Below are 115343 nucleotides of genomic sequence, written 5' to 3'. Positions count from 1 at the left end.
GGCGGCTCGACCCACGACGGTGCGGCCGGTGCCGGTTCGGCCAGCACGACGGCCTCGGGCGGCGCCCGGTCCACCGCCCGCCGGCGGCGCGGCGGCTGCAGCGTCGCGGGCTCCCCGAGGAAGGCGAGATCGTAGGTGCGGCCGTCCTGGCGCACGGTGACGCGCTCGGCCTGCACGGCGGCGAGAACCCACCCGGCGCGGCCCTCGCCGGGGGCGAGCCAGACGGGAAGGCCCGCCCCCTCCTCCTCGATGAGGGCGCGTCCGCTGCCGTCGCTCATGAGGATGCCGCGCACCCGGAGCACGGAGCGGATCGGCGTCGCGGGGCTGAGGTCGGCCAGGGAACCCCGCGCGGTCCAGGCCCGGCGGTCGGGATCGAAGAGCGGGCGATGGAGCGCGCCGCCGCTGTCGGCGAGGCGGACCGGCGCGGCAGGCGCCGCCACGGGCCCGGCGTCGAGGGTGGCGGCGGGCCAGACCCATGCGGCCAGCACGGCGAGGCCCGCGAGGCCAGCGAGCGCCCGGGGGACGGGACGGCTCGCGGCCAGCGCCGACGCCAGGGGGGCGATGCGCGCCCTCATCGGCCCGTCTCCGGCCGGGGCGGCGCGTCGGCGGGCGCGAGCAGCCCGCGCACGGTCAGCGACAGGCGCAGGAGGGTCGGCCGCTCCTCGTCCGCATCGGCCGGGCTCGCGACCGCGATCTCCGCCGTCTCGGTGCGCACGCGCGGAAGCCCCCCGTCCAGCTCCGCCAGGACGCCGTGCAGCCCTTCGGCCGTCCCGCGCAGGGCCGCGTTCAGGAGCGGCAACCGCACCTGATCCGGATCCGGGACCACGGTGACATCCTCCAGGATGACCGCGCGCCCGGCGATGGCGGTCTCGATCCGGGCACGGAACGCGGCGGACACGGCGTCCGCATCGACCCCGGAGAAGGGCGTCGACGGGACCGGTCGGGCGGTGGCCGCACGGGTGCGGGCCAACCGGTCGCGGGCCTCGGCGATCCCGTCCCCGAGTTCGCGGATCTCGGAGACCGGCCCGGCGACGGCGAGCCCCAGGGCCCCGAGGGCCCCGAGGGCGAGGAGGACGGGCGCGCGCGGCATCCAGCCGGAGGCGCGATCGGACAGGGCGGCGATCATGGCATCGGCTCCGGAGCCCGGTGGGGAAGCCGCACGGTCAGCCGGCGCGGCGCGCCCGAAGCCTCGGGCGCGTCCAGCACCGCGGCGGGCCCGAAGCCCGGAAGGGCCGCCAGGCGGGGCAGCGGATCGGTCGCGTCCCGGACCAGCAGCGTCAGGGTCAACCCCTGCGCGTCGAGGCGCAGGGCTTCGGCCGAGACCGCATCGGGCAGGGCGTCGGCGACGGCGCTCCAGACCGGGGCGAGGGACGGCCGAGCCGCCGCACCCGCCAGGATCGCGGCGGCGCCGGCGGGAAGCGGGGCCCGGCGCAGGGACGGGGCTCCCCGCGCGTCCAGGATCGCATCGTCGAGGGCGGCCAGCGTCGCGCCGCGATGGTCTTGCACGAGAACGAGGCTGCCGAGCAGCAACAGGCCCGCGAGGGCCAGGAGCGCGAGGTCGCCGAGGCCGAGCCCGCGCAGCAGCGGCGGGATCGCCCGACGCCCCCCCGACAGGAGGTCCACCGGCATGGCGGTCGTCTCCGCGCCCCCGACGGCGACCGGACCCGGCACGAGGCCGGCCCGGCCCATGGCGGCCAGCAGCGGATCGAGCCGCACGCGCTTGATGACGACGTGGCGGACGCGCAGGGTCCGCGTCGCGGCGTCCTCGCCCTCGACGTACCAGTCGCTGTAAACGCCCTCGGCCCGGAATGGGGTCGCCGCCTCGAGTTCCTGCACCAACACCTCGCGCATGCGCGGCAGGGACGCCGTCGGCAGGGTCAGGGTGCGGACGAAGCACTGCGCCGGATCGAGGAGGATCTTGGCGCCGAGCCCCCGGCCGCCGCCCCGGATCGCGCTCAGGCGCTCGGCGAAGTCGTCCGCGTCCGTGTCGAGGCGATAGGTGCGGGGCTCCGGCCCGCGCCGGTCGGTGAGCAGGAGGGTGCGGCCGCCGGGTTCGGGACTGAGGAGGATCCCCGTCGTGGGCCGGTCCGACCGGACCTCGGCGAAGCCCGCGCGGGCGGCCCAGCCGGCGAGCCGGCCCCGGATCCCCGGGAGGCGGCCGGACGACCCGGCGGCCCGCAGGGGTGCGGAGGGCGTCACCGTGTCCATGAGATCCGCCTCCATGAACCGCGCCTTCGATCGCATCCGCAAGCGAGGGGCCGCTCCGGGAGACACGTTGTTAACCCAACGTCGGTTTCTATCGGCTTAAGAGCGACTCACGACGGCTCCTCCTCCGGGGCACCCGAGAACGGACATTCGTCATGCTGAACATCTGGGCCGGAAAGCGCCGCCCGAGGCGCGCCCGGCCCGACCGGCGGGCGCCCGAACGCGACGCCCGGGATGCGGCCCGGGATGCGGCCCGGGCGTTCGTCGCGGACCTCGCCGAGATGCAGGTGCTCGATGCCGCCGGCCTGGAGCGGGCGCTCGCCGCCCTCGACCTGCCGGGGCGGCGCCCGGTTCCGATCCTGCTCACCGAACTCGGCCTCGTCCACGAGGCCACCCTGGTCTCGGCGCTCGCCGCCTCGACGGGCCTGCCGTTCCTGCGCGACGAGGAGGTGCCGGCCGCCCCCGTCCTGCCGGCGGAGATCGGCGCCGAGTATTGCGCCCGCGTCCGGGCGCTGCCCATCGCGGTCGACGCGGACGAGCTCGTCGTCGCGGCCGTCGACGTGTTCGACAGCGAGATCGCGCTGGCCCTGGAGCATCTCACCGAGCGGCGGGTGCGCCTGTGCATCGTCGGACCGGCCGCCTTCGAGCGCGTCCATCGCGCCGTCTACGGCGACGCCGCCCCGGATTCCGAGGCCGGCCTCGACGACGACCTCGCCCGGCTGCAGGATGTGGCGAGCCAAGCCCCCATCGTGCGCCTCGTCGCCCGCCTCGTGCGCGACGCGTTCGCGCGCGGCGCCTCCGACATCCACGTGGAGGCCGAGGAGACGGACGTGCGGGTGCGCTACCGGGTCGACGGGGTGCTCGTCGAATCCGAGCGCCTGCCGAAATCCGTCCAGCTCGCCCTCACCACGCGGGTGAAGATCCTGGCCGGCCTCAACATCGCCGAGCGGCGCCTGCCCCAGGACGGGCGCATGCAGGTGCCCGATCGCGGCCACGACATCGACATCCGCGTCTCGACCCTGCCCACCGCGCACGGGGAGAGCGTGGTGATGCGCGTCCTCGACGGCTCGCGCCGGGTCGACGATTTCTCCGGCCTCGGCTTCGACGCCGCCGCCATCGCCGAGATCGGCGCCATGACGGCGCGGCCGAACGGCCTCGTCCTCGTCACCGGCCCCACCGGCAGCGGCAAGACCACGACCCTCTACGCGGCCCTGCGCGCCATCAGCGGCGCGCACCTCAAGGTCGTCACCGTGGAGGACCCGGTGGAGTACCGGATGGCCGGGATCAACCAGGTCCAGGCCCATCCGGGCATCGGCCTCGACTTCGCGGCGGCCCTGCGCTCGATCCTGCGCCAGGACCCCGACGTGGTCATGGTCGGCGAGATCCGTGACGGCGAGACCGCCCGCATCGCCGTGCAGGCCGCGCTCACCGGCCACCTCGTGATCTCGACCCTCCACACCAACTCGGCCCCCGCCACGGTCACGCGCCTCGTGGACATGGGCGTCGAGCGCTTCCTCATCGCCGCGACCCTGAACGGCGTCATCGCCCAGCGCCTCGTGCGCCGGGTCTGCGCCGATTGCGCGGCGGACGAGCCGGCCTCGCCCGAGGCCTGCCTGCGGCTCGGCCTCGACACCGCCGCGCCCCCGACCCTGAAGCGGGCCCGGGGCTGCGCGGCCTGCAACGGCACCGGCTATCGCGGCCGCATGGTGGTCTCCGAGATCATGACCCTCGACAACCCCCTGCGCACCCTCATCGCGGAGGGCGCCGACGAGCAGCGCCTCGTGGCGCAGGCCCGCGCCTCCGGCATGGCCACCCTGGCGGAGACCGCCCGCGCCCGCGTGATGTCCGGCGAGACCACCCTCGACGAGATCGGCCGCGTGTTCGAGGGGCTGGTCTGATGCCGGCCTTCGCCTACAAGGCCTACGCCCCCGACGGGCGCCTGCGCACGGGCCGGATCGAGGCGGAGGGCCGCGAGCGCGCGGTGTCCGCCCTGCGCAACGACGGCCTGCAGGTGTTCGAGATCGCGCCGGCCGCCGCCGGAGGCGTTCCGTTCTGGCGCCGCGACCTGTTCGGGCGCGACCGCATCAACGATGCCGGCCGCATCGGCTTCCTCAAGGAATTCGGGACCCTGCTGGGTGCCGGCCTCACCGTCGACCGGGCCCTGCGCCTCGTGGAGCGGCAGGCGAGCGGGGCGCTCCGCCCCGTCCTGTCCGATCTCCTCGAGCGGGTGATGGCCGGCGCCGCGCTGTCGCGGGCGATGAGCGCGCACCCGCAGGCCTTCCCGCCCGACATGATCGACGCCGTGCGGGCCGGCGAGGCGACCGGCACCCTGGTGGGCGTCCTCTCCAGCCTCACGGCGTCCCTGGAGCGGCGCGACGCCGTGCGCCGCCACCTCACCTCGTCGATGGTCTACCCGGCGATCCTCATTCTCATGGCGATCGGCACGCTGGCCATGGTGATCGGCGTTCTGGTGCCGGCCCTGGCCCCCCTGTTCGACGGCACCGGCAAGCCCGCGCCCCTGGCGATCCGCGCCGCGTCCGCCCTCGGCGACGCCCTGGCCGCGTGGTGGCCCGTCCTCCTCGGCGGCGTGTTCGTGACGGGGGCGCTGCTGGCGAAGTTCTGGGCGAATCCCGCCTTCGCGGCCTTCCGCTCGCGGACGGCCCTGCGCCTGCCCATCGTGCGGGAGATCGTGGTCGGCGCCGAACTCGGCCGCATCTGCCGGGTGCTCGGGACGCTCCTCGAAGCGGAGGTGCAGATTCCCGACGCGGTGGCGGCCACCCGGCCGCTGGCGCGCAACGGCCTGTTTCGCGAGGCCCTGGCCCAGGCCTCGCGCCGCCTGAGCGAGGGCGGCAGCCTCGCCTCCGGCCTCGCGGGCTTGCGCCCCTACGCCGCCTCCACCCTCAACCTCATCGCCAGCGGCGAGCAGGTGAACCGCCTCGGCACCGTGCTGCTCCACGCCGCCGAGATGCACGAGACCCGGACCCGCGAGCAGATCGACCGATTGCTGGCCCTGCTGACGCCTCTCGTCACCGTCACCATCGGCGGCCTCATCGGCGGCCTGATCATCTCGGTGATGAGCGCGATCCTCAGCGTCGGCGACCTCGCGCAATGACGGAAGGACCGGCCCCGGGAAGCGCCGGGATCAGGCGCGGGCGCTGACCGTCTCGATCATGCGGGCGATGGACCCGACGGAGTAGAAATTCTTCGGGTTCAGCTGCGCCGGCGGGATCATGATGTCGAACTCCGCCTCGACGGCGATCATCAGGTTGACGAGGTCGAGGGACGAGAGCCCCACGTCGACGAGGGCGTCTTCGGGCTGGAAATCCCGCGCCTGCGACTGCTGCGCCAGGATACCCTTGGCGAGGTACATGGTCCGGTCTGTATAGTTAATGGTATCCAAAGCAGGGCTCATGACGATGCGTCCATATTGAAGCCGGGTCCGCGCACAGGGGCCACGCAACCGCGACGGTCGTCCAGCATCTTTGGATCGCCGCCCAGCGCCGGTCAACGTTCGGTCGGATCCGAGCGTTATTGGCGTTAATTTTAATCATATCCTCAGGGTTCCGATTCCGCTTCCACAAATAAGCGCGCCTTAATGTCTTCCCTATATTGCTGCATCCCGTGCCGGACAGCACGTTGGGCCCTCGGGTTCCGTGGCACGTGCCGTGACTGAACCGGAATGCTTTCGGGCGGAAGGCTCGGAAGCGGAATGCTTTCGAGGATGACCATGACGATCCAGCAAGGAGCGATGTCCGCCGGGGCCGTGGGCGAGGCCGCCGATCTGCAGGCCCGGGCCGCCGCCGTGGCGGCCGTGGCCGCCGCCCACGCGGAGGCGGTGGACCGCGAGGGCCGCTTTCCGGACGAAGCCCGGGACGCCATGCGGACGCACCGCCTGCTCGGTGCGGCGATCCCCATCGATCTCGGTGGCGAGGGCGCCTCGATGCAGGCGCTCGCCGACATCTGCTACACCCTCGGACGCGCCTGCGCCTCCACGGCGATGATCTTCGCCATGCACCAGACCAAGGTGGCCTGCCTCGTCCGCCACGGCCGCGGCGCGGCCTGGGTCGAGGCGGTGATGCGCCGCATCGCCAGCGAGCAGCTGCTCATGGCGTCCTCCACCACCGAGGGAAACAACGGCGGCAACGTCCGTGTCTCGGCGGCCGCGGTGGCGCGGGACGGCGAGGACATCGTCCTCGACCGCGCCGCTACGGTGATCTCCTACGGAGCGCAGGCCGACGGCATCGTCACCGTCGCGCGCCGGACGGACGAGGCCGCCGCGTCGGACCAGGTGCTGTGCGTCTTCCTGAAGGCCGATTACACCCTGGAACGCCTCGGCGGCTGGCAGACGCTCGGCATGCGCGGCACCTGCAGCAGCGGGTTCCGCCTCCTCGCCCGCGGCCGGGCCGAGCAGGTGCTCGCCGCCCGCTACGCCGACGTCCACAGCCAGACCATGACGCCGGTCTCCCACATCCTGTGGTCGAGCGCCTGGACGGGCATCGCGGCCGGGGCCGTCGACAAGGCCCAGGCCTTCACCCGCACGGCCATGCGGGGGGCCGGCGGCGTCGCCCCGCCCGGCGCCCTGCACTACACCCGCGCCGTGTCCGGCCTGAAGCAGGCCCGCGCGCTCATCGGCCAGAGCCTCGACCGGTTCGAGGCCGCCACCGGCGAACCCGCCGCCTTCTCGGCCCTGGATTTCCAGACCGCCATCACGATGCTCAAGGTCGAGGTCTCGGAACTCGCCGTCTCGACGGTGATGAGCGCCATGCGGGCCAACGGCCTCGCCGGCTACCGGGAGGACGGCGACTTCGCCATCGGCCGGCACCTGCGCGACGTGCTGTCCGCGCCGATCATGATCCACAACGACCGCATCGTCGCCAACCTCGCCACCGCCACCCTGATGGCGCCCGTCGCCGCCTCCCTGCGCGACTGATCGTCGAGACCCGTCGCCCTCCCGCCGAATCCGCCTTTCGCGAAAGTCGAGTCCCATGAACATGAATGTCGGCCGCGCCCCGGCCTCGCCCCCGGCCACGGATCCCCTCGACGCCCTGTTCGACACGATGTTCCGGCCCATGGACGCGCAGGGCGTCTACGCCCGGACCGGCGCCTACGAATCGGTGGTGGAGGCCCTGACCGCGCTGATTTCGTCCAAGCGCGAGGCGGACACCGAGGTGTTCCGGTTCCCGCCGGTGATGAGCCGGGCGCATTTGGAGCGGCACGGCTACCTCAAGAGCTTCCCGAACCTGCTCGGCTGCGTCTCGTGCCTGGAGGGCACCGAACAGGAGATCCTCGCCAAGGCCGATCTCCAGGCGAAGGGCGGCGACTGGACCAGCGGCCTGGAGACCGCCGACCTCGTGCTCACCCCGGCGGCCTGCTACCCGGTCTATCCCATCGCGGCCGCGCGCGGCGCCGTGCCGGCGGCGGGCTATCGCTTCGACGTCGCCTGCGACTGCTTCCGCCGCGAGCCCTCCCCGCACCTCGACCGGCTCCAGTCGTTCCGGATGCGCGAATACGTCGTCATCGGCACGCCCGATCAGGTCGCTGAATTCCGCGAGCGCTGGATCGGCCGCGCCACGGCGATCGCCGACGAACTCGGCCTGCCCTACGTGATCGAGCAGGCGAGCGACCCGTTCTTCGGGCGGCTCGGCCAGATCAAGGCGTTCAGCCAGCTCGAGGCCGCCCTGAAGTTCGAGCTGCTGATCCCGCTGCGCGGCGAGGCCGCCGGCACCGCCTGCATGAGCTTCAACTATCACCGCGAGCATTTCGGCACGACCTGGGATCTGCGCCACGCCGACGGCGAGCCGGCCCATACGGGCTGCGTCGCCTTCGGCATGGACCGCCTCGCCGTGGCGATGTTCGCGACTCACGGCGCGGCCATCGCCGATTGGCCGGTCTCCGTGCGGGCGGCCCTGTCGCTCTGAACCGAACCCGATCGAAGGCGAGCGTGATGGGCCTCGACCCCGCCGTGCAGCGGTTCCTCGACATGATGGCGCTCGGCGGCACCGGCGCGCGCGGCGTCGCCGAACGACGCAAGGGCCAGCAGGTGCTGGCCCAGCTCGCGGGCGCGACGCCCGTCGCCGTCGCGGCGCGGGATCTCGTGCTCGATCTCCCGTCGGGGCCGTGCGCCGCGCGGGCCTACGCGCCCCGCGACGCCGGGGAGACGGGGCCGGGGCTCGTGTTCTTCCACGGCGGCGGCCTGGTGTCGGGGGACCTCGACACCCACGACGCCATCTGTCGGATCCTCGCGGACTCGGCCGATTGCCGCGTCGTCGCCGTCGCCTATCGTCTCGCCCCGGAGCACCCCTACCCCGCCGCCATCGAGGATGCGGTGGCGGCGTTCGCCCACGTGGCGCAGGCGGCGGAAGCCTTCGGCCTCGACGCGAGCCGCCTCGGGATCGGCGGGGATTCGGCCGGCGCGGGTCTCGCCGCGCGGACGACCCAGATGTTGCGCGGCCGCGCGGCCATCGCCGGTCAGCTCCTGATCTGCCCGGTCCTCGATCTCACCTGCGCGACGGAGTCCCACCGCGCCTTCGCCACCGGCCACTTCCTCGACGCCGAGACCGTGCGCCACGACATCGCCGCCTGCGGCGTCGCGGACGTCGTGGCGGATCCCCGCGTCTCGCCCGGGCGCGAGCCGGACCTGACGGGCCTGCCCCCGGCCCACATCCACACGGCGTCCCACGACATCATGCGCGACGACGGCGCCGCCTACGCGGCCCGTCTCGCGGAGGCCCGCATCCCCGTGGTCCACACCTGCCACGCGGGCATGATCCACTACTTCTACGGTCTCGGCCGCCTCATCCCCACGGCGCGCCCGATCCTCGCGGAGATCGGTGCCGCATTCGGCGCTCATCTGCGCGGCGATCCGGCCCGAACCATCCCCCAATCCCCGCACCGGAGAGCATCATGAACGTTCGTTCCACCCTCGTTTCCGAGATCGAAGCCATCACCCGCGATCACGACAAGGCGATGCCGCCGCTGACCGACGACCTCGTGCTCCTCGACACGCCGTTCGATTCCCTGTGCTTCGCCCTGCTGGTCGCCCGCATGGAGGATCTCGTCGGCGTCGACCCGTTCAGCACCCTGGAGGTCGCCGACCTACCGGTGACGCTGGGCGACCTCGTGGCACTCTACGAGCGCGCCGCCGTCGCGGCCGCGGCCTGAGCCGATGACCCTGCGTGACCGCCTGACGCGCGCGGGCAGCCTCGACGGCTTGTTCCTCTCGGACCGAACCGCGCGCCGGGCGCTTCCCGCCCTGATCGCGTCCCAGACCCGGACCGACCTCACGGAGCGCCTCGCCGGGCGCGCGGTCCTCATCGCCACGGGCGGCCAGATGAACGCCGCCCTGGCGATGCTCGCCCTCGACGGGCTGGTGGGCCGGATGGTGCTGGCCCCTCCGGGCCTCACGGGAGAGGAAGCGGCACAGATCCTCGCCACCGCCGAGATCGACCTCTGCGTCACGGACGCGGCCTGTCCGTTCCGGGTGGCGCTGAACGGGCTGCCCTGCGTGGAGGCCACGGAGGCGGCCCTGGCCGCTCCGCTCCCGGCCCCCCGCCCGACCGAATGGGTGCTCGCCACCTCGGGCACCACCGGTGCGCCGAAACTCGTGGTCCACACCCTCGAGGGCCTCGCGGGCGGGATCAACGTCGCGGCGACGCCCGAGCCCGGCACGGTCTGGAGCACGTTCTACGACATCCGCCGCTACGGCGGCCTCCAGGTGTTCCTGCGGGCGATCCTCGGGCCGACGCCCCTCGTCCTGTCGGAGGCGGACGAGCCGGTCCGCGACTACCTCGTGCGAGTGGCCGAGGCCGGGGTCACCCACATCCTCGGCACGCCCTCGCACTGGCGCCTCGCCCTCATGAGCACGGCCCTCGACCGCCTCGCGCCGCGCTACGCCCGCCTCTCCGGCGAGATCGCCGACCAGGCGATCCTCGACCAGATGCGCGCCGCCTTTCCCGAGGCGCGCATCGCCCACGCCTACGCCTCGACGGAGGGCGGCGTCGGCTTCACCGTCGAGGACGGCCGCGAGGGGTTTCCCGCCGGGTTCGTCGGCGCGCGCACGGGCATCGAGATCGTGGTGCGCGAGGGGACCCTCCAGATCCGCTCGCAGCGCACGGGCCGGCGCTATCTCGGCGCCGACGCCGCCGCGCTGACCGACGCGGACGGGTTCGTCGACAGCGGCGATCTCGTGGAATTGCGCGGCGCGCGCTACCACTTCCTCGGCCGGCGCAGCGGCATCATCAACGTCGGCGGCGCCAAGGTTCAGCCCGAGGAGGTCGAGTCCATCCTCAACAGCCACCCCCGCGTGTCCATGTCCCGGGTCCGGCCGCGGCCGAACCCGATCCTCGGCGCCGTGGTCGAGGCCGAGATCGTCCTGCGGGAGGATGGCGGCGCACCGGACGATCCGGCCGGCCTCAAACAGGCGATCATCGCCCATTGCCGGCCGCATCTGGCCAAGCACAAGGTCCCGGTCAGCGTGAAGTTCGTGCCCGCCCTGCCGATCTCGGCCGGCGGCAAGCTCCTGCGGGGCGTCTCGTGACGGGGCCGAATCCGACCGAACCGACCCCGACCCAGCGGCGCACCGTCATCGTCACGGGCGGGAGCCGGGGCATCGGGCTTTCCATCGCCACCGGCCTGGCGGCGGAGGGCTTCCGGGTGGTGGCCGTCGCGCGCCGCCCCTCGGAGGCGTTCGAGGCCGCGGCGCGGGCGGCCCCGGACGGGGCGATGCATTTCTCGGCCTGCGATCTCGGGCAGACCGAGGCGCTGCAGCCCCTGGTGCGGGGCATCCGCGCCGCGCACGGCCCGATCTACGGGCTCGTCAACAACGCGGCCATCGGCACGCCGGGACTGCTCGCCACCATGCCCGACCGCGAGATCCACGACCTCGTGCACATCAACACCGTGGCGCCGATGCTGCTCACCAAATACGTGGTGCGGGGGATGATGGCGGCGGGCGCCGGGCGCATCGTGAACGTGAGCTCGATCATCGCCTTCACGGGCTACAACGCGCTCTCGGTCTACGCCGCCACCAAGGCCGCCTCCATCGGCTTCACCCGCTCACTCGCACGGGAAGTCGGCCGGCTCGGGGTCACGGTGAACGCCGTGGCACCGGGCTTCGTCGAGACGGCGCTGACCGAGGGGATGGACGCGGCCGAGCGCGGGCGGGTGGCCAACCGCGCCGCCCTGCGCCGCCTCGCCGACCCGGAGGATGTGGCCAACGCCGTCGCCTACCTGATGTCGGACAAGGCCCGCAACGTCACCGGCACAGTTCTCACCGTGGATGCCGGCAGCACCGCCTGAGCCTCACGCGCTCCGGCGACGGACGCGCTTCACCATCCGGCGGGGCGAGACGCGCGGGGCCCGGGCGGAGCCGTCGATGAATTCGAAGCCGCCGGCGGCGTTGAGCGAGTGCAGCCGCGAGCCCGGCCAGAGGGGGCCCGCCTCGATCCGCGACAGGAAGCTCTGGGCGAAGCCGTCCTCGTCGAGGCGGTCGATCCGCATGAGTCCGAGGGCCCAGCCGTAACCGCGGCTGCAATCCTGGACCGGGCGCACCGCCTGCCCGTCATGCACCACGACGCGGCCGGCGGGCCGCGCGGCGGCGGTGTCGACGAGGACCGGGTTCGCCCGGTGCGGCGCCCATGGTCCGCGGAAATCCGGCGCGCTCCAGAGGTAGAGCGCGTCGGAGAACGAGCCGTGCCCGAGGGGGGCCGCCGCCGGCGCCTCGCGCACGGTGGCGAACAGCCACCAGCGGCCATCGTGCTCGAACAGGGTCGGGTCGCTCGCCGCGACGTCGGCGACGAGGGTCGCCTCCTTGACCCAGCCGCCGGGGAAGTCCGTCGCGCGGTAGAGGTCGATGGTGCCGGCGGCGCAGCACTCGGGCACCATCCAGACGGCGCCGTCGCGCGCGAAGACGAACGGATACGACAGGTGGTGGGCGGTCTCCAGCACCCGGACGGGCGTGCCGACGGGCCCGGTCTCGTCGAAGGCCACCGCGGAGATCACGCCCTTGGCCGAGGCGTGATCGTACTCCTCCACGAACAGCCAGCACCGGCCCGCGTGCACGATGGGGAAGGGATCGGCATAGAAGCGTCGTCCGTCGTCGGGGAGTTCGTGCCAGCCCGAATCCGGGTGGCGGCCCAGGGCGACGAGGTCCGGTCCGTCGAGGCGTCGCCAGCCGATGCGCCAATGCGGGGCGCGGTAGCCGAGGTGATAGAGGCGCCGCACCGCGCTGCCCACGGCGATGCGGGCCGCGCGCCGGGCGAGGTCGCGGGCGCCGAGACCCGCCCCGGACGCGGGCGGCGGCGAACCGGCGGGGATCGGCGCCGCGCCCCCCACGAAGGCGGCGGCGATCATCGTCACCGTCCGGGCGAGCCCGTCCTCGAAGGTGGTGCGGACGACGCCCCGCACTTCCGTGCCGAGGCGCGCCTCGCAGAGGACGCGGCCATCCGCGACGAGGCTCGCGACCGGCACGCGGCCGGCGAGCAGGCTCGCCAGAAGCGCCGCCTCGCCGGGTTGTCCGTCGTAGAGGAGGCGCCAGACCGGGACGCCGTCGGGCGCATCGCAATCGCCGCCTAGATCGATGACGCAGTCGGGCCGCACGGCCGCACGGTCGGCCGAGGCCAGCCACGGCAGAGCCGCCGCCTCGGCCTCGTTTAGGCGGGCGGCGGGACCGCCCGGCGGCAGGCCGTGAAACAGGGTCTCGATCCGGAACAGCCGGTCGGCGTTGGCGGGCCACGCGGCCACGCGCGAGCGGGCATCGACCACGACGCGGCAGCCCGGCCGGGCACCGAGGCGCGCGACCAGGGCGGCGTGCCACCCGCGGGGGCCGCGCCCGTCGAGGCAGAGCCTTACGAGCACGACGGATCCCGCAGGCGGATCGGGTCTCGAAGGCCCGACGAATTTCGAAGGCCCGATGGATCTCGAAGGCACACCAGGTTTCGCATCGTCGTCACTTCCGCTGCCGGGGCATCCCGGTCCACCGCGCGACCGGGCGCATCGACGGGCGGGGTACGGGCGATCCTCGGCGGGATGGGCCGAGGGCCGGATCGCCGGCGGCCCGTGACGAGCCTGCGGAGACGAAGTAAACTTTCCCTTTCCGGCTGAAGTCTTCCCCAATTCTTCACGCCCCGCCGACGAAACGGGCGCGGGACGTGACGATCAATTAAGCATCGATCGATTAACTCTGGGCACGGGCGGGAGCCGGGCCCGCTCCGGGTCGGGCCTTCACCGACGTTTGACCTCCTTCGCGCGGAGTATGGGCCGGGTCGCGGACGCATGCATGGAGTTCCGCCTGTGAACCATCAGTGGCCAAGCGTCCGACCGGCCGAGCGCGACGCGGGCCGCGCGGCCGTGCTGATGCCCTACGTCGCCGACCGGCCCGAGACCGTGGGCAAGGACACCGCGGCCGACATCGGCGACCTCTGGCGCATCGTGGTGCGCCGCCGCTGGATCGTGCTCGCGACGACGGCGGCCTTCACCGTCGCCGCCCTGGTGTACGGCCTCCTCGCGACGCCGCTGTACTCCGCGAATTCGCAGCTCCTCATCGATCCGCGCAACCGGCAGGTGGTCAACCACGACCTCAACGAGAGCGCCGCCGCGGCGGATGGCGGCGTCACCATCGTGGAGAGCCAGGTCAGGGTCATCGAGTCCGACGCGGTGCTCCTGCGCGCCATCGCGGAGGTGGGCCTGGAGGACGATCCCGAATTCGGCGCGCCGGCGGCGGGCCTGGTGCAGCGGACCGTGCAGAGCCTGAAGGATACGCTCCTCGGCCCCTCCGAACCGACCCTGCGCAACCACAAGACCCTCGCCCTGCAGAAGCTTCGGCGCAAGCTCGCGGTGAAGCGGGCCGACAAGGTGTTCGTGGTCGACATCGTCGTGACGGCGTCGACCCCCGACAAGGCCGCCGACATCGCCAACGCCATCGCGCGCGCGTACCTCGCCGACCAGGCCGAGGCCCGCTCCAACGGGGCCAAGCGGGCCGCCGGCGAGCTGCGCGACCGTCTCGAGGGCCTGCGCGCCGACGTCGGCGCGGCCGAACGGCGCCTCGAAGCGTTCAAGGCGGCGAACGGGCTGATCTCGTCGAGCGGCCGCCTCGTCAGCGAGCAGCAGCTGACCGACAGCAACGCCCGCCTCGTCGCCGCCCGCGACCGCACGGCCGAGGCGAAGAGCAAGCTGCAGAACATCGCCACGGCGCGGGGCGCGGCCTTCGACACCAGCACCTTGCCGGAGGCGATCCGGTCGCCCACCGTCGAGCGCCTGCGCGCGCAATACGCCGAGCTCGCCGCCAAGGAGGGCGACCTGCGCACGCAGCTCGGCCAGCGCCATCCCTACATGGCCGCCATCCGCACCCAGATGGGGGACGTCAAGCGTCTCATCGATGCCGAGCTCGCCCGGATCACCAAGGCGGCCGAGATCGACGTCCAGCGCGCCCGGGCCGCCGAGCGCCTGCTCACGGACAACCTCGAGACCCTGCGCGGCGAATCGGTCCAGACCAGCAAGGCCGCGGTGCAGCTGCGCGAACTCGAGCGCACGGTCCAGGCGAGCCGGTCGGTCTACGACACCTATCTCGTGCGCTCCCGGGAGATCGCCGAGCAGGCCACCATCGATACCGCCAACACGCGCGTGATCTCCTGGGGCCTGCCGCCGGAGGAACGCAGCTGGCCCCTGCGCGGCTTCCTCCTGGCGGCCGGTTTCGTCGGCGGCCTCGGCGTCGGGGTCGGCGTCGCGATGGTGAGCGAGTACCGCCGGCCGACGCTGCTCTCCGCCCGGCAGTTCGAGCGGCTCCTGAAGGCGCCCGTGCTGGCGACGTTCCCGCCCGCGCCCGCGTCCGACTCCGCTGCCTGTCAGAAGGAGGCCACCGTCGCCCTCGACACCCTGCGCAGCCACGGTAGGGTTCAGACGAGCGTGAATCCGAAAGGCATGACTCCGAGGAGCATCGGGCAGAACGGCATGGAGCGCGCCCTCATCGTCGCCGTGGCGGCCGGTGCGGGAGACGGCGCGGCGCAGAAGGCCGTGATCGAAGTCCTGTCGGCCACGGCGGCGGCACAGGGAGACCGGGTCCTCACCATCGAGGCCGATCTCGGCGGCCGAAGCCGCGGCAGGAGCGGGCTCCTCGACGTGCTGAGGGGCGAGAAGGGCCTCTACACCGTGGTCTCCACGGATGCGGCCACCGGCGCGTGCTGGCTCGGGATCGGCAACGGCAACAGGGCGACGCGGGGAACCTTCGACCGCGCCAAGGTCGAGGCATTCCTCAACGAGGTCGGCGAGCGCTTCGATCTCGTGCTGATCGATTGCGGCATCCTCTCCTCCAACACGCGCCTCGGCGCCGTGGTCGGGGCGGCGGACCGGCTCGTGGTCGTGGCCCGGGCCGGACGCACCCTACAGGCGGACCTCGTCGACCTTGACCGGGTCGCCGCGGCCATGGGGCGACCGGCCTTCGGTGCCCTGCTCATCGACGACCGGGCCTGAATGTCGAGCCGCGAAGGGTTACGCGGCGAGGTCGCCGGGCGGGGCGGGAGCCCCGGCTGGAGCCCCGGCGGCCGCACGCGCCTCCGGGCCCTTCCGGACCCTGCCGTCGCGGTCCTGACGGTTCTGGTCTTCTGCCTCTCGGGCGGAATGCTCTGGACCATCGCCGGCATCAATTACGACGGCCTCACCGGCTCGCCAGTCCAGAAGATCCATCCGGCCACCTACGCCGCCGTCCTGCTCCTCGCGTGGACGCTCCTGCGTGCCGGCAATCCCGTGGCCAACGCGGTCACGATCCTGGAGCACAGGCCGGCGAGCGCGTTCCTCGGCCTCATGGGCACCGCCCTCGCCCTCCAGATCAGCCTGCGCGGCGGCGCGGGCATCGCCGGCGCCATCGACACGTTCCTGCTGCCGAGCCTGACGTTGATTCTCCTCGGCGGCTGCGACGGGCGCAGCCTCGCCCGGCTGGAGACCCTGGTGCACGTGCTGATGGCCGCGAATGCGAGCCTCGGCCTCGTCGAATTCGTCGGCGGCGGGCCGTTCTTCCCGTTCCGCCTCGACGGCCTGCTTCTCGAGAACGACAGCCGCTCGGTGGCCCTGCAGGGCCACCCCCTGACCAGCGCGACGCTCACGGCCTGCTACGTGATCGCCCTGGCGGCGGGCGGCGGGTCGCTCGATGCCGTGCGGCGCCTCGCCATGCTCGGGTTGCAGACCGTCGCCCTCGTCACCTTCGGGGGACGCTCGGCCATCGTCGTCACCCTGGCCCTCGGCGGCGTCCTGGCCGGCCGCGGACTGATCCGGGCCGTGACGCGCGGGCGCATCCCGCTGCTCGCCGTCGCGGGGGCCGCCTTCGCCATGCCGCTGTTCGCCCTGGCCCTGGCCGGCCTCGTCGGCCTCGGCTTCTTCGACGCCCTCATCGGGCGCTTCGTCGACGACGGCGGCAGCGCCAACGCCCGCGTCCTCGTCGTCGAGCTGTTCAACCGTCTGTCCTGGCGCGAACTCGTGGTCGGCCCGGACCCGACCATCATCGACAGCCTGCGCCGCATCAACGGCCTCGCCCTGGGGCTCGAGAACCCCATCGTGCGGATCGTCCTCTACCAGGGCGCGATCATGACCGCCCTGCTCACCGTGGCCGTCGCGCTGTTCCTGGTCGAGCTCGCGCGCCGGTGCCGCCCCGGCATCGCCATGCCGATGATCGCCTTCGTGTTCCTCGTGAACACCTACGAGAGCCTCGGGGGCAAGACCACCCTGATGGCGAAGTTCGCCATCCTCCTCGTCGCCCTGTACCGGCCGACGCCGGCTTCGCGCCGCGCCGGATAGGCTCGCGTCAGGGCGAAGAGGTCCCGGATGGCGATGTCCCGGATGGCGATGCCCCGGATGGAGCCCCCCCGGGTGGAGCGGGGAGGCCGAGGGCGCCGAGGAGCGCCGGATCGAGGCTCCGCGTCTCGCCCTGCACGAGGCCCATGCCGTCGAACAGGTTCCAGAACGCCCAGGGGAAGCCCGCCGCCTCTGCGCTCCGGCGCACGTCGCCGACGTAGCGCGCCCGGTCGGCCGCCCCCGAGGCGACGTAGCGGTGATCGCTGCGCAGGGCCCCGAACTCGCCCAGGAGGATTTCGCCCGTCGGGATGCCGTGGCGCAGGGCCCAGGCCCGCACCGGGGCGAGCCCCCGGTCGAGGAAGCCGCGATCGGGCCGGGCGGCGAAGTACTCCGCGAGCTTGAGTTCGGTCTCGGCGTAGGCCGTTGCCTTGCGGGCGGCCGGGAGCGCGGCATCGCCCGCCATGCGGCGGCGAACGGCCGCGAGGGTCGCGTCGAGGCGGCCGGCGGAGGCCGGCCACGGCACGGCGTTGAGGGCGCGGTAGACCGGCTCGTCCATCCAGGGCGCGCCCTGGTGGCTGAACAGGTAGGGCTCGTAGAAGTGGAAGGTGTAGAGCAGGGGCCGGAACGCCGTCAGGGCGGCCGGATCGAGGGCGGTGAGCCCGTCGACCAGGCTCCCGCAGGCGCCGGTGGCGACGAGGGTCAGGGCGGGCGCGGCGGCCCGCGCAGCGCCGAGGAGGCCGGCCTGGATGCGCCCCCACGCCTCCGCGCCGCAGGCCTGGGGCGGCTCGTTCACGGGCTCCAGGGCGACCCGGCCCTGCGGGTGGCGCGCGAGGGCGCGGGCGAGTTCCGCCACGAGGTCGCGGTAGGCGTCGAGCAGGGGCGCGTCGGGGCCGCCGTACAGGGCCTCCGGCGTGTAGTGATGCGTCGCCGCGTTGGCGTGGAGGTTGAGGACCACGGTGAGTCCCTCCGCCAGGGCCATCGCGACGGCGGCGTCGAGCATGCCGAACAACACGGCGCGGGTCCGGCCCGTGAAGAACAGGAACGGTCCAGGATCGATGGGCAGGCGCACGAAGTCGAAGCCCGCATGCGCGAGGCCGGCGAGGTCCGCCCGGGTCGGGACCGGGCGGTCCGGATCGAAGGCCGGCCAGGCGTAGTCCGTGCGCGGGGCCGGGTACTCACGGGTGAGGGAGAACCACGGCCAGAGGTTGATTCCGCGACGCAGGACGACGGGCTTCGCCGACGGGGTCTCCCTCGGCGCAGCAGGCCCGGGCGAGACCGGTCTGGCTCGCACGGGCTCCCGCCCCAGGGCCGCCGGCATGGGGTGTCCGGCGAGGCCGCCAGCCGCGAGTCCGGCGGCGATCACGCCGCGCCGGGTGGGCGGCACGCGCCCGGTCATCGGCCCCGATTCTCCCGCGGACCTAGACGGAGGTCCGCGACGCACCGGAGCCGAGGCGTGCGGCGGCGACCTCGGCGGAGCGGACGGGCACATGCGGCGCGCCGACCTGGCGGATCATGGTCTCGTAGGCTTCGAGAATGTCCGTCCACGTGAAGTTCAGGGCCTGGCGGCGCGCCCCCGCCCGTGCCCGGTCCAGGGCCGCGTCGTCATCAAGGAGACGGGTGATCTCGGCCTCGCACCCGTCGGCATCGCGAAAGTAGCTCTGGTCCGCGCCGGCGGTGACGCGGTTGAACGGATTGTCGTGGGCGATGATGGCGCTGCCGGCCCAGAGGGCCTCGACCAGGGACGGGTTGGTGCCCCCCACCGTGTGCCCGTGCAGGTAGGCCCGGGCGTGGAAGCGCAGGGCACCGACGATCCCGGCCTCGTAGATCGCCCCCGGGAACACCACGTCGGCGCTCGCCGCGGCCCGGATCCGCCGGTGATAGGGATTGTCGTCGCGCAGCTCCCCGACCACCACGAGCTTGGCGTCCCGACGCTTGCGCGAGAACGCCTCGACGATGGTGAGGATGTTGTTGTCGGGTTCGATCCGGCAGATCGAGACGAGGAAGCGTCCGGGCTCGACCCCGAAGGCGGCCAGCGGCGCGCGCGGAGCGTCGGTCACGGGGTCGCCCCCATACGGGATGGTGCTGATCGCACTGCGCGACCGGCGGGTGGCGACATGGTCGGCGATGGCCGGATGGTCGGCGACGAGGTGGTGCGACGACCAGGCGGCGATCCACTCGTTGACCCAGAACCAGGCCCGCACGGGCAGGGACCATTTCGGCCGGCGCCACTCGATGCCGTCCATGTTGGTGATGATGCGGCGCCCGGCGAGGCGCAGGAGCGGCAGGAACACGGCGCCGTTGTAGCCCAGCACCAGGCTGACCGCGTCGCGCTCGGCCGCATGGCGGACGCATCGGTAGTCGAAGTCGAGGGTCGCCTTGGGGCCGCAGGTGGCGACCTGCACGTGGATGAGCTCGATGCCGCGCCACGTCTCGCTGCGGAACCGCTCGGTCACCGTCTCGACCTCGTCCTGGCAGTAGACGCCGACGGACCAGCCGCGCGCGACGAGGAACAGGGCCAGGCGCTCGGCAAACGTCTCGAAGCCACCGTGATCGGCCGGGAGTCCGCGCGTTCCGAGTATCAGGAGCGCGGGAGCGGGCGGGGTGGTCATGGAATGTCACCTTTGCCGGATTTGCAGGATCGTGCCGGGGTTTCACGATCGACCGCCGTCTGTGCGCGGGCATGCCCTCACGGCACCATGCTGTGCCATTCTTTAACAAAGGATCCATAGAGACCGATCCAACGAGGTCTGTCCTGATCTCTCCGGCGACGCCCGATGTCGGAAACGATCCGTGTCGGAAACGATCCTCGGCATCCCGGGAAGAGCTCCCCCATGCGTATCACGTGCGTTCACCAGGGGTTCGAACTCTACGGGTCCGACCGCAGCTTCATCGAGACGGTCCGGGTGATGCGGGCGACGTGGCCGGACGCCGTCATCGACGTGGTCCTGCCGCGTCGCGGCCCGATCGTCGCCGCCCTGGAGCCCGTGGCGAGCCGCATCCACGTCGAGCCCCTGTGGATCTTGCGCCGCCGCGACCTGCCACGGCTCGCGACCCTGGGTCTCCTGACCCTGCCGGTGGCCGTCGGCCGCGCGATGCGGCGGATGGCGCGCAGCGACCTCACCTACGTCAACACCTCCGTGGTCACCGACTATCTGCTGGCGGCCCGGTTCTTCCGCCGACGCTGCCTCGTCCACGTCCACGAGATCCCGCAGGGCCTGGTGCGGACCGTGCTGCGCGGACTGATCGGGTGGGCCGGCTGCGGAGTCATCTTCAATTCGCGGGCGACGCAAGCCGCCTTCGCCCCCCCGCCCGGCCGCCCGGGGACCGTGGTCTACAACGGCATCGCCGATCCCGGCCGGCCGAAGGCCGCGACGTATCGGGGCGACCACCCCTTGCGCGTGCTGATGCTGGGCCGGATCAGCCGGATCAAGGGCCAGGACGTCATGGTCGAGGCCCTCGCGCGCTTGCCCCGGGGAACCCGCGACCGGATCGCGGTGCGGATCGTCGGCAGCGCCTTCGAGGATGAGGCGCGGGAGCACGCCCTCGCGGCGCGCATCGCGGAAGCCGGCCTCGCGCGGACCGTCGAGCGGCTGGCGTTCACGCCGGACCCGGCGGAGCATTTCGCCTGGGCCGACATCGTCGCCGTGCCCTCGCGGCTGCCGGAATCCCTGGGCCGGGTCGCCATCGAGGCCATGGCCTCCGGCATTCCGCCCGTGGTCTCGGACATCGGCGGCCTGCCGGAAGTGGTGGAGGACGGGGTCACCGGCTGGCTCGTTCCGCCGGGCGACGCCGCCGCCCTCGCCGAACGCCTCGCATTCCTGGTGAGCGAGCCCGAGGCCTGGGCCGGTTTTCCCCGGGCCGCGCGGGCGCGCTACGTCAACGTCTTCGCCGAGGCGGCCTCGGCCGCCGGCATGGTGGCGTGCTTCCGCGGGGTTCTCGAGGGCGGCGCCCCGCTGGATCAGGCCAGCGGCAGGCTGCCGAAGCGGCCGAGCCGGTAGACCAGCGCGTCCGCGTCCTCGTTCGCGATCCGCACCTCGCCCACGGCACCGAGCAGGATCGCGTGGCTGTGGCGCTCGATCACCTCGTCGAGGGTGCAGTCGAGGATGGCCTGTGCCCCGGCGAGGCCCGAGGCCCCCGACGGCATGGCGACCCAATCGGCATCGGCGTAGCGGGCCGCGCCCTTGAGGCCGCCGATTCCGGCGAAGCGCTCGGCCACCGCCTGGTGCCCGGCCCCCAGGATGTTGATGCAGAAGTGCCGCCGGCGCGCGATGACGGGCCACGCCGAGACCGCCCGGTTGATGCAGACCAGCATGGTCGGCGGCTCGACGGAGAGCGAGACCGCCGAGGTCGCCGTCAGGCCGACGCGCTCCTCGCCGGAGCCCGCCGTCACCACCACGACGCCGCCGGCGAGGCGCCGCATGGCCCGCTTCATCAGCGCGGCGCCGGCGAGCGGCGGGACGTCTCGGACCGGACTGCTCAATGTGCTCTCCTGCCCGGGCACCGCGCCCGCTCTCTGTTCATCCGCCGCCGGCCCGGGAGACGCGATCCCCCGGTCGCCGCGCGGCGCGACGGACTCACTCTGTTTCAGGGGCCGGCGCCCGCGTCACATGGGAAAATCGCCGCGCGCCTCATCCGGATTCGTCGTGCGGCATACCCCATTTCGTCGCGCTGGCTACCCGTTCAGGTCCGCACGGGCGCGCGCCCGTTCCGAAGCCCCGTCCGCGCGGGGGCCGCCGGATCGCCCTCGCGGGGCGCCTCCGCCTCCGACACGATGGCGGCGGCGGCCAGCACGGCACCGTCGGCGCGGCGTGCGAGGCGGCGGAAGTTGAGGACGTACCACAGGCAGCTGGCGAGTTCAGAGGCGATCAGACCCAGCAGCGCCGTGTGCGACGGCAGGCTCAGCAGCATCGGGATCATGATGGAGAACCCGAGCAGGGCGGCGCCGATGGCGCCCCAGGCGATGGAGCGGAACGCGGCCGAGGCTTCGAGGTAGGTGCGCGGAATCGCGTAGAGCAGGGAGATCGTCGTCACGGCCCAGATTCCGAGCCCGATCCAGGCCATCGGCTCCTGGCCGAACCGCCCCTTGAAGAGAACCTGCTCGATGAGCGGCAGGGCGAACCACATGGCCGCGCCGTAGACGAGGCAGCCGAGCGCGATCACCGCCGTCGAGCGGACGACGATCCGGTCGGCCTGCCTGGCCTGCCCGGTGGCGAGCAGCCCGGTCACCTCCGCCAGGACCATGTTGACCAGGGCGTTGGTGGGGATGCGCAGGGGGGCGAACAGCACCAGGGTGGCGGCGATCGGCGCGTAGGCCGCCGGGCCGACGATGGCGGCGAAGGCCAGGGTCAGGCCCTGGCCTTGGACGATCATGCTGGTGACCCCGGTCAGCGACCACAGCAGCGTCCGCCAGAGGCCGACGTAGCGCCGCCACAGGGACCGGCGCAGGGTGATCCGGAGGGGCTGACGCAGGGCGACGTAGGAGACCACGATGCCGCAGGCATGGGCGAAGGCGAGGGCCAGGAAGGCGTGATCGAGGGCGGACGCATCACCCGCGTACAGGATGGCGAGGGTCAGGGTCAGGCCGACGCCCGCATAGACCCCGTCGCTCATCCCCGCGATCCGGGCGGATTTCCGGGCGAGCAGCACGAGGCGCAGGTAGCTGCGGAACGCGTAGAGGGCGACGAACGCGCCGGCGCCCAGCGCCCCGGCGACCCCCATGACGGGGATGAGGAGCGCCAACGCCAGGGCGGCCATGCCGAGGCAGAGCGCCAGGGCGCCCGAGCCGAACACCACGTCGTAGCCGCGCTCAGCCGGCCGGCCGAGGCTGCGGGCGATGTGCAGGGTCGCCGGGACGGCGACGAGGGCCCGGATATAGGCGAGCCCCACGGCGCCCCCGGTGAACACGATGGCGAACAGCCCGTAATCGTGCTGGCTCAGGATCCGCACCAGGGCGATGTTCAGGGCGAAGTGGAACAGGCTCTGGATCAGCTCGCCCGACAGGATCACGGCGAACCGGCCGCCGAACCCGCCCCGCGCGACCGGCGGCGCGGCCGTCTTGCCCACGGGGCTGCCCGCCGCACGGGGCGCGCGTCGAGTCGGCAAAGCGGATTTCAACGCTCGGATCATGATGCAACGGTTCGCGTGGGCTCGCGGGTCTTACGCGCGAATCTTGGCGCGGGACTCGGCGCGGGTCTCATCTGCTCCACCACCGGCGAAAATCTTTAAGGATGCCTCTCTAGGATCGGCAAATCGATCGGAGACCGACGTTCCGCCCGGACGCGGGCATCGCCACGAGAGCCACGCCGAACCTCGGCCGGTGCGACGTCGCGGCTGCGCCCGCCACCGAACCCGCCCCCACGCGACGCCGTCGCCCGCGATCCGGATTGCCGCATGCCCGCCCCCATCTCAGACGCGTCCCCCCGGTCCGCCGCCCGGGCCCTGGTCGACCAGCTCGCCGTCAACGGCGTCGACCACGTCTTCACCGTGCCGGGCGAGAGCTTCCTGCCGGTCCTCGACGCCCTCTACGAATCGCGCATCCAGGTCACGGTCTGTCGCCAGGAGGGCGGCGTGGCGATGATGGCGGAGGCCTACGGCAAGGCGACGGGCCGGCCGGGCGTGTGCTTCGTGACCCGCGGCCCCGGCGCCACCAACGCCTCGGCGGGCATCCACGTGGCCCAGCAGGACTCGACGCCGATGATCCTGTTCGTCGGCCAGATCGAGCGGGCCTTGCGCGACCGCGAGGCGTGGCAGGAGATCGACTACCGCGCCGCCTTCGGTCCGATCGCGAAATGGGCCGCCGAGATCGACGACGCGGCCCGCGTGCCCGAATACGTCTCGCGCGCCTTCCACGCCGCCACCGGCGGCCGGCCCGGTCCGGTGGTTCTCGCCCTGCCCAAGGACATGCTGAAGGACACGGCGACCGGGCCGCTCGCCGCCCCCTGGGTCGCCGTCGAAGCGGCGCCGGGCACGGAGGAGATGGAGCGTCTCGCGCAGCTGCTGGCCCAGGCCGAGCGCCCGTTCCTGCTGCTCGGCGGCAGCCGCTGGAGCGAGGCGGCGTATCGCGACATCCACGCCTTCGCCGACCGGTTCGACCTGCCCGTCGCCACGAGCTACCGCCGCCTGCCGCTGTTCGATCCGCTCCACCCCGCCTATGCGGGCGATCTCGGGTTGGCGGCCAACCCGAAACTCGTCGCGCGCGCCCGGGCGGCCGATCTTCTGATCGTGGTGGGCGGGCGCCTCGGCGAGGTCCCGAGCCAGGGCTACGATCTCCTCGCCATCCCGAATCCCGCCACCCGTCTCGTCCACGTGCATCCGGGCCCGGAGGAACTCGGCCGGGTCTACGTCCCGCACCTCGCCATCAACGCCGCGCCCACCCGGATGGCCGCCGCCCTGGCGCGCCTCGCCGCGCCCGCAGCCCCCCCTTCCTGGGTGGCCCAGACCCGGGCCGGGCACGCGGAGTACCTCGAGTGGAGCGAGGCGGCGACGCCGCAGCCCGGCGCCGTGAACCTCGGCGCCGTGATGGTGCACCTGCGCGAAACGCTGCCCGCGGACGCGATCCTGTGCAACGGCGCCGGCAACTACGCCGCCTGGATCCACCGCTTCTACCGCTTCCGGCGCCCGGCCACGCATTTCGCCCCGACCTCGGGCTCCATGGGCTACGGCGTCCCGGCGGCGGTGGCGATCAAGCGGCTCTACCCCGACCGCACGGTGATCGCGCTGGCGGGCGACGGCGATTTCCTGATGACCGGGCAGGAATTCGCCACCGCCGTGCAGTACGACCTGCCCCTCGTCTGCATCGTCTGCGACAACGCCAGCTACGGCACCATCCGCATGCACCAGGAGCGGGATTTCCCCGGCCGGGTCTCGGCCACCGACCTGCGCAACCCGGACTTCGCCGCCTATGCCCGCGCGTTCGGCGGGTTCGGCGTCACGGTGGAGCGCACGGAGGACTTTCCGGCGGCGTTCGCGGCGGCCCTCGCCTCGGGCCAGCCGGCCATCGTCCACCTCAAGATCGCGACGGACGCGATCTCGCCGGGCCTGAGTCTCACGGCGATTCGCGAGAAGGCGCTGGCGGCCGGGTGAGGCGCGCCGCCTACCGGCGCCCGTGGGCGAAGTCCCAGTAGAGGGCGCGGGCGCGGCGGAACACGGAGCCTGGCTCGAAGCGGACCTCGTCGAGGCCGGTGACGGGGGCGACCTTGGCGAAGTTGCCCGCCGTGAACACCTCGTCGGCGGCGAGGAAATCGTCGTACGACAGGGTCCGCTCCACCACGGTGACGCCGTCCGCCCGCAGGAGCGCGATCACCCGGGCCCGGGTGATGCCGGCGAGGAACGTGCCGTTGGGCACCGGCGTGTGCACCACGCCGTCCCGGGCGAGGAACGCGTTGGCGTTGGCGAATTCCGCGATATTGCCGAGCCCGTCCCGCATGAGGCAATTGCCGAAGCCCCGCGCCTGCGCCTCCATCAGCGCCCGCGCGCCGTTGGGATAGAGGCAGCCGGCCTTGGCATCCACCGGCGCCACCTCGATGGACGGCCGGCGGAACGGCGAGAGGGTCGCCCGCACGCCCGTCGGCACCGGCATCGGCGCGTGGTAGAGCGACAGGCACCAGTTGGTGGACTCGGGGTCGAAGCGCACGCCGCCGGCGAATCCGAGTTCAGCCCAGTACATCGGCCGGATGTAGAGTTCCGCATCGTGCGGGAACCGCGCCAATCCCTCCCGAACCAGTTCGTCCCAGCGTTCGACCGCGACCTTGGGCTTCAGCCCGAGGGCCACCGCCGAGCGGTTGACCCGTTCGAGGTGGAGGTCGAGGTCGGGCGCCACGCCCTCGAAGGCGCGCGCGCCGTCGAACACCGTCGACCCGAGCCACGCCCCATGCGTGCGCGGCCCCATCATGCGGACGTTGCCGGGATGCCAGGCCTCCTCGAAGTAGGTCCAGGTCTCCTCGAAATGGGTCCGGGTGTCGGGATCGGGCGCCGTCATGGCTCGGGGTCTCGGGCGGGCTGGGAAGGCGGGATGGGGCGGCGTTCTCAGGCGGCCTTGGCGGGGCCGACCTGGAAGCCGCCGGAGGAGCCCTTCATCATCCTGACGAGGCGGTCGAACGCCCGGATCACGAAGGCGGCGGGCCGCGGCAGGGTCCGGCGGCAGAACGCGACCTTCTTGACGTAGGTCTCGACGTGCCAGTGACACACCGAACCGTGGGGCAGGAACAGCACGTCGCCCGGCCCGTAGGTCTTGGCCGGGTTGTGACCGTCCGAGATCGTCGCCGAGCCTTCGAGGAAGTAGATGGTCTCGTCGATGTCGTAGATCCACTCGAACTCGCCGGCGGTGCAATCCCAGACCAGGGTGCTGGCGAGACCGTCGGCGCTGCGCGACAGGGTGGCGTTGCGGGCGAGCGGGTTGCCCACCCGAATCCAGCCAGGCTCGATGGGGGCCGCCCGCAGCTCCACGGACGTCACGGACGGAATGATCGGTTTCGTCGCCACACGCGCTCTCCCACACCACGATCGGATCGGCACTCGTGGATCGTCACGAGGCTGTTGCGAAAGCAAATGCCATAGTTCCACGCCACGGCAAGTCCGCATTCGCCGGATACTTAATGGATGAACAGAGATCGCAAAGCTTAAACCATGACCGGTCGCAGTTGTCGCAAATCAAGACTCCCGCCCCATCGGGACCGTTCCGACACGGGACGGTCGAATCCGGCGGGGCCGTTCCGACACGGAACGGTGGAATCCTAGAGGACGACCGCCCGCCGCGAGTCGGCGGCCGGCGGGTCGTCGCGGATCGGCGAACGCGCCTCATGCGAGAAGGAAAATTTAACCAAGTCTTCGACGCGTTTCCGTTCATCGTCTTTGTCAATGATATGTCCCGATTCGACGCGCAAAAGCTTGGCCTGCACCTTGCTGTGAGGTCGCCGAGCTCATCGTGCCGAGACGGACACGCTCCATGCGCAGTGAAACCATCGCCGTCCATGCCGGCTTCGATCACGATCCGACCACGCATGCCGTGGCGGTCCCGATCTACCAGAGCGTGGCCTACAGCTTCGACAGCGCCGATCACGGCGCGGCGCTGTTCAACCTCGAAGAGGAGGGCTACCGCTACAGCCGCATCGCCAACCCAACGGTGGCCGTGCTGGAGAAGCGCGTAGCCGAACTCGAGGGCGGGCACGCGGCTTTGGCCGTGGCCTCGGGCCAGGCCGCCCTGCACTACGCCCTCGCGACGCTGGCCGACCACGGCGGCAACATCGTCTCCGTGCCCCAGCTCTACGGGACCACGCACACGCTGCTGGCCCACGTGCTGCCGCGCCAGGGCATCCAGTGCCGCTTCGCCGCGAGCGACGATCCGGCCGAGATCGCCAAGCTCATCGACGACGACACCCGTGCGGTCTACTGCGAATCCATCGGCAACCCCGCCGGCAACATCTGCGATATCGAGGCGCTGGCCGCCGTCGCGCATGCCCGGGGCGTGCCCCTGGTGGTCGACAACACCGTGGCGACGCCGATCCTTCTGCGCCCCATCGATCATGGCGCCGACATCGTCATTGCCTCGCTGACGAAGTTCATGGGCGGCCACGGCACCACCATGGGCGGCATCATCGTCGATTCCGGCCGGTTCGACTGGGCGGCGCAGGCGGAGCGGTTCCCAATGTTCTCGGTGCCCGACGTGTCCTATCACGGCCTCGTCTACGCGACGCATTTCGGCAAGGGCGCCTTCGTCGCCCGCGCCCGCAGCGTCTACCAGCGCACCACCGGCGCCGTGCTGCCGGCGCTCTCCGCGTTCCTGCTGCTCCAGGGCATCGAGACCGTGGCCCTGCGCGTGGAGCGCCACGTCGCCAACGGCCGCAAGGTCGCCGAATTCCTGCGCGCCCATCCGGGCGTCGCCTGGGTGAACTACGCCGGCTTCCCCGAGAGCCCGCACCACGCCATGGCGCGGAAGTACCTCGGCGGCGAAGGCTCGTCCCTGCTCACCTTCGGGCTGCACGGCGGCTTCACGGCCGGCAAGGCGTTCTACGACGCCCTCAGGCTGGTCAAACGCCTCGTCAACATCGGCGACGCCAAGTCGCTCGCCTGCCACCCGGCCTCGACCACCCACCGGCAGATGACGCCGGAGGAGCAGCGCACGGCCGGCGTGTTCCCCGAGATGATCCGCATCAGCGTCGGCATCGAGCACATCGACGACATCGCCGCCGATCTCGATCAGGCGCTCCGGGCCGCGACCGCCCTCGCCCACGCGGCCTGAGCGCCCCTCACCGTTCGCCCCGGAGTTGCCGTCGCGATGCTGGATCACGCCCCTTCCGAAGTCCCCTCCCCCCGCCCGGGCGACGGTTCGGGGCTCCGCGCGGACATGCCGTCGCGGGCGGTCCCCGTGCCGCCCCTGCGGATCGGCCTCCTCAACAACATGCCGGACGCCGCCTTCCTCCAGACCGAGCGGCAGTTCCGGCGCCTCGTCGGCCCGCAGGCGATGCTCAGTCTGTTCGCGTTCCGCGACCTCCCCCGCGCGGGCCTCGCGGCGGCGCACGCGCGGGCCCACTACGAATCCCATCGCGCGCTCCCCGGGGCGGGGCTCGACGCCCTCGTGGTGACGGGGTGCGAGCCCGTCGCCCCGCATCTCGAGGACGAGCCGTTCTACGCTCCCTTGAGCGCCGTGGTGGATTGGGCGGCGGAGAACACGGTCTCGACCCTGTTCTCCTGCCTCGCCTCGCACGCGGCGGTGCTCCACCGCGACGGCATCCGGCGCCGCCCCCGCACCGCCAAGCTCTCCGGCGTCTACCCGTGCGTGTGCACGCCCCATCCCCTGCTCGCCGGCCTGCCGGACTCCGTCGCGGTGCCGCATTCGCGCTGGAACGACCTGCCGGAGGACGAGCTCGTGGCGGCGGGCTACACCGTGCTGCGTCGCTCCGACGCCATCGGGGTCGACCTGTTCGTGCGCGAGGCCGGCAGCCTGCTGGTGTTCCTCCAGGGCCATCCCGAATACGACACCGCGAGCCTCGCGCGCGAGTACCGCCGCGATGTCTTCCGCTTCCTCGACGGCCAGCGCGCTACCCTGCCCGCCCTGCCGGAGAACTACTTCTCGGACGCCGCCGCCGCCCGCCTCGACGCTTTCGCCCGCCGGGCCGCGGCCGAACGCCGGCCGGACCTGTTCGCGGCGTTTCCGAACCTCGCCGACACGCCGCTCCGCCCCCCCGCCTGGCCGGACGATGCGGACCGATTGTTCCGCAACTGGGTCGCCTACGTCGCCCGCCACCGCGCCGACAGCCGGGCTGTCCGATGAGGTCCGGTTCCGCGACGCGGCCTCCGTCGGCCGCCATCCCGCTTGCGCCTGCGCCCCGCCCGCCCTCGGCCACGTCCGGCTGGGTCGCGGCCCTCGCCCGCACGGCGCGCATCGAGGCCGAGCCCGAGCGCACCTTCCCGCGCGTCGTCGACGAACTCGCCGCGCGTTACGGCGCCGCGCCGGCCCTGATCGGCACCGACGAGACCTTGAGCCACGCGGACCTCGCGGCGCGCCAGAACCGCTACGCCCGCTGGGCCCTCGGCCGGGGCCTCGCCAAGGGCGAGACCGTCGCCCTACTCATGACCAACCGGCCGGATTACCTCGCGATCTGGCTCGGCCTGACGCGCGTCGGCGTGCGCGTCGCCCTGCTCAACACCAACCTGCGCGACCGCGGCCTCGCCCATTGCGTCACGGTGGCGGCCCCCCGCCTCGCCATCGTCGAGACGGCTCTGGCCGCGGCCTGGGCGAGCGCCGCGCCGCATCTGGCGGCGGCGCCCGCGATCCTGTGGCAGGGACCGGGGGCGGGGTCCCTCGCGGACGCGTCCGCCCCCCTGTCCGGTGCTCCCCTCGAGCCCGGCGAAGCCCCCGCCGTCGGCGTGCGCGACGAGGCCCTGCTCATCTACACCTCCGGCACCACCGGCCTGCCGAAGGCCGCGCGGGTGAGCCATCACAGGGTGATGATGTGGACCCACTGGTTCGCCGGCCTCGTCGACCCGACGCCCGACGACCGGATGTACAATTGCCTGCCGCTCTACCACAGCGTCGGCGGCGTGGTGGCGCCCGGCAGCGTGCTCGTCGGCGGCGGCGCGGTGGTGATCCGGGAGAAGTTCTCGGCGAGCCGCTTCTGGCGCGACGTCGTCGAGACCCGGTGCACCCTGTTCCAGTATATCGGCGAATTGTGCCGCTACCTCGCGGCGGCCCCGCCCGACCCGTTCGAGGGCCGCCACACCCTGCGTCTGTGCACCGGCAACGGGATGCGGCCGGACGTGTGGACGCGCTTTTCGGAGCGCTTCGCCGTGCCGCGCATCCTCGAATTCTACGCGGCCACGGAAGGGACGGTCTCGCTCTACAACGTCGAGGGCAAGCCCGGCGCCGTTGGCCGCGTGCCGCCCTTCCTCGCCCGGCGCTCGCCCGCCCTCATCGTGCGGCACGACGTCGAGACGGGACTGCCCCTGCGCGACGCCGCCGGGCGCTGCGTGCCGGCCGGGCCCGACGAGGCGGGCGAGCTCCTGGGCCGGCTCTCGGCCAAGGCCGAGCACAGCTTCGAGGGCTACACGAGCGCGGGCGAGACCAGCGCCAAGATCCTACGCGACGTGCTCGCCCCCGGGGACGCCTGGATGCGGACCGGCGACCTCATGCGCCGGGACGCCCAGGGGTTCTTCTACTTCGTCGACCGGATCGGCGACACCTTCCGCTGGAAGGGCGAGAACGTCGCCACCACCGAGGTGGCCGAGGCCCTGGGCCACTGCCCCGGCGTGATCGAGGCCAGCGTCTACGGCGTCGCCGTGCCGGGTGCGGAAGGGCGTGCCGGCATGGCCGCCCTGACCATCGGGCCTGGCTTCGACCTCGCCGCCCTGCACGCCGCCCTGACCGCACGCCTGCCGGCCTATGCCCGGCCCCTGGTGCTGCGGATCGTGGCCGATTTCGCCCACACGGAGACCTTCAAGCAGAAGAAGACCGTGCTGGCGGCCGAGGGCTTCGACCCGGCCCGGATCGCCGATCCGCTCTACCTCGACCGCGAGGGCGGCTACCGCCCCCTCGATCCGGCCCTGTTCGGGGCGATCCGCGCGGGCACCGTCCGCCTGTAGAACGGGATCGGCGCCTCAACCGGGGTGGCTGATCCGGTAGATCACGCCGTTCTGGTCATCGCCGAGGTAGAGGCTGCCGTCCCCGGCCACCGCGAGGCCGAAGGGCCGGGCGAAGCGCTGCCAGCCGCTCGGGCCGCCCTCGGTCAGGAAGCCGGACACGAAGGGCTCGATGGATTTCGGCGCGCCGTTCTCGAAGCGCACGCGCAGGACCTCGTACCCGCTCGGCGGCTTGCGGTTCCACGAGCCGTGCATGGTGACGAAGCCGTCGCCCTTGTAGTCGGCGGGAAACTGCGCGCCGTCGTAGAACACGAACTGCATGGACGAGGCATGCGCCGTCCAGGTGAGGACCGGGCGGGCGCTGTCCCTGTCCCATTGCTCCAGGGAGCTTTTCGGGACCTCGCGGTAGAGGTTCTTGATCCCGTCGCCGAAGATGTAGGGCCAGCCGTACTTCTTGCCCGGCTCGATCCGGTTGAACTCCTCCGGCGTGGCGTCGTCGCCGAGCCAGTCGACGCCGTCGTCCCAGCCGTAGAGCGTGCCGGTGCGGGGCTGCCAATCGAACCCGATGGTGTTGCGCAGGCCCGAGGCGACGGTCTCCCGGCCGGTGCCGTCGGGCCGCATCCGGACCAGGGTGGCGTTCTCGGGGTTGCGCTCCTCGCACTCGTTGCAGGTGGAGCCGAGGCTGGCATAGAGCCACCCGTCCGGCCCGAAGCGGATGGTGCGGTTGGGGTGCTGGCCGGCGTCCGGCAGGTCCGAGGCCAGCGCTGTCTCGGGGCCAAGGCTGCCGTCGGGCTTCAGGGGGGCGGAGAAGATCTGCTTCACCGTCACGAAGAAGAGCCGCCCGTCATGGATCGCGAGGCCGTGCACGTCGGCCTTCTCCAGGACCACACGGCGCTTGGTGCCGTCGGCGGGGTCGATGCGGGTGACCGTGCCGGCGTCCCGGTCGCTGACGTAGAGGGCGCCGCCCGGCGCCACCACGATGACGCGCGGGGCGCCGAGGCCCGTGGCGAAGGCCTCGATGCGGAACCCCGGGGGCAACTTGAGGGCCGCGATGCGCTCGGGCGTCGCCGCCAGGGGCGCGGCCTTCACCACATGCGCCGTGACGGTGGCGGTGCCGGGGTTCTGGAGGGCCTGGGCGAAGGCCGGCACCGGAGCCGTGAGGGCGAGACAGAGGACGAGGCGGCGTGCCGGATGCATGCGGGTGGGGTCCGTTGAGCCGGGAGGGGACGCATCGGGAACGCCCCCCTGGAATCGCCGGTTCCGCCGCGCGGCCCGTCCGACCCGTCCGTGCGGCGTTTCGAATCCGCACCGGACCCGAAACGTCGGAGCCGATCTCACCAGGCGACGCGGGCGGTGACGAGGGCCTGGAACGGCTCACCCACCGCCACCAGCAAGGGGCTGGCCCCGGAGGAGGCGTAGTAGGTTTCGTCGAAGAGGTTCTTCAGGTTGAGCTGCAGGGTGGTCGGCAGGCCGTTCACCTGGGTCCGGTAGGCCAGGAAGGCATCGCTGACCATGTAGTCCGGCAGGCTGAAGGTGTTGGCGGCGTCGCCCGGCCGTGCGCCGACGTAGCGGGTACCGACACCGACTTCGAGGAAACCTGGGCCGAGGCGGGTCGAGCCGAACTCCGTCGCCTCGGCCACGGCACCGAGCTGATGGGTGAGGAACAGCGAGGCCGTGACCCGCGGGGTGTTCTGCAATTCCCTGCCGACGAGGACCGGGTCCTCGGTGACCACGGCCTGGGTGAAGCCGTAGCTGCCGATCACGGCCCAGTCCGGGAGGATCTGACCCGCGAAATCGAGCTCGAAGCCGCGCGAGCGGACCCGGCCGGCGGTGGAGGCGAAGCGCGTGCCATCGATGACCTGGGTGATCAGCACGTTGCTCTTCTCGGCGTCGAACATCGCACCCGTGACCGTGAGCCCCTCGGCGATATCCGCCTTGACGCCGACCTCGTAGGCTTCGCCCTCCTCCGGCAGCAGCGCACCGGTGACGTCGAGGTCGGTGACGTTCGGACGGAAGGATCGCGTGTAGCTGCCGTAGACCGAAAGATTGGGCGCGAGTTTGTAGACGAGGCCGGCGCGCGGCACCGGCTTCACCCCGTCGATCGCCGTCGAGATGACGGCCGGGCGCCCCGCGAAGGCCAGCTGATCGTAGATCTGGACGCCGACCCCGCCCACCAGGATCAGCCGGTCGGTGAGGTGGAGCGAATCCTGCACGTACAGGCTGGTGTTGCTGAGCCGATCGCGGTTGTTGCTGGCCGCGAGCGAGATCCGGTCCGAGGGGCCGAGCAGACCGTAGACCGGGTTGAACGGGTTGAAGCCGCTCACGTTCGGCCCGCGCACGGTGGTGCGCCGGTAGTAGTCGATCCGCTCGTGCATCACGCCGGCCAGGAGGTCGTTGCGCAACCCGAAGGTATCGAACCGTCCCGTCAGGTCGAGGCGCGCGATGTTCGCGTTGAAATCGCCCCCGCGCGTCGCATCCGCCCGCCGCGTGAGGATGCCGGTATCCGAATTGTAGGAAACCGGGCGGATCTGGTTGTCGTCGTAGCCGAGATGGGAATGACTGTAGCCGAAATGCAGCTTCCAGTCGTCGTTGAACCGGTGGTCGACATCGATGGAAGCGAGATGGCTCGTGGCGTCGACCCGGCTCACGCGCTCGTCGAAACGGCGGTCGCGCGGCACCCGCAGGGGGCGCCCGGTGCGTGGATCGAAGGTGGTGCCCCGGTCGAACGGGATGGTGTAGTGCGCGAACTCGTAGCCCGCCGTCACGGTGGTGTCGTCGCCACGCCAAGTGACCGACGGGGCCACCACCTGCCGCTGGATCCGGCCGAAGTTGCGCCAGTATTCATAGTCCTGGAAGTCCCCCACGACCCTGTAGGCGAGGTTGGTGCCCGCGATCGGCCCGGTGAGATCGGTCTGGACGAGACCGCCGCCGAAGCTCGTGCCGGTCAGGTCGAGGGAGCCCCGTTGGGTGAATTCCGGCCGCTTGGAGACGAGGTTGATGAGGCCGCCGGGCTCCGAGATGCCATAGAGCAGCGAGGCCGGCCCCTTGAGGACTTCGACGCGCTCGATGGCGTGGCTGAAGTTCTGCTGCAGAACCGAGCGGCGCCCGTCACGCAGGATGGAACTGTCGCGGGAGAACCCGAAGCCGCGCCGGACCACCGCTTCCTGCGTCCCCCCGAGGCTATTGGTCTGCACCACGTTGCTGACGTTCCGGAGCGCCTCGTCGAGGGACAGCACCCGCTGGTCGCGTAGGACGGCGTTCGGCACGACGGCGACATTGGTGGGCGTATCCAGGAACGAGGTGTCGGAGCCCGCGCCGAAGGTGGAGCGTTTCGTCTGGTAGCCGATCCCGTTCGGGCTTTGCCCGGCCACGTGGATCTCCTCGAGGGCGGTATCGCCGAGATCCGCCCGGCTCGGTTTGCCGGATAGTCCCTGTGCCAAGGCAGAATTGAAGCAAAAGAGACTTATGCTTCCAGACAACATGCCCGCCAAGCATCGTCGGGAACAAATATTCCGTTTGCCTCCGATGAGATTTAATACAAGTACGTCCGTCAATGGAACTATCCTTCGGCTATATCCGATGATATCCCAATATCTGACAATAAAACAAATCTATTTCGAATATTGAAGTAGTTCTAAAATGTAGAGCGATAGGATAGTACGAGGCGATACGGCCCTGTGCTGGCGCTGCCTCGGATCCCATCCCGTGCGCGGGGATCGGGCGGAGAAGCCGAAGCCGGACGGACGCCGCGTGCGTCGGCGCGAAGGTTTCCCGGGCGGCCGTAATGTCCCGCCGCCCAGGCGTCGAGACCGGCGGCGACCTCGCGACGGCGCGAACGGAGGATCGGCCCCGCACGGCGACAGGCTTTGGCCGTAACGGGCGACCACGCCCGGGCCGAGGGCCGGCTTCGCCACACCGGCGCGGCCATGCTTGCGTGGCTATGCCGGGTGGCGAAGACGCGGGCGCGCGGCGTTCGGAGCGTTCGGGCCTGGGGCACCCATGAAAAAACCCTCCGGCGCGGGGCGCCGGAGGGTCGAGGCCCAGAGTTGGGCGTCGGGATCAGACGGCGGGCTGAAGGCCCGCGGCCGCCGGGAGTTCGGAGTCGAGGGGCATCGGGTTGCCGCCGAGCGCCGCCGCGAGCTTGACCTCGTCGACTTCACCTTCCCAGCGGGCGACGACGATGCAGGCCACCGCGTTGCCGATGAAGTTGGTGAGCGCACGGCACTCGGACATGAAGCGGTCCACGCCGAGGATCAGCGCCATGCCGACCACGGGAACCGAGGGCACCACCGCGAGGGTCGCCGCCAGGGTGATGAAGCCCGAGCCGGTGACGCCGGCGGCCCCCTTGGAGGAGAGCATCGCCACGAGGAGCAGCAGGCCCTGCTCGCCGTAGGTCAGCGGCGTGTCCGTGGCCTGCGCGATGAAGAGCGCCGCCATGGTCATGTAGATGTTGGTGCCGTCGAGGTTGAACGAGTAGCCGGTGGGGACCACGAGGCCGACGACGGGCTTCGAGCAGCCGGCGCGCTCCATCTTCACGAGCAGCGAGGGCAGGGCCGACTCGGACGACGAGGTGCCGAGCACGAGCAGCAGCTCTTCCTTGATGTAGCGGATAAGCTTGATGATCGAGAAGCCGTTGTAGCGGGCGACGAGGCCGAGGACGCCGAGCACGAAGATGGCGGACGTCAGGTAGAAGGCGCCGACGAGGTAGGCGAGGTTGGCGAGCGAGGCGATGCCGTACTTGCCGATGGTGAAGGCCATGGCGCCGAAGGCGCCGATGGGAGCGACCTTCATGATGATGTTGACGACGCCGAAGATGGCTTCCGACAGCACCTTGATGATGTCGAGCACCGGCTTGCCGCGGTCGCCCAGGAAGGCGAGGCCGAAGCCGAACAGCACCGAGAAGAACAGCACCTGAAGGATCTCGCCGCCCGCGAACGCACCCACCGCCGTGGATGGGATGATGTTCATGAGGAAGTCGGTGATCGTCTGCGTCTTCGCCTTGTCGGCGTACATCGCGATCGCCTTGGGATCGAGCGACTTCGGATCGATGTGCATGCCCGCGCCCGGCTGGACGAGGTTCGCGACGATCAGGCCGACGATCAGGGCGAGGGTCGAGAAGGTGATGAAGTAGATGAGCGCCTTGCCGCCGACGCGGCCGACCTTCTCGAGGTTGGTCATGCCGGCGATGCCGGAGACCACGGTGAGGAAGATCACCGGCGCGATGATCATCTTGACGAGCTTGATGAAGGCGTCGCCGAGCGGCTTCATGTCCGCACCGACCTGCGGGTAGAAGTGACCGAGCGTGATGCCGATGGCCACGGCGACCAGGACCTGGAAATACAGGGTCCGGTAGATCGGCTTGGGCTTGGGTGGGTCGTGCGGAGCGTTGAGCGGCAGCGGTACGGTGGCCATGAGGGCGTTCTCCCGGTTGGTGTTGTCGATCCTGCCGGTTGGGACCGGGGCTTCCCCCGTTCCGTCCGATCTTGATGTTGGCCGGCGGGCTTCCCCTCCGGCACCCAGCCCTGCAAGGGATGCAGGCCTGCGCTTCCCTCAGTGAATGGCAACCGGCGTGCCAGCGGCGGAACCGATGGAACTTTTCGTTAACACCTTGATCGAAAGCTTATTTTTCCGATGCATCGTCCGCCCGCTTCGAGGCCCGATCCGAGAACCCGCACGCGGCCGGTGAAACCGGTGCGGGATTCCGCACGCCCCTGCGTGCCGTGCCGCACGTCATGAAAACGGCCCGCCCCGATCCCGCCGGCCCCGATGCGGCGCGGCGCGGCAGCCTCGTTCTAGCGGCGAGCCTCGCCATGATGCTGCTGGCGGCCTGGATCGCCGGACGGGCGGCGGAGCGCTGGGCGCTGTCCGATCTGCACCGCACGGCCCACACCGCCCTCGCTCTCCAGGTCGCGGCCCTGCGTGCCGAGATGCAGAAGCAAGCCTCCCTGCCACTCGCCCTCGCATCCGATCCGGAGATGGCGGCGGTCGCGGGCGAATCCCCGCCACGGGACCTGGTCGAGCGGGTGAACCGGCGCCTCGCCCAGGTTGCGGCCGCCACGGGTGCCGCGGTGATCTACGTGATCCGCCCCGACGGCATCACCGTGGCGGCGAGCAACGCCGAGGCCGAGCGCAGCTTCATCGGCCGGGACTACGCCTTCCGGCCCTATTTCCGGCAGGCCGTGGCCACGGGCGCCGGCTCGCAGTTCGCCCTCGGCACCGTCAGCGGCCGGGCGGGGCTCTACCTCTCGCGCAGGATCGCCGGGGCCGGCGGCGTCGTGGTGGTCAAGATCGAGTTCGACGAGATCGAGGCCGCGTGGCGGGCGGGCGGCGACGGGGTGTTCGTCGCCGATGCCCGGGGCATCGTCCTCGTCGCGAGCGATCCCACTTGGCACTTCTCCACCCTGCGGCGCATCGACGAGGCCGAGCGCCGCCGCATCCGCGAGGCCCTGGAATTCGGGGCGGCTCCCTTGGGCGAGATGCCGCTGCATCCCGTCCCGGGCGCCCACGACCTCGTGCGGGTGGGCCAGGGGGCGGCGCCCGCGCGCGCGGCGCTCGCACTCGATGCGGCGATCCCCGGAACGGACTGGCGCCTGCACACCCTTACGCCCACGGGCGGCGCCCTGGAGCGGGAGCGGGCACAGGCCTGGATCATCGCCGCCCTCATCACCGGTCTCGCCTGCCTCGGGCTCACCACCCTGGCGGGCCGGCGGCGACGCGAGCGCTGGCGCCTCGCCGAAGCGGCGGCCCGGCGCGAGGAACTCGAAGGCTGCGTGCGCGAGCGGACCCAGGAACTCACGGACGCCAACCGGATGCTGCGCCTCGAGATCGAGGAGCGCCGGCGCGCCGAGGCCGAGCGCGAGCGGGTGGAGGCCGAACGCGAACGCGCCGAAGCCGAGCGCGAGCGCCTCGGCCGCGAACTCGCGCAGGCCGGCCGGCTCGCGGCGCTCGGCCAGTTCGCCGCCAGCATGGCCCACGAGATCAACCAGCCGCTCGCCGCCATCCGCTCCTACGCCGACAACGCCGCGATCCTGATGCAGCGCGGCCGCACCACGGAGGCCTCCGAGAACACCATCGCCATCGGCCGCCTCACGGACCGCATCGGCGGCCTCACCCGCCAGCTCAAGGGCTTCGCCCGGCGCGCCTCGCCCAAGCGCGAACCCGTCGCCCTCGACACCATCCTGCGCAACGGCCTCGAACTGGTGGAGGGCCGCGCCCAGGCCGCCGGCGTGCCCCTGGTGGTCGACGCCCCGTCCGCCGGGCTCCACGTGCTCGGCGACGGACCGCGCCTCGAACAGGTTCTGGTCAATCTGCTGCAGAACGCCCTCGACGCCGTCGCCGGACGCCCCGATCCGAAGGTGACCCTGCGGGTGACGCAAGAGGGCGACCGCGTCGGAATCGCGGTGCACGACACCGGTCCGGGCCTGCCCGAGGCCTTGCGCGCGCAGGTGTTCGATGCCTTCTTCACAACGAAATCCGATGGCCTCGGCCTCGGCCTCGCCATCGCCCGCGGCATTGTCGAGGATTGCGGGGGCAGCCTGACGGCGGGCGACGATCCGGCGGGCGGCGCCGTCTTCCGCATGGACCTCGCCCTGGCGAATCTGGACCTCGCCCGGGCGAATGGGAGGGCGGAGCCGAAGGCGGCTGGACACCGGGGGGCGGGACGTTGAGCGAACCAGCGCAGGAGCGGCCGTCGCCCGAGCGGGTGGTCTTCATCGACGACGAGGCGGATGTCTGCCGGGCCAACCGCCAGAGCCTCGAACTCGACGGGTTCATCGTCGAGACCTTCGGGGCCGCCGGGCCGGCGCTCGCCGCGATCATGGCCGACCCGCCGGGCCTCGTGGTGACCGATGTGCGCCTGCCGGACCTCGACGGCGTCGCCCTGTTCGCGCGCCTGCGCGGCCTCGATCCGGATCTCCCCGTCATCCTCATCACCGGCCACGGCGACATCCGCATGGCGGTCGGCGCCATGCGCGACGGTGCCTACGACTTTCTCGCCAAGCCCTATCCGGCCGAGGCCCTCATGGCGTCGGCGCGCCGCGCCCTGGAGCGGCGCCGCCTGGTGCTGGAGAACCGGGCCCTGCGCGCCCGCCTCGACGCGGCGGTGGAAGAGGACCCGGCGTTTCTCGGGATCTCGCCCGAGATGGTGCGCCTGCGCAGCCTCGTGCGCGAGGTGGCGAACGCCGATGTCGACGTGCTCGTGTTCGGCGAGACGGGCTCGGGCAAGGAGGTGGTGGCGAGCGCCCTGCACCGCTGGAGCCGGCGGGCGCGGCGCAACTTCGTCGCCATGAATTGCGGGGCGCTACCCGACAGCGTGGTGGAGAGCGAGCTGTTCGGCCACGAAGCCGGGGCGTTCACCGGCGCCCTCAAGCGCCGGGTCGGGCGTATCGAGCACGCGCAAGGGGGCACTCTGTTCCTCGACGAGATCGAGAGCATGCCGCTGAACCTGCAGGTGAAGCTCCTGCGGGTCCTGCAGGAGCGGTCGGTGGAGCCGCTCGGCACCAACGAGGTCCGGGCCATCGACATGCGGGTGGTGGCGGCCACCAAGGTCGACCTCGGCCAGGCGGCGGCGCAGGGCACGTTCCGCGACGACCTCTACCACCGCCTCAACGTCATCACGATCCCGATCCCCCCCTTACGCGACCGACGCGAGGACGTGATGCTGCTGTTCCAGGAATTCCTGCGGCGGGCGGCGGCGCGCTTCGGCCGCGAGGTGCCGCCGATCACGCCGGACGTGCGCGACCACCTGCGCCGCCACGACTGGCCCGGCAACGTGCGCGAACTCGGCCACTTCGCCGAGCGGCACGCGCTGGGCCTCGGTCGGGCCGAGACCGCGCCCCCCGGGGCCGCCGCCGCCGGGACCCTGGCCGAGCAGGTCGACCGGTTCGAACGGGGCCTCATCCGCGAGGAGCTGTTCATGGCCGGCGGCGACGTGCGCCTGGCCGCCGAATCCCTCGGGACCCCGCGCAAGACCCTCTACGACAAGATCGCCCGCCACGGCCTCGCGCCCACCGATTACCGCTAGGCAGGGCTTCGCTGCTTGCCCGACGGATGGGACACACGCTCGCTCTTGTCGAGCGCGATCATGCTGCCCCCGAACCGGGCCGCGGCCTGAGGGCAGGATGCAACCCTCGGCCACAGAGGCCGCGACACGTCCCCCCCGGTCCACGGATAACCGCGACGGCACCGGCTCATTCCTTGCCCGTCAACGCTCACACCCAAACCCGTCGCAATGCGCTCGAAAACCGCTCTGATCCGGCCCGTCCGGTGCACACGATGCCGACGCCGCTCCCGGCTGCTCCCTGACATCCAAGTGTCCAGGGAGTGCTAGTGCCATTTTCGTGTTGGTCGCGGGCTCGTCCAGGAACACGAGCCTGACAGGGCTGGGGGCATCCGGCGCTCCTCCGCGGAAAGTCCCATTTCGAATCACATCTGCGGCGCCCTCGAAGCCCAGATCGATTCAAGCCGATCGGACACCGCTCCAGCACGACCCGGGCACTATGCCCACGTCGTGCTCGCGGCCATCCTCTCGCGGAGGGCCCAAAGCCGTTCACCGGCGAGCAAAGGGCGTTCTTCGGTTCTGTGTGCGGCGGGCGGGACAGCTTGCCGTCCGAGGAGGTGAAGAGGCTTCACGTGGCGGATGCTCCGGGCGGCGGCTTCCTCGCCCCGCCCGAGCGGGGCACTGAAAGGCTCCGCTCCTCGGTGCGGATGACCCCTGTCCCTGCGGCCGCACGCGTCGGCTCGATGTCCGCCGGTAGCCTCTACAGCTTCAAGCGAACCGGCACGGCGCGGTGGGTCGGGGAAGTCGAGCAGCGCTCACCCACGCAGCCACGGTTCGGCCGGGTAGAGGGCGTGGCGCACGACGCCGCGGCCCTTGTCGATGTGGGGCCAGAGGAAGGACACCGGCGGGTCCGAATTCCTTCAGGCCGGCGGCTTGGTGGCTCAGGAACGCGCCCTGTTCTGGGTCCCATGGCGGCCGGACCCGACCACGGCGCACCGCCTCCGTCACGAAGGGCTGGTCTGGACTGTCGAGGCGTTCCGAGAGCTGTCCGGGCGCCGTCGCCATCTCGAAATTCAGGCATCGACGACGCAGGCCAGTGCGCAATGAGCGGGCTGAGACTGGTGCCGCAATCGGTCGCCCCAACTGCACCGCGTGGCCGCTCGGAAGCGGTCGGAGCCGAGTGGGATCGCCTTGCGGGGGTCAAAGTTGCACGTCGAAACACAGCTCAGCGCGCTGTATGGATGGACGCTCGGAAGTCGGGAAAGCGCGGCCGATACAGGGACCGCTTACACCGCGAGACTGGTGCGTTTCGCACCCGTTTGCCCCTCACCTCACAGCCCGATGCGGGCATAGAGGAAAAAGGCTGTAAAGTCTTGGGAACTCTAGAAAAACGAATGGTGCCCAGGGACGGAGTCGAACCGCCGACACTGCGATTTTCAGTCGCATGCTCTACCAACTGAGCTACCTGGGCAGCGGGCGGTTCGCTTTCGCGGCACCGCCTGTGGAGCGGGGGTATAGAGAGGGTTCGGCGGCCTGTCCAGCGGGTTTCGGGAGAGTTTTTTCGTCGGCTCCGGGGCGGGCGCCGGGGGCCTCAGTCGACGGTCGTGCCGTGGCGTTCGGCCTGGGTGAAGCGGGTCTGCTCCTCCATCACCAGGGTGGCGAGTTCGCGCTTGAGGGCGTTGAACTCGGGCGCCGCCGTGTCACGGGGGCGGGGCAGGGGCACGGCGATGTCGCGCTTCAGGCGGCCGGGGCGGTAGGTCATCACCAGGATGCGGTCGGCGAGGTAGAGCGCCTCCTCGATGGAGTGGGTGACGAACACGATGGTCTTTTCGAACTCGGCCCAGATGCGCAGGAGTTCGTCCTGCAGGGTGCGCCGGGTCAGGGCGTCGAGGGCCCCGAACGGCTCGTCCATGAGCATCACCGGGGGATCGAGGGCGAGGATGCGCGCGATGGCGACGCGCTGTCGCATGCCGCCCGACAGGTCCTTCGGGTAGCGCTTGCGGAAGTCCGAGAGGCCGAGGGTCGCGACGATGCGGTCCACCGTCACGGTGGCGTCGGCCTTCGGCACGCCCTTGATGTCGAGGCCGAAGCGGACGTTGTCCTCCACGTTCATCCACGGGAACAAGGCGTATTCCTGGAACACCATCCCCCGGTCGGGCCCCGGCTCGGTCACCGGGCGGCCGCCGAGGGTGATGCGGCCCCCGCTCAGGGGGGCGAAGCCCGCGATGGCGTTGAGCAGGGTGGACTTGCCGCAGCCCGAGGGGCCGAGCAGGCACAGGAACTGGCCCTCCGGCACCGTGGCGCTGATGTCCTCGAGGGCGGTCACCGCCCCGGGCCCGCTGCCGAACACCTTGCTGGCGTGGGCGACGACGATTTCTGCCTGCATGCTGCGGGTCCGGGGGTTCAGCGCTCGAGGCCGCGATGCCAGCGCAGCAGGTGGTCGTTGAGGCGCGACATCGCCCCGTCGATGATGAGGCCCAGGATGCCGATGGTGAGCATGCCGCCGATGATCTTGTCGGACCACATGTACTCGCGCGCTTCCAGGATGCGGTAGCCGAGGCCGTCCGAGACGGCGATCATCTCGGCGACGATCACCACGATGAAGGCGGTGCCGATGCCGATGCGCATGCCGGCGAGCACGAACGGGCTCGCCGCCGGCAGGATCACCCGGCGGAACATCGTCCACGGCTTCGCCCCGAGGTTGCGGGCCGCGCGGATGTAGATGGAATCCACCTGCCGCACCCCCGCGATGGTGTTGACCAGCACGGGAAAGAACGTGCCGAGCGCGATGAGGAACAGGGCCGGCGGGTTGCCGAGGCCGAACCACACGATGGCCAGCGGAATGTACGCGATGGGCGGGATCGGCCGCAGGATCTCGAGCAAGGGGTTGAACAGGGAGAACAGCCGGTCGCTGGTGCCCAGCAGCAGGCCGACGGGCACGGCGAGACCGGCGCCGATGCAGAAGCCCGTGAGCACCCGGGCGAGGCTCGCCACCGCGTCGTGGGGCATCTCGCCGGAGAACAGCCAGGAGAGGTAGCTCTCCTGCGCCGGATCGTGCGGCAGGGCCGGGACCATGCCGGACACCCACTTCACCGCCACCGAACTCGGCGGCGGCAGCACCACGGCGGAGAACACGCCGAGACGGCTCAGGATCTCCCACAGGACCAGGAGGGCGATGGGAACGATGGCGCCGCGCAGCCGGTGCATGGCGACCTCAGCGGGCCACGAGTTCGGCTTTGGCCTTCTCGAGCAGGTCGGTCTTCACCCACTCGGCGTCGGATTTCGGCGGATTGACCATCTTGCCGAGGCCGTACTTCATCATGGTGTCGGTGGTGATCTGCATGTGCCCGGCCGGCACGTCGTAGGTGTACTTCGCGTTGGCCATGCCATCGCGAAAATCCTGGGCCGTGAGCTGGCCCTTGAACACCGTCTCGCGGACGTACTTCTCGGCCAAGGCCGGATCGTCGATGAAGGCCTTGGTGGCGGCCACGAACAGCTTGAGGACGCGGCCGGCGACCTCGGGGCGCTCGTTGTACATCTTCTCGGTCATCACCAGGGGGCGCACGGGCCGGCCGATGGGGGTGTCGTAGGGTTTCACCACCTCCGTCGCGTAGCCGGCGCTGATGGCTTGCGTCGATTGCGGCTCGCTCTGGCAGATCACGTCGACGTATTTCTGCGCCAGCGCCTGGTTCAGGTCGGCGTAGTTGTTGAAGTAGATCAGCTGCACGTCCTTGCCCGGGCGCTCGCCCCAGGTCATCCCGTGCTTGTCGAGTTCGGCGAGCAGCATGAGATCCTGGGTGCCCCCCCGGACAGAGGCGACCTTGAGGCCCTTCACGTCCTTCAGGGTCTTGACCGCGTCGAGGTCCGGTCGCTTGAGGATGCGCACGCCGCCGTCCGCGAAGCCCGCCACCACGTAGAGCTTCACCCCGTTGCCGCGGGCCGCCACCGCCCCGTCTGCGCCGGAGGCCGAGATGTCGATCTGGTCCACCGCCATGGCGGGGTAGATGTCGGCGCCCTTGGCGAAGACGCGCTCGTCGATCTTCAGGCCGAATTTCGGGGCGAGCTCCTTCATGTAGGAGACGGCGCCGTAATGGGCGAACTTCAGATTGCCGAGGCGCACCACGTCGTCGGCCCGCGCCGCGGTGGCGGAGACGGCCGCCAGGATCAGCAGGGCGGCCCGCGCCGCCGCATTGCGCATGAACATCGGTTTCCTCCACGTCGCGGGTCGTTCTCGCCCGCGTCCGGTCCTTCAACGAACCGTGATGGATTGAATAAGGCGTGCCCAAAGCCGAAAGTAAAGCCGCGGAGGGCGACGAATTGACAGAGGTCTATACGGATGAAAGCAGCCCCGTCGCCGTGATCGGTTGCGGCACCCTCGGGGCGAGCTGGGCGGCCCTGTTCCTCGCCCACGGCCTCGACGTGGCGGCCTACGATCCGGCCCCGGATTTCATGGATCGCCTCGGGCCGGCGGTGGCGCGGGCGCGGGCCCAGCTTGCCGAACTCGGGCTGACTGGTGCCGGCCGCCTCGTGCCGCACGACCGGTTGGCCGACGCGGTGGCGGATGCGCGGTTCGTTCAGGAGAACGCCCCCGAGGAGTTGGCGGTGAAGCGCGCCGTGCTCACCGAGATCGACGCGCATGCGGCCCCGGGCATCCTCATCGCGTCGAGCACCTCGGCGATGCTGCGCAGCGCCATCGCGGCCGAGTGCGCGACCCCGGAGCGCGTGCTCGTCGCCCACCCGTTCCATCCGCCCCACCTCGTGCCCCTGGTGGAGATCGTGGCGGGGGACGACGCCGTCGCGGCCCGGGCGGCGGCGTTCTATGCGCGGCTCGGGCGCCGTCCGGTGATCCTGCGGCGCGAGATGCCGGGCCACATCGCCAACCGCCTCGCCTCGGCGCTCTACCGCGAGGCGGTGCACCTCGTGGCCGAGGGGGTGGCCAGCGTCGCCGACATCGACGCCGCCCTGTGCAACGGGCCGGGCCTGCGCTGGGCCACCATGGGCCCGCACATGACCTACCATCTCGGCGGGGGCGCGGGCGGTATCCGGCACTACCTCGACCATCTCGGGGCCAGCCAGGAGCGGCGCTGGGCGAGCCTCGGAACGCCCAGCCTCGACGCGGCCGTGAAGGCGCGCATCGTCGCGGGGGTCGAGGCCGAGGCCGCCGGGCGGACCGTTCCGGAGCTGGAGGCCCGCCGCGACCGGGCGCTTCTGGAGATCCTGAAGGCGCGGATCGAAGTGGCGGGTCACGACGGATGAGGCGGCTTGGCCGGTCGGTTTGGCCGGGCCGTTCGCCAACGAAAAAAGCCCCCTCCGGAGAGGGGGCTCGATGGCATGTCGCGCGGAGGCAGCGATCGGAAAGTGCGGCGATCAGAAGGTGATGCCGGTCTCGATCATGTAGCGCTCCTGCGAGGTCTTCAGGCCGGTGCGGCCGAAGCCGAGGCCGGGCGTGATGTCGTAGAGCTGCACCGTCGAGAACTCGCCGCGCAGGAAGTAGCGGTCGAAGGTGAAGGTCGGGGTCACGGTGAAGGAGAGCGCCGAGCTGCCCGGTCCGTAGAGGACGGAGGTGGTCTGGCCGAGGCCGAAGGGGCTCGCGCTGTTTCCGCTCTGGCTGATATACTCGAAACGGCCGGCGAGGGCGAAGTTGTCGGTGAAGGCGTAGCTGGCGAGGATCGCGCCGCCGATGGTCTCGGCACCGCCGAGGCCGAGGACGGCGTTCCTCTCGACGTTGGTATACTGGACGTACGGCGTCACGATGACGGGGCCGTCGGCGTAGGTGTAGTTGGCGCTGACGATCGAGCTGTTCTGCACCGAGAGCGGCGTGGCGAACTGGAAGCGCGGGTTCTGCAGGGCCGAGTTGAAGTTGTTGAAGTGCGTCCCGCCGTTGATGCCAATCGTGTTGGCGGCGTCGATTTTGTAGACGATGGCGCCCGTGACCCAGTTGATCTCACCCGAATAGAAGCCGTCCGTGGCGGCGAAGGAGGCCGACCACGGGCCGTCGCTGTAGTTCACCTGAACGCCCTGGTTGATCACGTTCTCCTGGTTGAACAGCAGGCCGCGGGAGATGTTCAGGTTCTGGAAGGTGAAGGGTAGCTCCGAACCGATGAGGGTCGGCATGCGACCGCCCTGGATCGACCAGTTGTCGTTGAAGACGTACTTGCCGAACACGATCGGGATCGGCGAGTAGAGCAGGTTGGTCTGGTCGAAGGCGCTGAGGATCGGCAGGCCGAGGCCCGGGATCGTGTAGGCGCCGAACGCGGCGTAGAACTGGAACGGGCCGTCGGCCTTCTGGATGGTGCCCATCAGGTTCGAGAAATCGACGCGGCCGGCGCGATCGCTGGCGATCTGGGGCACGGCCGAGAAGGCGAACTGGTTGGTCTGGGTGTAGGCGTAGCCCGTCACCGCGCCGCCGAAGTAGATGTCGCCGAGGCCGCCGATGGTGAGGCAGGCCGGGTTGGGGTTCTGCTTGATGATGCCGCCGTAGGACGGGAACGTGATCTCGGCCTTGCACGACACCGGGACGACGGGCACCGGGGCCTTCACCGACAGATCGGCCGCCTGAAGGTAGGTCGACGACAGGAGGAGGGTCGTCAGTCCGAGGAGCGCGCTGCGGCGGGCCATATCAAGTCTCTTCTTGTTGGGTTGTTCCGTTGATTGGAGGTTCTCAAAGAATGCCGGCCAAGCCAAAGTCATCCTTTATGCAGTTGCACATTTTTTAGACAAAACCCTTGCCCAGGAGGGACTTGCGACGTTCGTGTGGCATTAAGGAAACATCCACAAGGCAGACCCGGATAGACGCTAAGATTTCGTAAACCATATGCCGCGCACGGCACGCACACCTCGTTTCCGGCCCGATCCCTGTCGTCGCCTCGCACCGGAACAGTCTTGCCAGGCACCTTGCCAGGCATTTGATCGCGCCCTGGTTTCCGGAGCACAGACCGGCAGCCGTGTTCCGTCCTGCGAGCGACCGGCCGACGACGGCTTCGACCGGATCCGTGCTTGCCTCCCGCCTCATTTTACGCCGCATCGACGCGGCGGCTTTACCGAAGGACGAGCAGGGTCCTGGGAAAACGCCCGCGGAGCGTCCCGGCGCCGAAACCGGTCGCCGGGTGGTTGCGCTCAATCGGAACCCGATGCGCCCCGGCGATCCATCCGGGCGACGCCCCGTGTTAAGGATGCTGGACACCGAAACCGCTCCCGCCCGTCCCGCTCCCGCATGCCCACCGAGCTCTCATGAACGCCGTCAGCATCATCGCCCCGGTCTTCGGGATCATCGTGATCGGCTGGGGCGCGGCACTCGCCGGCCTCCTGTCCGAGCGGGTCAGCGACGGCCTCTCGGAATACGTGTTCGCCATCGCGGTGCCGGCCCTCATCATCGGCACCCTCACCCGGCCGGGGCTCACAGGCGAGGTGACGTGGTCGTACTGGATCGCGTATTTCGGCGGGGCGGCGGTGTCGTGGCTCGCCGGCTCCCTCATCGCCACCCGGCGCAAGGGCATCGGCCGCCAGGGCGCGGTGCTGCACGGGTTCGCCGCGAGCCAGTCGAACACCATCTTCGTCGGCGTGCCGACCATCCTGCAGGCCTATGGCGAGGAAGGCGCGTTCCCGCTGTTCCTGCTGCTGGCCGTGCATCTCCCCCTGATGATGGGCTGCGCCACCTTCCTCATCGAGGCCGAGGGTGACCGCACCCTGGTCCAGCGCCTGCGCGGCCTCGGCTTGGTGCTCGTCAAGAACCCGATCTTCGTGTCCCTCGGCATCGGCATGGCCCTGCGCCTCGGCGGCGTGGTGCCCACCGGCATCGCCCGCTCGCTCATCGACGGGTTCGGCTCCACCGCCTCCACCTGCGCCCTCGTGGCGCTCGGCGCCGGCCTGACCCGCTACAAGGTGCTGTTCGACCTGCCCGGCGCTCTGGTCATCGCCGGCCTGAAGCTCGTGGTGCACCCCCTCGCGGTGTGGCTGCTCGCCACCAAGCTGTTCTCCATGCCGCCGGCCTATGCGGGCGTCGCCACCCTGTTCGCCGCCATGCCGGTGGGCATCAACGCCTACCTGCTCGCCGTGCGCTACAAGGCCGAGACCGGCCTGGTCGCCGCCTCCGTCCTCGTCTCGACCCTGCTCGCCCCCCTCACGACCGTGCTCTGGCTGACGCTCCTCGGGCGGGCCTGACCGGCTGGACGGGACCGACCCTCCGGGTCCATGCTCGCCCCCAAACGACGGCCGGCACGACCGGCCGCAACAGGTTCGAGGAAGCTTCCATGAACGCGCCCATCGCCACTCCCCTGCGCGCCGCCGGATTCGTCTGGGACGATCCCTTCCTCCTCGACGACCAGCTGACCGACGACGAGCGCGCCATCCGCGACACGGCCGAGACCTTCGCGCAGGAGCGTCTGCTGCCCGGAATCGTCGCGGCCTACGCCGAGGAGCGGACCGACCCCGACCTGTTCCGGGCCATGGGCAGCGTCGGCCTCCTCGGCCTGACCCTGCCGGAGGAGTACGGCTGCGCCGCCGCGTCCTACGTCGCCTACGGCCTCGTGGCCCGGGCCGTGGAGCGGGTCGATTCCGGCTACCGCTCGATGATGAGCGTGCAATCCTCCCTGGTGATGTACCCGATCCACGCCTACGGCTCCGAGGCGCAGCGCCAAAAGTACCTGCCGAAGCTCGCGTCCGGCGAATGGATCGGCTGCTTCGGCCTCACCGAGCCCGATGCGGGCTCCGACCCCGCCGGCATGACGACGCGGGCGGAGGCCATCGACGGCGGCTACCGGATCACCGGCGCCAAGATGTGGATCTCCAACGCGCCCTTCGCCGACGTGTTCGTGGTCTGGGCGAAATCCGACCGGCACGACGGCGCCATCCGGGGCTTCGTGCTGGAGCGGGGCATGGCCGGCCTCTCGACCCCGACGCTCCACGGCAAGCTCTCCCTGCGCGCCTCGACCACGGGCGAGATCGTCATGGCGGGCGTCGAAGTGCCCGAGGACGCGCTGCTCCCAGACGTCTCGGGCCTGAAGGGGCCGTTCGGCTGCCTCAACCGGGCGCGCTACGGCATCTCCTGGGGGGTGATGGGCGCGGCCGAAGATTGCTGGCACCGGGCGCGAAGCTATACCCTGGAGCGTAAGCAGTTCGGCCGGCCGCTCGCCCAGACCCAGCTCGTCCAGAAGAAACTCGCCGACATGCAGACGGAGATCGCGCTCGGGCTCCAGGCGTCCTTGCGCGTCGGCCGCCTCCTCGATCAGGGTCGGATGGCGCCGGAGATGATCTCCCTGATCAAGCGCAACAATTGCGGCAAGGCCCTCGACATCGCCCGCACCGCCCGGGACATGCATGGCGGCAACGGCATCATGGGCGAATACCACGTCATGCGCCACGCCCAGAACCTCGAGACGGTCAACACCTACGAGGGCACCCACGACGTCCACGCCCTGATCCTCGGCCGGGCGCAGACGGGGCTGCAGGCGTTCTTCTGAGAGGAGGCGTTCTTCTGAGAAGACGCGCCTATCGCTTGGGACCCGGCTTCGGTGCCCGCCCCCGGCGGACCAGAATGGGGCCATCGGATCGATCGGCCCGCTCCATCATGGCGTCGGTCAGCTCGGGACGTTCGTCGTATTCCTCCGGTTGGATCACGTGGGCATCGACCCTGGCGAAATCGGTCTCGCCGAACGCGGAGGCGGGGAAGGCGGACGGGACAGCCTCGGCCCGGCGGCGGGCGGCGCGCTCGCCAGCCTCGGCGCTGCATTTGGCGACGTGGACCACGCGGTTCACCACCTGGAGGTTGGGGGCGCCCCAGTAGCCGAGGAGTTCGGGCCAGGGCGCGGTGCGGTGCTCGCGCCAGACCCGGTAGAGCGGCACCCGGTGATCGACCTCGGCGGTCTTGAACAGGCGCTTGCCGGATTCGGTGCAGCGGTGGCGCTGGTGGCGTTTCAGCACCGTCACCTGCTCGGCGGGCGCGCACCACAGCTTCCACGCGGTGACGCAGGCCGAATGCCAGGCCGCGTTCTTGTTCGGCGTGCCGGTTCCCCACAGATCCTTGTGCCAGCCGAAGCGGAACACCGGCTGGCCGCACAGGCAGCAATGGCCGCGGCCCCGCGTGTGGGCGGGCTCACGGTAGGGCGAGGGCGGCAGGCGGAAGCTCGCGGCGAGGCCCGGCTCGGTGCCGAGGCGCCAGGTCCAGCCCTCGGGCGCGCCGGAGCGGGCGGCGAGCGCCCGGGCGAGGCGGTCGGCCCGCAGGATGTGGGCGCGCCAGTAGCTCTCGACGGCCAGACGCGGCGTCGGCGGCAGGAGCGGCCGCGACAGGGCGTGCTGCAGCACCGGGACGGGGAAGATCGCGGGTAAAGCCCGGTCGAGGCGTGCCCGGGACCGCGCGTTGCGGGTGTCGCGCCAGATCGAGCCTGAACCTGTCGCGCTGGAACCTGTCGCGCTGGAACCTGTCGCGCTGGAACCTGTCGCGCTGGAACCTGCCGACCCGTCGCTCACGGATGGGCGGCCGGCGCCGGAGCCGCGCCCGTCTGAACCACAGGGGTCTGGACCACGGAGGCTTGCGTCGCCGGAGCCTGGGCCCCGGGCGCCACCGCCGGGCGGCCCGCGACGGCGTCGGACAGGAGGTGAAGGCGCCGGGCCAGATCCGTCACCTCGTTGAGGGCGATGGATTTCTCGCCGTTCTTGACCGCCCGGGTGATGTCGCTGAGCTGGAGCTTGGCGATCCGCGTCAGTTCGGCGGCGAGCTGGTCTCTCGTCATCGTCGGGTCTCGGCCTTCAAGGGAGGGGGGTCCGATCGGGGTTAAGCCGGAACGGTTACCGAGACGTTCACCTTCCGTCCACCCGTTGGGCCAGGCGGGACCCGTGATTGCCCCGGACGCGTCGGCGATGCGAGACTGTCACCGTCCCAACGGCGGCGGCCGGGCGGCGGGGCGGAAAGGGCATGATGGAACTGAAGTGGGTCGAGGATTTCCTCAGCCTGTCCGAGACGCGCAGCTTCTCCCGCTCGGCGGAACTGCGCTGCGTCACCCAATCGGCGTTCAGCCGGCGTATCCGCTCCCTGGAGGTCTGGCTCGGCACGGTGCTGCTGGACCGCAGCACCTACCCCATCACCCTGACGGCGGATGGCCGCCAGTTCGTCGAGACCGCCGAGGAGGTGGTGCGCCTGCTCTCCCAGAGCCGCGCCGATTTCCAGGCCCGGGGCGAGCGCTCGCACCTGCCCGTCGTCACCATCGCGGCTCTGCATTCCCTGTGCCTGTCGGTGCTGCCGCGCTGGCTCACGGGCATCCAGGGGGTGCTCGGGCCCATGGCGAGCCGGGTGCTGCCCGACAATTTCAACATCTGCGTCCAGGCCCTGGTGGAGGGCGGCTACGATCTGCTCCTCACCTACCACCACCCGAGCGTGCCGATCCCCGTCGATCCCGAGCGCCATCCCTGCCGGGTCATCGGGCGCGACAGCCTCGTCGCCGTCGCCGCGCCGGGCCTCGAACCCGATGCCGAAGGGCGCCTGCCCCTGCTGCAATACTCGCGCGGCTCGTTCCTCGGGCGCCTCGCCGCCATCGCCCAGGCCAAGGGCGGGGCGCCGGCGACCTACCCGGCCCACACCAACGAGAATTCCATGGCGGAGGCCCTCAAATCCATGGCGCTCGGCCGCCACGGCGTGGCGTGGCTGCCCCGCAGCCTCGTGGCGAGCGAGATCGGCCACGGGGCCCTAGCCGCGATCAGCCCCGAGATGTTGATGGAGATCCGCCTCTATCGCAGTGCCGGGCGGGCGCGGCCGTTCCTCGACCAGGTCTGGGCCGCCGCCGCCCTGGATGAGCCAAACTATGCACTTGCCGAATAGTTCGGCGCGAACTTAGCATTGGCCTGCGCTGGGGGACGGGACTATCCCCCTTGTCCATCGGCGAACGCCGCCCGCCCCGCCTCCGGGGCGATGGGCGCCCGATCGAACCGGACTTCCACGAAGCCCCCATTCCCACGAAGCCATCGGCGCGCCGCCCCTGCGGCTCCGCCGCCGCGTCCGCATACCCGCCGCGTCCCCACGCGCCGGATCGCGGCCGCACATCCCAGATCCTTGCCAGCCCCTCGCCGGCCCTTTGCCAGGAGAACACCGTGACCAGCCCATCGAGCCGCAGCGAGCATGACCTTCTCGGCGACCGCACGGTGCCGGAGGCGGCCTATTATGGCATCCACACCCTGCGGGCCGTCGAGAACTTCCCCATCAGCGGCCAGACCCTGGCGACCTGCCCCGATCTCATCGTGGCTCTGGCCGCCATCAAGCAGGCGGCGGCGCTGGCCAACCGCGAACTCGACCTCCTGGACGAGGCCCGAATGAACGCCATCGTGGCGGCCTGCGAGGAGATCCGCGCCGGCGCCCTGCACGACCAGTTCGTGGTCGACCTGATCCAGGGCGGGGCCGGCACTTCCACCAACATGAACGCCAACGAGGTCATCGCCAACCGGGCCCTGGAGCTGCTGGGCCACCCGCGCGGCGCCTACGCCCACCTGCACCCCAACGAACACGTCAACATGGGGCAGAGCACCAACGACGTGTACCCCACCGCCCTGAAGATCGCGGCGGCCGGGGGCATCCGCCGCCTCGTCGCCGCCATGGCGGACCTGCGCGGCAGCTTCTCGGCCAAGTCCGCGGAGTTCTCGGATGTCCTCAAGATGGGCCGCACCCAGCTGCAGGACGCGGTGCCGATGACGCTGGGCCAGGAGTTCGGCACCTACGCGCTGATGCTGCGCGAGGACGAGGCGCGGCTGGCCGAGGCCGCCCTCCTCATCCGCGAGATCAACATGGGCGCCACCGCCATCGGCACCGGCATCACCGCCCATCCGCGCTACGCGGCCCTCGTCTGCGCGCGCCTGTCCGAGATCACCGGCATCGCCCTCGTCACGGCGGAGGACCTCGTCGAGGCGACCCAGGATTGCGGCGCCTTCGTGCAGCTCTCCGGCGTGCTGAAGCGGGTCGCCGTGAAGCTCTCCAAGACCTGCAACGACCTGCGCCTGCTCTCCAGCGGCCCGCGCGCGGGCTTCGGCGAGATCAACCTGCCGGCGCGCCAGGCCGGCTCGTCGATCATGCCCGGCAAGGTCAACCCGGTGATCCCCGAAGTGGTCAACCAAGTCGCCTTCGAGGTCATCGGCAACGACGTCACCATCTCGTTCGCGGCCGAGGCCGGACAGCTCCAGCTCAACGCCTTCGAGCCGATCATCGCATACAGCCTGTTTCGCAGCCTCACCCACCTGGAGGCCGCCTGCCGGACCCTCGACGTGAACTGCATCCGGGGCGTCACCGCCAACCGCGAGCGCCTGCGCGCCTCGGTGGAGCAATCCATCGGCATCGTGACGGCGCTCAACCCCTATATCGGCTACCGCAACGCCACCGCCGTCGCCCTGGAGGCCCACGCCACCGGGCGCGGCGTCTACGAACTCGTGCTCGAGAAGGGGCTGATGGCGCGCGAGCACCTCGACGCCGTGCTCCAGCCTGACCGGCTGACCCGGCCGCAGGACATCACTGCGTTCTGAGGGAGCCGATCCAGCTCGACGCCGGAGAAGGCATCCAGAGATCCGGGTCACGCCATGACCCGCACACCATGACCCGCACACCATGACCCATACGCGCGCCCGGCCGCGAAGGCCGGGCCGCACACGTATCCAAGGGGGAGGACATCATGAAGAAGAGCAGCACAGCCAGCGGCGACACGGCGGCCAGATCGGGCCGGCTCACCCTCTACACCGGCATCGGGCTCGCGCTCGGCATCCTCGTCGGCGCGGTGCTGCACGGGCAGGCGGCGAGCCCGGAGGCGGCGAAAGAGATCGCCGGCTCCTTCACCCTGGTGACGGACATCTTCCTGCGCCTCATCAAGATGATCATCGCGCCGCTCGTCTTCGCCACCATCGTGTCGGGCATCGCGAGCTTCGGCGACACCCGGACCGTGGGCCGGGTCGCGGCGCTCGCGATGGCCTGGTTCCTCACGGCCTCCGTGGTGTCCCTGTCCCTCGGCTTCCTCGTCGCCAACCTGTTCCAGCCGGGGGCGGGCCTGAACCTGCCCCTGCCGGACGCTGCGGCCCAGACCGGTCTCAAGGCCGCCTCCCTCAACGTCCGCGACTTCCTCACCCACGTGTTCCCGACGAGCATCGTCTCGGCCATGGCCACCAACGAGGTGCTGCAGATCCTCGTGTTCTCGATCTTCTTCGGCTCGGGTCTCAGCGTCATCGACCGACGCTATGCCGAGCCGATGATCCACCTCATCGACGGGCTCGCCCGGGTGATGTTCGCCGTCACCGACACGGTGATGAAGCTGGCGCCCCTCGCGGTCTTCGCCGCCATCGCCGCCGTGGTCACGGTGCAGGGCCTCGGCGTGCTCGTCGATTACGGCAAGTTCATCGGCAGCTTCTATCTCGGCCTCGCCGTGCTGTGGACGGTGCTGATCGGCGCCGGCTGGCTCGCGCTCGGCGGCGGCGTGGTGCGCCTCCTCGACCTCCTGCGCTCGCCGATGATCGTCGCCTTCTCCACGGCCAGCAGCGAGGCCGCCTTCCCCCGCACCATCGAGGTGCTGGAGAAGTTCGGCGTGAAGAGCCGCGTCACCGGGTTCGTGCTGCCGCTCGGCTACTCGTTCAACCTCGACGGCTCGATGATGTACCAGGCCATGGCGGCGCTGTTCATCGCCCAGGCCTACGGCATCGAACTCAGCGTCGCCGAGCAGTTCACCATGCTGCTGGTGATGATGGTCACGAGCAAGGGCATCGCCGGGGTGCCGCGCGCCTCCCTGGTGGTGGTGGCCGCCACCGTGCCGATGTTCGGCCTGCCGGCGGCCGGCATCCTGCTCATCATGGGCGTCGACCAGATCCTCGACATGGGCCGCACGGTCACCAACGTCCTGGGCAACGGTCTCGCCACCGCGGCGGTGGCGCAGTGGCAGGGCGAGATGGAACCGGACGGCGTGCCCGCGGACGCGCCCACCGGCCCCGGCATCGCCCCCACCGCGACGGCCGCCTGAGCCCGCGGCCCGTGACGCCCGCCTCCGGGCGTCACGGGCTCGTCACGGCGGGATCCTCGCGCAAGGCCCTTATGGCAAGGCGCCGTCCCCCGCGCCCGGCCGGCCCGCCCGGTGGTGGAGCAGGTTGAGGATGAGCGCCGTCCAGCCGGTCTGGTGGGAGGCGCCGAGGCCCCGGCCGGTGTCGCCGTCGAAGAACTCGTGGAACAGGAGCGCGTCGTCCTCGCCCGGCGCCGTCGGGATCGGTTCGCGGTTCCCGAAGATCGGCCGGCGCCCGTCGGAATCCTTGGCGAACAGGGCGATGAGCCGGTCTTCCAGGGCGTCGGCGATGGCCGCCAAGGTCAGCGAGGTGCCCGACCCGGTGGGGTACTCGACCAGAAAATCGTCGCCGTAATAGGCGTGGAAGCGGCGCAGGGCCTCGATGATGAGGTAGTTCATCGGCATCCACACGGGCCCGCGCCAGTTGGAATTGCCGCCGAACATGTTCGAGGTCGAATCGGCCGGGTCGTAGCGGACCGTGAACGAGGCGCCGAACTCGTTGAGCGCGTAGGGCCGGTCGCGGTGGGCCTTCGACAGGGAGCGGATGCCGTGGTCCGAGAGGAACTCGGCCTCGTCGAGCATGCGCCGCAGGAGCGCCTTCATCCGGTGGCCGCGCAGGAGCGACAGGAGCTTGCGGTCGCCGACCCCGCCCTCGGTCCAGCGCGAGACGAGGCAGGCGAGGTGCGGACGGTTCTCCAGCACCCAGTTCATCCGCCGGGCGAAATCCGGCAGGCGCTGGAGCATCGCCGGCTCGATCACCTCGACGGCGAAGAGCGGCACGAGGCCGACGACGGAGCGCACCCGCAGGGGGAGCATGCCCCCGCCCGGGATGTCGACCTCGTCGTAGTAGAACTCGTCTTCCTCGTCCCACAGGCCGAAGCCCTCGCCGCCCATGTCGGTCATGGCCTCGGCGATGAGGAGGAAGTGCTCGAAGAACTTCGACGCGGTGCTTTCGTACACGTCGTTGTGGAGCGCGAGTTCGAGGGCGATGCGCATCATGTTGAGGGCGTACATCGCCATCCAGGCGGTGCCGTCGGCCTGGTGGATGCGGCCGAAGCCGGGCGGCGGGCGCGAGCGGTCGAACACCCCGACATTGTCGAGGCCGAGGAACCCGCCCTGGAACACGTTGCGGCCGTCGGCGTCCTTGCGGTTGACCCACCAGGTGAAGTTGATGAGGAGCTTGTGGAAGACGCCCTCAAGGAAGGCGATGTCGCCGCGCCCGCCGCGCCGGGCGCGGTCGATCTCGAACACCCGGAAGCTCGCCCAGGCATGGACCGGCGGGTTGGCGTCGCCGAATTCCCACTCGTAGGCCGGCAGCTGGCCGTTGGGGTGCATGTACCATTCGCGGGTGAGCAGCAGGAGTTGCTTCTTGGCGAAATCCGGGTCGAGCAGCGCCAGGGGCAGGCAGTGGAAGGCAAGATCCCAGGCGGCGAACCACGGGTATTCCCAGGTGTCGGGCATGGAGAGCACGTCGGCCCCGGCGAAGTGGCGCCAGTTGGTGTTGCGGCCGCCCTCGCCCTTGCGCTCGCGCGGCGGCGTCGGCTGGAGCGGGTCGCCCTGGAGCCACAGGCGGACATCGTACGAATAGAGCTGCTTCGACCAGATCAGGCCAGCGGCGGCCTGCCGGAAGATCGTGCGGGAATCCGCGTCCGCGATGCCGTCCTGCAGGCCGTCGTAGAACGCGTTGGCTTCCGCCACCCGGCGGTGGAGAATGGCGCCCTCGTGGTCGACGGGGCGCTGGCGCCGGCCGGCCGAGAGCCGGAGGGTGACGCGCTTCGCCTCGCCGGGCTCCAGCCGCAGGGCGTAGTGCAGGCCGAGCTTGGTCCCGCCGTCACGGCGGATCGCCGATTCGTCGCCGTCGACGATCGCCGCGTGCAGGCCGTCCTTGAACGGGCCGGTGGCGTCGGGCTTCCAGCCGTGCAGGCGCAGATTGGTGTCGTTCTCGCAGAACAGCACCTCCGGTTCGCCGTCGAAGGCGAGGCGGTAGGCCCCGAGGCGCGGATGGGTGGCGAGGATCCCGCCATCGGCCGCCCTCGCGAGGCGCGGACGCGCATCCTCGCCCCGCGATCCTTCGCGCCATGACCAGGTGTTGCGGAACCACGCCTGCGGGACGAGGTGGAGGTCTGCGGCCTCGGGCCCGCGATTGACCGCCGTGATCACCGCGTGGATGTCGTCGAAATCCTCCTTGGCGTACTCGACCGTGACGTCGAAGAACCGCATCCCGTCGAAGATGCCCGTGTCCTCGATCTCGTATTCGGGCTCGTCGCGGCCGCGCCGCCGGCCCTCCGCCACGAGGTGGTCGTACGGGTAGGGCCCTTGCGGGTAGCGGTAGAGGACCTTGAGGTAGGCATGGCTCGGGACCGCGTCGAGGTAATGGTAGACCTCCTTCACGTCCTCGCCGTGGTTGCCCTCCTCGTTGGTGAGGCCGAACAGGCGCTCCTTCAGGATGTGGTCGCGCCCGTTCCACAGGGCGAGGGACAGGCAGAGCTGCCCGCGCTCGTCGCAGATCCCGGCCAGGCCGTCCTCGCCCCAGCGGTAGGCGCGGGAGCGCGCCTCGTCGTGCGGCAGGGAGCGCCAGGCGTTGCCGTCGCGGCTGTAATCCTCGCGCACGGTGCCCCATTGGCGCTCGGCGAGGTAGGGGCCCCACAGGGACCAGGCCCGCTCGCCGCGCCCCTGCTCGGCCAGCCGCCGGCGCTCGGCCCAATCGTCGAGCTCGCTCAACGCCGCGCCCCGGGAACGGGGACGGCCGAGAGGGGGAGCGCGGGCAGGCGGGACGGGTGAGGGTCGGTCATGGGTCCCGGCGGGGTGTGGTTCGGTGGCCGACGGGATGCACTATCGGCGCCAAGCCAGGCAGCCCCCCGGAACGCATGCCTCGTGGACCCGCGCGCCGCCCTCAGGCCTGCGGCTCGCCCGCGAAGGCCGCGAGCGGTGCGACGAGGATGCAGGCCACGCCCTCGGGCCGGTACTCCAGGGACAGGGTGCCGCCGACCTGCGAGACGAGGCCGCGTTCGATGAAGCGCGAGCCGAAGCCCTTGCGGGTGGGCACCACCACGGGGGGCCCGCCGGACTCGATCCAGGCGAGGCGCAGCTCCGGCCCGGTCGTGTCCCCCGGGGTCTCCTCCGGGGTCTTCTCCAGGATGTCCCAGGTCACCGCCACGTGCCCGGAATCCGTCGAGAGGGCGCCGTACTTCGCCGCGTTGGTGGCGAGTTCGTGCAGCATCAGCGCGAGGGAGACGGCCCGGTCCGCCCCGATCTCGAGGCTGGGACCGGAGACCCGGAACCGCGCCAGCCCGTCCTGATGGACCTGCAGGGCGCCCTGGACCACGGGCTCGATGCGGGTGCTGGTGAGTGCCGCCCCCATGAGGAGGTCGTGGGCGCGGCCGAGGGCGATGAGGCGCCCGGCGAGCACGTCCTTGGCCTCGTCCACGTGGGTGGCGTTGCGCAGGGTCTGCGTGGCGATGGACTGCACCATCGCCAGGAGGTTCTTCATGCGGTGCGAGAGTTCGTGGTTGACGAGGTCCTGCTGTTCCTCGGCCTTGAGGCGGGCCAGCGCCGCGTAGGTCCGGTCGGCGACGCCGCGGGTGAACGCCACCTCCTCGATGCTCCACACCCGGGGGGCGGCCTCGTGCACGAGGATGAGGCCGACGAGGGCCCCGGCCTTGAGGAGCGGGACCATGATCTGCCCGCGCACGCCGAGGGCGCGGAAGGCCGCGGCATCGTCGGCGAGGCGGACCTCCGCCAGGACATCGGCGCAGACGACGGCCCGCCCGGTGCGCAGCCGCTCGACGGTGCGCGGTAGGTCCGCCAGCGGGTAGGTGCCCCGGAGGCTGGAGAGACCGGGCGCGGCCCAGTCCCCCGTCACCGTGAAGGCTTCCCGCCCGGCATCGAGGGTGCCGTAGGCGGCGCGGCCGGCGCCCAGGGTCCGCCCCAGGACATCGGCCGCGATGGTGACGGCCACGGCGGCGCTCGTCGCCTCGCCCAGGCGGTCGCCGAGGTCGAGGAGCGCCTCGATGCGGTCGCGGGCCGCGCGCTGGTCGGTGACGTCCGAGACGGTGCCGAACAGGCTCGAGACCCGGCCGGCGGCGTCGCGGGCGAATTCGGCCCGCCGGGCGATCCAGCGGATCGCGCCGTCGTCGGCGCGGCGGATGCGATACTCGATCTCGGGCAGGGCGGTACCGGTGGCGCGGCGGGCGGCCTCCGCGCGCAGGTGGGAATCCTCCGGCAGGATCAGCCCCTCGATGACCGCGACCGGACAGGTCCGCGCGTCGGCCAGGCCGAACAGCCGGCAGAACTCGGCCGAGACCACGATGGATTCGGCGCCAACATCCGCCTCGAACGTGCCGATGCCGCCGGCCTGCTGGGCGCGCCGCGAGCGCGCATCGCTCTCGCGCAGGGCCGCCTCGTCGTCGAGGCGCTCGCGGGCGACGGAGAGGAAGCGCGCGAGGGTGGCGAAGAATTGCAGCGCCTCGCGGTCGAAGTCGGGCGCGTCGCGGCGCGCGAACGAGATCACGCCGGCGAGGCCCCCGCGCCCGGTGATGGGAAAGCTCGCATAGGCGTCGATGCCGGCCTCGCGCGCGCTGCGGTAGCGCGCCGTGCCGTCCGCCTGCAGGCCGGACAGGATCAGCGGCCGGCCGGTCCCGGCCACGATTCCGCAGAGCGGTTCGTCGAAGGGGGCGCGGTTCAGGGCGGCCCGCGCCTCGGGCGCGACGCCCAGCGCCTGGGCGAGGTGCAGTTCGGCGCGGTTCGGCACCAGGGTCCAGGTGTAGCTCTGGTCGAACCCGAGGGTTTCGGCCCCTTCCTCCAGGATTGGCAGGAGCTCGGCGGTCGGGTCCGCGGCGGCCAGCAGCGCGGCGGAGGCCCGGCTCAGGAGGTCGAGGCGCTGCTCGCGTCGCCGCTCCGTGGTGCGGTCCTGCAGGATCTTGAGGAAGCCCCGGACGCTGTCGTCCTCGTGGCGCAGGGTCATCATGCGGCCCACCGCCCAGAACCGCCCGCCGTCGCGGCGCTGGTGCCAGCGCACGTCAGACGACGAGCCGGCGGCGAGGGCGATGCGCGCCTCGCGCTCGGGCACGCCGTCGCGTTGGTCCTCGGGGGTGAAGAAGGTGTCGAGGAGCCGGCCCTTCACCTCGTCGGCCGACCAGCCGATGATCTGCTCGGCGCCGGTGTTCCAGTCGGTGATCCGCCCGTCGGAATCGGCGGCCACGATGGCGAAGTCGATGGCGCTGTCGAAGATCGCCTTGTAGCGGTTCTCGGCCTCGCGGAGCGCCTGCCGGGTCTCGGCCTCGGCGACGTCGCCGAAGGCCGACCCGGCGAGCCCCGCCAGCATCTGGGCCATGAGGATGTCGCGCGGGCCGAAGGGACCGTCCGCTTCCGAGCGGATCTCCAGGATGCCCACGGCGAGGCCGTGGCGCTGCACCGGGACCGCGACGACGGCCGGGGGCGGGCGGTCCGGGTCGGTCCCCGGCGCGCCGGTGGTGCCGACGAACAGCCTCTCGTCCGTGAAGGCCCGGCCCGACGGCGTGTCCGCCATGGGCATGCGCCGGCCGATCCATCCGCCCGCCCGCCCGGCGCCGGCGCGGCAGACGAGGTCGTCGCCGTCGCGCAGGGTGACGACCGCGCTGTCGGCGCGGTCGATGATCGACAGGGCGGCATCGACCACGGCCCGGAACACCGTGTCGAGGTCGGAGGTCGCGGACGCCACGACCTGCTGGGTGGCGATCATCGCCTCGAGGCGCGCGGCGTCGGCCACCGCCTGAGCCTGTCCGCGCCGCTCGCCCGTCAGGGCCGCGTCGCGCTCCATCACGGCCCGGCGCAGGTCGAGCTGGCTCATCACCTGCTCGGCCAGGGCCGTGAGGGCTTCGGCCTGCTCGGCCGTGAGTCCCTCCGGGCGCGCGACCTCGTCGATGACGCACAGGGACCCGAGGGTGTGGCCGTCGGGCGTGGTCAGGGGCGCGCCGGCATAGAACCGGATCGCCGGTGCGCCGGTGACGAGGGGGTTGTCGCGGGTGCGGGGGTCGAGGGTCAGGTCGGGGATGACGAGAAGGTCGCCGCGCCCGAGGACATGGGCGCAGACGGACGCGTTCAAGTCGGTCTCGCAGGGGGCGAAGCCGGAGCGGGCCTTGAACCATTGCCGGTCGGCGGCCACCAGACTGACGAGGGCCACGGGCGCGGCGCACAGGGTGCGGGCCAGGAGCACGATGCCGTCGAAGCCCCGCTCGGGCGGCGTATCCAGGATGCCGTGGGCCTCCAGGGCCGCGAGGCGGTCCGGATCGGCAGCGAGCGGGGGGAGATCCGTCACGGGCTCGCCAGGGGCTGAAGTCTCGCCGGGCACGCGGTCCCGGCCCGTCCGGCCATACCTGTCCGTACCACGCCGGGGACCGGCGCAGGGAAGGCGCCTGCGTTCGTCGCGATGCGCGCGAGGGGGTATTTCGGACCGGCCATCCCGGGCCTCATAGCACAGGGATGGCCGGCTGGGATGCCTTCACGGGTCCACGAGGCCACGATCGTTCGCCGGGGGCGGCCAAGCCCCGTCCCGGTTCCTCCACAGGCCGAAAATATCGCCGGGAGCCGACGTGGGAGGGACGCGTTGCCTGCCCACGAACCGCCGAACACCGTGTCCAGCGCACGCTCGGCGCCCCCCGTACAGGCAAGGAATCGATCCATGGCGACCAAGGTGAAGACCCTGAACGATGCCTTCTACGAGACCCTGAAGGACGTCTATTACGCCGAGAAGCAGTCCGTGAAGGCGCTCAAGAAGGCGGCCAAGGCGGCCGAGCACGACGAGCTGCGCCAGGCGTTCGAGACCCATGCGGAGGAGAGCGCCGGCCAGGTGGAGCGCCTGCAACAGGTGTTCGAGATCATCGGCAAGCCGGCCCGCGCCAAGACCTGTGAGGCGATGCAGGGCATCACCTCCGAGATGGAGGAGGACATGGACGATTTCGGCGACAGCCCGGCCGCCGACGCGGTGCTGGCGGCCTGCGCCCAGGCGGTGGAGCATTACGAGATCGCCCGCTACGGCACCCTGAAGACCTGGGCGGCCCAGCTCGGCCACGCGGACGCCGCCGCCCTCCTCGACGAGACCCTGCAGGAGGAGAAGAAGGCCGACGCCCTCCTGTCGAAGATCGCCGAGACCCTCAACTCCGAAGCCGACACCGGCGAGGGAGAGGACGGCGAGGACGCGGATGCCGCCCCGAAGGCGACCAAGGGCAAGACCGGCCGCAAGGCCGCGTAGGCTCGGCGAGGTTGGGCTCGGCGAGGTTGGGCTCGGCGAGCCCGCGACCCATGGTAAAGTCGGCCTCATCGGCCGCCTTTTCAACGTTCGGGGTCGGGTTACGGTGCGGGCCGCCGGACGGGTTCAGGCCGCCTTCACGCCCGCGAGGAAACGCGTCACCTCCCCGCTGAGGCTCTCGGAGTAGCGCGACAGTTCCCGGGCCGCGCCGAGCACCTGGGTGGCGGCCGCACTCGTGGTTCCGGCGCCCATGCGGACATGCTCGATGTTGTTCGTCACGTTGCGGGTGCCCTGGGCGGCCTCCTGCACGTTGCGGGCGATCTCCTGGGTGGCGGCGCCCTGTTCCTCCATCGCCGCGGCGATGCCGGAGGAGAAGCTGGACATGTCGGCGATGGTCTTGCCGATGCGCCCGATGTCGCTGACGACCTCGCCCGTCGCACCCTGGATCTCGCCGATCTTCAGGCGGATGTCCTCGGTGGCCCGCGCCGTCTGACCGGCGAGTTCCTTCACTTCGGTGGCGACCACGGCAAAGCCCCGTCCGGCCTCGCCGGCCCGCGCCGCCTCGATGGTGGCGTTGAGCGCCAGGAGGTTGGTCTGGCCCGCGATGGTCTGGATCATGGCGACCACGTCGGTGATGCTGTCGGCGACGACGGCGAGCCGCTGCACGGTGGCCTCGGTCCGGCGGGTATCCGCCACGGCCTGGTCGGCGTAGGTCGAGGACTGGCTCACCTGGCCGACGATCTCCTGGATCGAGGCCGACATCTCCTCGCTGGCCGCTGCCACGGTCTGGACGTTGGCGGAGGTCTGCTCGGCCGCGCCCGCCACGGACACCGCCTGCTGGATCGCCTGCTCGGCGGTGGCGGACATGGACTGAGCCGTGGCCTCCATCTCGGTGGCCGCACCCGCCAGGCCCTGGGTCAGGACCGAGACGTCGGATTCGAAGCGCTTGGTCAGGCCGTCGAGGATCTCGGCGCGGCGCATCTTGGCGGCGTTCTCGACCTCCTGCTCGGCCGCAAGGCGCCGGGCCGTCACGGCGTTGACCTTGAACACTTCGAGGGAGCGCGCCAGCAGGCCGATCTCGTCCTTGCGCTCCACACCCTCGACCGCGATGGCGAGATCGCCCCGGGCGAGCCGGTCCATGGCGGCGGTCATGCGGCCGATCGGACGCGACACCCCCATCACGACGATGGCGGCGGCGAGACCCATGGCGGCCAGCAGGCCGAAGGCGGCCGACACGATCAGCAGGGTGGTCGACGTGGCCGCGAGGCGCTCCGCCTCACCGGAGGCCACCGCGAGCTGCTGCTCGATGACGCCACTCCGGGACTGAGCCTCCTCGCGAAGTTTGGTGCGGCGCGGCGCAGCCTCCTCCTGGGAGATCTTCATCCCCTGGGCCGACTCGCCCTTCACGCCGTGGTTGGTGGACCGTTCGAGGACAGCATAGTAGGCGTCCAGGCCAGCGCGCAGGCTCTTGTTCGCCGCCGTCCGCTCCGCCGAATCCTCGAGGGCCACCAGGCGGTCTAGGGCCGCGTGGCTCGCCTTGATGGCCGCGGCCTGCTTGGCCTGATAGCCGCTCATCTTGGAGAGATCGGTCTCGACCAGCGTGTTGCGGTTCTGCACCGCGGCCTCGGTCATGGCGACCTGCATGGTCAGGATGTGGGCCTGCCGTGCGGCCTGGACCTGCGCGATCTGGTGGGTCTGCCCGGCGAGGGAGATCAGGGCCGAGCGGGCATAGGCGACGAGCCCGGCCGCGACCACGGCCATGATCGCCAAGGGAAGAGCGATCTTCGTCAGCAGGCTGAGATTGCTGAAGGTTCTCATGAGCAAGGACTTTCCGGCTGACCTGTCGAAGCGGCCATACGGAAACGTTACCGCAAGCAGTTAAATCGTTCCTTAATAAAATCAAATATCCAATCGAGGGGATTCTGAAAAAGCCTGCAAGACAAACAGGATTTAGATGGCCATATGTCCGTCAAAGGGTCGTATTTCGACGCCATGGCTCGGCTAAACTGCATCTATCGGTTCGGTATCGAATGCAACAAGCAAGCGCTTCTCGCATGCGAAGTCTCGGTCCGGTCATGATATTGGTCGGGCGGAGGCCCGTATCGCCCTCCGAAAGAGAGCGCTGCGGCATCGGACACGCTGGCGGCTGCCCTGAATACGATATCCGCATGCCAACGACAGGAGCGGGGGCGGTCCCTAGAGCCGTGCCCGAGGGTATTACGGGTGATGCGTTGACGGGCGGAGGCGTGCTCGATGCCGTCATGAGACCTTCTTGGCCAGATCCAGGCCGATGGTGCCGACCCCTGGCACGGACGCCGCCCTCGGGTGGTTCACACCACCACCACTTCGGCCCATCGACGCCGTCGGGGCGACCATCCCATCACGACAAGACCATTACCGTCACCGCCGCTTTGCGCAGCAGCGGTCCCACCGCCATCGCCCTGTTCGACGGGTCCACGAACGGCGCGCACTTCCGCGCTTAACGACCGACACGCTGGTTCCGGTGCTGAAGCCGGACGATACCGTCATCCTCGACAACCTGAACATCCACGAGGTGGTCGGCGTACGTGAGGCCAGCGAGGCGGCCGGCGCACGGATCCGCGCCCTGCCCGCCTGCAACCCGGACCTCGATCCGATCGAGCCGACGTTCGCCGAGCTCAAGGCCCTGCGGCGCAGCGCGGCGGCCCGCACCGTCCCCGACCGCCAGGCAGACATCGGCAAGGCGTTCGGCCGCTTCACGCCCCAAGAGTATCGAAACTCCATCGCCGCCGCCTGGCACGAATGCGACTTGGCCGTCGCTGCATGGGCGGGAACGGCTCTCGCAGCTGGGCGCGGCGATTTCGAACCGACGGATCGGGGCCGACCGGTCCACGGCGCGAGGCCAGGCACCCACGTCGCGCGACCGGCCCGGAGTCTCCGCTCCCGCTTCCGTCTCCGATGGGCTCGGTTCGCATCGGGCTCGGTTCGCATGGGCTTGGATGTTCCGAGAGCTCACCCGCACGCCCGCAAAAATTTCTCTAGGGTTGTTTTAAACGAGAATATTTCACCTCTGAGCCTGTTTGAGGTCTTATTGTCAGGCTGGATTGTTGAGGGCGTTGGCGGCCATGAGGCTGGCGGCGCAGGCAAGACGCCCTGTTGCGACATCGGGCCGACCGGCGCGCTCGCGGTGCAAGCCGCCCCGATGGCTCATCCAGCCGAAGCTGCGCTCGACCACCCGGCGGCGCTCCCGCACGACGAAGCTCTTCTGGTCCGGCTGCTTCTTGACGACGCGATGGCGCATGGCGTGCCGGTGGCACCACTCTTGGCCCCCCCACTCTTGGCACCGCTCTTGGCCCCATCGTAGCCGCGCCGCCCGCGCACACCGAGGCACTTGACGCTTTGGGTGTCGACGATCGCCAGCCGCGGCTCCGGGCGGCGTCCGCAGCGCCGTCGCTGGCGGCGGGCGAGAGCCCGCATCAGCGCCTCGAACAGGCCTTTGTCGGTCCAGCGCCGGAACCAGCCATAGACCGTGCGCCAGGGTGGAAAGCCAGCCGGCAACCCTCGCCGGGCGCCACCCGTCCGCAGATGCCGGGCGATATGTCCTTCAGGCACGTCTCGTGACGCGTCCGATGTGGGTCCACCCACATCTGCTCTCCACTCCACCCCGCCAGGCGGACGTCGTGTTTGCGCACGAGACAGATGGGGACGACCGGCGGAGGACCTCAAACAGGCTCCTGATAAGATGTGCGGCGCCTGAACACCGCCCGGATCCCGGCAACGGTCATCTGCGAGTGAAGGTGTCCGATCCCGCGTTGATCGATGCCCATTCCTCGCAGGAGTCGACCTGCTTGGTCATCTGCCAAAGCGTCTTGATTGTCTCCCTTGACGCGTTCGGAAGAAGCTGCCCCACCCAGGAAGTGATCGCCTGAAAGGCCTCCCAGTGCACGGTGAAGGCGATCAAGTCTCCATCGACATAGCCGACGAGGGTACCGGCGGTCTTTATACCTCCGCTGCTGACGGCGCTCTCATATGTGCCGGAAAGCGCATCGTTCGTCTGAACAAGGACGACTTCCGAACCCACTTCGTTCACCCACGTCCCCGCGAAATCGACCGAGGTTCCCGTCCTTGCCGTCGCTCGTGCCAAAGCCATTTCTTATGGCATCTCGCTCCCCTTTCTCCGTCGACCAGCATGATCGACCACAAGCCAAGATAGCAAAGTCGCGCAGGCTTTGCGTTGGAAACCAAGAGACGCCGATACCATGCCGAACCGGGGGAGCGTCCATCGACCGCTGCGCGCCTCGGTAGCCAGCCGAGGAAGCGAGCAAAGCCGAGACCATTATCGAACGCTGTAGTCTCACTCCGGTTCGCCGGTCCCCGCGATCCGTGCCAGGCTGGTGTCGTGGGCAAGCGCTGTGTCGCTCACGATCAACAAGTCCAATCCTTCATCTCGGTCTGGTCCAGGCCGTTTCAAAACTCGGGGATTGGGGCTTTTGCGATCGGGAGACGTCCCGGTCTCGCGAGAACGGGCTGTTCATCGCGTCGAACAGGTTCTTACGGTCGGGAGACGGCCAGTTCCTGGTGGAAAAGGTTTCCTGGGCGGTCTCTCGGCCTCTTCGGCGAGCGATCCAAGCCCCCGCTCAGGTGGGGATCGCCGCCAGGAGCTTCCAGCTTCCCATGATGTCGAGAACCCGCGTCAGATTGTAGGCCAGGACCTGGAGCGCCATCTCGGTCGAGACGCGCGGCAGCGTCTTGGTCAGGAAGTGCGTGGCCCCCATCCGCGCTTTGAGCGTGCCGAAGGGATGCTCGACCGTCTCGCGCCGGACCCGCATGGCCAGCGGGTCGCCGTCCAAGCGGCGCTGCACCGTCTCCAGCACGTCCTCGTGCTCCCAGCGCGTCACCCGGCGCTCCTTGCCCGTCGTACAGTCCGTCTTCATCGGGCAGGCCGAGCAAGCATTCGTCCAGTGACGATGCAGCGTCAGACCCTTCTCCACCGTGGTGCAACGGTGGGCATGCCCGACCCGCGCCCGCTGGTTGCCATCGATCGCGCGTCGGGATCGGTCAGCGAGATCTGCCGGTCGGGCGCCGCCTTCACCTGCTCCTCCAGGCTGGCCAACCGCTTCATCTCCTGCCCGAGGCGAGCGATCTTCTCCTTCAGCCGCACCACCTTGGCGGCCAGTTCAGGTGTGGGATCCTGACGATCGGCCGTGTCGAGCTGCGAGAGGTAGCGCGACACGCTCTCCTCGATCTGCTGCGACGCCGGTCGAGCTTGCCTTGTGTGAAATTGCGGTCGCGGTTGTTGACCGCCTTGAACTTCGAGCCGTCGATCGCGACGCGCGTTCCCGTCAGAAGGCCCATCTCGCGGCACAAGGCGACGAAACGGGCACAGGAACGCCCGATGGTCGGTCCGTTCTGACGGCGGCACTCGGCAATGGCCTTGTGATCGGGCGACAGCTGACCCGTCAGCCACATGACCTCGACGTTGCGGCCCGCTTTGCGCTCCGGACGCCGGCTCGACGGGACCCGGTGGAGATAGCCGTAGACATAGAGCTTCAGGAGGGCTGCGGGATGGTAGCCCGGTCGTCCCATCCGTGCCGCATCGACGCCCGCGAAGCCGAGCGCACCAAGACCCAGCGCATCCACGAAGGCATCGACCACGCGGACAGGGTTGTTCTCGGCGATCCAGTCTTCAAGACACGGCGGAAACAGCGTCGTCTGATCGCGCTCGGCACCGACAACAAACCGTCCCATGCCAGCCTCCGGTCGACCAGCAGAAAGCTACCATCATCGGCGTTTTGACACAGCCAGGGGCGAGAACCGACGGTTCGGTCCACGAGCGGATGGACCAACGCTGCCGGTGCGCGAGGTCGGACATACGGTCATCGTCCGGACGCGCGTGGACCAGCCTCCGTGCGCGCCCCTCTCGGCCGGGAGCCGCTCCGATCCCCGAGGGGCATCCCGATCCCAAAAAAGCCTGCCGATCCCAAAAAAGCCTGCCGATCTCGGAGGGACTCGACGGTGGGAGCGGATCCATCCGACCGCCGTCGTTCCATCGAATCGATCTCGTAGCTCAACAAGGCCGTCGCAGTCGGCGCACGAGCATCGACCGACCCGCGTTTTCCCGGCGCGGGACACGGGCTAGTCTTGGATCGGAAAACGGCTGTGGAGCCCGGGCATGAAGCTCTTGGTCACGACGAAGAACGTCCCGCTCCATCGCAAATTCGACCTCTGGCGCGACGTTTCCTACGAGCGCCTGATCCCGAGCGAGGCCCGGAAGAGTGGGGACGGTCCGTTCGAGGGCACGCTCGAAGCGGCGGACATGGGGGGTGTCCTCATCACCCGATCGACGTTCGGAGCCCTGACGACGGACGTGACGCCGACGAACATCAGGCGGCACGGCAAGCAGCATACCCTCTCGGCGACGATACGCTTATCCGGGACAGCGGCGAGCGCGCAGAACGACCGGTCCCTGATCCACAACCCGGGCGACATCGTCATCGTCGACCGATCGCAGCCGGTTCGCCTGGATTTCAAAGCGCCGACCCAGTCGCTCGTGGTCGAGATCAATCGCGATCGCATCGAGAACCTGCTCGGACCCGCGATCCTCTACAGCGCCCTCAGGATCGATGCCGGCTTGGCCAGCACGACCCTCGCGGTCAGCTTCTTCAAGCAATTGATCACCCTGCAACACACGCTCACGCCCGATACGGCGGCGCGGATGTCCTCCATCGGTGTCGATCTCCTGGTGGCCAGCATCGCCGAACGCATGGCCCTCGAAACGCCGAAGCCCCTCTACGGAACGGTCCTGGTTCAACGCGCGAAGGCGTATGTCGAGGCGCATCTCGGAGAGCAGACCTTGACGCCGGCGGAGCTGGCGCTGGCCATGGGCGTATCCCTCCGGCGACTCCAGGAGTTGTTTCACGAGCGCGGCCGCAACATCTCCGACTGGATCTGGCAACGCCGCCTGGAGGTGGCCGCGGCCCGCTTGAGCGATCCGGGCGGCCTTCCGGTGTCGATCGGGGGCATCGCCTACGGTTGCGGTTTTGCGGACCAGGCCCATTTCTCGCGTCGCTTCAAAGAGCGCTACGACCTGTCCCCGAGCGCGTACAGGCGCGCGGCGGCGCGACGGCAGCCCCCGTCCTAGTACGCGACGGGCCTTGCGGGCCGCGCCGGGGCCTCACGGGGTCGGGACCCCCAGGGCGGCGGAGCGATACTCGCGCGGCGTCAGGCCGAAGCGGTCCTTGAAGCGACGGCTGAAATGGGCGGAATTGGAGAAACCGCAGCCATACGCGATCACCGCGATGGCGAGGTGGCCGCAGGCGGAATCGCTCAGGCGCTGTCCGGCGGCCCTGAGCCGGCGCTCCCAGATCCAGTCCGAGATGTGCTGCCCCTGCTTGTGGAACAGCTCCTGCAGCCGGCGCAGGGAGAGGCCCATCGCGGCGGCGAGCTGGCGGGGGTCGAGGGTCGGATCCGCGAGATTCTCCTCCACGTAGGCCTTGGCGCGCTGGATGATGACGGTGCCGTAGAGATCCTGCGGCAATTCCTGTGCGAGACGTTCGGCCAGGCTCGCCACGATGAGATCGACGCCGATCTTGGAGAGGCGACCGGCCGTCTCGGGGGCGAGATCGTCGGTCATCTCCGACAGGCCTTGGAAGAAATTCGCGGCCAGCAGGGCGCCCGGCGATGTCGGCCCGACCGGAAAAGCCGTGTAGACCTTCGTCGGGCCGAGAAAGTCTTCGAGGCGCTCCCGCGGCAACTCCAGGACGAGCGACCGATCCGTGTGGCTCGACAGGTGGACGTTGGGTCGCCCGCCGAGCACCATGATGTCGCCGGGCCCCTGCACCGCGTCGCGGCCATCCTGCGAACTCTTCGACCGGCCCGCGAGCTGGATCAGGACGAACACCGTCCCGGCGTCGTCCCGCCGTCGCAGCGTCGCCGGCGTCACCTCGGTCCGCAGCCCGCTCTCGGCGACCCGGGTGATCCGAATGTCCCCGACATCGGCGGTCTCGATCCGTCCCTGGAACGGCCGATCGTCGATCTGTTTCTGCTCGACCGGACCGATGCGGTCGAGGAGCATCTCCTGCCACAGCCGAAACCTCAGATGCGGCGCGATGGTTTCCGTCGTGAGCACCGTCCGCATCAACACGTCATTCCGGAAAATTCCCGAACACGGTACTGAGAATCCTTCGCCGCGCGGACGATATCCAATCGAGCGGCCAGCCGACGATAGCACCGACCGCCCCCAAACCACCGGCGGACGCCCGGCCGATGATTGCGGCACGGACAAGACGTTCCTCCGGCCCACGGCCGAAGGACACACGGATCGCTCGCCGCTATTGGACCGGATCTCGTTAAATCATCATCGCGGCGAAAGTTGCGCGTCATCGAACTTATGTATCAGAAATTGAGTCCAGATTCATGCGGAAGCTGATCACTAGGGGATCGTGATCTTCCCCGCATCATAAAAATCGATCCGCACCTGCACAGGGGCGATCCTTCCCGGGCCGGAGACCGGAGGAGCAGCCCGCGAACCCGCCGGGAGGACCGGCCCCGGGCCGGCCCGAAGCCACGCACGCCCGCGCCGGGACAGCCGCGCGGCAGGTCTCCGATCGATCCGAGGCCGGTGGAGCCGAGGCCAGGCGACCCCGTACGCGACACCACCCCACAAGCACAGCCACACTGCGTCGAGGCTACAATAGTTCACGTCTCACGCATCGAATTAATCCCGCACGACAGAAGCGCGATCATAAGAAATATTCTTCCCCATTCAGCCGATTCTTTGCAAATCGATAGGGCATCGATCGGATTGATTTAGCCTCGCAACGCATCTAACTCCTTTGCCGTCGCATGGCCAGATCGTGGAATCGGCCTTCACGAGGCCGGGGCGCGCGACGATCCTATGACCCGTCTTGGATTGCAGACCGTCTTGGGTTGCAGACCGTCTTGGGTTGGACCGCACGGGACAGGGCATGACACGCGTACGAACGAGCCTGCTCGCGGGCGTGGTGGGGATGATCGGGGTCCCGGCGGCGGCGGCGGAGCGGCCGGGCCGGGAAACGGACGAGGGCAGGACGGGCACGGACGCGCATGTCCGGATCTGCCCGACCCCCGGGACGGGGTTCTTCGTCATTCCGGGCACGGACACCTGCCTGCGGGTCTCCGGCCGGGCGCGGTTCGAGTATGCCTTCCAGAACGCCTACAGCCGCAATTCGGCCGGCGACATCAGCGGCTACCAGGCCCGCGCCCGCATCAACTTCGACGCCCGGACCCAGACCGATTACGGGGCCCTGCGCGGCTTCACCCGCATCGATGTCGGGAGCCGGACCGGGTTCGCCACCATGCATGCCGGGGCGTTCAACCGGATCGGCAACGCGTTCCCGGCCACCGGCGTCGACACCGCCGGCCGGGTCCAGCAGCAGGTGGCCCTGGACAAGGCCTTCGTGCAGTTCTCCGGCCTCACCGCCGGGCGGGCCTCGTCGTTCTTCGACTTCTACGCCCACGATTTCGAGTTCATCGTCGCGTCCATGGGCTCGAACATCCCGTCGACCAACCTCGCGGCCTACACGGCGAAGCTCGGCCGGGGCTTCTCCACCACCCTGTCGGTGGAGGATCCGCATTTCCGCCAGACGGCGGTCTATTCGACCCAGAACGCCCGGCCCCTGGTGCCGGGCCTCGACGGCGGGTTCGCGCCCCGGGCCGTGTCGCCGGTCTTCGTCGGGGCGAACCCGGACGGCACGCCCACGGGCATCGGCTTCGTCGAGTCGGCCCAGCGCAGCCGCGTGCCCGACCTCGTCGGCGTGCTGCGCTACGACGACACCTGGGGAGCGCTGCAGGGCTCCGCCGCCCTGCACGAGGTCAGCCCCGGCGTGCTCGCCCGCGACGCCTATCTCGGCACCCATCTGGGCGCGCCCGCCACCGCTTTCAACAGCCGCGACGCCGGCCGCGCGCCCTCGGCCTATGGCTGGGCCGTGCAGGGCGGCGTGAAGGTCAACCTGGCCGCACTCGCCCCCGGCGACACGGTCTATCTCCAGGTCGCCTACGGCGAGGGCACCGCCCTCTACACCGGCCTGCCGGCCTATGTCGGCCCCTACGCCCAATCGGCGACGGCGATCCAGGGCGCGCCGTTCACCCAGTTCCTCAACGACGCGGTGCTGAACCCGCTCACCAATCGCCTCGAACTCTCCACGAGCGTCTCGGTGACGGCGGCCCTGCTGCATTACTGGACGCCGTCCGTGCGCTCGGCGGCCTTCGGTTCCTACGGCGCCATGACGTTCGCGCCGGGCGCGCGCGCCGCGCAAGGCCTCGCCTCGGGCGTGACCGGCACCGGGCCGGGCCTGCCCGGCACGCGGTTCTTCGAACTGAACCAAGTGCTGCGGGATTCCTACCGCTTCGTCGTCGGCGCCAACCTGATCTGGTCCCCCGTCAAGGAATTCGATATCGGCGTCGAGGCGATCTACACCCGCTACGGCATGCAATCCGGGCGCGTCCTCGACCTCAGCCGGTTCCCGGCCCAGAACGCCGCCTTCGTCGACAACCCGGCCAACCCCGTCGCGACCATCTCCAGCGTCGACGCCGTCCAGGTCCGGGCCCGGGTGCAGCGGGACTTCTGATACTGTCTCCGGATGATCCATTCGGGGACAGTATCAGGCAGCCCGCGCGGCGCCTGAGCGAAGCCCAAATCCGCATTGCGAAGCGATCAACCGGATTTGGTATGAGGCGGGAGTTCCGGGGCGCGTCCCGCAGGCCAGTCTTGTCCATGTGCGGTCCAGCACACGCTGCCGGAACCGGGCACCCCTGTGCTTGTTGAGCAAGCACAATCGAGACGGACATCGGGTCTGTTCTTGACCGGGAGCCTGGAACTCAAATGAAGACGCGTCTTTCCGCCCTCGTCGCCGCCGTTGCTCTGGGTGCCGCCGCGATGTCGCCGGCGCTGGCCCATGACGGACAGTCGCGCTTCATGTCGTATTCGCCCTACGCACCCGAGACCACCGGCTCCCTGTACGTCGACGAGCGCGGCCCGACCTTCCTCGGCTGCCCCGTGAGCTCGGCCGCCGACGGCAACGCCAACCAGCAGACCCGCCCGGTGATGCAGTACGGCCAGACCGCGGGCGGCTCGTCCTGCTGAATGAACGGGTTGCCGTACGCGGACCCCGCTTGATCGCGCAAGAGCGATAGGACAAGAGCGATAGGACGAGAGCGCTAGGACCGGACGGCCGTGGGAGAACTCGCGGCCGTCTTCGCGTGGGCCGCCTTACGCTTCGTCGCGCAGCTGCCGGCGGATGATCTTGCCCGTGGTGGTCATCGGCAGGTGATCGCGGAATTCGAGCAGGCGCGGATACTCGTGGGCCGAGAGCCGGGTGCGGACGAAGGCCTGGATCTCGGTCGCCAGGGCCTCGGAGGGGGAAAAGCCTTCGCGCAGCACCACGTAGGCCTTCACGATCTCCGTGCGCAGGGGATCGGGCCGGCCCACCGCCGCCGCCATCGCCACGGCGGGGTGGCGGCTCAGGCAATCCTCGATCTCGGTTGGGCCGATGCGGTAGGCGGCGGACGTGATGAGGTCGTCCTCGCGTCCGACGAAGTGGACATAGCCGTCTGCATCCCGCCGCGCCGTGTCGCCGGTCAGCATCCAATCGCCGCGAAACTTGCTCGCCGTCGCCTCGGCCTGGTTCCAGTACCGCAGGAACATCACCGGGTCGGGCCGCGCGATGCAGATCTCGCCGGGCTCGTCGGCGTCGCATTCGGTGCCGTCGGGGCGCCGGATCGTCACCCGGTGGCCGGGCACGGGCCGCCCGGTGGAGCCGGGCCGCGCCACGCCGGCCGAGGGGCAGGCGGCGAGCACGAGGTTGCACTCCGTCTGGCCGTAGGCCTCACCGATGGTGAGGCCGAGGGCACCTTGCGCCCAAGCGTAGGTCTCGGGGCCCAGCGCCTCGCCGGCCGAGGCGATGTTGCGGAGCTTCGACAGGTCGAAGCGGCCGCGCGGATCCGGCACCGTGCGCAGCATCTTCAGGGCGGTGGGCGGCAGGAACGCGGTGGTGACGGCGTGTTCCGCCATGAGCCGGAACGCCGCCTCGGGCTCGAACCGCGCCGCCGGCTGCGCCACCACGGGCACGCCGAGGCGCAGGGCCGGCAGGGTGGCGTTGAGGAGGCCGCCGGCCCAGGCCCAGTCGGACGGCGTCCACAGGCGGTCGCCGGGGCGCGGCGGGAAGTCGTGCATCATCAGGAAGCCCGGCATGTGGCCGAGCAGCACCCGGTGTCCGTGGAGGGCGCCCTTGGCCTGCCCCGTGGTGCCGGAGGTGTAGATCATCAGGGCCGGATCGTCGGGCCCGGTGTCCACGGGGGTGAATGTCGCGTCCGATGCGTCGGCGAGCAGGTCGGCATAGGCGAGCGCCCCCTCGCCGGCGCCGTCGAGGCTGAGGACGAGGTCGAGGCCCGGCAATCCGGCGCGCAGGGGCGCGACCTTGGCGAGGCCCGCCGCGTCGGTGATCAGCGCCCGGGCGCCGGAATCGGCGAGGCGGTAGGCGAGCGCGTCGGGGCCGAACAGGCCAGCCAGCGGCAGCGCGATGGCGCCGAGCTTGTAGGCGGCGGCATGCGCCACCACCACGGCGGCCGATTGCGGCAGGAGCACCGCCACCCGGTCGCCCGGCCCGACGCCGCGTCGGCGCAGGGCCGCGGCGAGGCGGTCGGACTCCGCCTTCAGGGTGCCGAACGTGGTGGTGGCGACGCCCGCCGCCGTGACCGCCAGGATGGCGGGCCGGTCCGGCTCGCGCGTCCCCCAGACGTCGCAGACCTCCACGCCCATGTTGTACCGGGCGGGAATGTCCCAGGAAAAGCCCGCGACGAGGCCGGCATAGTCGGAGGCGGGCGCCAGCATGGCTGGGTTCAGAGCTTGTGGCCGGGGAAGCCGCCCGCATGGATGAAGTCGCCGATGGGGCGGCGCCCGTTCGGCACCTCCTTCTCGCGCTCCTCCTCGGTGAGGTCTTCGCGAGGCTTGGCGCGGCCGACCGCGTAGGCCGCCTCGACGTGGTTGCCCTCCGGCACGGCGAGCAGGGTCGCGGTGCGGGGCTTGTCGAACCCGCCCATGCCGTGGACGTGCCAGCCCTGGCGGATGGCCTGGAGCTGGAAGTTGGCCGAGGCCGCGCCGGTGTCCAGGGAATGGCTCGGCGTGGGCTTCAGGACATCGCCGACCTTCATGTGCGTGTTCGACACGAGGATGACCAGCGCCCCCGCATCCTTCGCCCATTTCTGGTTGCCCGGCACGAGGAGGTCGAGGAACGGCGCCCAATGAGGCGTGTCGCGCAGGGCATAGAGGAAGCGCCAGGGCTGGGAATTGTAGGAGGACGGCGCCCAGCGCGCGGCCTCGAACATCCGCAGCAATTCGGATTCCGGCACCGCCTCGCCGGTGAAGGCGCGCGGCGACCAGCGCTCGGTGAACAGGGGATCGATGGCATGGTCGGGCTGGCGCGGATTCACGGCAAAACTCCGGGGCGCGGGGAGCGCCGTTTCGCCTTTGCACCGGATGGGGGCCGGGTGCAAACCCCGGCCCCGTAGCCTTTGGTCCAAGGACTCCGCGGAGAGTCCGATCGAGGAGCGGCCTATTCGACGACCTTCGCGACGGGGCGGTCGTTGCCCTGCGCCGTCTCGTCGTGCCAGGCGCCCGCGCCGTCCTGATAGCGGATGCCTTCGGTCGAGCCCGGCACCTGCTGCTCGGCCGCCGCGGCCTGGGCCGCCTGGAGCGCCTCGTCGTGGCTCGGGAAGGTCTCGGAGAACACGTCGCCGACCTTGTAGGCGTAGCCGCCGTCGTGCTCGACGATGCGATAGGTGACGTCCGTCATGGGATTGGTCCTCGTGTTGTCGGGGGCGAACCGATGCGGGCCGCGGGTGGTTCCCGGTCGGGCCTTTCCCGGCGGGTAGCCGGCGCTTCGGGTTTCGGCGAGGGCCTTCGCCGTCCGGGTGGCCGGATTCACACGGCGGATTCGCGAACTCCGTCGGAGTCACGGAGCCCAACCCCACCGGCGGAGCCGTCGAAGCTGCCCCATCGGAGCGTGTATTCAAAAGGCGCGAATCTTGCCTTGTCGAATTTCGACAGGCGTCGGGCGCGTCCCATGGACCGCCCGGTGCCCTCTGCGAGCCGCGCAACGACGCGTGGTGGCGGGCCGGATCGTTCGCGACGAATCCGGCGGCCCCGCAGGAGCCTCGAACTAGAAGAAGGACAAGCAATGGCCTATCTCGCGCCCGCGGAGTTCGTCACCAAGATGGTGGACGCCGGCGAATCCAAAGTCTTCATGTCGACCCGCGACACCGTGATCCGCGCCTACATGGCCGGGGCGATCCTGGCGCTGGCCGCCGTCTTCGCCGTCACCATCACCCAGCAGACCGGCATCCCCATCCTCGGCGCGGCCCTGTTCCCCGTCGGCTTCTGCATGCTCTACCTGCTCGGCTTCGACCTGCTCACGGGCGTGTTCGTGCTCGCGCCCCTGGCCCTGCTGGACCGCCGCCCGGGCGTCACTTGGCGCGGCGTGCTGCGCAACTGGGGCCTCGTGTTCGTCGGCAACTTCCTCGGTGCGCTCACCGTCGCCCTGATGATGGGCTTCGTGTTCACCTTCGGCTTCACCGCGCCGCCCGATCAGGTCGGCACCTTCATCGCGGGCATCGGCGAGCGCCGCACCGTCGGCTACGCCGCGCACGGCACGGGGGGCTGGTTCACGATCTTCATCCGCGGGATGCTGTGCAACTGGATGGTCTCGACGGGCGTCGTCGGCGCGATGATCTCGACCACGGTCAGCGGCAAGGTGATCGCCATGTGGATGCCGATCATGCTGTTCTTCTACATGACCTTCGAGCATTCCGTGGTGAACATGTTCCTGTTCCCGTTCGGCCTGCTCATGGGCGGCCACTTCTCGATCATGGACTACCTCGTCTGGAACGAGATCCCGACGGTCCTGGGCAACCTCGTCGGCGGCCTCGCGTTCACGGGCCTCACCCTCTACACCACCCACGTCCGCACCGCCCCGAAGCGGAACGTGGTCGGGATCGAGCGCCGCCACGCGGCCTGAGCGTGCCTCACAATACTCCCGGTCACGACCGGTTCTCACGCCGAGCCCTTCGGTGCAGCGGGAGTTTTATGAGAGACACCGAATCCGGCACGACCGTCCGGGCCTCGCAGCGCGGGGCCCGGCCCACCGTTCCTCGATGATTCCCGGACGATGCCCCAGGACCTGACGCTCTCCCTCGGCCAGCACAGCGAACGCGGCCGCAAGGAGACCAACCAGGATTTCCACGGGGCTGCCCTCCCCGGGCGCCCCGCCCTCGCCCTCAAGGGCGCCGTCCTCGCCATCGCGGACGGGATCGGCAGCAGCCCCGTCAGCCACATCGCCAGCGAGACGGCGGTCAAGAGCTTCCTGTCGGACTATTACGACACCCCCGACACCTGGTCGGTGAAGACCTCGGCGCAGCGCGTCATCGCGGCCACCAATTCGTGGCTCCACGCCGAGACCCGGCGCAACCGCCACCGGCACGACCCCGAGGGCGGCCGGGACCGGGGCTACGTCACCACCTTCAGCGCCCTCGTGCTCCGGTCGCGCACGGCCCACATCTTCCACGTCGGCGACGCCCGCGTGTCGCGGGTGTCGGGGCGCTCCCTCGAAGACCTCACCGAGGACCACCGCGTGGTCCTGTCGGCCACCGAATCCTATCTCGGCCGGGCGCTGGGCGCCGCCGCCCACGTGGAGATCGACCATCGCCGGGTCGGCCTCGAGCGCGGCGACGTCTTCCTCCTGACCACCGACGGCGTGCACGAGCACGTGCGGCCCGAGGCCATGGCGGCGGAGGTGGCCCGGCACGGCGACGATCTCGACCGGGCCGCCCAAGCGATCGTCAGGCGTGCCTACGAGAACGGCAGCGGCGACAACCTCACCGTCCAGATCGTGCGCATCGACGCCCTGCCCGACGGCGATCCGGCCGAGCATCTCGGCCGGAGCGCGGACCTGCCCCCGGCCCCGCTCCTCGACCCGCCGGCCCTGTTCGACGGCTACCAGGTGCTGCGCACTCTGCACGCGAGCCACCGCAGCCACGTCTACCTCGCCCTCGACGGGGAGACCGGCGCGCAGGTCGCCCTCAAGATGCCCTCGACGGACCTGCACGGCGATCCCGCGGGTTTGCGCCGGATGGTGATGGAAGAGTGGATCGCCCGGCGCATCGACAGCCCGCACGTGCTGACGGCCCCCGTGCAGACCCGCCCCCGCAGCCACCTCTACACGGTGATGGACTACGTCGAAGGCCAGACACTGGCGCAATGGCTGCGGGACAACCCCACGCCGGGCCTCGAAACCGTGCGCGGCCTCGTCGAGCAGATCGCCCGCGGGCTGCAGGCGTTCCACCGGCGCGAGATGGTGCACGGCGACCTGCGCCCCGCCAACATCCTCCTCGACGCGGCCGGCACCGTGCGCCTCATCGATTTCGGCTCGACGCGGGTCGCCGGCATCGCCGAGGATTCGGAAGCGGGCGAACCGGCCCTCGGCACGATCCAGTACACGGCGCCCGAGTGCCTCGCGGGCCACCCGGCGACGCCGGCCTCGGACCTGTTCTCCGTGGGCGTCATCGCCTACCAGATGCTCACCGGGCGCCTGCCCTACGGCGCCAAGGCGGCGCAGGCCGTCACGGAGGCGCGCGGGCGGCGGCTGAACTACGTCTCCGTCGCCGCCGCCCGCGCCGGGCTGCCGCCCTTCGTCGACGCCGCCCTGCGCAAGGCCGTGCATCCGAACCCGGCGCTGCGCTACGACGCCGCCTCGGCCTTCGTGGCGGACCTGCGTGCCCCGAACGCCGCCCTGCCGGGCCTGCGGCCGGCGGCCCTGCTGGAGCGCGACCCCGTCCTGTTCTGGAAGCTCGTCGCCCTGGCCCTGGCCGTCGCGGTGGTCTGGCTGCTGGCCCACCGGGCCTGAGCCCATCTCCGCCCCCTAATGCCGGGTGACGGCCGCCCAGGGGAGGTTCGGCACCGCCGCTTCGCAGCCGGCGATGAGGGAGGCGCGGACGTCGTCGGAATCGTAGCCGCGCCCGTGCGGGAAGGCGACGATCTGCGCCGTCGCCTCGCCGGCCCGGCGGATCCGGGCGATCCAGGCCTCGGCCTCGCGGGTGAAGCGGACCTCGTAGGTCACGCCGTCCTGCTCGAAGGTGTGGGGCTCCATGCGGCGTCTCCTGTCCCGGATCCTCGCTGTCGCGCGTGCGACGTCCCGCGGGGCCTCGCCCCATATGGGCGGCCGGGGTATGGGGTCCAAGCCGTCGTCGCCGTTCGCCCCCGAGGTCCGCCCATGCGCCTGTCCGCCTTTCGTGCCCTGATCCTCGCGGGGCTGGCCTGCGGCTCGGTGTGCGGACCCGCGAGTGGACCCGCCGGAGCGCAGGGCCGCGGGCGCGCGCCGGCCCCCGACACCGTGCCGCCGAACCCGTTCGCGTCGAACTACCCCTCGCGGCCGCCCGAGGCGGCCCGGCCGCGCCCGCGCCGGGACCGGGGCGGCGAAGGCCTGCGCCCGCCGCGCGACATCCCGCTGCGCTGAGCCCCACCCTCCTCACCCCTTCCCCCCTTGCGAGGCACCCATGCATCGTTCCCTGAAATCCGCCCTGCGGGCCGCCGTGCTCTCCCTTGGCATCGCCTCCCTCGGCCTCGGGCCCGCCGAGGCCGCCGACCGGACCCTGCGCATCGGCTACCAGCGCTCCTCGACCCTCATCGCCCTGCTGCGCCAGGATGCCGGCCTGGAGACCGCCCTCAAGCCGGCGGGCGTCACGGTGTCCTGGCACGAGTTCACCAGCGGCCTGCCGATCATGGAGGCCCTCAACGCCGGGCAGATCGACGTCTCGGCGGATGTCGCCGACACGGTGCCGCTCTTCGCCCAGGCGGCGGGGGCCAAGATCACCTACATCGCCCAGGAGGCGCCCTCGCCCGAGGCCCAGGCGATCCTGGTGCCGGGGGATTCGCCGCTCACATCCGTGGCCGACCTCAAGGGCCGGCGGGTCGCCGTGACCAAGGGCTCGGGCAGCCACTACCTGCTGCTGGCGGCGCTCGCCGAAGCCGGCCTCTCGTTCAAGGCCATCACCCCCGCCTACCTCACCCCCGCCGACGGCCGCGCGGCCTTGGCGAGCGGCGGCGTCGAGGCCTGGGTGGCGTGGGACCCGTTCCTGTCGGCGGCCCGCCAGCAATCGGGCGCGCGGGTCCTGCGCGACGGCGCCGGCCTGTCGCTCTACACGCGCTACTACCTCGCGGCCGACGATTACGTGGTCAAATCCGGCGACGTCCTCGGCATCCTGTTCGCCAAGCTCGCCGAGACCGGCACCTTCGTGAAGGCCGAGCCGGAGGCCGCCGCCGCCCGCTTGGCGCCCCTGTGGAAGATCGACGCCGACGTGATCGTGCGCGCCAACGCCCGCCGCAGCTACCGGGTCGAGCCCGTCACCCGGGCGGCCCTGGGGGAGCAGCAAAAGATCGCCGACGCCTTCCGGGCCGAGGGCCTGCTGCCCCGCCCCGTCGACGCCTCCGCCCTCGCCATCTGGCAGCCGCCGGCCCGGTAGGCGGGGGGCCTCACACGGCGAGGCCGAGCTGGCGCGGGGCCTCGCCCGCGCCGGTGTCGAGGCCCGAGAGCGACACCCCGATCAGCCGCACGCTGCGGCGCAGGGGGAACACGTCGCGCAGGAGGCCGAGGCTGACCTGCGCCATTGCCTCGCGGCTGGCGACCGGCGCGCCGAGGGAGCGCGCCCGGGTGATCTGTTCGAAATCCGAGAACTTCAGCTTCAGGGTCACGGTGCGGCCGGCGACGCCCTTGCCCGCGCAGGTGGTCCAGACCTTGTCGAGGAGCGGCTGAAGCCGCTCGGCCAGCACGTCGAACGCGGTGGTGTCCTCCGAAAACGTGGTCTCGGCCCCCACCGACTTGCGGATGCGGTGCGCCCGCACGGGGCGCTCGTCGATGCCCCGGGCGACGCCGTGGTAATACCCGCTCGCGCTGCCGAACACGGCTTGGAGTTCGGCGAGCGAGCGCGCCCGGAGGTCGCCGCCCGTGAGGATGCCGAGGCGCTTCATCTTGGCCTCCGTCACCGGGCCGACCCCGTGGAAGCGCCCGATGGGCAGGGCCTCGACGAAGGCCGGGCCCATGGCGGGGGTGATGACGAAAAGGGCGTCGGGCTTGCGGTAGTCGGACGCGACCTTGGCCAGGAACTTGTTGTACGAGACCCCCGCCGAGGCGACGAGGCCGGTGCGGGCCAGGATCTCGGCCCGGATGGCCCGGGCGACCGCGGTCGCGGTGGGCAGCCCCCGGAGGTTCTCGGTCACGTCGAGATAGGCCTCGTCGAGGGAGACCGGCTCGACGATGGGCGTGTGCTCGGAGAACACCGCCTGGATCTCGGCCGACACCGCCTTGTAGACGTCGAAGCGCGGCTTGACGAAGACGAGGTCGGGGCAGAGCCGCCGGGCCGTCACCGAGGGCATCGCCGAGCGCACGCCGAACACCCGCGCCTCGTAGCTCGCCGCCGCGACGACGCCGCGCTCCCGCGACCCGCCCACCGCCAGGGGCCGCCCCCGCAGAGCCGGATCGTCGCGCTGCTCCACGGAGGCGTAGAACGCATCCATGTCGATGTGGATGATCTTCCGGGTGGGCGCGGTGCTGGCGTCGGTCGTGGCTTCGGTCTCGCGCGACATCGGCCCTCGCGTCTCGGGCGCGGCGAACTGTTCGGTCTTTGTTCTCTTGTTGTGGATCGGGGGGCGGGGGTCAAGGGTGGGGCGCGGGGGTCCCCGACCCACATCCTCATCCTGAGGTGCTCATCGCGAAGGGATAAGCCTCGAAGGAGGGCTCCAAAAGCCAGAGCGACCCTTGGAGCCCTCCTTCAACGCCGCCGACGCGGCACCTCAGGATGAGGGGGTTGAGAAGAATCAGGCCAAAGCCCCATCTGGGATCGCCATAACTCTCAGGATTGGGACTTTTCGCGGCCGCGCGATCCAGGAAAATCGACCGCCTCCACCCCAAACATCACACCGGCGCCGGTCCAGGCGACCCCACCGTCCCACACGAATAACAAAACCGGTCGAAGGTGCTCTTGCGGTGGTCGCAGGCCGGGCAGTGTTCGAAGACGCCGATGCCGCAATGCGGGCAGAAATTGGCGGCCGGGTTGGCGAGGTCGATGGGCCGTTCACAGCCGGGGCAGACCTTCTTGGCGAGGCGGAGTTGGGCCTGGTCGGTGGCGATCTCCGTGCGGCGCTCGGCGTCGGGGCGGGCTTCCGCCGCCTTTTGGCGCTCGTTGTAGGCGTGGAGCGCGTTGATCGCCGTGCGGCCGACGAGGAACGTCACGATCACCCCGACGCCGTAATGCACGTAGCCCCCGTAGCTCGGCAGGTAGGGCACCAGCTCCACGAAGAACGCGAAGGCGGCGGCGAGGGCGAAGCCCCAGACGTAGGGCCAGTTGCGGGTGTGGAGGCGCCGGGCGAGCAGCCATCCGGCGAGTGCCAGCAGGGGCAGGGTGAGGGCGAGGCGGTAGCCGAACACCCGCAGCTCCTGGCCGTGCTCGGCCGCGTCGAGCTTTGTTTGGGCCGCGCCCCGCAGCTCGGCCTCGACGGCGTCCTGCGCGGATTCGCGCTCGGAGAGGTCGAGGGCGGTGCGGTTCAGGGCTTCGAGCCGCTCCTCCACGGCGCGCTCGGCCGCCTTCAGGGCGTCGAGCCCCTCCGTGCGGGCGATGAGGGCCGGGTCCTGGTCGACGCGCCGGGTGGCGTCGCGGGTCTTCAGCCAGTTGGCGAAGGTCTCGCGGGCGGCCTCCGAGGCCGAGCGCGCGGCGTCGAGGGCGAGCTGAGCCTGCTCGGCCTGCCGCCGGGCGTCGTCCTGCGCGCGGCGGATCGCCTTGAGGGCGTCCGTCGAGGCTCGGGCCTGCTCCCGGTCGAGGAACTGTTCGAGGGTGAAGCGGTGCTCGACCTGCGGCAGGTCGCCGACCACGAGGGCGCCGAGGCCGATAAGGAACACCGCGAAGGCGAGGGCCACGAGCCACAGCACGAAATTGAACCACCGTTCGGACAAGCGACGACCGGAACGCATGGGGAGACCTCGCGGGTTTGGTGGGGGATGCGCGTCCGGCCGGGTTTCTAACCCGGCCGGACGCGCGCCTCGTTGCGGTGGCAGGATTCGAGGTCGCGGACCGAGCGGTTGTAGGTCTCGCCGAAGAGCTGGGCCGGCTGGCTCGGATCGCCCTTGGCGCGGATGTCGCGGGCGACGTCGCGGCCGTGCCCGATCACGCGGGCGACGGTGTCGGTGTAGCCGGTGCAGGACGAATTCGCCTTGGGGCTCAGGGCGTCGAGGGTCGCGCCGAGCTGCGCGTTGGCCGTCGACACCGCCGCGAGGGCGGCGAGGAAGGGCGCCACGTCGGCCTTCGGCCCCAGGGCCTCGAACCGCCGCACCGCCCGGCGCAGGGCGAGGCTGGTGGACAGGAGCCGGCGGGCGGGCGCGTCCTCGGGGAGCGCGGCGAGGCGCGCCTCGTCCCGGGCGATCTCGCGCTCGAACAGGGCGGTGCCGTAGGCGTCCATGGCCTTGGCGGCGGCCTCGACGCGGGGCACCAGGATCGGATGCTGCTCGCGGGCGAGGCGGTAGCCGTCCTCCTTGAACTCGCGGGTGGTCTGGTAGCGGGTCAGGGCCTTCAGGGTCGGGTTGAGGGCGCGCAGGGCGTCGCGCAGGCGCGCGGCCTCGGCGTCGATCTCCGGCACGGTCCCGGGCAGCGCGATCGCCGTGTCCAGTTCGTCCAGGACCCCGTCGAAATCGACGATGCCGAAATGGTACCAGGCGTTGGCGCCGAGCTTGGTCCCGAGCTTCAGGACCCGCTCGTTGTCGCGGCGGTAGTCCGCGAGCTGCCGCTCCAGGGGGTGGGAGCGGACGAGGTGGTTCTGCACCTCCGTGTAGGCATTGGCCTTGGCCAGGACTTGGGCCAGGACTTGAGCCTCGGGGTTCGGGGGCGCGGGCGCACGGGCCGGCGCCCGCCCGGAGGGCGGCGCGGGCGGGGTCTGCAGCAGGGCCTGCGCGGCCGGGGCCAGGGCCGGGAAGTCGCACCGGAACGCCTCGGTCAGGCTCCGGCGTACGGCCTCGTGGGCCTGGGCGCATTGATACGCCACCGTCGGGCGGGCGGACGCATCGCGCGCCACGGCATTCCGGAAGCTCTCCCGCAGGGTGTTGATGCCTTGGCGAATGCCGGGCCGGGCCGCCTCGGGCACGCCCGGGCTCGCGGCGCATCGCGCATACGCGTCGAGGAAGGCGTCGCAGCTCTCCACGCCCACGACGTCGACCGGCGTGATGGCCGCCGCAGGCCGGGCCGCGAAGCCGGCCAGGATCGCCAGCGCGCCCGCCACGGTTCGGGCCACGCGGCTGCTTGTCCGTCCGGGTCCGTGCATGCGTGGTCCTTGGATTGGGGGAGCCCGGGGTCGGGGGGCCCGGGGTGGGCGGCTTCGCCTGTCATGCGGACCCGGACCCGCTTGCGCAAGCTGTCGCACGCGCGGGGCATCGCCATCCGGTCGCCGATCCCTATCTCCCGAAGGGACTCATCACCGTACCGGACGAACCGTCGTTCGACCGAGCCGGCCCCGGCCGGCGGGCGGGCGCGGTTGCCCAGCAGGCGCCGCGACCATGCCCCTCCCCTCGCCGTCCCCCGCCGCCGCATCCCCGCCCCGCCTGTGGCGGCCCCAGCGCGTCCTCATCACCCGCGCGGCCCGCGGGTTCGCCCATGGCCGGGCCATCGCCGAGCGCGCCGCCGCCCTCGGCGCCGAGGTGGTCGAACTCGCCGGCGATCGCCTGGTCGCCCCGAAGCACGACGACCCGCGCGCGGCCTACCGCGCCGCCAAGGGTACCCTCGCGGTGGTGGTGGCGCCCCCGAGCAAGCGCCGGCTGCAGCCGATCCCGCCCTCGGCCGACTGGCGCTTCGACCTCGCCGAGGGCTGCCACGCCCATTGCCAGTACTGCTACCTCGCCGGCTCGCTCAGCGGCCCGCCGATCACCCGCGTCTACGCGAACGTCGACGAGATCCTCGCCGTGCTGCCGGCGCATCTCGGCAGCGGCGGCGTCACCTCCGTGTCGCCCGAGCGCGCGCACGAGGGCACCACCTTCGAGGGCTCCTGCTACGCCGACCCCCTCGGCATCGAGCACCTCACCGGCAGCCTGTCGGAGGCCGTGCGGTTCTTCGGGCGCTGGGACGCGCCGGTGCAGCTGCGCTTCACCAGCAAGTTCGGCGACGTCTCGCCCCTCATCGGCCTGCCGCACGGACGGCGGGTGCGGGTCCGCATGTCGGTGAACGCCCAAGGGCTGATTCGCTTCGAGGGCGGCACCAGCCCGCTCCAGGCCCGCCTCGACGGGCTCGCGCGCCTCGCCCGCGACGGCTACCGCGTCGGGCTCACGGTGGCGCCGATCCAGCCCTTCGCCGACTGGCCGGCGGGCTACGACGATCTGTTCGCCCGCATCGCCGCGGCGCTGGCCGGAATTCCCGACCTCGATCTCACGGCGGAGCTCATCACCCACCGGTTCACGCCCGGCTCGAAGACCGTCCTGCGCGACTGGTATCCGGGCAGCGACCTCGACCTCGACGAGGCGGCGCGCACCCGCAAGCTGACGAAGTTCGGCTCGACCAAGTACGTCTACCCCGCCGAGACCATGCGGACCCTGCGCGCATCCCTTACGGAGATGCTGGGGCGCCACCTGCCCATGGCGCGGGTCCTGTACTGGACGTGACCCGGGCTTTTCTTCCGGAACGCGCGGCTTTGCGGGAGGCCGCCGCTTGCCTGCGGCGAATCCCGTCATATAACAAGAACATATCATGAACTCGTGCGTTGTCCGACACGATCACGACAGGGAGGGACCTCCATGGCCCGCTACCGCTTCCATGCGATGAACGGCTCGGACTTCGTGTTCGACGCCGTCGGCAAGGACATCCGCGCACCCGGCCGCGTGACCCGCTGGGCGGAAAGCGTGGCGCAGGACCTGATGGGCCGCCTCGACGGGGAGACGGACTGGTCCGCCTGGTACGTCAGCGTCCACGACCTCAGCGGCCGGCGCGTCCTCGTGCAGCCGTTCGTGCCCCCGCACGGGGATGCGCTCCCACGGGGGGCTTCACGCCGATCCCAGCCCGCCCCCCAGATGACGGCCTGACCGCCCGGGACGCCATGCGGCATCATGGGGGAGGCCGCCCGTCGAACCCGGGGCCGGGGCCGCCGGTTGGAACGCCATGAGCCAGCACAGCGCCGACCCCGCCCAGCAGATCATCGACGCCCGACGCCGCGAGATGGCCGTCGAACACCTGTTGTTCGGAACCATCCGGTTCCTCGCCCAGCGTCATCCCGAACTGCTCGACGATCTCGAAGGCAGCCTCGATCATCTCTGGGACAAGGGTCCGGCGGACGAGCGCGACGACGAGGCCGTGCGCGAGGTCGCGCGGCGCTTCGTCGGGAGCCTCCGGGTCGAGCGCTGAGGGCGATTGGCTCCCCGAACGGCCGCACGTTCGAGCCGCCAAGATAATCCTTCATGAAACCAAGGGTTTCGGGGCGAGAGACTTGCTGCACCCGAACGTAATACAGAACAGCATTCCTTTGACTTGATGCATGCGGCAAGGCGACATTGTCGATGGTTCGCCGCCGCACTGCTGGTCCGATCAGTGATCCTCCCATCGCGAAATCAGGCGTCCGGCGGCGAGGCCGATCCTGACCTTGCAGGTCTCGAATCTCCCGGTCGCACCGGGGGGTTCGAGAGACTGCGTGTGCGATCCCGGAGTGTCTCCCGTGCTGCGAAAATCCGCCTGCCTGTTCGCGTTCGCCCTGACCGTGCTCACACCCGCGTTCGGGGTCGCCGCGCAGGAGCCCGTGGCCGCGACCCAACCGAACGTCGCGCAGTCTACGGCGAGCCCCCTGGTCTCCACGGAATGGCTGGAGAAGAACCTCGAGGCGAAGAAGCTCCGCATCGTCGAGGTCAGCGTCGATCCGGGCGTGTTCGAGCGCGGGCACATCCCCGGCGCCCAGAACGTCGCCTGGCACACGGACCTCGTCGAGACCGTGAGCCGCGACATCGCCGGGCCGGACAAGTTCGCCGCCCTGGTGCGGCGGCTGGGCATCGACCGCGACACCACCGTGGTGCTCTACGGCGACAACAACAACTGGTTCGCCGCCTGGGGCGCCTGGGTGTTCGCCCAGTACGGCCTGACCGACAACGTCAAGCTGCTCGATGGCGGACGCAAGAAGTGGGAGGCCGAGAAGCGCCCCCTCGACACCCGCAACCCCGAGGTCGCAGCCTCGGCCTTCGCCGTCACGCCGGCTTCGCCGGCTCTGCGCGCCCGCCTCGCCGACGTGCTGGCGGTGGCCAAACGCGAGCGCGACGAACAGATCCTCGACATCCGCTCGCCCGACGAGTTCAGCGGCAAGGTGATCGCCCCGGCCGGGGTGCAGGAACTCGCCATCCGCGCCGGCCACATCCCCGGTTCGGTGAACGTGCCCTGGGCCAAAGCGGTGAACGCCGACGGGACGATCAAGTCTCCGGCGGAACTCAAGGCCCTCTACGCGGCGGCCGGCATCGACGGCACCAAGCCGATCATCACCTCCTGCCGCATCGGCGAGCGCTCCAGCCACTCATGGTTCGTCCTCAGCCGCATCCTCGGCTACCCGACCCGCAACTACGACGGCTCGTGGACCGAGTACGGCAACACCGTCGGCGTGCCCGTGGTGAACCTCGCCGGGACCGTCTGGGGCGGCAAGTGAGCGACGGCGTCGCGGCGCGCCCCCTTGCGCCGCCCGCCCCATCGAACGCCTCCGTCCGGACGGACGGGGGCGCCCCCCTGCGGGTCGCCGGGGCGCTCGCCATCGCGGGCGGCCTCGCCCTTGCGGCCCACACCCTCGCGGGCGAACCGGGGGGCGGGCGGCTCGCCCTGTCCCTGACCTTCGGCGCCCTGTTCGGCTTCGTGCTCCAGCGCAGCCGCTTCTGCTTCTACTGCCAGTGGCGCGACCTCCTCGTCACAGGCGATCCGCGCGGGATGCTCGGCATCCTGGCCGCCCTCGCGGCGGGAATCGCCGGCTATACCGTGGTGCTGGGCGCCTGGATGCCGGACCCGTCCGGCGCGCGCCTGCCGCCCGACGCCCATATCGGCCCGGTGGGACCGGTGCTCGTGCTCGCCGGCGCGGTGTTCGGGGCCGGCATGGCGATCTCGGGCTCCTGCATCGGCGCGCATCTCTACCGCCTGGGCGAAGGCTCGCCGACGGCGCCGTTCGCGCTGCTGGGCACCGGCCTCGGCTTCGCCCTCGGGTTCGCCACCTGGAATCCGCTCTACCTCGTCAGCGTCTCGGAGGCGCCGGTCCTGTGGCTGCCGCGCCACCTCGGCTACGCCGGGAGCCTCGTCGCCGCCCTGGCGGTGCTCGGCGCCCTCGCCCTGCTCCTGCTGCGCCGCCTGCCGGCGCCCGAAGCCGTGGCGCCGCCGGGCCACCTGTCGCAGAGCCACCTGTCGCAGAGCCACCTGCCGCAGAGCCACCTGCCGCCAACGAGCCCCTGGCACGCGGTGTTCGTCGTCCGCTGGCCGGTCTGGCTCGGCGGGTTGGCGGTGGGGGCGCTGGCGACCCTCGCCTACCTGCGGGTCGGCCCCCTCGGGGTCACGGCCGAGATCGGCGGACGCAGCCGGCAGGCGGCGGGGGCCTTCGGGCTGCTGCCCGAGCGCCTGGAGGGGCTCGATACGTTCCGGGGCTGCGCCACGGCCGTGCGGGACGCGGTGCTGACGCCCAACGGCCTGTTCGTCGGCGGCCTCGTGCTGGCCTCCCTCGCGGCGGCCCTCGCGGCGGGCCAGTTCCGCCCGGCCCTGCCGACGCCGGGCCAGATCGGGCGCGGCCTCATCGGCGGGCTCCTCCTCGGCTGGGGCGCCATGACCGGGCTCGGCTGCAGCGTCGGCACCCTGCTGTCGGGGATCATGGCCGGCGCCGTCTCCGGCTGGGTGTTCGGCCTCGCCCTATTTGCGGGTGCGGCCGGCACCCTGTGGGTCGGGCGACGGGCACGTCTTCTGGCGTAGACGCGGATCAGCGCCCGAAGACGGGTCGCAACGGGGCGGCCTCGGCGTCCTTGTAGATCGGCACGATGGCGCGCAGCCAGCCGCGGGTGTCGCGGCCGCCGTAATTGCTCTGGACCACGTCGCGGGTGACATAGGCCTGGAGGTTCACGGGGCCGAAATCGTAGCCGACGAGGCCGCCCACGGCGACCTGGCCCTGGCGCTTGTAGGCGGGGTTGCGCGTCGGCAGATCCGTAGAGCCGAAGGCGACGGGGCCGACCTCCCACTTCCCGAACTTCTTCGTCGCCGTGAGGTCGAGGTTGAGGAAGTCGGGGTAATACGCGGTGCCCAGCGGCGAGACCGTCTCCAGCACGGTGCCGTAGAGGGCGTGCGCCGTGAGGTTGAGGCCGTCGCCGTTGTAGGTCACGGCGAAGCGCTGGTGCAGCACCGCGTTCTGGATCACGATCCGGGTGTCGCTCGGCAGGTAGGCGCCGAGCAGGTAGCTCGCATGGACGTGTTCGCCGAGGGTCCAGGCGATCTGGCCGGCCAGCAGGGTCTGGCCGAAGCCGCTCTGGTAGGCCGCACCCCGGGTGCTCGAGGCCGCGATGGGCTGGAGCACGACGAATTGCAGGCGCCCGCCCGCCACGGTCCAGGGCGTCGCCCAGATGAAGCTCGGCAGGTTGATGTTGAGCTCGGTGCCGCGCGGCTCGGTGCTGCGGATGCCGAAGCTCGACGTGTTGACGAAGTACAGGCCGACCGCGAACGGCGCGCCGGCCGGCAGGCCCACGGTCTGGCCCGGCTGCGCCGAGGACCCGGCCTGCACCGGCGCCGCCATGCCGGCACCGCCCAGGGCGAGCGCCGCCATGGCCCCGGCCCTCACCCCACTCGTTCGTCCCATCGTGCTCCCGATCGTCCGCCGCAGCCGCGCCCCTCGCGGGCAACATGGTATCGGGCGACATGGCATCGGGCGAACGCGCGCGCCGCATGGCGTCCTGCCGCAGGTGCGGCCTCCCGGCGCGACCGTGGCGCGAAGGCAACAATCCGGCGCCACCGACGCGGCTTCGACCGGGCGAGGGATTAAGACATGTGAAAAAGCGTGACCGGCCGATACACTCCCGGCACCCTTCCCCGACACCCTTCCACACCGGTCCGATTCCGCGTCCCCGCCCGACATGCGACGGTCATTCGGGCGGGGTAATGCGGCGGGGCCTGCGATCCAGCCCGTCCGAGACGCCACCGATGCCGTTCCTTCCCCGTTCGTTCCGCAGGCTCCCGGGGGCGACCACGCTGGCGGTCGGCCTGAGCTTCGCCCCGGCGGCCGGAGCCGCCGATCTGGCCGCCGCACCCCGCGTCGCGCCCGCCTTCGTCGATTGGAGCGGCGTCTATCTCGGGATCGAGGGCAGCGCCGGGGCCTCGTTCGGCGCCTTCGATTTCGGCCGCACCACCGTCGGGGGCCGGGCCGTCCCGGCCTTCCGGACCGGGGACGCGACGGGGCGCTCGGACCGCAGCCGCGAGGCCACCACCGCCGTCGGCGGCGCCTTCGCGGGCTACAACTGGCAGACCGGCCCGTGGCTCGCGGGCGTGGAGGCCGACCTCTTCGGGAGCAACCTCAAGCGACCCGTGGCCTCGACGGCGCCGGGCTTCGGCACCGAGGCCGTCGATCCGGCCTTCAGCCTCATTCGGGTCAAGTCCGACGTGCTGGGCGCCGTGCGCGGGCGCCTCGGCGTCGCCTTCGAGCGGTCGCTGATCTACGCCACCTTCGGGCTCACGGGGGCCGAGGCGCGGTTCCTCGCGACCTATCCCGACCCCGCGACGGGCGCGGTCGGCACCGCGCGGCGCGACCGCACCTATCTCGGCTTCACCCTCGGGGCCGGCGTGCAGTTCGCCGTCTCCGAGCATTTCAGCCTCGGGATCGACTACCGCTACAACGATCTCGGCAGCAGCGGCCGGTTCGACCTCGGCACGGTGCCGGGGGCGGCGGGCGGCCCGGTCTCGACCCGGGCCGGTTTCATCGCCAACGAGGTGATGGCGCGCCTGAGCTGGCATCCGGGCGGCCTGCGCCTGCCCGACGAGGCGGAAGAATCCGGCCCGGTGCTCGGCGAGCGCTTCTCGCTCCACGGCCAGACCACGTTCTTCAACCAGGCCGTGGCGGGGTTCCGTGCGCCCTACAGCGGCCCCAACAGCCTCGTGCCGCACCAGGCGCAGGCGACGACCACGGCGACGCTGTTCCTCGGCCTGAAGCTCACGGACAGCACCGAGCTCTACTACAACCCGGAATTCTCCCAGGGCTTCGGCCTCAGCCGCACCCTCGGGGTCGCCGGCTTCACCAACGGCGAGGCGCAGAAGGCCGGGGCGCCGTTCCCGAAGCTGCGCTCCGCCCGCTACTTCGTGCGCCAGACCTTCGGTCTCGGTGGCGAGACCGAGACCCTGCCCGACGGCCCAAACCAGATCGCCAACACCTACGACGTCGAGCGCATCACATTCATCGCCGGCAAGTTCGCCATGGGCGACTATTTCGACGGCAACCGCTACGCCCACGACCCGCGCGTGGATTTCGCCAATTGGGGCCTGTGGAGCTCGGCGGCCTGGGACTTCCCGGCCAACCTCCCCGGCTACACGCAGGGGATTCTGGTCGAGTACAACCGCGCCGAATTCGCGTTGCGGGCCGCCTACACCCAGGTGCCGAAGGAGCCGTCCAGCGACGTGCTCGACCCGCGGGTGTTCGAGCGCGGCGGCTTCACCATAGAGTTGGAGGAGCGCCACGTGCTGCCGTTCCTCGACCGGCCGGGCAAGCTGCGCCTCGGTGCCTTCTCCAACGTCGGCAACAGCGCGCGCTACCGCGAGGTGGTCGGCCTCGCCCAGGCGGGCACCTTCGACGACATCAACGACGCCGTGGCGGCGACCCGGCGCCCGCGCCGCAAGAGCGGGGTCTACGTCAACCTCGAACAGGCGGTCACCGACGATCTCGGCGTGTTCGCCCGCGCCAGCGCCGCCGACGGGCGCAACGAGAACCTGTCCTTCACCGACATCGACCGGAGTTTTTCCGGCGGCGTCTCCCTGAAGGGCAGCCAATGGGGCCGCCCGAGCGACACCGTCGGCCTCGGCACGTCCGTGAACCAGCTCTCGCCGTCCCACCGCGACTACTTCGCCAACGGGGGGCTGGGCCTGCTCATCGGCGACGGGCGGCTCACCTACGCGCCCGAGCGGGCGGTGGAGGCCTACTACGCGCTGAGCCTCGGCAAGGCCCTGGTGCTGACGGCCGACTACCAGTTCGTGGCGAACCCCGCCTACAACCGGGACCGCGGCCCGGCGCACTTCTTCGGCACCCGCCTGCACGCGGATTTCTAGACGTGGCCCGCACGACGCCCGGCCGGAACCGGCAAGACACGGCCGAAGACACGGTCGGCGCCGGCCCGGAGGCTAACATGGGTTAGCCGCCGGCGATCACGGGCTTTTGTCCGTGCCCCCATTCCGGCGTCATTGCGCCGTCATGAATCCCGTCCTTGGGATACGACCCGGCAACGGGACGAGCCCCCTCGAGAACGCCTTCGCGCCGACCGCCGGAAAGTGCCGCCATGTCCACAGGTCCCCGGAAGGGCATCTCCAAACTCATCGTCCTGCTCGGGCTGGTGATCTGCGCCGGTCTCGGCGCCGTCGCCTGGTCGGAGCGCGACTCGGCCTTCGCCGGATGGGTGCTCACCACGGTGCGCGAGCGCATGGCCCAGATCTCCGGCCCGTCCGAGGAGGCGGCCGACACCGTCGGCGGCCGCGCCGACACCGTCGCGCGGGTGTTCCGCCCGAACCCGGCCCAGCGCACCGCCCTGGAGATCGCCCCCGTCCGGGCCGTGACGTTCCGGCCCGAGGGCACGGCCGAGGGGCGCATCGCCCTCAACGACGACGACAACGTGCCGGTCACCTCGCCCTATGCGGGCCGGGTCACCAAGGTGCTGGTGCGGGCGGGCGATGAGGTGAAGGCCGGCGACGTGCTCCTGACCATGGAGGCCACCGACATGGTCCAGGCCCAGAGCGACTACCAAGCGGCGCTGAACACCATCGCCAAGACCACCGCCCTGCTGAAGCTCGACGTGACCATCGCGGCCCGCCAGCAGGAGCTGTTCCAGGCCAAAGCCGTGGCTCTGAAGGACTACCAGTCGGCCCAGAACGACGTGATCGGCGCCCAGAGCGACCTCAAGACCGCCGAGGCGAGCCTGGAGGCGGTGAAGAACCGCCTGCGCATCCTCGGCAAGTCGGATGCCGACATCGCCGCCTACGAGAAGAAGGGCACCCTGAGCGCCGAGACGCAGTTGCGCGCGCCCATCGCCGGCACCATCGTCCAGCGCAAGGTCGGCATCGGCCAGTATCTCAGCAGCTCGGCCGAGCCGGTCTTCGTCATCGGCGACCTCTCGACGGTCTGGCTCGTCGCCAACGTGCGCGAGAGCGAGATCCCGAAGATCCGCCTCGGCCAGGACATTGAGGCCCGGGTGGCGGGCTTCGGCCAGCGGGCCTTCAAGGGCAAGGTCGACTACATGGCGGCCTCCCTCGATCCGGCGACCCGGCGCCTCGCCGTGCGCAGCGAGGTCGAGAACCCCGACCGGGTGCTCAAGCCCGAGATGTTCGCCGCCTTCACGATCTTCACCGGCCCCGGCCAGACCGCGCCGGCGATCCCGCCCTCCGCCATCGTCTACGAGGGCCGCCGCGCCCAGGTCTGGGTCGCCCGGCCCGACGGCGCCATCGAGGCCCGCGCCGTCACCCTCGGCCTCGCCGGCCAGGGCATGGTGCAGGTGGTGGAGGGGCTCAAGGCGGGCGAGGAGATCGTCACCCGCGGCGCCCTGTTCATGGATCGCGCCGTCAGCGGCGACAAGGCGTCCTGAGCCGGACCGCACGACCCTTACCGTCCCCCAAGAAATTCCCAGCCCCGATCGGCCGACCATGACCCGCGCGCGATGAACAGCCTGATCGTCTTCGCCCTGCGCCAGCGCGTGCTGGTGTTCCTCATGTTCCTCGCGATGCTGGGGCTGGGTTACGCCAGCTACACGCAGCTGAACATCGAGGCCTATCCCGATCCGGTGCCGCCGCTCGTCGACGTGATCACGCAGAATCCCGGGCAATCGGCCGACGAGATCGAGCGCTACATCACCATTCCCCTGGAGGTGCAGCTCGCCGGCATTCCCAACGCCACGGTGGTGCGGACCATCTCGCTGTTCGGCCTGTCCGACGTGAAGGTGCAGTTCAACTACAACTTCACCTACCAGGAAGCCCTGCAGCGGGTGCTCAACCGCCTGTCGCAGCTGCCGCCCCTGCCGGGCGGGGCCCAGCCGCAGATCTCGCCGACCTCCCCCGTGGGCGAGATCATGCGCTACAAGGTGACGGGGCCGGCGGGCTACTCGTCCACGGAGCTGAAGACCCTGCAGGACTGGGTGCTGCAGCGCCGGTTCAAGGCGATTCCGGGCGTGGTCGACGTCACGGCGTTCGGCGGCAAGACCAAGGAATACGAGATCGCCGTCGATCTCAACCGCCTGCAGGCCCAGGGCCTGACCCTGGTCCAACTCGTCACCGCGCTCAACAATTCGAGCATCAACGTCGGCGGCCAGACCCTCAACGTCGGCGAGCAATCGGCGGTGGTGCGGGGCATCGGCCTCATCCGCGACATGGACGACATCCGCGACACCATGCTGACGCAGGTGGCCGGCGTGCCGGTCCTCGTGCGCGATGTCGCCGACATCCGCGTCTCCAACGCGCCCCGTCTCGGCATCGTCGGCCATGACGGCCAGAACGACATCGTCGAGGGCATCGTGCTCATGAGCCGGGGCGGCAAGAGCCTGCCGACCCTGAAACTGGTGGAAGCCGAGATCGACAAGATCAACGCCAGCGGCCTGCTGCCCCCCGACGTGAAGGTCGAGCGGATCTATGACCGCAGCGGGCTCATCCACACCACCACCCACACGGTGATGCATAACCTCGTCTTCGGCGTGATCCTGGTCTTCGTGGTGCAGTGGGTGTTCCTGGGCAGTTTGCGCAGCGCCATCATCGTGGCGGCGACGATTCCCTTCGCCCTCGGGTTCGCCATCCTCATCCTCGTCCTGCGCGGCGATTCGGCCAACCTCCTGTCGCTGGGCGCCATCGATTTCGGCCTCATCGTCGATGCCACCGTGATCATGGTCGAGAACGTGTTCCGGCACGTGGCCGAACCCGAGCACAGCGAGGGCCAGGAGGCGCCGGGCGGCCTCACCGGGCGGCTCGGCACCATCGCCATCGCGGGCGCGGAGGTGAACCGGGCGATCTTCTTCTCGGCCACCATCATCATCGTCGGCTTCCTGCCGCTCTTCACCCTGACGGGCGTCGAGGGCCACATCTTCGGCCCCATGGCCAAGACCTACGCCTACGCGCTCATCGGCGGCCTGCTCGCCACCTTCACGGTCTCGCCCGCCCTCTCGGCCCTGATCCTGCCGAAACACGTGGAGGAGCGCGACACCCTGGTGGTGCGCCTGCTGCGCTTCGGCCATGTGATCATCCTGCGCTTCGGCCTGCGCAACAAGGTGCTGTCGCTCCTCGTGGTGGCGGCCATGCTCGGGGCCTCCGCCATCGCGGCCAGAACCCTCGGCCTCGAATTCCTGCCCAAGCTCGAGGAGGGCAACCTCTACATCCGCGGCACCATGCCGGCCTCGATCTCGCTGGAGGCCGGCAACGCCTACGTCGAGCGCCTGCGCAAGATGGTGTCCGACGTGCCGGAGGTGGTCACCGTCCTGTCCCACCAGGGCCGCCCCGACGACGGCACCGACGCCACCGGCTTCTTCAACGTCGAGATCCTGGCGCCGTTGAAGCCCATCGACCAGTGGCGCGCCGGCCTCGACAAGGAGACCCTGGTGCGCACCCTGTCGAAGCAGCTCGACGACGCGTTCCCCGGCATCGAGTTCAACTTCTCCCAGTACATCGAGGACAACGTGCAGGAGGCGGCCTCGGGCGTGAAGGGCGAGAACTCCGTCAAGATCTACGGCAGCGACCTCACCGAACTCACCCGCACCGCCGAGGCCGTGAAGGCGTCGCTCGCCAAGATTCCCGGCATCGCCGACCTCTCGGTCTTCGCCTCCCTCGGCCAACCCACGGTGCGCATCGACATCGACCGGCGGAAAGCCGCCCGCTTCGGCCTGACGCCCGGCGACGTGAACACCACCGTCCAGGCGGCCATCGGCGGCCAGACGGCGGGCGACCTCTACGAGTACGGCTCGGACCGGCATTTCCCCATGCGGGTGCGCCTCGCATCCGAATACCGAAGCAGCCTCGCCACCATCCGCAACATCACCATCGGGGCGCCGAATCCCGCCGGCGGCGTGATCCCCGTGCCGCTCTCCGAGATCGCCACCGTGGAGCTGACCTCGGGCGCGGCGTTCATCTACCGCGAGAACCAGGAGCGCTACATCCCGGTGAAGTTTTCCGTGCGCGGGCGCGATCTCGGCGGCGCCGTGCTGGAGGCCCAGAGCCGGATCGCCCAGGAGGTGCCCCTGCCGGCGGGCTTCCACCTCGAATGGGTCGGCCAGTTCACCAACCTGCAGGACGCCGTGGCGCGCCTCAGTATCGTGGTGCCCATCACCATCGCGCTCATCGCGCTCCTGCTCTACGTCAACTTCGCCTCCCTCACCGACATGCTGCTGACGCTCAGCGTGATTCCCATGGCGATGATCGGCGGCATCTTCGCCCTGGCCCTGACGCTGACGCCGTTCTCCATCTCGGCGGCCATCGGCTTCATCGCGCTGTTCGGCATCTCGACCATGGAGGGCGTGATCCTGCTCTCCTATTACAACCAGCTCCTCGACGAGGGCTGGGAGCGGGGCGCCGCCGTGTGGCACGCCGCCAACGTCCGCATGCGTCCGGTGATGATGACCTGTGTCGCCGCCTGCGTCGGCCTCCTGCCGGCGGCGGTCTCCACGGGCATCGGCTCGCAGGTGCAGAAGCCCCTGGCGCTGGTGGTGGTGGGCGGCATCATGCTCGCGCCCAACCTCATCCTGGTGATCGTGCCGATCCTCATCGGGCTGTTCTCGCGGCGCAAGCCGGCCCCGGGAATGCGCCCGCCGGAGGCCGCGCACGCGGCGGCCCGGGAGGCGTACGCGTGATGCGCGCGACACAGGGGCGTGAAAGCGTCGATCCCGCACGAACCGTCGCGTTGACTCGCGCGGGTCTGCGTCGCCTCTACGGGCGTCGGACGTCCGGCGGGATCGGCCACATCATGCGACGCACCACGAACGGATCCGGGATGGCGCTCCTGCGTACGGCCCGCGCCGCCGCCCTCGTGGCGGGCCTGGCGACGGTCTTGGCGGCGGGCCTCGGCGGCTGCATGGTCGGCCCGGATTTCGTGCCCCCCGCCGATCCGCCGGTGACCCGTTACACCCGCGAGCCCCTCGGCAACCCGACGGCCACCGACAAGGTGGTGACCCGCCAGGGCGGCTCGGCCGACCAGAACTTCATCGCCGGGGCCGACGTGCCGGGCCAGTGGTGGACCCTGTTCCACTCCAAGGCGCTCAACCGCCTCGTAGAGGAGGCGCTCGCCAACAACCCCAACCTCGACGCCGCCCAGGCGGCCCTGCGCATCGCCCAGCAGAACGTCGAGGCCCAGCGCGGCACCCTGTTCCCGCAGGTGGGGTTCAACGGCCTCGGCTCGCGCCAGAAGGTGCCGGGCGGCGAACTCCAGAGCCCGCTCAACGACCAGCGCCAGCTGTTCTACAGCCTCTATACCCCGCAGGTGACGGTCTCGTTCACCCCCGACGTGTTCGGCGGCAACCGGCGCCAGATCGAATCGCTGGAGGCCCAGGCCGAGAACCAGCGCTTCCAGCTCGAGGCCGCCTACCTGTCGCTGACCGCCAACGTGGTGCTGGCGGCGATCCAGGAGGCGTCCCTGCGCGCCCAGATCGACGCGACGAAGCGGGTGATCCAGGCCCAGACCGAGGTCCTGACCCTCTACAACAAGCAATTGTCGCTCGGGCAGATCGCCGGAGCCGACGTGGTGGTGCAGCAGGCGGCGCTCTCGGTGTCGATGCAGCTGCTGCCGCCGCTGGAAAAGCAGCTCGCGCTCCAGCGCAACCTGCTCACCGCCCTCGTCGGGCGCCTGCCCAGCGAGGAAGTCACCCAGACCTTCACCCTCGCGTCGCTCCGCCTGCCGACCCGGCTGCCCGTCAGCCTGCCCTCGCACCTCGTGCAGCAGCGCCCCGACGTGAAGGCGGCGGAGGCCAACGTGCAGCAGGCGAGCGCGCTCGTGGGGGTCGCCGTCGCCAACCGCCTGCCGCAGTTCAACATCACGGCCAATGGCGGGTCGAGCGCCGTGCGGATCGCGCAGCTCGCGAGTTCGGCGGCGAGCTTCTACGGCATCGTCGGCACCGTGGCCCAGCCGATCTTCGACGCCGGCACCCTGTTCCGCCGCCAGCGCGCCGCGGAGGAGACCCTGGACCAGGCCCAGGCCCAGTACCGCGCCGTGGTCATCGGCGCGTTCCAGAACGTCGCCGACGCCCTGCGGGCGCTGCAATCCGACGCTCAGGCCGTGGCGGCGGCGGCCGCGGCCGAGAAGGCGACGAGCCAGAGCCTCGACCTCATCCGCAAGCAGTACACCGCAGGCGCCATCAACAGCACCCAGGTGCTCATCGCCCAGCAATCCTACCTGTCGGCCATCGTCACCTCGGCGGGGGCCCGCGCCAACCAGTACGCCGACACCGCGGCCCTATTCCAGGCGCTCGGCGGCGGCTGGTGGAACCGCAACGACGTCCGGCCGCCCAAGCCGGAACGGGACCCGGCGCCGTTCCTGTAGGGGACGCGCGCCCTGGGCGGAGTTCCACGAAAAAGGGCGCCGGAGACCGGCGCCCTTTATCGTTTCAGCGAACCGGCGAAAGGGTTCGGCGCTCGTCGCCTCTCAGCGCTTGCCGGCGTGGTCGCCGTCGCGCAGCTGGCCGGTGGGCTCCTGGACATGGGCCTCGAGGAACCAGAGTTGCTTGTCGACGCCGCGCGACACCTCGGTGAAGAGATCCGCCGTGCCGGCATCCCCGGCCTCGTCGGTGTCGTCGATGTTCTGGCGCACGGCGTTGGCGTAGACGGCGTAGCGGTCGATCAGCGCCGCGACGTGGTCGGCGATGGCGTAGGCGTCGAGGGGATAGGGGGCGAGCTGCGACGAACCCGCGACGGCCGCCGCCGTGCCCCGGGCGGTCCCGCCGAGCTGGGTGACGCGCTCGGCGACCTTGTCGTTGTAATCGTCGAGCTCGGCGCGGAAACCATCCAGCATCTCGTGGATGCCGATGAACTGCGGACCCTTCAGGTTCCAGTGCGCCTGCTTCACCGCCAGCGCCAAGTCGATGCCGTCGGCCAGACGGGCGTTGAGGGCGTCGGTCGAGACCTGCTTGGCGTTGGACTTCGTGCCGTTCTGGGTCTCGTGGAGCCGCTGGCCCGAGGTGGAATTCGTGTTCGCCATGATCAATCCTTTGCGTTTTGAGGAATGAAATCCCATTCCTCCGCCACGTGATGCACGGCCCGAGGCGATCGCCCCGTGCGTCACGCACATACCTCCATCAAGACGGCGAACGCCTGAGGGTTCCTTGGCCGCGACGCGAAGTGCCCGTGCCGGTCACGGTCGATGGCACGACGCCCCGTCGCGGAGAATCGCGGACCCGGCCTCACCCGTCGATGAGGTGCGGCACGAACCGGGCCCGGTCGGTGGTGATGCGCGACGCGCCCTCGCGCAGGCACAGACCGGCGGGTTCGTCGCCGACGATCCAGCTGCCGACCAGGGCGTGGCGGCCGTCGAAGACCGGGAGTTCGGCGAGCGCCTGGCGCACGTAGCCCTCGCCGCCGTAGGGCCCCTCGTCCCGCTCCAGCAGCACGCCGTCGCGCACGAGGAGGATGTTGGCGCCCTCGCGGGAGTAGAGCGGCTTCTTCACGAACGAAGTGCCGAGGGCCGCCTTGGCGGGGTCGGACTCGAAATAGGCCGGCAGCAGGTTCGGGTGGCCGGGCGCCAGGGCCCAGAGATGGGCGAGCAACCCCTTGTTCGAGAGCACGGCCTTCCAGGGCGGTTCGAGGAAGCGGGTGGGCGACGCGCCGATGGCGGCGCCGAAGGCGTCGGCGAACATCCACTCCCACGGGTAGAGCTTGAACAGGGCGTCGAGGGGCCCGCCCCCGGCCTCGACGAAACGCCCGTCCTCGGCGAGGCCGATGGCCTCGATGGGCACGAAGGGGGCGGTGAGCCCGGCCTGCACCGCGCAATCCTGCAGGTAGGCCACCGTGCCCCGGTCCTCCAACGCGTCGGGAAAACACGTGAACGCCAACCGGCCCGGCAGCCCCATCCCGGCGAGGCGGGCGATGAGGCGCTCGTGCAGCGCGTTGAACTGGTCGGCCCCCGCGGGCAGGCGCCCCGTCGCGAGGCCGTCCTCCAGCCAGAGCCACTGGAATACCGCGCTCTCGTAGAGGGCCGTCGGCGTGTCGGCATTGTATTCGAGGAGCTTCGCCGGCCCCGTGCCGGCCCCGCCGTAGCGGAAGTCGAGGCGCCCGTAGAGGGACGGGTCGCGCCGCCGGAAGCTGTCCGCGATGGCGTCCCAGGCGTGTTCGGGGATCGCCAGGGAGGCGAGGATCGCCGCGTCCGCCACCGCCCGCTCGGCGAAGGCGAGGCAGAGGGCGTGGAGGTCGCGAGTCGGCGCCTCGAGGTCGTCCTCGATCTCCGCCAGGGTGAAAGCATAGTAGGCGCCCTCGTCCCAGTAGGGCGCGTCGTCGAAGGTATGGAAGGTGAAGCCCGCCCGGGCCGCGTGCGCGCGCCAGTCCGGCCGCTCGGGCAGCGTCACCCGGCGCATCAGCCGCCCCCGAACCCGCCCGAGCGGCTGCCCGAGGCGGAGGAGAACGCCCGCCCGGTCGCGCCGAAGCCGCCGGATGTCACCGTGCGGGGTGACGATGGCGTCGCGCGCGCCACCCGCGACGCCACATGGGTCGCCCCGCCGCCGCGGGCGGCGAAAACCCGTCCGCCCGCGCCGGTGCAGTAGCCCCCGCCCCCACCCGTCGCCTCGTCCGCGTGCCGGTAGAGGGGCTGGGGCGGCAGGGCCTGCTCCACCGTGCGGCCGAGGAGGTAGGCCGCCATCACGGGCACGAAGAACCCGGCCGCGTCCGCCACGACGGTCTCACCCGCGACGCAGCCGTCCGGGCCGTGATGCCCCCGGCACTCGTCCAGGGTGCGGTAGCGCGGCGCGCTCGACGCGTAGGCGGCCAGAGCCGCCGCGTGGTCGGTCGTGCAGGCCTCGGCGCTGCGCAGGCCCTGCGCGGCGCAGGCGGCGGGGTTCTCGTACACGAGGGCGTCCTCCTCCTTCTGGGAGGGATCGAGCCCGGCCAGCACCAGGGCGGCGGTGCCCGCCCCGGCGACGAGGACGAGGGAGATGGCGACGGAGCGCTTGCGGCGGCGCGCCTCGGCGGCGGCGTCCGGTGTCCCCGGGGGCGGCGCCACCATCTCAGGCGGTCATCGAGGCGGCGTTGACGATGCCGCCCGCGAAGGACGCGGCACCGAGGAGCGTCGCGGCGGCCATGCTGCCCGCCTCGATGCGCCGGGAGAGGTCGGGCACGGCGAGGCGCACGAGCCAGTAGATCGCGATCTGCACCACGAGGGCGACGAGGCCCCAGACGATGCAGTCGAGGAGGGATTGCGCGTTGTAGATCGCCACCGAGAGCGGCAGGGCGAAGCCGACGAGGCTGAAGCCGAGGGCCACCGCCGCCGCCGCCACGTCCTGGCGGATCAGCGCGACCTCGTTGTGGGCGGTGGCGAGGGTGTAGACGAGGAGATACGTCCCGATGAGCCCCCCGGCGGTGGCGAGGTAGAGCAGGAAGGCGGGCAGCCCCGAGATCGAGGTCACGCCGGCATCCCCGAGCCGGGGCGCGGCGCTGCCGTAGGCGATTCGTCCATGGCACCGTCTCCCGTCTGAGCCCGTCCCCACGGCGTACCATGCGGCCCCGCGCGATCACAACCGCGTGACGGCGTCCTCAACCGGCCTTCGCGTCGGCGAGCGCGTTCATCGGGGCCAGCCGAAGTAACGCGTGGCGGCGCCTCCGCCTTCCGCCAGCGGCCGCGTCAGCCGGCCGTGCCGGTCGATCAGCCCCCAACGGCCCCCGACCATGGCGGACGGCTGTCGCCCATCCGAGCGGCAGCCTTGGCAGACCAGGGCCTCCCCGCGGGCGTTGAACGGGAACGACCAGTCGAAATCCGTGGTCAGGACCCGGCGCAGGCGCCGGTCGTGGAACGCGACCTTGCCGGCGTGACGCGCGCGCACCAACCCCTGCGCGAAGGGGTCCGGCCCGTTGTCGAGGGGGAACACCGCCAGCGCCAGCCCGTCGCGGCGCGCCCAGAGCCAGCCGATTTCGTCGACGACGATCTCCGTCACCCCGCCCCGGAACGGCATGCGCGCGAGGCGGGCGGGATCGATGCGGACGAAGTCCCCCGCGCGGCGGGCGCAGTGCTCCGTGCGGGCGAAATCCGCGTGGACGTCGCGGCAGGCGAGCGGGTAGGCGCCCCCGTCGCGCGCCCGCACGGCCTGCGGCGCGAGGCCGGCCGCGAGCCCCAGGAGGGCGAGCGCGGCGAGCGCTCGTCCCCGTACCGCCCGGCTCACCGGAGGCCCCAGCGCCCGACCGGGCCGGGCGCGCCCATGGCGTCGTCGACACACACACGCCAGCCGCTGCCGTAGGCGACCTCGCGGACGTCCCAGACGAGGCCGGTGTCCGTCCGGGTCGGCACGGCCGTGCCGGTGGTGGCGGTGCCCGTTCCCGCCGCGGCGCGCGCCGCGATTGCCGCCGCCCGCTCGGGCGTGAGGCGGCCCGTCGCGGGTGCTTGCGCGCCGGATGGGGAGAACAGGCGGTCCAGGATCACCAGCACGGCTCGGGCTCCTCGCATCGACGGGCGAGCATGGGCGTCCGGCCCCGGGATGTCACCCGCCCCGGCGCCGGTTGCGGGGCGGGCGTCCGTCGGTCACACATCCCGGACCGTATCAGGCGGGAAGAACCGCATGGGAGGAACCCGGATGTCCCTGACGCTCGACCACTCCTCCGTGGAGGAACTCAACCTGGCCCTGCGCCTGTATCGGCGCCTGCTGGTCCGCCTGCTCCTGATCCTCGTCCTGGGCTTTGCCGGGGTGATCGGTCTGGCCAAGCTCAGCACGATCCTGTCGCCGCCCTACGGCGTCTATCTCCTCGGGCAGGGCCTGGAGACCTGGGGGCTGCTCGGCCTCCTCGCCCTGCTGTTCGCGGAATTCTGGTGGGAGGGCCGCCAGATCGGCAAGGCCCTGAACCATCCGGGCCTGCTGGATTCCCCTGTCGCCGGGCTGCTGAGCGGCCTCGCGGTGATCGGTGAGCGCGCCGCCGCCATCGGGATGGAGCCCGGCTTCTTCCACGGCCCCCTGCGGCCGATCCGCCAGCGCTGACGGGTCCGTGGCGCTCAGCGCGCCGGCCCCTCGCGGGCGACCAGACTGTCGCGGTGGACCGCGAGGCTCGCTCCGGCGCTCGCGAGGGTGACGGCGAAGCCGAGGGCGGGCAGCGTCCAATCCTCCGCCCGCCACAGGGCCGCCGCGAGGCCCGCGCCGGCGCCGAGGCAGGCCAGGGCCAGGGCGGCCCGCCAGCACCGCACCGCACGCGGCTCGAACCGCACCAGGCCGTTCGCCCACCAGACCAGGGGCAGCATCGACAGCCAATAGAGGGGTTGGGCCCGGGCGGCGCCGTGCGGTCCCGGCACGAGGCAGGCGGTGACCGAGACGGTGGCGGCGAGGCCCGCCACGACGGCGAGCCCGGCCGCCACGTTCGAGGGACGGTCCTTGCGCAGGCGCTGCCAGTAGGCCGGGTCGCGGCGGATCAGGGGGCTTCCTCCCGGGCCGGCGCCGGACGCTTCCAGGCCGCGAGGCGGGCCAGGACGTAGGCCGGCACGCGGTCGGCCACGGCCAGATTCTCCGGGCGCAGGGAGAAATCGTAGGTGAGGCCGTCGCGGTGGACGAGGTAGGTGCAGGTGGAGACCTCGCGCTTGTCCGAAGTGTCCGAGGCGAGGCAGCCGGGCGGGGCCTGGTCGGCCGGCCGCGCCGCGTTCCGGGACGGGAGGCGGTAGAAGCGCCGGTGGTCGACGCCCTCGGAATGGACGAGGCGCTCGCCGCCGGACGGGTCGGGCCGCCACGGCGCGCCCTGGGCGAGCCGAGCATCGAAAATGCCCCATTGCCGGGCGTGGAGGGGTGCGAAGCGGCGCCCGTCCGGGTCGCCGACGACGTGGACCACGAGGTCGGCCTCGAACGGGCCGGCATGGCCGTGGCTGAGGGGGCTGTAGCCGGGGAGGCCCGCCGCGACCTCGGCGGCGGGCAGCATCAGCCAGAGCGAATCCGCCGGTTCCCGGCCGAGCCCCGGGAGCGCGTCGAGCCAGGGCAGGCGGAAATTTCGGGAAAACTCGTAGGTGTGCGGCACGGCGTACGCGGTCCCGGCGAGGCGGTACCGCGTGGTGCCGAACCGGCCCTCCGCCGCGAAGGCCGCGAGCACGAGGGGCAGGCCGAGGAGCGCGACGAGGCGCGCGACGCGACGCGAGGGACGCATGCGGGACGTTCCTATTCCGTGAGTCTGCCTATTTCGTGGGTCCGCCTATTCCGTGGGCCCGGCGCGGAGCCCGGCCGCTTCCGCCGCGAGGTTGGCGCGGGCGGCCGCCTCCAAGCGGTCGTGGAAGAGGTCGGTCTGGTAGAGGCGCGGCCGGGCGAGGAAGCGGTCGAGGACCTGGGCGCGCCCGAGCCGCCACGCCGCCTCGGGAACGGCGGCGTATTCCCGGCGGATCGCCGCCGCGTAGGCCGCGTAGACGGCGCGCGGCGCACCGAGCACGGCGAGATCGAGGTCGAGGAGGAGCCGTGTCGCCGGGTCCGCGCTCGGGCCGTGCGCCGCCGTCGCGTGGATCATCGCGATCGCGGCCCGGACGCGCGCATCCCCGGCGGCCACCCCCGCCTCGGCACGCAGAAGGTCGGCGCTGCGGGCCTCGTTGTCGGCGCGGGCGGTGTCGTAGACGGCGTCGTGGAAGGCGATGGCGAGATCGATGGCGTCGCCGTCGACGCCCGCGAAATCGGGATGTGCCCGCACGGAATCGTGCCCCGCGAGCAGCGCCGCGACGTGGGGCCAGCCGTGATAGTGCCGGTCCGCCGCGCCGTAGCCCGCGTCGAGGGCCCGCCACGCCGCCGCGCCGGGCGTGCCGACGGTCCGCGCCCACAGGGCGTCGAACCGCGCGCGAAGGGACGCGTCCGTGGCTTCCATCCTGCCGGCCTCAGTTCACGCGGTGGCAGGTCGAGGTGGTCTCGGCAGCCCCGCGCATCCCGCCCGCCGGCCGCACCTCGCAGACCACGTACTTGCCGCCCCGCTCGAGGGTGAAGCTCGGACCGGAGGCGGAGACGATGCGGTGGCCGCCGTTGAGGAGCGCGCTCATGGGCTCCTCAACCGGCACCCAGGTCGTGGCCGGGCGCGGCGGCACGGCGGGGGCCTGGGCGACGGCCGGGCCGGCCACGAGGATCAGCGGGAGGAGGGTGTGGGACAGCGTTCGGCGCATGGGATCGTCCTGGGGTCGGGGGCGGGCCTTCGGCCCGTTCGGGCGGCGAGGGGATCAGGGCGTCACCACGGCGAGGTCGGCCGCAGGCAGCCAGCCGATGACCGGGGCCTTCTCGCCCCGGTAGCGCACGCGCACCCAGGCGTCCCGCCGCTCCAGCACCGCGACGGGATCGAGCCGGACGAGGTAGGGCGCCCGGGCCGGAGCCGGGCCGGGTTCCGGCCGGAAGGCCGTGCGCTCGGCCGTCACGAGGCCGACGCCGATCCATCCGTCCGGGGCCGACGCCGCACGCCGCGAGAGCGCGTAGGGGGTCCCCACCATGGTGCCCGTGGTCATCGAACACCCGCCGTGATCCTCCGCGAGGGTCAGGGCGGCGCCGTCCGGGGTGAAGGCGAGGTCCCCCGGGATGCGCTCCGGCTCGTCGGGAAACCACGTCTCGACCTTGGCCCGGTCGCCCGCGAGGGTGCCGCGCAGGAGGAAGGCGCAGGCGAATTGCGGGCTCCCGGCATCGGCCGCCCCCCGCTGCTCGGCGAAGACCCCCGCCACCGCATCGCCGGAGACCGCCAGGGTCAGGCTGTCGTAGGTGCCGGACCGGGCGGCCGGCTCGGCCGCCGCCGCGCCGCAGGCGGCGAGCAGGGCGGCGAGGCCCAGGGCGGTGCCACGCACCGTCAGAGGCCCTTCTCCAGCAGCTTCACCACGGCCTCGACCCGGTCCTTCGAGTCGGCGACGTTGGTGAACGGCCGCCAGTTCACGTCGAGGACCCCGCCGTCGAACGTGAGGCGCTTGGCGTAGTTCGAGGCGGGCGCGGTGTTCTCGTCGAAGCGGACGCGGATGGTCTTGAGCTTCGCGGCCAGGGCGTCGCGGCCCATCTTGTCCTTGGCCACCTCCTTCAGCCCGGCGGCGAGGGGCTCGAAGATCGTCTTCTCGAAATAGTCCGGGTCGGAATAGTACTTGGCGTCGCCCGGGAGCGTGAGGTCGTCCCACGCCAACTCCACCGGCACGGCGAAGCCCGCCGCCTCCTGGATCGCCTTTTCCTGCGCGGGGTAGCGGTCCTGGCGGTAGGCCGCGATCGCTCGGCGCTCGGCGAGGCCGATGGTCGGCTCGGCCATGGCCGAGGGGGCGGACAGGACCGACAGGGCGAGCGCGGCGGCGAGGGCGTGGCGGCGTGAGATCATGCGGTGGTTCCTCGGTAGGACGGCCCCGGATGCGGACTTGGCGTGACGGTTCGATGACGGGGCGGGCACGCTGTCAAAGTGAGAGCCGCCCTCACGGGGAGATCGCCTTCACGGTGTCGGGGCGCAGCGCACCGGGCCGCCGGCCTCGACGGTGGGCGGGGCGGTCCCCGTGAGGCGTACGGGAAACGAGACGATGCTGGGCGTGTCCTTCGGGGCCTTTCCGGCCCGATAGCTCCCGGCGCAGGCCTTCACGGGTGCCGGCAGGGCCGCGACGGCGGGTGGAAGCGGCCCGTCGCGGGCGATCCGCGCCCAGCACCCGGCGCCGTGCTTCGGGATCGAGCAGGCCCCCTGCACGCCGCGGAGGAACCCGAGCCGCAGGGTCCCGTCCGCGACCGCGAAGGTGTCGATGCCGGCCTCGGCGGTCGTGTCCCGGATCAGGGTGCGGCCCGTGCCCGCGTCGAGCACCGCGAACGGGACGGTGCCGTTGGTGCTCGCTTGCTCGAAGACGAGGAACCCGCCCGTGCGGCCGAGGAAGCGCTGGCCGGCGGTCGCCAGGATGCGCGCACCCGGCCCCGGCGCGGCGGCGCAGGCGGGGGCGGCGCCGTTCACGAGCGGCACGAGGCTCGCGTCCTCGGGGTCCGGCGTGTCGGTGTCGCTCTCGCGCACCATGAGATCGCGGTAGGTGGTGCAGGTGATCTGCTTGCCCTCCCCCGACATCTTGCCCTCTCCAGACGTCGCGGTCTCGGTCTTCGCGGGCGGCTCGAACCGCGCCGCCTCCCATCCCGCCACCACTGACGGAGCGGGGAGGCACGCTGCGAGGAGCGCTAAGCGGGCGGCGGAGCGGGTGGCGGGGAGAAGGCTGCGTCTCATGCGGGTTCCCTGTATACGGCGCGGGAGCCCCGAGGAAAGGCAGGATGGAGTGCCATGCGGACCGTTCTCGCCAAGGTCGCCAAGGGTTTTGCCGGGCCGCTCGCAACGCTTCTCGCCGCGCCGCTCCTCGGACCGCTCGCCGTCCGGGCCGAGCCCGCTCTGCCGGGCGACGTGACGGCGTACGTGACGCGGCTTCGGGACTGCAACCATTGGGGCGGGGAGGAGGCCACGGACGCGGCGCGCGGCCGGGCCATCGCGGCGGCCGTGAAGCGTCTGCGCTGCGACGCCGCCGAGGCGGACGGGCGGACCCTGCGACGGCGCCACCGGGGCGACCCCGCCGTCCTGAAGGCCCTCGACGGCGCGCGCGATGCGGACGGTTGAGCGGGGGCCCGACGCCGGCGATCCGGTCCGCCGCCGCGTCCTGCGCCTGCTGCACGTTCCGCTCCTCGGGCTGCTGCTGGCACTCGGCCTCGCCCCGGTCTTCCTGCTGTTTCCCCTCCTGCCCGCGGAGCCCGGAACCGATCCGACCCTGCGGCCCGTCGAACTCTGGCTCGGCACGGCCCTCGTCGGCGGCCTCGTCGGCACCGTGGAGGGCGCGGCGCGGCCCCTCTACCGGGCGGCCGGCCTCGTCCTCGCCGTCGGCCTGCTCTCGATCCCGGTCCTGCGCGTCCTCCTCTGGACCGACCTTCCGGTCCCGCACGGGCTCGCGCGCTGGCTCGGCCTCGACGGGGAAGCCGCCCTCGACGCCCACCTGTACGAGATCTGGCTCGCTGCGTGGCTTTCGGCCTGGGTTTTGGCTTGGGTTTTGGCTTGGCTCGGCCTCGCGCTCCTGGGCCGGAACCTCCCGGCGCGACGCGCCCGCATCGGCCGGGCCGCCGTTCGATGACGGCGCCGGTCGGGGATTCTGGTCCGGGATTGTCGGCGATGATCGTCCCGCCATGATTGCCCCTCGGTCCGACGGGACGCGAAGGGCGGCCCTCGTCGTCGGCGGCTGCGGTGTCGTCGTGTTCGGCTGGGCCCTCGTCGCCTACGCGCCGGTCCCGGGGATCGCCGCGGCCGTCGTCGCGGTGCCGGCGTTCGCCCGCGCGGCGACGCACCGGGTCGCGGTCTTCCTCGCCCTGGCGGCCGTCGGCGGCGGCATGACCTGGGCGGCGTTCGGAACGACGACGGGCTACTTCGTCCTGAACCGATCGCGGCTCGACGCCGTGGTAGCCGAGATCGCGGCCATGCCCACCCTGGTGTCCTTCGAACGCGGGCGGGACGATCCTCCGGCGGAGGCGGAGCGAACGGCGTGGTGGGAGAGCACCCGCCTCGTCAACGGCCGGCGCGTCACCCCGTACCGTCCGCAAGGCGCGCGCGACACGGACAGCCTGCGGGAGATCGACGTCCTGCGGGACCTCGGGGTTCCCTACGCCCGCTACCGCGCCCTCTGCGGCGCCCTCGAACGCCTCGGGCTCGCGGGGTTCACCCGCGGTCCCGGCGGCGAGATCGCCCTGGACGAACCGATCCCGGGGGGCACGCCCTGGGGCACGTCGTTCGTGTACCGGCCGGACGATGCGTTTCCGGCCGGCTCCGGGGCCGAGAGCGACCGCCGCCTCGCGCCGAACTGGTTCTTCGTGACGCGGGGCTGAGATTCACCGGACGACGCCGCCGGATTTCTGGAAGCCGGATTCCTGGAAGGAAGTGCGGGCGCGCGGAGCCTCCGCCGTGGTGATGGTGCCGGTCCCGAGCAGGGCCGCGAACACGAGCATCGGCACGGCCCAGACCTGCATCGGCAACCCCCAGAAGGCGTGGTCGCGCCCGGCCGGCCCGAAGGTCGTGCCGCGGTTCCAGCGCAGGCCGAGGCCGAGGACGGCGAGCGCCGCGAGACTCATGGTGAGGCAGACCGCCCGGTCCACTTCCGGCCCGTCGACCTGCCGCAGGACGATCAGGGGCAGGAACATCGCCGCCGCCGCCAGGAAGACGACCCAGTAGCCCCGCCCGGTCCAGAACACGATCATGCGGCGCCTCCCTCGCGCGGTGTGTGGAGCGATCCGTCCCGCCGAAGCCGCGATCGCATCAACCCATGGCCCCCGCGCCGGCCCGCCGGTTGCGCACCATCGCGGCGAGGGCCGCGACGATGATGGCCGCCAGCGCTCCCACAATGACCAGAAGCGTGACGGTGCGGTTCCACAGGCGGTCGAGGGCGAGATCGGTGGTGACGAGGTCGGGCCGGGCCGGATCGGCCATCACCCGGACGCTGTAATCGCCCGCATGCACGCCCGTGAACACGGTGTTGATCCGGCGGACCACCGGGCCCGACGGGGTGGGCAGGGTGAGGGTCATGTCGCAGAGGTGGAGCACGATCTTGGTGCTGCACTTGCCGTCGCTCACCCGCGCGGCGGCGACGGGACGCGCCGTGTCGCGGATCTGCCAATCCGTCACCACCGGCGGGGCCGTGTAGACGGCGCAGGCGACGAGGAGGGCACCCAGCGCCACGAGGCCGAACAGGGTCCAGAAGATGTTGCCCCAGCCCTGGCGGGGCGGCGGCAGGCGCAAGGATTCGGTACGCGAGGGCTCGGGGCGGTTGGCGGCGGTGTTCATGGTCGGAACCTCACGGGATCACGGGGGTCTGGGAGGATTCGGAAGCCGCCGCGGTCTCGGCCAGGACACGGCGCGCCTGCGCCGCAGTCTCGGCCAGGACACGGCGCGCCTGCGCCGCCTGCCGGTAGCGGCCGATGAGGTCGGCGAAGTCCTGTACCGACATCCGGTACGGCAGGCCGGCCGTGACGGTGACGATGCCGCGCCCTGCGTCGAGCTTCACCTTGCGGCCGCCCGGCACCGCCTGCGGGAACGGCGCCTCCGGCGGCAGCAGCAGGCGGGTGACGACGCCGTTCTGCCGGGTCGTCATGTCGAGGTCGGCGATGCTGTCCCAGAGGATCGGTCGGTCGAGGCCGGGCACCGCCAGGGCCTCGGGGGTCAGGATCATCGTCGTGCGCTCGCCCCGCCACAGCCGAAATCCGCCGAAGCCGCCCAGGACCGCCCCGCACGCCAGCGCTACCCCCACCACGGCCCCCGCCTGGCTGGCGGACAGGCCGGGCAGGCCGGCGGCGAGCCACAGGAGGGCGACCCCGATGAAGAAGCCGCCCGCCACCAGGAGGGCGATGGCCCCCGGGCGGGTGCTTTCGCGCAGCTCCCGCGCCTCGGTGCCGATCTCCGCCGCCGTCGCTTCGAGATGAGCGCGGAAGGCCGCATCGTGGGCCCGCACCGCGTCGAGGAAATCGTGCGTCGCCGCGCGGCAGAGGCCGGCGGGATCGGCGAAGTAGGCCGCGAGCTGGCCGAGCGCGTGCGGGGGCGGAACGGCGGCGGCGGCGGCCAGGAGTTCGGCGTCGAGGGTCCGGCCGAGGGCCGCCACGCGCTCGCGGGTCGGCGGATGGGTGTCGGTGGGGTGGGCCTGCTCCGCCTCGAGATGCGTCGCCGGATCGTCGAGGCCGCGCGCGATGGCGTGGTCGAGGCTCGCCGCCACGAGGTCGGCCGGGGCGGACCCGGGCGCCTCGGCGGCGGCGTCCAAGGTCTCGGCGATGCGGGGGGCCACCGCCCCCGTGCGCAGGAGCGCCCGCGCGGCGGCGTCCACGGAGGCCGGGCCGGCGCCCGCCGCATCGGCCGCGAACTCGCGGGTCCGGCTCCAGTGGCGCACGGCGAGGTGGAAGTTCTCCATGACGAAGACGCCGAGGCGCAAGGACGGGCCGAGGAGCCCGAAGGACCCGGCATGCCCCTCCGCCACCGCGTCGAGGGAGCGGCCGACGCCGGCATAGATCGGCAGGAAGCGCTGGCTGTAGACGGTGTCGCCCCCGGCGTAGTGGGCGAGTTCGTGACCGATGATCGCCGCCACCTCGTCGCCCCGCAGCAGGGCGAGGTAGGGCAGCGGCAGGTAGAGGATCCGGCCCGTCAGCGGCGCGCCGCCGGGCTCGACCACGGCCGGGCCGGCGCTGACGAAGAAGCCCCCCGTGAGACCGACCACCACGGCCTCGGGCTTCAACGCCCCGAGCCGGTCGGCCAGCCCCTCGGTGAGCCGCCACAGGCCGGGCGCCTCGGCGGGCGAGACGACCCGGCCGAAGATCGACAGGGGGTCGGGCTCGAAGGCGGACAGCGCCCGGCGCAGGCCCAGAACCGTGGCGCCCGCCGCGATCAGGACCGCCCCGACGGCGACGGCGGCCAGGAACAGCATCTTGATCTCGCCGCCGCCCAGCCCGGGCCGCGCCAGCAGCCCGGCCTCGAAGACCACGGCGGCGACGAAGCCCGCCGTGGTGAGGAGCACCTGGAGGGCGAGCACCGGCGGCAGCAGGCGGCGCATCCACGAGAAGCCGGCCACCAGCGCGTCGCGCGAGGCCCGCCCCAGTCGCCCGAGGGCGGCGCCGGCCAGGAGCACGAGGACCGACAGGAGGGCGGCGCCCCCCCCGGCCGCGACGACCACGGGCGGGAGCAGGCGGCGCCAGTCCATGATCGTCGTCAGGGTCGCGGCCTCGTCCCGGGCCGCCCGAGCCTGAACCAGGGCGAGGGGACCGCCGTAACCCTTGCCGTTGCGGCGGAACTGCATCCGGAAATCGGGGCGCCCGTCCGGCGGCGCCCGCGCCTCCAGATCCGCGACGATCCGGGTCAGGTGCTCCCGCTCGGCGGCGAGATCGGCCCAATCGGCGCCGGCCCGCTCCTGCTCCCACAGGCCGAGGAGCAGGATGCCCAGGGGCAGCAGGACGGTCGCCGCCACGAGGCGGGCGAGGGCATTCAGGCGCGACGGCGCGCGCGGGGTCTTCGTATCGGAGATGCTGGCCTCCTCAGGTCATCGGCCCGAAAGGTGGACACCGGTTTCTCGGGGATGCCGGTGCCCGCACGCGGCTCCGGCCCATCGCCGGGCCGCTGCCGATCGCCGTCGGGCGTTCGCTTCGAAAGGGGGAGCCCCCCGACGGGACGCGACGCGATCAGAACTTGTTCGCCGCCGGCACGTCCGCCGGGATCGGCAGGTGGGTTTCGTGCTTGGCGCAGGGAATCCGGTCGACCCGGCGGGTCTCGCCCTTGATGAGTTCCATGGCTCCGGTCTTGCGGTCGATGTTGAAGTACCCCCCGGGGTTCTTCAGCTTGATGATGTCGCTGGATTCGGCGGCGACGGCCTGCGGCTTCGAATCGAGCGCACCGTTCGCCTTCATCAGCGCCCAGCGCCGGGCGGGAAGATCGATGCTGAAGTAGATCGTCTTGCCACCGGTGTTGACGCAGGCCAGCGTGAACGGCTGCGCCGTCTCCTGCGCACGTGCAGGCTGCTGCGCGAGCGCGGCGCACACGCCGAAGGGGAGTAGAAAACGGCGCGCGTGTTCGTGCCTGTTTCCCCGCATTCGCCCCGTTCCCCCTGACTGCGCCGGCATGATCGCGGCGTTCGGTCATAAGCACGCGGACCGCGATCGGCAAATCCATCGCCCGTGCGCGACGGCCCTGCCTCGCGAGGCGGATCAGGAGACCATGCGTGATTTTGCCCGCCGGCCGTCGCGGATCCGCACGTCACTTTGGAGCTTATCCAAGGTGATCGTGTTTCCCCTCGGCACCCCGTCCGGCGCGCCGGACCTCGCCCGGCCGTTCGCCGGCGACGGGGCGGCGCCGCAACGGGACCAGTTGGAGCCCTCGAAGTGAATCGGAGAGACTTGATGGTGGGAGCATCCGCCACGGCGGCCTTGGCGGCCGTGCTCGCAGCGGGCGCCGCGCCGACGGCCGACAGGCCGTCCGGGACCGACAAGCCCGTTCTGGCGAAGGTGTCGCTGACGGTGAACGGCCAGCGCCGGGACCTCGAACTCGACACCCGCACCTCGCTCCTCGACGCGGCGCGCGAGCACCTGCACCTCACSGGCTCGAAGAAGGGCTGCGACCACGGCCAGTGCGGCGCCTGTACGATGATCGTCGACGGACGGCGCATCAACGCCTGCCTCACCCTCGCGRTRATGCACCAGGGCGCGGAGATCGTCACCATCGAGGGGCTGGGCCAGCCGGACGCCCTGCACCCGATGCAGGCCGCCTTCATCAAGCACGACGGCTTCCAGNCGGTCGAGGTCGCGCAGGGGGCGTTGCCGGAGGATCACCCGATTGCGGTGATGCACCAGGGCGCGGAGATCGTCACCATCGAGGGGCTGGGCCAGCCGGACGCCCTGCACCCGATGCAGGCCGCCTTCATCAAGCACGACGGCTTCCAGTGCGGCTACTGCACGCCGGGCCAGATCTGCTCGGGCGTCGCCGTGCTCGCCGAGATCAAGGCCGGCATCCCGAGTCACGCCACCGCCGATCTCAACGCGCCGATGCAGGTCACGGACGCCGAGATCCGCGAGCGCATGAGCGGCAACATCTGCCGCTGCGGCGCCTATTCCAACATCGTCGAGGCGATGACCGAAGTCGCGGGGAAGCAGGCATGAAGTCCTTCACGTACGAGCGCCCGACCTCGGCCGCCGAGGCGGCSGCCGCCGTCGCCCGCACCCCGAACGCCAAGTTCATCGCSGGCGGCACCAACCTCCTCGACCTGATGAAGCTGCAGATCGAGACCCCGACGCACCTCGTCGACGTGAACGGCCTCGGCCTCGACACCATCGCGGCGACCCCGGAGGGCGGCCTGCGGGTCGGCGCCCTGGTGCGCAACACCGATCTCGCCGCCGACGCGCGGGTGCGCAAGGATTACGCGGTGCTGAGCCGCGCGCTGCTGGCCGGCGCTTCGGGCCAGTTGCGCAACAAGGCCACCACGGCCGGCAACCTGCTCCAGCGCACCCGCTGCCCGTACTTCTACGACACGGCGCAGGCCTGCAACAAACGGGCMCCCGGTTCGGGCTGCTCGGCCCTCGACGGGGTCTCGCGCCAGCTCGCGGTGATCGGCGCCAGCGAGGCCTGCATCGCCACCCATCCGGGCGACATGGCGGTGGCCATGCGGGTGCTCGACGCCACCGTGGAGACCGTCGACGCGAAAGGGGCATCGCGAAACATCCCCATCGCCGAGTTCCACCGCCTGCCGGGCGACCGGCCCGAGGTCGACACCACGCTGGCCCCCGGCGAACTCATCACGGCGGTGACGCTGCCGAAACCGCTCGGCGGCACGCACATCTACCGCAAGGTCCGCGACCGGGCCTCCTACGCCTACGCCCTCGTCTCGGTGGCCGCCGTGGTGCAGCCGGACGGCACCGGCCGGGCGGCCTTCGGCGGCGTCGCGCACAAGCCGTGGCGGGTCGAAGCCGCGGAGGGCGCGATGGCGCAGGGCGCCAAGGCGGTGACCGCGCAGGCCTTCGCCGGGGCCAAGCCGACCCACGACAACGCCTACAAGCTGAAGCTCGCCGAGCGCACGCTCGGCGCGGTGCTCACCGAAGCGAGGGCTTAGAGCCATGAAGTTCGACACCCCCGCCGGCCAGAACCCCATCGACCAGCTCAAGGTCGTCGGAAAGGCCACCGACCGGATCGACGGCAAGTACAAGACCACCGGCACCGCCCCCTACGCCTACGA

The 115343-nt window shown here is 71.3% G+C and carries 96 protein-coding genes, 1 tRNA gene and 4 pseudogenes (1 of these 101 running past the window's edge); 49 read left to right on the top strand and 52 right to left on the bottom strand.

The annotated features are described in order from the left end of the window. The 3 genes in view from ASF22_RS12915 to ASF22_RS12905 are tightly spaced (each overlapping or abutting the next) and all read right to left on the bottom strand, a layout consistent with a single transcriptional unit that may run on beyond the window. Positions 1–575 carry the 5' portion of a hypothetical protein gene (locus ASF22_RS12915; protein ID WP_056264898.1) on the bottom strand. Its footprint begins 73 nt before the window's first position, so the window shows 575 of its 648 coding nt (coding positions 1–575); the start codon lies at positions 573–575; its stop codon lies beyond the left edge, outside the window. Further along, positions 572–1126: a GspMb/PilO family protein gene (locus ASF22_RS12910; RefSeq protein ID WP_056264896.1), complete on the bottom strand. Its 555-nt coding sequence runs from the start codon at positions 1124–1126 to the stop codon at positions 572–574. Before ASF22_RS12910 ends, ASF22_RS12915 begins: the two co-directional genes overlap by 4 nt. Further along, on the bottom strand, positions 1123–2250 hold the full coding sequence (locus ASF22_RS12905; RefSeq protein WP_156647695.1) for a hypothetical protein: 1128 nt from the start codon (positions 2248–2250) through the stop codon (positions 1123–1125). Before ASF22_RS12905 ends, ASF22_RS12910 begins: the two co-directional genes overlap by 4 nt. Positions 2251–2360: 110 nt before the next feature. Here ASF22_RS12905 and ASF22_RS12900 point away from each other — a divergent pair, with 110 nt between their 5' ends. Together ASF22_RS12900 and ASF22_RS12895 are read left to right on the top strand one after the other, a co-directional pair. Next, a complete protein-coding gene (locus ASF22_RS12900; protein ID WP_056264892.1) occupies positions 2361–4103 on the top strand; it encodes a GspE/PulE family protein in 1743 nt (580 codons plus the stop codon). Further along, positions 4103–5317, top strand: a complete 1215-nt coding sequence (locus ASF22_RS12895; RefSeq protein ID WP_056264891.1) for a type II secretion system F family protein — start codon at positions 4103–4105, stop codon at positions 5315–5317. The genes ASF22_RS12900 and ASF22_RS12895 overlap by 1 nt, the downstream gene beginning before the upstream one ends. A 30-nt stretch (positions 5318–5347) precedes the next feature. On the opposite strand, the gene ASF22_RS12890 is transcribed toward ASF22_RS12895, so the two are convergent. Then, complete coding sequence (locus ASF22_RS12890; protein WP_056264885.1) at positions 5348–5617, bottom strand: phosphopantetheine-binding protein; 270 nt, start codon at positions 5615–5617, stop codon at positions 5348–5350. A 336-nt stretch (positions 5618–5953) separates the two neighbouring features. On the opposite strand from ASF22_RS12890, the gene ASF22_RS12885 reads away from it, so the two are divergent. From ASF22_RS12885 to ASF22_RS12860, 6 genes are read left to right on the top strand one after another with little or no spacing between them, the layout of a single operon-like run. Beyond that, the gene (locus tag ASF22_RS12885) at positions 5954–7135 is read left to right on the top strand and encodes an acyl-CoA dehydrogenase family protein (protein WP_244474285.1); all 1182 of its coding nucleotides are present in this window, start codon (positions 5954–5956) and stop codon (positions 7133–7135) included. Between the two features lie 55 nt (positions 7136–7190). Beyond that, complete coding sequence (locus tag ASF22_RS12880; RefSeq protein ID WP_082483687.1) at positions 7191–8123, top strand: amino acid--[acyl-carrier-protein] ligase; 933 nt, start codon at positions 7191–7193, stop codon at positions 8121–8123. A gap of 26 nt (positions 8124–8149) precedes the next feature. Beyond that, positions 8150–9112 carry an alpha/beta hydrolase gene (locus ASF22_RS12875; protein ID WP_056264882.1) on the top strand — a complete coding sequence of 321 codons (963 nt, stop codon included), beginning with the start codon at positions 8150–8152 and terminating at the stop codon, positions 9110–9112. After that, positions 9109–9366, top strand: a complete 258-nt coding sequence (locus ASF22_RS12870) for a hypothetical protein (protein WP_056264879.1) — start codon at positions 9109–9111, stop codon at positions 9364–9366. The genes ASF22_RS12875 and ASF22_RS12870 overlap by 4 nt, the downstream gene beginning before the upstream one ends. 4 nt (positions 9367–9370) lie before the next feature. Beyond that, on the top strand, positions 9371–10741 hold the full coding sequence (locus ASF22_RS12865; protein ID WP_056264876.1) for a fatty acid--CoA ligase family protein: 1371 nt from the start codon (positions 9371–9373) through the stop codon (positions 10739–10741). Then, positions 10738–11502, top strand: coding sequence for an SDR family NAD(P)-dependent oxidoreductase (locus ASF22_RS12860; protein WP_056264873.1), 765 nt, complete (start codon positions 10738–10740; stop codon positions 11500–11502). Before ASF22_RS12865 ends, ASF22_RS12860 begins: the two co-directional genes overlap by 4 nt. 3 nt (positions 11503–11505) lie before the next feature. Here ASF22_RS12860 and ASF22_RS12855 read toward each other — a convergent pair whose 3' ends face one another. Then, a complete protein-coding gene (locus ASF22_RS12855) occupies positions 11506–13059 on the bottom strand; it encodes a hypothetical protein (protein ID WP_056264869.1) in 1554 nt (517 codons plus the stop codon). Positions 13060–13494: 435 nt separating this feature from the next. Here ASF22_RS12855 and ASF22_RS12850 point away from each other — a divergent pair, with 435 nt between their 5' ends. Beyond that, positions 13495–15669, top strand: coding sequence for an exopolysaccharide transport family protein (locus ASF22_RS12850; RefSeq protein WP_244473099.1), 2175 nt, complete (start codon positions 13495–13497; stop codon positions 15667–15669). Further along, entirely contained in the window at positions 15670–16986 is a 1317-nt protein-coding gene (locus tag ASF22_RS12845; RefSeq protein WP_210166655.1) for a VpsF family polysaccharide biosynthesis protein, read from the top strand. 7 nt (positions 16987–16993) lie between these two features. Here the strand turns inward: ASF22_RS12845 and ASF22_RS12840 are convergent, their stop codons facing one another. After that, entirely contained in the window at positions 16994–18379 is a 1386-nt protein-coding gene (locus ASF22_RS12840; protein ID WP_244474278.1) for a cellulase family glycosylhydrolase, read from the bottom strand. Positions 18380–18401: 22 nt separating this feature from the next. Continuing rightward, positions 18402–19592, bottom strand: a complete 1191-nt coding sequence (locus ASF22_RS12835) for a DUF1972 domain-containing protein (protein WP_056264867.1) — start codon at positions 19590–19592, stop codon at positions 18402–18404. Between the two features lie 222 nt (positions 19593–19814). On the opposite strand from ASF22_RS12835, the gene ASF22_RS12830 reads away from it, so the two are divergent. Then, a complete protein-coding gene (locus ASF22_RS12830) occupies positions 19815–20981 on the top strand; it encodes a glycosyltransferase (RefSeq protein ID WP_056264864.1) in 1167 nt (388 codons plus the stop codon). On the opposite strand, the gene ASF22_RS12825 is transcribed toward ASF22_RS12830, so the two are convergent. After that, positions 20942–21415, bottom strand: a complete 474-nt coding sequence (locus ASF22_RS12825; RefSeq protein ID WP_056165752.1) for a flavin reductase family protein — start codon at positions 21413–21415, stop codon at positions 20942–20944. The genes ASF22_RS12830 and ASF22_RS12825 overlap by 40 nt on opposite strands. Positions 21416–21663: 248 nt before the next feature. Further along, positions 21664–23109: a hypothetical protein gene (locus ASF22_RS12820; protein ID WP_210166654.1), complete on the bottom strand. Its 1446-nt coding sequence runs from the start codon at positions 23107–23109 to the stop codon at positions 21664–21666. Positions 23110–23373: 264 nt separating this feature from the next. Between ASF22_RS12820 and ASF22_RS12815 the strand changes: the two genes are divergently transcribed. Beyond that, the gene (locus ASF22_RS12815) at positions 23374–25065 is read left to right on the top strand and encodes a thiamine pyrophosphate-binding protein (RefSeq protein WP_056264863.1); all 1692 of its coding nucleotides are present in this window, start codon (positions 23374–23376) and stop codon (positions 25063–25065) included. Positions 25066–25075: 10 nt separating this feature from the next. On the opposite strand, the gene ASF22_RS12810 is transcribed toward ASF22_RS12815, so the two are convergent. Both ASF22_RS12810 and ASF22_RS12805 read right to left on the bottom strand, forming a co-directional pair. After that, positions 25076–25960: a branched-chain amino acid aminotransferase gene (locus tag ASF22_RS12810; RefSeq protein WP_056264854.1), complete on the bottom strand. Its 885-nt coding sequence runs from the start codon at positions 25958–25960 to the stop codon at positions 25076–25078. A gap of 47 nt (positions 25961–26007) precedes the next feature. Further along, positions 26008–26463 (bottom strand): cupin domain-containing protein, encoded by a 456-nt coding sequence (locus ASF22_RS12805; RefSeq protein ID WP_056165745.1) that lies wholly within the window; start codon positions 26461–26463, stop codon positions 26008–26010. A 463-nt stretch (positions 26464–26926) separates the two neighbouring features. Between ASF22_RS12805 and ASF22_RS12800 the strand changes: the two genes are divergently transcribed. From ASF22_RS12800 to ASF22_RS12790, 3 genes are read left to right on the top strand one after another with little or no spacing between them, the layout of a single operon-like run. After that, the gene (locus tag ASF22_RS12800) at positions 26927–28219 is read left to right on the top strand and encodes an aminotransferase class I/II-fold pyridoxal phosphate-dependent enzyme (RefSeq protein WP_056165743.1); all 1293 of its coding nucleotides are present in this window, start codon (positions 26927–26929) and stop codon (positions 28217–28219) included. 36 nt (positions 28220–28255) lie between these two features. Beyond that, the gene (locus ASF22_RS12795; protein ID WP_056264851.1) at positions 28256–29251 is read left to right on the top strand and encodes a homoserine O-succinyltransferase; all 996 of its coding nucleotides are present in this window, start codon (positions 28256–28258) and stop codon (positions 29249–29251) included. Then, complete coding sequence (locus ASF22_RS12790; protein WP_082483686.1) at positions 29248–31059, top strand: long-chain-acyl-CoA synthetase; 1812 nt, start codon at positions 29248–29250, stop codon at positions 31057–31059. Before ASF22_RS12795 ends, ASF22_RS12790 begins: the two co-directional genes overlap by 4 nt. 15 nt (positions 31060–31074) lie before the next feature. Here ASF22_RS12790 and ASF22_RS12785 read toward each other — a convergent pair whose 3' ends face one another. From ASF22_RS12785 to ASF22_RS12775, 3 genes are all read right to left on the bottom strand, one after another. Then, positions 31075–32253, bottom strand: coding sequence for a PQQ-dependent sugar dehydrogenase (locus tag ASF22_RS12785; RefSeq protein WP_056264848.1), 1179 nt, complete (start codon positions 32251–32253; stop codon positions 31075–31077). A 137-nt stretch (positions 32254–32390) separates the two neighbouring features. Further along, positions 32391–34496, bottom strand: coding sequence for a TonB-dependent siderophore receptor (locus ASF22_RS12780; protein ID WP_244474277.1), 2106 nt, complete (start codon positions 34494–34496; stop codon positions 32391–32393). A 619-nt stretch (positions 34497–35115) separates the two neighbouring features. Continuing rightward, on the bottom strand, positions 35116–36468 hold the full coding sequence (locus ASF22_RS12775) for a dicarboxylate/amino acid:cation symporter (RefSeq protein WP_056165733.1): 1353 nt from the start codon (positions 36466–36468) through the stop codon (positions 35116–35118). Between the two features lie 320 nt (positions 36469–36788). Between ASF22_RS12775 and ASF22_RS12770 the strand changes: the two genes are divergently transcribed. Next, entirely contained in the window at positions 36789–38723 is a 1935-nt protein-coding gene (locus ASF22_RS12770; protein WP_056264843.1) for an ATP-binding protein, read from the top strand. After that, a complete protein-coding gene (locus ASF22_RS12765; protein ID WP_056165728.1) occupies positions 38720–40078 on the top strand; it encodes a sigma-54 dependent transcriptional regulator in 1359 nt (452 codons plus the stop codon). Before ASF22_RS12770 ends, ASF22_RS12765 begins: the two co-directional genes overlap by 4 nt. Before the next feature lie 1371 nt (positions 40079–41449). Here ASF22_RS12765 and ASF22_RS12755 read toward each other — a convergent pair. From ASF22_RS12755 to ASF22_RS12740, 4 genes are all read right to left on the bottom strand, one after another. Then, positions 41450–41525, bottom strand: a tRNA-Phe gene (locus tag ASF22_RS12755). 120 nt (positions 41526–41645) lie between these two features. After that, positions 41646–42440, bottom strand: coding sequence for an ABC transporter ATP-binding protein (locus ASF22_RS12750; protein ID WP_056165725.1), 795 nt, complete (start codon positions 42438–42440; stop codon positions 41646–41648). A 17-nt stretch (positions 42441–42457) separates the two neighbouring features. After that, entirely contained in the window at positions 42458–43261 is an 804-nt protein-coding gene (locus ASF22_RS12745; RefSeq protein ID WP_056165722.1) for an ABC transporter permease, read from the bottom strand. 7 nt (positions 43262–43268) lie between these two features. Further along, entirely contained in the window at positions 43269–44258 is a 990-nt protein-coding gene (locus ASF22_RS12740) for an ABC transporter substrate-binding protein (RefSeq protein WP_200918680.1), read from the bottom strand. Between the two features lie 74 nt (positions 44259–44332). On the opposite strand from ASF22_RS12740, the gene ASF22_RS12735 reads away from it, so the two are divergent. Continuing rightward, complete coding sequence (locus tag ASF22_RS12735) at positions 44333–45310, top strand: 3-hydroxyacyl-CoA dehydrogenase NAD-binding domain-containing protein (RefSeq protein WP_244474276.1); 978 nt, start codon at positions 44333–44335, stop codon at positions 45308–45310. 111 nt (positions 45311–45421) lie between these two features. Here ASF22_RS12735 and ASF22_RS12730 read toward each other — a convergent pair whose 3' ends face one another. Beyond that, positions 45422–46672 carry an outer membrane beta-barrel protein gene (locus tag ASF22_RS12730; RefSeq protein WP_056264836.1) on the bottom strand — a complete coding sequence of 417 codons (1251 nt, stop codon included), beginning with the start codon at positions 46670–46672 and terminating at the stop codon, positions 45422–45424. A gap of 612 nt (positions 46673–47284) precedes the next feature. Between ASF22_RS12730 and ASF22_RS12725 the strand changes: the two genes are divergently transcribed. Both ASF22_RS12725 and ASF22_RS12720 read left to right on the top strand, forming a co-directional pair. Continuing rightward, on the top strand, positions 47285–48214 hold the full coding sequence (locus ASF22_RS12725) for an AEC family transporter (protein ID WP_056264832.1): 930 nt from the start codon (positions 47285–47287) through the stop codon (positions 48212–48214). Positions 48215–48303: 89 nt separating this feature from the next. Continuing rightward, entirely contained in the window at positions 48304–49512 is a 1209-nt protein-coding gene (locus ASF22_RS12720) for an acyl-CoA dehydrogenase (protein ID WP_056264830.1), read from the top strand. Between the two features lie 229 nt (positions 49513–49741). On the opposite strand, the pseudogene ASF22_RS12715 reads toward ASF22_RS12720, so the two are convergent. Both ASF22_RS12715 and ASF22_RS12710 read right to left on the bottom strand, forming a co-directional pair. Then, positions 49742–50428: pseudogene (locus tag ASF22_RS12715) on the bottom strand (hypothetical protein); the annotation flags it as partial. A gap of 86 nt (positions 50429–50514) precedes the next feature. Further along, positions 50515–50781 carry a hypothetical protein gene (locus tag ASF22_RS12710; RefSeq protein WP_056264827.1) on the bottom strand — a complete coding sequence of 89 codons (267 nt, stop codon included), beginning with the start codon at positions 50779–50781 and terminating at the stop codon, positions 50515–50517. Between the two features lie 185 nt (positions 50782–50966). Between ASF22_RS12710 and ASF22_RS12705 the strand changes: the two genes are divergently transcribed. The 3 genes from ASF22_RS12705 to ASF22_RS12695 all read left to right on the top strand — a co-directional run bounded on the left by ASF22_RS12705 (position 50967) and on the right by ASF22_RS12695 (position 55023). Then, on the top strand, positions 50967–51863 hold the full coding sequence (locus ASF22_RS12705) for a LysR family transcriptional regulator (RefSeq protein WP_056265206.1): 897 nt from the start codon (positions 50967–50969) through the stop codon (positions 51861–51863). 269 nt (positions 51864–52132) lie between these two features. After that, positions 52133–53548: an aspartate ammonia-lyase gene (gene aspA / locus ASF22_RS12700; protein WP_056265203.1), complete on the top strand. Its 1416-nt coding sequence runs from the start codon at positions 52133–52135 to the stop codon at positions 53546–53548. 146 nt (positions 53549–53694) lie between these two features. Next, complete coding sequence (locus ASF22_RS12695) at positions 53695–55023, top strand: dicarboxylate/amino acid:cation symporter (RefSeq protein WP_056264824.1); 1329 nt, start codon at positions 53695–53697, stop codon at positions 55021–55023. Between the two features lie 69 nt (positions 55024–55092). Here ASF22_RS12695 and ASF22_RS12690 read toward each other — a convergent pair whose 3' ends face one another. Both ASF22_RS12690 and ASF22_RS12685 read right to left on the bottom strand, forming a co-directional pair. Further along, the gene (locus ASF22_RS12690; protein ID WP_056264821.1) at positions 55093–57780 is read right to left on the bottom strand and encodes a glucosidase; all 2688 of its coding nucleotides are present in this window, start codon (positions 57778–57780) and stop codon (positions 55093–55095) included. 172 nt (positions 57781–57952) lie between these two features. Then, positions 57953–61354 carry a GAF domain-containing protein gene (locus ASF22_RS12685; protein ID WP_056264818.1) on the bottom strand — a complete coding sequence of 1134 codons (3402 nt, stop codon included), beginning with the start codon at positions 61352–61354 and terminating at the stop codon, positions 57953–57955. A gap of 363 nt (positions 61355–61717) precedes the next feature. On the opposite strand from ASF22_RS12685, the gene ASF22_RS12680 reads away from it, so the two are divergent. Next, positions 61718–62287, top strand: coding sequence for a ferritin-like domain-containing protein (locus tag ASF22_RS12680; RefSeq protein ID WP_056264814.1), 570 nt, complete (start codon positions 61718–61720; stop codon positions 62285–62287). 123 nt (positions 62288–62410) lie between these two features. On the opposite strand, the gene ASF22_RS12675 is transcribed toward ASF22_RS12680, so the two are convergent. Then, positions 62411–64102 carry a HAMP domain-containing methyl-accepting chemotaxis protein gene (locus tag ASF22_RS12675; protein WP_056165677.1) on the bottom strand — a complete coding sequence of 564 codons (1692 nt, stop codon included), beginning with the start codon at positions 64100–64102 and terminating at the stop codon, positions 62411–62413. Positions 64103–64665: 563 nt separating this feature from the next. Between ASF22_RS12675 and ASF22_RS24895 the strand changes: the two are divergent. Beyond that, positions 64666–65084 (top strand): annotated as a pseudogene (locus ASF22_RS24895) (transposase); the annotation flags it as partial. A 960-nt stretch (positions 65085–66044) separates the two neighbouring features. On the opposite strand, the gene ASF22_RS12660 reads toward ASF22_RS24895, so the two are convergent. Continuing rightward, positions 66045–66407 carry an avidin/streptavidin family protein gene (locus tag ASF22_RS12660; RefSeq protein ID WP_056384247.1) on the bottom strand — a complete coding sequence of 121 codons (363 nt, stop codon included), beginning with the start codon at positions 66405–66407 and terminating at the stop codon, positions 66045–66047. A 493-nt stretch (positions 66408–66900) separates the two neighbouring features. Then, positions 66901–68011: pseudogene (locus ASF22_RS12655) on the bottom strand (transposase). A gap of 424 nt (positions 68012–68435) precedes the next feature. On the opposite strand from ASF22_RS12655, the gene ASF22_RS12650 reads away from it, so the two are divergent. Continuing rightward, entirely contained in the window at positions 68436–69404 is a 969-nt protein-coding gene (locus ASF22_RS12650; protein ID WP_056264804.1) for a helix-turn-helix domain-containing protein, read from the top strand. A gap of 33 nt (positions 69405–69437) precedes the next feature. Here the strand turns inward: ASF22_RS12650 and ASF22_RS12645 are convergent, their stop codons facing one another. After that, a complete protein-coding gene (locus tag ASF22_RS12645) occupies positions 69438–70400 on the bottom strand; it encodes a helix-turn-helix domain-containing protein (RefSeq protein WP_056264801.1) in 963 nt (320 codons plus the stop codon). An 829-nt stretch (positions 70401–71229) separates the two neighbouring features. Here ASF22_RS12645 and ASF22_RS12640 point away from each other — a divergent pair. Both ASF22_RS12640 and ASF22_RS12635 read left to right on the top strand, forming a co-directional pair. Next, positions 71230–72870: a porin gene (locus ASF22_RS12640; protein WP_244474275.1), complete on the top strand. Its 1641-nt coding sequence runs from the start codon at positions 71230–71232 to the stop codon at positions 72868–72870. Between the two features lie 254 nt (positions 72871–73124). Next, the gene (locus ASF22_RS12635) at positions 73125–73385 is read left to right on the top strand and encodes a hypothetical protein (protein WP_056264797.1); all 261 of its coding nucleotides are present in this window, start codon (positions 73125–73127) and stop codon (positions 73383–73385) included. Between the two features lie 126 nt (positions 73386–73511). Here ASF22_RS12635 and ASF22_RS12630 read toward each other — a convergent pair whose 3' ends face one another. From ASF22_RS12630 to ASF22_RS12620, 3 genes are all read right to left on the bottom strand, one after another. Further along, positions 73512–75131, bottom strand: coding sequence for an AMP-binding protein (locus ASF22_RS12630; RefSeq protein WP_056264794.1), 1620 nt, complete (start codon positions 75129–75131; stop codon positions 73512–73514). A gap of 8 nt (positions 75132–75139) precedes the next feature. Then, positions 75140–75730: a nitroreductase family protein gene (locus ASF22_RS12625; RefSeq protein ID WP_056171021.1), complete on the bottom strand. Its 591-nt coding sequence runs from the start codon at positions 75728–75730 to the stop codon at positions 75140–75142. 122 nt (positions 75731–75852) lie between these two features. Then, positions 75853–76092 (bottom strand): hypothetical protein, encoded by a 240-nt coding sequence (locus tag ASF22_RS12620; protein WP_056171051.1) that lies wholly within the window; start codon positions 76090–76092, stop codon positions 75853–75855. Positions 76093–76476: 384 nt separating this feature from the next. Between ASF22_RS12620 and ASF22_RS12615 the strand changes: the two genes are divergently transcribed. After that, complete coding sequence (locus ASF22_RS12615; RefSeq protein ID WP_056171018.1) at positions 76477–77313, top strand: formate/nitrite transporter family protein; 837 nt, start codon at positions 76477–76479, stop codon at positions 77311–77313. A 150-nt stretch (positions 77314–77463) separates the two neighbouring features. Continuing rightward, on the top strand, positions 77464–79197 hold the full coding sequence (locus ASF22_RS12610) for a bifunctional protein-serine/threonine kinase/phosphatase (RefSeq protein WP_056264792.1): 1734 nt from the start codon (positions 77464–77466) through the stop codon (positions 79195–79197). Between the two features lie 15 nt (positions 79198–79212). Here the strand turns inward: ASF22_RS12610 and ASF22_RS12605 are convergent, their stop codons facing one another. Next, a complete protein-coding gene (locus ASF22_RS12605) occupies positions 79213–79440 on the bottom strand; it encodes a hypothetical protein (RefSeq protein WP_056171013.1) in 228 nt (75 codons plus the stop codon). 123 nt (positions 79441–79563) lie between these two features. On the opposite strand from ASF22_RS12605, the gene ASF22_RS12600 reads away from it, so the two are divergent. Both ASF22_RS12600 and ASF22_RS12595 read left to right on the top strand, forming a co-directional pair. Continuing rightward, a complete protein-coding gene (locus ASF22_RS12600; protein WP_056171012.1) occupies positions 79564–79806 on the top strand; it encodes a hypothetical protein in 243 nt (80 codons plus the stop codon). A 40-nt stretch (positions 79807–79846) separates the two neighbouring features. Beyond that, positions 79847–80812, top strand: coding sequence for an aliphatic sulfonate ABC transporter substrate-binding protein (locus ASF22_RS12595; RefSeq protein WP_056264789.1), 966 nt, complete (start codon positions 79847–79849; stop codon positions 80810–80812). 10 nt (positions 80813–80822) lie between these two features. Here the strand turns inward: ASF22_RS12595 and dinB are convergent, their stop codons facing one another. The 3 genes from dinB to ASF22_RS12580 form a co-directional block, all read right to left on the bottom strand. Beyond that, positions 80823–81932 carry a DNA polymerase IV gene (gene dinB / locus ASF22_RS12590; protein ID WP_056171007.1) on the bottom strand — a complete coding sequence of 370 codons (1110 nt, stop codon included), beginning with the start codon at positions 81930–81932 and terminating at the stop codon, positions 80823–80825. Positions 81933–82260: 328 nt separating this feature from the next. Beyond that, positions 82261–83313 (bottom strand): zinc ribbon domain-containing protein, encoded by a 1053-nt coding sequence (locus ASF22_RS12585; RefSeq protein ID WP_056264786.1) that lies wholly within the window; start codon positions 83311–83313, stop codon positions 82261–82263. A 47-nt stretch (positions 83314–83360) separates the two neighbouring features. Continuing rightward, positions 83361–84623 (bottom strand): DUF3829 domain-containing protein, encoded by a 1263-nt coding sequence (locus tag ASF22_RS12580; RefSeq protein WP_056264782.1) that lies wholly within the window; start codon positions 84621–84623, stop codon positions 83361–83363. Between the two features lie 262 nt (positions 84624–84885). On the opposite strand from ASF22_RS12580, the gene ASF22_RS12575 reads away from it, so the two are divergent. The 5 genes from ASF22_RS12575 (at position 84886) to ASF22_RS12555 (ending at position 89284) form a co-directional block, all read left to right on the top strand. Next, positions 84886–85980 carry a spore photoproduct lyase family protein gene (locus ASF22_RS12575; RefSeq protein ID WP_056264778.1) on the top strand — a complete coding sequence of 365 codons (1095 nt, stop codon included), beginning with the start codon at positions 84886–84888 and terminating at the stop codon, positions 85978–85980. 132 nt (positions 85981–86112) lie between these two features. Next, positions 86113–86397, top strand: a complete 285-nt coding sequence (locus tag ASF22_RS12570; protein ID WP_244473754.1) for a hypothetical protein — start codon at positions 86113–86115, stop codon at positions 86395–86397. Between the two features lie 76 nt (positions 86398–86473). Beyond that, positions 86474–86716 (top strand): hypothetical protein, encoded by a 243-nt coding sequence (locus tag ASF22_RS12565; protein WP_200927130.1) that lies wholly within the window; start codon positions 86474–86476, stop codon positions 86714–86716. 388 nt (positions 86717–87104) lie between these two features. After that, entirely contained in the window at positions 87105–87992 is an 888-nt protein-coding gene (locus ASF22_RS12560) for a sulfurtransferase (RefSeq protein ID WP_244474284.1), read from the top strand. Next, complete coding sequence (locus ASF22_RS12555; protein WP_056264774.1) at positions 87989–89284, top strand: YeeE/YedE thiosulfate transporter family protein; 1296 nt, start codon at positions 87989–87991, stop codon at positions 89282–89284. Before ASF22_RS12560 ends, ASF22_RS12555 begins: the two co-directional genes overlap by 4 nt. Before the next feature lie 7 nt (positions 89285–89291). Here ASF22_RS12555 and ASF22_RS12550 read toward each other — a convergent pair whose 3' ends face one another. Continuing rightward, a complete protein-coding gene (locus ASF22_RS12550) occupies positions 89292–90125 on the bottom strand; it encodes a transporter (RefSeq protein ID WP_244473114.1) in 834 nt (277 codons plus the stop codon). 374 nt (positions 90126–90499) lie between these two features. On the opposite strand from ASF22_RS12550, the gene ASF22_RS12545 reads away from it, so the two are divergent. The 4 genes from ASF22_RS12545 (at position 90500) to ASF22_RS12530 (ending at position 99050) form a co-directional block, all read left to right on the top strand. Then, positions 90500–92608, top strand: a complete 2109-nt coding sequence (locus tag ASF22_RS12545) for a carbohydrate porin (RefSeq protein ID WP_082483681.1) — start codon at positions 90500–90502, stop codon at positions 92606–92608. Positions 92609–92835: 227 nt separating this feature from the next. Further along, on the top strand, positions 92836–94131 hold the full coding sequence (locus ASF22_RS12540) for an efflux RND transporter periplasmic adaptor subunit (protein ID WP_056264768.1): 1296 nt from the start codon (positions 92836–92838) through the stop codon (positions 94129–94131). A gap of 72 nt (positions 94132–94203) precedes the next feature. Next, a complete protein-coding gene (locus tag ASF22_RS12535; protein ID WP_056264765.1) occupies positions 94204–97368 on the top strand; it encodes a CusA/CzcA family heavy metal efflux RND transporter in 3165 nt (1054 codons plus the stop codon). Positions 97369–97481: 113 nt separating this feature from the next. Further along, positions 97482–99050 (top strand): efflux transporter outer membrane subunit, encoded by a 1569-nt coding sequence (locus ASF22_RS12530; RefSeq protein WP_244474274.1) that lies wholly within the window; start codon positions 97482–97484, stop codon positions 99048–99050. A gap of 102 nt (positions 99051–99152) precedes the next feature. Here ASF22_RS12530 and dps read toward each other — a convergent pair whose 3' ends face one another. The 6 genes from dps to ASF22_RS12500 form a co-directional block, all read right to left on the bottom strand. Beyond that, on the bottom strand, positions 99153–99704 hold the full coding sequence (gene dps, locus ASF22_RS12525) for a DNA starvation/stationary phase protection protein Dps (RefSeq protein ID WP_056265194.1): 552 nt from the start codon (positions 99702–99704) through the stop codon (positions 99153–99155). Between the two features lie 202 nt (positions 99705–99906). Then, on the bottom strand, positions 99907–101073 hold the full coding sequence (locus tag ASF22_RS12520) for a glutathionylspermidine synthase family protein (protein WP_056264760.1): 1167 nt from the start codon (positions 101071–101073) through the stop codon (positions 99907–99909). Beyond that, on the bottom strand, positions 101073–101717 hold the full coding sequence (locus ASF22_RS12515) for a DUF1190 domain-containing protein (RefSeq protein WP_056264756.1): 645 nt from the start codon (positions 101715–101717) through the stop codon (positions 101073–101075). The genes ASF22_RS12520 and ASF22_RS12515 overlap by 1 nt, the downstream gene beginning before the upstream one ends. Before the next feature lies 1 nt (position 101718). Further along, a complete protein-coding gene (locus tag ASF22_RS12510) occupies positions 101719–102117 on the bottom strand; it encodes a DUF350 domain-containing protein (protein ID WP_056170978.1) in 399 nt (132 codons plus the stop codon). Positions 102118–102273: 156 nt separating this feature from the next. Beyond that, on the bottom strand, positions 102274–102867 hold the full coding sequence (locus tag ASF22_RS12505) for a hypothetical protein (protein WP_056264753.1): 594 nt from the start codon (positions 102865–102867) through the stop codon (positions 102274–102276). After that, positions 102864–103130 carry a hypothetical protein gene (locus tag ASF22_RS12500; RefSeq protein ID WP_056264751.1) on the bottom strand — a complete coding sequence of 89 codons (267 nt, stop codon included), beginning with the start codon at positions 103128–103130 and terminating at the stop codon, positions 102864–102866. The genes ASF22_RS12505 and ASF22_RS12500 overlap by 4 nt, the downstream gene beginning before the upstream one ends. A gap of 145 nt (positions 103131–103275) precedes the next feature. Between ASF22_RS12500 and ASF22_RS12495 the strand changes: the two genes are divergently transcribed. After that, positions 103276–103674 (top strand): hypothetical protein, encoded by a 399-nt coding sequence (locus ASF22_RS12495; RefSeq protein ID WP_018042895.1) that lies wholly within the window; start codon positions 103276–103278, stop codon positions 103672–103674. A 14-nt stretch (positions 103675–103688) separates the two neighbouring features. Here ASF22_RS12495 and ASF22_RS12490 read toward each other — a convergent pair whose 3' ends face one another. The 7 genes from ASF22_RS12490 to ASF22_RS12460 all read right to left on the bottom strand — a co-directional run bounded on the left by ASF22_RS12490 (position 103689) and on the right by ASF22_RS12460 (position 107848). Continuing rightward, entirely contained in the window at positions 103689–104045 is a 357-nt protein-coding gene (locus ASF22_RS12490) for a hypothetical protein (protein ID WP_018042896.1), read from the bottom strand. A 53-nt stretch (positions 104046–104098) separates the two neighbouring features. Continuing rightward, on the bottom strand, positions 104099–104818 hold the full coding sequence (locus ASF22_RS23835; protein WP_056264748.1) for a hypothetical protein: 720 nt from the start codon (positions 104816–104818) through the stop codon (positions 104099–104101). Positions 104819–104863: 45 nt separating this feature from the next. Beyond that, positions 104864–105517 (bottom strand): hypothetical protein, encoded by a 654-nt coding sequence (locus ASF22_RS12480; RefSeq protein ID WP_056264745.1) that lies wholly within the window; start codon positions 105515–105517, stop codon positions 104864–104866. Between the two features lie 10 nt (positions 105518–105527). Continuing rightward, complete coding sequence (locus ASF22_RS12475) at positions 105528–105806, bottom strand: hypothetical protein (protein WP_055950610.1); 279 nt, start codon at positions 105804–105806, stop codon at positions 105528–105530. Positions 105807–105860: 54 nt separating this feature from the next. Next, positions 105861–106469, bottom strand: coding sequence for a hypothetical protein (locus tag ASF22_RS12470; RefSeq protein WP_056264744.1), 609 nt, complete (start codon positions 106467–106469; stop codon positions 105861–105863). A gap of 2 nt (positions 106470–106471) precedes the next feature. Continuing rightward, positions 106472–106978 carry a hypothetical protein gene (locus ASF22_RS12465; protein ID WP_056264742.1) on the bottom strand — a complete coding sequence of 169 codons (507 nt, stop codon included), beginning with the start codon at positions 106976–106978 and terminating at the stop codon, positions 106472–106474. A gap of 108 nt (positions 106979–107086) precedes the next feature. Next, positions 107087–107848, bottom strand: a complete 762-nt coding sequence (locus ASF22_RS12460) for a hypothetical protein (RefSeq protein ID WP_056264738.1) — start codon at positions 107846–107848, stop codon at positions 107087–107089. Between the two features lie 54 nt (positions 107849–107902). Here ASF22_RS12460 and ASF22_RS12455 point away from each other — a divergent pair, with 54 nt between their 5' ends. The 3 genes from ASF22_RS12455 to ASF22_RS12445 are packed head-to-tail and all read left to right on the top strand — an operon-like array spanning position 107903 to position 109479. After that, the gene (locus ASF22_RS12455; protein WP_018042903.1) at positions 107903–108229 is read left to right on the top strand and encodes a hypothetical protein; all 327 of its coding nucleotides are present in this window, start codon (positions 107903–107905) and stop codon (positions 108227–108229) included. Beyond that, the gene (locus ASF22_RS12450) at positions 108216–108734 is read left to right on the top strand and encodes a hypothetical protein (protein WP_056264736.1); all 519 of its coding nucleotides are present in this window, start codon (positions 108216–108218) and stop codon (positions 108732–108734) included. Before ASF22_RS12455 ends, ASF22_RS12450 begins: the two co-directional genes overlap by 14 nt. A gap of 52 nt (positions 108735–108786) precedes the next feature. Next, on the top strand, positions 108787–109479 hold the full coding sequence (locus ASF22_RS12445) for a hypothetical protein (protein ID WP_056264733.1): 693 nt from the start codon (positions 108787–108789) through the stop codon (positions 109477–109479). A gap of 3 nt (positions 109480–109482) precedes the next feature. Here ASF22_RS12445 and ASF22_RS12440 read toward each other — a convergent pair whose 3' ends face one another. The 4 genes from ASF22_RS12440 to ASF22_RS12425 form a co-directional block, all read right to left on the bottom strand. Further along, positions 109483–109848, bottom strand: a complete 366-nt coding sequence (locus tag ASF22_RS12440) for a hypothetical protein (RefSeq protein ID WP_056264729.1) — start codon at positions 109846–109848, stop codon at positions 109483–109485. Positions 109849–109906: 58 nt separating this feature from the next. Beyond that, positions 109907–110431, bottom strand: coding sequence for a hypothetical protein (locus ASF22_RS12435; RefSeq protein ID WP_056264727.1), 525 nt, complete (start codon positions 110429–110431; stop codon positions 109907–109909). A 10-nt stretch (positions 110432–110441) separates the two neighbouring features. Further along, positions 110442–112592, bottom strand: a complete 2151-nt coding sequence (locus tag ASF22_RS12430) for a M48 family metalloprotease (RefSeq protein WP_056264723.1) — start codon at positions 112590–112592, stop codon at positions 110442–110444. A 211-nt stretch (positions 112593–112803) separates the two neighbouring features. Further along, complete coding sequence (locus ASF22_RS12425) at positions 112804–113241, bottom strand: hypothetical protein (RefSeq protein WP_156647692.1); 438 nt, start codon at positions 113239–113241, stop codon at positions 112804–112806. Between ASF22_RS12425 and ASF22_RS24365 the strand changes: the two genes are divergently transcribed. The 4 genes and pseudogenes from ASF22_RS24365 to ASF22_RS12410 all read left to right on the top strand — a co-directional run bounded on the left by ASF22_RS24365 (position 113240) and on the right by ASF22_RS12410 (position 115220). Then, complete coding sequence (locus ASF22_RS24365) at positions 113240–113503, top strand: hypothetical protein (protein ID WP_056264720.1); 264 nt, start codon at positions 113240–113242, stop codon at positions 113501–113503. The two genes, ASF22_RS12425 and ASF22_RS24365, sit on opposite strands and share 2 nt — an antisense overlap. A gap of 14 nt (positions 113504–113517) precedes the next feature. Beyond that, positions 113518–113907, top strand: a pseudogene (locus tag ASF22_RS23825) (2Fe-2S iron-sulfur cluster-binding protein); the annotation flags it as partial. 1 nt (position 113908) lies between these two features. Continuing rightward, a partial coding sequence (locus ASF22_RS23095) for a 2Fe-2S iron-sulfur cluster-binding protein (RefSeq protein ID WP_244474273.1) occupies positions 113909–114273 on the top strand: 365 nt, incomplete at its 5' end. Then, positions 114270–115220 carry a xanthine dehydrogenase family protein subunit M gene (locus ASF22_RS12410; RefSeq protein WP_056264713.1) on the top strand — a complete coding sequence of 317 codons (951 nt, stop codon included), beginning with the start codon at positions 114270–114272 and terminating at the stop codon, positions 115218–115220. The genes ASF22_RS23095 and ASF22_RS12410, both read left to right, overlap by 4 nt. The last annotated feature ends 123 nt before the right edge of the window (positions 115221–115343 follow it).

The organism is Methylobacterium sp. Leaf87 (genome assembly GCF_001422775.1).
Lineage (GTDB): Bacteria > Pseudomonadota > Alphaproteobacteria > Rhizobiales > Beijerinckiaceae > Methylobacterium.
Note: the sequence above shows the minus strand (reverse complement) of the source record. Positions and strands in the feature narration are given on the sequence as shown.

Coding starts and splice junctions, on each gene's coding strand:
- ASF22_RS12910 (WP_056264896.1), bottom strand. CDS start 1,126: ATGATCGCCGCCCTGTCCGATCGCGCCTCCGGCTGGATGCCGCGCGCG.
- ASF22_RS12900 (WP_056264892.1), top strand. CDS start 2,361: ATGCTGAACATCTGGGCCGGAAAGCGCCGCCCGAGGCGCGCCCGGCCC.
- ASF22_RS12895 (WP_056264891.1), top strand. CDS start 4,103: ATGCCGGCCTTCGCCTACAAGGCCTACGCCCCCGACGGGCGCCTGCGC.
- ASF22_RS12890 (WP_056264885.1), bottom strand. CDS start 5,617: ATGAGCCCTGCTTTGGATACCATTAACTATACAGACCGGACCATGTAC.
- ASF22_RS12885 (WP_244474285.1), top strand. CDS start 5,954: ATGTCCGCCGGGGCCGTGGGCGAGGCCGCCGATCTGCAGGCCCGGGCC.
- ASF22_RS12880 (WP_082483687.1), top strand. CDS start 7,191: ATGAACATGAATGTCGGCCGCGCCCCGGCCTCGCCCCCGGCCACGGAT.
- ASF22_RS12875 (WP_056264882.1), top strand. CDS start 8,150: ATGGGCCTCGACCCCGCCGTGCAGCGGTTCCTCGACATGATGGCGCTC.
- ASF22_RS12870 (WP_056264879.1), top strand. CDS start 9,109: ATGAACGTTCGTTCCACCCTCGTTTCCGAGATCGAAGCCATCACCCGC.
- ASF22_RS12865 (WP_056264876.1), top strand. CDS start 9,371: ATGACCCTGCGTGACCGCCTGACGCGCGCGGGCAGCCTCGACGGCTTG.
- ASF22_RS12845 (WP_210166655.1), top strand. CDS start 15,670: ATGTCGAGCCGCGAAGGGTTACGCGGCGAGGTCGCCGGGCGGGGCGGG.
- ASF22_RS12840 (WP_244474278.1), bottom strand. CDS start 18,379: ATGACCGGGCGCGTGCCGCCCACCCGGCGCGGCGTGATCGCCGCCGGA.
- ASF22_RS12835 (WP_056264867.1), bottom strand. CDS start 19,592: ATGACCACCCCGCCCGCTCCCGCGCTCCTGATACTCGGAACGCGCGGA.
- ASF22_RS12830 (WP_056264864.1), top strand. CDS start 19,815: ATGCGTATCACGTGCGTTCACCAGGGGTTCGAACTCTACGGGTCCGAC.
- ASF22_RS12825 (WP_056165752.1), bottom strand. CDS start 21,415: ATGAAGCGGGCCATGCGGCGCCTCGCCGGCGGCGTCGTGGTGGTGACG.
- ASF22_RS12820 (WP_210166654.1), bottom strand. CDS start 23,109: ATGATCCGAGCGTTGAAATCCGCTTTGCCGACTCGACGCGCGCCCCGT.
- ASF22_RS12815 (WP_056264863.1), top strand. CDS start 23,374: ATGCCCGCCCCCATCTCAGACGCGTCCCCCCGGTCCGCCGCCCGGGCC.
- ASF22_RS12810 (WP_056264854.1), bottom strand. CDS start 25,960: ATGACGGCGCCCGATCCCGACACCCGGACCCATTTCGAGGAGACCTGG.
- ASF22_RS12800 (WP_056165743.1), top strand. CDS start 26,927: ATGCGCAGTGAAACCATCGCCGTCCATGCCGGCTTCGATCACGATCCG.
- ASF22_RS12795 (WP_056264851.1), top strand. CDS start 28,256: ATGCTGGATCACGCCCCTTCCGAAGTCCCCTCCCCCCGCCCGGGCGAC.
- ASF22_RS12790 (WP_082483686.1), top strand. CDS start 29,248: ATGAGGTCCGGTTCCGCGACGCGGCCTCCGTCGGCCGCCATCCCGCTT.
- ASF22_RS12785 (WP_056264848.1), bottom strand. CDS start 32,253: ATGCATCCGGCACGCCGCCTCGTCCTCTGTCTCGCCCTCACGGCTCCG.
- ASF22_RS12775 (WP_056165733.1), bottom strand. CDS start 36,468: ATGGCCACCGTACCGCTGCCGCTCAACGCTCCGCACGACCCACCCAAG.
- ASF22_RS12770 (WP_056264843.1), top strand. CDS start 36,789: ATGAAAACGGCCCGCCCCGATCCCGCCGGCCCCGATGCGGCGCGGCGC.
- ASF22_RS12750 (WP_056165725.1), bottom strand. CDS start 42,440: ATGCAGGCAGAAATCGTCGTCGCCCACGCCAGCAAGGTGTTCGGCAGC.
- ASF22_RS12745 (WP_056165722.1), bottom strand. CDS start 43,261: ATGCACCGGCTGCGCGGCGCCATCGTTCCCATCGCCCTCCTGGTCCTG.
- ASF22_RS12740 (WP_200918680.1), bottom strand. CDS start 44,258: ATGTTCATGCGCAATGCGGCGGCGCGGGCCGCCCTGCTGATCCTGGCG.
- ASF22_RS12730 (WP_056264836.1), bottom strand. CDS start 46,672: ATGGCCCGCCGCAGCGCGCTCCTCGGACTGACGACCCTCCTCCTGTCG.
- ASF22_RS12725 (WP_056264832.1), top strand. CDS start 47,285: ATGAACGCCGTCAGCATCATCGCCCCGGTCTTCGGGATCATCGTGATC.
- ASF22_RS12720 (WP_056264830.1), top strand. CDS start 48,304: ATGAACGCGCCCATCGCCACTCCCCTGCGCGCCGCCGGATTCGTCTGG.
- ASF22_RS12710 (WP_056264827.1), bottom strand. CDS start 50,781: ATGACGAGAGACCAGCTCGCCGCCGAACTGACGCGGATCGCCAAGCTC.
- ASF22_RS12705 (WP_056265206.1), top strand. CDS start 50,967: ATGGAACTGAAGTGGGTCGAGGATTTCCTCAGCCTGTCCGAGACGCGC.
- ASF22_RS12695 (WP_056264824.1), top strand. CDS start 53,695: ATGAAGAAGAGCAGCACAGCCAGCGGCGACACGGCGGCCAGATCGGGC.
- ASF22_RS12680 (WP_056264814.1), top strand. CDS start 61,718: ATGGCGACCAAGGTGAAGACCCTGAACGATGCCTTCTACGAGACCCTG.
- ASF22_RS12675 (WP_056165677.1), bottom strand. CDS start 64,102: ATGAGAACCTTCAGCAATCTCAGCCTGCTGACGAAGATCGCTCTTCCC.
- ASF22_RS12650 (WP_056264804.1), top strand. CDS start 68,436: ATGAAGCTCTTGGTCACGACGAAGAACGTCCCGCTCCATCGCAAATTC.
- ASF22_RS12645 (WP_056264801.1), bottom strand. CDS start 70,400: ATGCGGACGGTGCTCACGACGGAAACCATCGCGCCGCATCTGAGGTTT.
- ASF22_RS12640 (WP_244474275.1), top strand. CDS start 71,230: ATGACACGCGTACGAACGAGCCTGCTCGCGGGCGTGGTGGGGATGATC.
- ASF22_RS12635 (WP_056264797.1), top strand. CDS start 73,125: ATGAAGACGCGTCTTTCCGCCCTCGTCGCCGCCGTTGCTCTGGGTGCC.
- ASF22_RS12630 (WP_056264794.1), bottom strand. CDS start 75,131: ATGCTGGCGCCCGCCTCCGACTATGCCGGCCTCGTCGCGGGCTTTTCC.
- ASF22_RS12620 (WP_056171051.1), bottom strand. CDS start 76,092: ATGACGGACGTCACCTATCGCATCGTCGAGCACGACGGCGGCTACGCC.
- ASF22_RS12615 (WP_056171018.1), top strand. CDS start 76,477: ATGGCCTATCTCGCGCCCGCGGAGTTCGTCACCAAGATGGTGGACGCC.
- ASF22_RS12610 (WP_056264792.1), top strand. CDS start 77,464: ATGCCCCAGGACCTGACGCTCTCCCTCGGCCAGCACAGCGAACGCGGC.
- ASF22_RS12605 (WP_056171013.1), bottom strand. CDS start 79,440: ATGGAGCCCCACACCTTCGAGCAGGACGGCGTGACCTACGAGGTCCGC.
- ASF22_RS12600 (WP_056171012.1), top strand. CDS start 79,564: ATGCGCCTGTCCGCCTTTCGTGCCCTGATCCTCGCGGGGCTGGCCTGC.
- ASF22_RS12595 (WP_056264789.1), top strand. CDS start 79,847: ATGCATCGTTCCCTGAAATCCGCCCTGCGGGCCGCCGTGCTCTCCCTT.
- dinB (WP_056171007.1), bottom strand. CDS start 81,932: ATGTCGCGCGAGACCGAAGCCACGACCGACGCCAGCACCGCGCCCACC.
- ASF22_RS12585 (WP_056264786.1), bottom strand. CDS start 83,313: ATGCGTTCCGGTCGTCGCTTGTCCGAACGGTGGTTCAATTTCGTGCTG.
- ASF22_RS12575 (WP_056264778.1), top strand. CDS start 84,886: ATGCCCCTCCCCTCGCCGTCCCCCGCCGCCGCATCCCCGCCCCGCCTG.
- ASF22_RS12570 (WP_244473754.1), top strand. CDS start 86,113: ATGGCCCGCTACCGCTTCCATGCGATGAACGGCTCGGACTTCGTGTTC.
- ASF22_RS12565 (WP_200927130.1), top strand. CDS start 86,474: ATGAGCCAGCACAGCGCCGACCCCGCCCAGCAGATCATCGACGCCCGA.
- ASF22_RS12550 (WP_244473114.1), bottom strand. CDS start 90,125: ATGGCGGCGCTCGCCCTGGGCGGTGCCGGCATGGCGGCGCCGGTGCAG.
- ASF22_RS12545 (WP_082483681.1), top strand. CDS start 90,500: ATGCCGTTCCTTCCCCGTTCGTTCCGCAGGCTCCCGGGGGCGACCACG.
- ASF22_RS12540 (WP_056264768.1), top strand. CDS start 92,836: ATGTCCACAGGTCCCCGGAAGGGCATCTCCAAACTCATCGTCCTGCTC.
- ASF22_RS12535 (WP_056264765.1), top strand. CDS start 94,204: ATGAACAGCCTGATCGTCTTCGCCCTGCGCCAGCGCGTGCTGGTGTTC.
- ASF22_RS12530 (WP_244474274.1), top strand. CDS start 97,482: ATGCGACGCACCACGAACGGATCCGGGATGGCGCTCCTGCGTACGGCC.
- dps (WP_056265194.1), bottom strand. CDS start 99,704: ATGGCGAACACGAATTCCACCTCGGGCCAGCGGCTCCACGAGACCCAG.
- ASF22_RS12520 (WP_056264760.1), bottom strand. CDS start 101,073: ATGCGCCGGGTGACGCTGCCCGAGCGGCCGGACTGGCGCGCGCACGCG.
- ASF22_RS12515 (WP_056264756.1), bottom strand. CDS start 101,717: ATGGTGGCGCCGCCCCCGGGGACACCGGACGCCGCCGCCGAGGCGCGC.
- ASF22_RS12495 (WP_018042895.1), top strand. CDS start 103,276: ATGTCCCTGACGCTCGACCACTCCTCCGTGGAGGAACTCAACCTGGCC.
- ASF22_RS23835 (WP_056264748.1), bottom strand. CDS start 104,818: ATGCGTCCCTCGCGTCGCGTCGCGCGCCTCGTCGCGCTCCTCGGCCTG.
- ASF22_RS12480 (WP_056264745.1), bottom strand. CDS start 105,517: ATGGAAGCCACGGACGCGTCCCTTCGCGCGCGGTTCGACGCCCTGTGG.
- ASF22_RS12475 (WP_055950610.1), bottom strand. CDS start 105,806: ATGCGCCGAACGCTGTCCCACACCCTCCTCCCGCTGATCCTCGTGGCC.
- ASF22_RS12465 (WP_056264742.1), bottom strand. CDS start 106,978: ATGATCTCACGCCGCCACGCCCTCGCCGCCGCGCTCGCCCTGTCGGTC.
- ASF22_RS12460 (WP_056264738.1), bottom strand. CDS start 107,848: ATGAGACGCAGCCTTCTCCCCGCCACCCGCTCCGCCGCCCGCTTAGCG.
- ASF22_RS12455 (WP_018042903.1), top strand. CDS start 107,903: ATGCGGACCGTTCTCGCCAAGGTCGCCAAGGGTTTTGCCGGGCCGCTC.
- ASF22_RS12450 (WP_056264736.1), top strand. CDS start 108,216: ATGCGGACGGTTGAGCGGGGGCCCGACGCCGGCGATCCGGTCCGCCGC.
- ASF22_RS12445 (WP_056264733.1), top strand. CDS start 108,787: ATGATTGCCCCTCGGTCCGACGGGACGCGAAGGGCGGCCCTCGTCGTC.
- ASF22_RS12440 (WP_056264729.1), bottom strand. CDS start 109,848: ATGATCGTGTTCTGGACCGGGCGGGGCTACTGGGTCGTCTTCCTGGCG.
- ASF22_RS12435 (WP_056264727.1), bottom strand. CDS start 110,431: ATGAACACCGCCGCCAACCGCCCCGAGCCCTCGCGTACCGAATCCTTG.
- ASF22_RS24365 (WP_056264720.1), top strand. CDS start 113,240: ATGATCGCGGCGTTCGGTCATAAGCACGCGGACCGCGATCGGCAAATC.
- ASF22_RS12425 (WP_156647692.1), bottom strand. CDS start 113,241: ATGCCGGCGCAGTCAGGGGGAACGGGGCGAATGCGGGGAAACAGGCAC.